The sequence below is a fragment of the Planotetraspora phitsanulokensis genome, assembly GCF_016863295.1.
Classification (GTDB): Bacteria; Actinomycetota; Actinomycetes; order Streptosporangiales; family Streptosporangiaceae; genus Planotetraspora; species Planotetraspora phitsanulokensis.
Map to the genome: position 1 here is coordinate 1 of NZ_BOOP01000003.1, position 113,994 is coordinate 113,994.

The following is a 113,994-nucleotide window of genomic DNA, read 5'->3' on the forward strand; positions in this document are numbered from 1 at the left end:
CTGCTGGTCCTGGTCAACGCCGAATCCCTCCCCAAGGACCACCCCGACCCCGACCCCGAGTCCGAGTCCGACCCTTACTCTGACGGTGCCGAACCGCGCGCAGGCGGTCAGTCCGATGCGCAGAGCAAAACGGACGCGTGCAGCAACGATCCGACCGGCGACCAGTCCGCACCCACCCGCATGGGCGGCATCAGCGGGCCAGACGCGAGCGGGCCAGGCGCGAGACCAGAAGAGCCGGATGGACAGGAAGAGCCGGAAGGGCTACAGAGGAGCGGGCTGGAACAGTTGGAAGGGCTGGTCCAGCGTGGGGTCGTGCCGGGATTGTTGCTGGCCACCGGCCAGTTCCTGTCCCCAGATGACCTGCACCGGCTCGCCCGCACCTCGACCCTGGTACGGCTGGTCATGGACGCCGACGGCCAGGTCCTGGACATGGGACGCAAAGTCCGCCTGGGCAACGCCGCCCAGCGGCGCGCCGTGTTCGCCCGCTACGCCACCTGCTGGATAGACGGCTGCCCGCTGCCGGCCACGATGTGCCAGATCGACCACGCCGACAACTGGTCCGACGGCGGCCACACCGACCTGCGTCTGCTCGGGCCCGCTTGCCAGTTCCACAACCGCGACCGCTACCGCCGCCCCCACCACTACCAACGCCGGCAAACCGGCAAAGACCGCTGGGCCTTCACCTACACCGGCCGACCCCAGTACGCCGGCCGAAGGACACCCTCCACCCCGGACGCCACCACAGGCGACGCCCAGACCACCGCATCAACCAGCGGAAAGAAACCGAACGCGCCATGAAAGGACCATCGAGAAAGGACCATCGAGCAAACGATCATCGCGGCGGCCGCCGCCGAAACGTCCTTCGTGGATGGCCGCCCCTCGCCCACCGGCCGACGGCCGCTGATCAACCATGCCCTCAGGGCGGGAACGACTGCTGGATTTCTACGAGGCATGCTTCGACACGCCCGCGACCGAGGTCATCGCCACGAGGACGGCGGCCCGGATGACCTTGACTCCCAGGACGAGGGCCGCCTTGCAGATGACACCGCGGACAAGTCCCCCACACAGGATCCGACCAGCAAAAATGAGATCATTGACCGATACTTGACCAACAGTTACATTACGTCGGCAGATCGGGGGTCCCGGATGCTCGAAGGGAGAACCGTTCTATGGTCCGACGAGTTCTGATCGGCGCAGCAGCTGTACTTCTCCTCGTCTGGGGTGTTCCATCGGCCGTATTCGCGGCGGACGGCACCCGGACTCCCTCCGCACCGTCCTACACGGTCACCCTGACCAGCAACGCGTCGGGAAGCACCTGGACCGGCCACGAGAGCATCACCTTCACCAACCCGTCCGCGGATCCGCTGACGGAGGTCTACCTCCGGCTGTGGGACAACTACCACGGCTCGTGCCCGTCGACGCCGATCACCGTGACCAACGTGACCGGCGGCACGCCGTCGCCGTTGTCCGTCTCCTGCACCGCGCTGAAGATCACGCTGCCTGCTCCGCTCAACCAGAACCAGAGCGCCTCGGTCGGGTTCGACCTGAGCATCGTGGTGCCCGCCGGCGCCGACCGGTTCGGCCGCGACGGGTCCTACAACTTCATCGGCAACGCGCTTCCCGTGCTGGCGGTCCGCGACGCGAGTGGCTGGCACCTCGACCCGTACAGCAACAACGGCGAGTCCTTCTACTCGCTCATCAGCAACTACTCGGTCACGCTCGACCATCCGACCTCGCTGCTCGTGCCCGCCACCGGCACCTCCGTCGACACGCCGGGGACGTCCGGCCGCACGATCACCAAGGCCACCGCGAACAACGTCCGCGAGTTCGCGTGGGGGGCCGGGCCGTTCGTCAAGACGACCAGCACCACCACCACGGGCGTGGTGGTGAATGTCTACCGGGTGAGCTCGATCAGTTCGAGCAGCGCCGCCTCGATGATGACCACCGCGAAGAACGCGCTCGTCGCCCACGCCGGGCGCTTCGGCGCCTACCCGTACGGCGAGGCGGACGTGGTGCTGGACAACAACTTCTGGTTCGGCGGCATGGAGTATCCCGGGTTCGTGCTCGACGTGATCAGCTCCACGGCCCTGGCCCACGAACTGGCCCACCAGTGGTGGTACGGGATCGTCGGCGACGACGAGTACACCAGCCCGTGGCTGGACGAGTCGTTCACCGACTACGCGACCGACCTGTACAACGGCGTCTCGGGCACCAACTGCTGGAACAACGTCTCCTGGCAGTCGTCGGCCGAGAAGATCAGCAACTCGATGGCCTACTGGGACGCCCATCCGAACCGGTACGGAACCGTCGTCTACACCTACGGCAAATGCGCGCTGCACGACCTGCGACGCACGATCGGCACGACGGCGATGACGAACCTGCTCCGGAACTACGCCGCCGGCCACTGGTACGGGGTCTCGACCACCGCGGACTTCAAGGCCGCCGCCCAGGCTGCGACCTCGGTCAACCTGTCGTCGTTCTGGACCACCCACCGCATCGACGGCTGACCAGCTCGAGACGCCGAGAAGCCGGCGCGTGCCTGACGTACGATGCAGGCCCTCACCGGGCTCGGCGCGAGGAACGGGACGACCGGCGGCGGGAGGCGAGGACGTGATCTCGTCTACGCCTCCCCCGCCGGCGCACATGTCCCGGATTCCGGGTCGGCCGCCGCACTCATCACACTCCACGCAGCGGAGCCGACCGGGCCGACGAACCCGGACATCAATAAGTCACCGAGTGAACCTGGTCGCCGGCCGACAATTCGGACGCTCGATCACGCGTAGGCGACGCGAAGCGGAAGCGTGCGCGGCCCCCGGACCTGACCCGCCGCCCAGGTCACCGCCGCCGGGTCCTGGAGGGTGAATTCCGGGATCCGCTCGAGCCAGACCTCGAGGGCGACCCGGAGCTCCATCCGCGCCAGGTGCGAGCCCACGCAACGGTGGATGCCGAGTCCGAACGCGACGTGCCGGTTGACCTCACGGTCGATGACGACCTCGTCCGCCTGCTCGAACTGCGCCGGGTCACGGTTGGCGGCCGGGAACGACAACAGCACCCAGTCCTCGGACTTCATGTCGACGCCGTTCCAGTGCATGTCCTCCTTCACCAGCCGCGCCATCGTCACCGGGGCGTAGGCCCGCAGGAACTCCTCCATCGCGGTCGGCAGCAACTCCGGCTCGGCGACCAGGCGCCTTCGATCCGCCGGGGTCTTCGCCAGATGCCACAACGACGCGCCGATCGCGCTCCACGTCGTGTCGATCCCGGCGATGAGCAGCAGGGCCATCGTCCCGGCCACATGCGACGGTTCGAGCTTGCGGCCGTAGAGCTCGGCGTTGATGAGATAGGTCGTCAGGTCGTCGCGCGGGTTGTCGACGTGGTCGCGGATCTGCGCGAGCAGGTAGTCGAACAGCAGCGCCATCCGCTCCATGCGCTCCTCCGGCGGACGGTTGACGCCTTCGAGCGCGTTCTCGATGAACTCACGGAATCGCGGGCCGTCCTCCTGCGGGAAGCCGAGCATGTCGGCGATGACCCGCATGGGAATGTGCTGCGCGTATTCGTGGGCCGCGTCGACGTCCTGCCGGCCCTCGAACGCGTCGATGAGCGAGTGGCACAACGCTCTCGTCGCCTCCTCCCGCCTGGCGACCTCCTTCTTGGTGAACACCGGAAGTAACAGCTTGCGGGCGTCGTGGTGGAACGGCGGGTCGGAGGAGATCGGCGGCGTGCCGCCCACCGGCGCCAGCTCGCGGGGCGGCCGGAAGTTGCTCATGATGATCGACCGCGAGGAGAAACGCTCGGTGTCGTAGGCGATGGCCGCGACGTCCTCGTAGCTCGTCGGCAACCACCCGCCGCCGAACCGGTCGGTGTGCGCGATGGGGCACCGCTGACGCAGGTCGTCCTGGATGGGGTACGGGTCGGCGGCCCATTCGGGTTCGAGGTGGGAGAAGTCGGTCGCCCAGTCCGAGACCGGGCCGGTGACGATCTCGTTTCGCGTGCCGAGGGGCTGGTCTCCTCGCGTCTCCCGGAAGTCGCGGGTGAAGCGTTCGTCGAGCGTCATGTCAGGCCTCCTCGACCAGGTCGATCGCTCTTTCCGGACAGTTGGACACCGCCAGGCGCGCCGCGTGCTCCTGGTCCGGCGAGACGGCGCTGTCGCCGATCACCTGTCCATAGCCCTCGTCGTCCTCGCCGAAGAGGGCGGGGGCCAGGGTGTAACAGCGGCCATGTCCATGGCACCGCTGGGGATCGATCTGCACTTTCACTGAGTGGCTCCCCTCTGTGCAGTGATGTCGGTGGGGGCGAGGGCGGTCACGACACGGGTGAGTAACGCGGTCCACTCCTCGTCACCGACGGAATGCAGGTCCGGCGGGATGAGCGCGCTGCCCATCGCGAGAAGGAGGCAGAAGTGGGCGAGCGCGTTCGGCGACAGCGCCGAGTCGAGTTCGCCGCCCGTCTGTCCGGCGCGGACCAGGTCCGCGACCCAGTCGGCGCGTTCGCCGACGTAGTCCCGCATCGGCCGGGCGACGTCCTCGTCGCGACGCGCCGCGACCAGGGCCTCCACGATGAGGTAGCCCCGGGCGTCACGGCGGCGGGGAAGCCACCGGCCGATGGCGAGGAGCAACTCCGTGATGGACCGATCGGGATCGGCGGCCAGCACCGCGGCGAGCAACTGCCGTCCATGAGTGCGCAATGCCGCCACGAGCAGTTCTGCCTTCGAACCGAAGTGCGCGTACAGCGCGCCGTTGCTCACGCCGGCCGTCGCGGCGATGTCCGCCACGCGCGTGCCGTCGTACCCGCGCTCGGCGAAGACGTCGGCCGCCGCGCGCAACAACCGTTCACGCGTTTCCGCCGCGGTGACACCCGCGATCCGCCCCATGGTGGAATTAAAAGACCGTTCATTTCATTGGTCAAGGCATCTGCTCGTCCGATGGGCCGTGTCTGGCATCGCTCAACCTGACAGCTGCACCGCCCGTCGTAGAGGTGCTCTAGTCGCTGCAGGGTCCCCCATGGGTCGCGCTTACCGCAGGACGCGGGATGTGCAGGGATCCGCCGTCAGCGGGCGGTCATTCCGCCGTCGATCGCGAGCGCGGCTCCGGTGATGAACCGGGCTTCATCGCTCAGCAGGACACGACCACTCCCGTGATCAGTCAGGCCAGTACGGGCCAATGTCTCGCAAATCGGTATGATGGTACCGTATTCCCATACCGATCACGTAATAGATCGGCTCGACCAGAACGTAGGGCGACAAGGCGGCATACAGTGTGTCTATACATGCTGTATGGTGGCCCTGGAGGGTGCGCCCGATTTCCACACAGCCGTTCAAATCCGCGAGGAGACCCGCGCCCCCGAATGCATTTCCGTGCATTCGGGGTGGTCTCCCCATGCCCTTTCTCACCGGTCGTGCGCAGCGAGTCGCACGCTTCTTTCGCCATCCCCATCACCAAGGAGGTGCCCGATGCAGGAACCCGCAGACCGTCCCACATTCCTCCTGGTACACGGAGGCCATCACGGCCCCTGGTACTGGGAGAGGTTGCAGGGCGTACTGGAGAAAAAAGGCTGGACGAGCGACACGGTCACGTTGCCCAGCGCCGTCCATGAGGCCACCGCCGAACCGCTTCCCGGCATGTACGACGACGCGGCGGTGATCCGGAAAACCCTTGACGACATCTCCGGACCGGTGATCGTCGTCGCGCATTCGTACGGCGGCGTGCCCGCCACGGAGGCCGTCGCCACGGCGACCAACGTCGCGCACATCGTGTATGTCGCCGCGTACATGCTGGACGTCGGGGAAGGCATGTTCCAGACACACGGCGTTCCCGTTCCGGAATCCCTGGCCGGACTACGGGCGCCGGAGAATCCCGATCTCAACCTGCCCGCCGCCTTCTACGACGGCGACGCGACCAACTCGGAAACCGCCGAGGCGACAGCCCGCCTGGTCCCGCAGACGGTGCGGGCCGACTACGAGACGGTGACACAAGCCGGCTGGCGGACCGTGCCGAACAGCTATGTCATCCCCGACAACGATGTCTCCATCACCGGAACCATCGCGGAGAGCATGGCCGCGCGCGCCGACGCCGTATACCGGTGCCCCGGGCACCATGCGCCTTTCTATTCACATCCCGCGGAATTCGCGGACATTCTTCTGGATATCGCCTCGCGCGCTTCCCTGCCCGGTTAGACGAGGGCTCTCCGACGGACGGCACCGCGATCCGCGCACGCCGATCCTAGGTCGCCGAGGCGCACCCGTGGACCACCTCTAGTATGTGGGACATGGCTTCCGTGACCCGTAAACGTAAAGACAATGACGAGCGGCCGACCGCCGCCGAGAAGCAACTGCTGGCCGCACTGGAACGACTCCTCAAAAGAGGGGAGTCTTTCACGGAAATCAGCGTGCAACAGATCATTGAAGAGGCGGGGGTGTCGCGCGCCACCTTCTACGCCTACTTCCGGGACAAGAGTCACCTGCTGATCCAGCTCACGGACGCTTTGAGAAGCACTCTGCTGGAAAAGGCCAGGAAGTGGGATCCGAGTGCGGGCGAGGACGGCGCGGCGAGGTATGCCCGCTTCTTCATCGAAGTGATCACCATACATCGCGACAATCATGCGGTACTTTCCGCCCTGCGAGAACTGTCGTCCTATGACGCGTCCGTCCGCGATTTCTACACGGCGGATCTGGAGAAATTCGACGAGGCCGTTCTCAAGACGATCGTCGACGAACAGGCGTCGGGATCGACGCCTTCCGACCTAGACGCCGCGGCGGCGAGCCGGGTGATCGTCTGGGGCGGGGAACAGGCGATCGCCCGCCATATCAGCGTGGACGACGGAAGCGGCGACGAGGCATTCGCCCGAGAGCTTGGGAAAATCTGGTGGTACGGCGCCTACCGCCGTCCCGCCGAACAGCCGGTAAACGAATCTGAGAATCATCGGAATGCCGAGAAAGAAAACAGAAATGAACGAAGAGAGTGAAGGGCTTCCTGCACGGCCGCTCATCGGCAGAACTGCGGTCGTCACGGGCGGTGGGCGCTGTGTCGGAGCCGGCGTGGCGGGTCTCCTGGCCCGCGCCGGGGCCCGGGTGGCGCTGGTCGGCCGGTCGGAGGACTCGCTGCGGGCGGTAGCGCGCGAACTGCCGAGGGACACTGAGGTGATTCCGGCCGACCTGTCACAACCCGATGCCCCCGCCGCCGTCATCGACGCCGCGATCCGGCGACTCGGCAAGGTGAACATCCTCGTGAACAACGCGGGAGCGGAGAACTTCACCCCCAGCGACCAGCTGACCGCGCAGGAGGCGGACGAGCTGTGGGCCCTCAACGGACGTGCTCCGTTGCTTCTGGGCGGAAAGGCCGCCGCGCACATGGCGTCAATCGGCGGTGGCAGCATCGTCAACATCTCGTCGGTGGTCGGCAGCGAGCGGAGCATCCGCGGTCAGAGCCTGTACGCGGCGACGAAGGGCGCGGTCGACGCCATCACCCGTTCGCTGGCCGCAGACTGGGGAGGCAAGGGCGTGCGGGTGAACGCCGTCCGCCCGGCTGTGACGCGTTCGGACATGTCCGCCGCGATCTTCACCAACCCTGACCTCAAGAATGCCCTGACCGCCCAGTACGCGCTGGGACGTCTGGGCGAGCCCGAGGACATCGCTCAGGCGGTGCTCTTCTTCGCGTCCGACGCGAGCTCCTACGTCACCGGCCAGACTCTGAGCGTCGACGGAGGCTGGATCTCCGCCCTCGTCCACTGAGCAGGCCAGACTGCGGGTGCGACATGGCACGGCCTGGTCAGGGGCCAGGCATTGAGGTGATTCCATGACGCCCCCCATGACAACGAATTGAGCGAGCATGATCTGGACAGCCGGCTTCCGTACCGCAGTGATCAGTCCCTACGAGCAGATCCAGTTCACCGCACCGCGCGGCTTCGCCGACCAGACGGTGCGTCAGGTGCTTCACATGGCCGGCGGAGGAGAACTTCTCCGCGTACGCCTGACGAACCGCTACGGTCGCGCCCCCTTGACCATCGCCGCCGCGACAGCCGCCACCGAGCACGGGCAGTCCGCCCTCACCTTCGACGGCGCGGAGAAACTCACCATCCCGCCGGGAGAAGAGGCCGTCAGTGATCCGGTGGATCTGTCCATCGCCGCCGGCGCCGACTTGGTGCTCAGCCTCTATCTCCCCGAGGAGACAGGTCTGGCCACCTATTCCCACATGCCCATGGAGACCGCTCACATAGTCGGCGGCAACCACGTCACGTCTCCCGCTCTGCCGAAGGCTGAGCAGGTAGAAGCCAGGTTCTACGTCTCAGGCGTCGACGTGCTCACCCCGGACGACACCGCGATCGCCGTGGCGTTCGGCGACTCCTGGTTCGAAGGGGTCGGCACCACGACCGGCGCGAACAACCGCTCCGTCGACTTCCTCAACCGGCGCCTGAAGCCGGGATGGGTCGTCAACCAGGGCATCGCCGGAAACCGCCTGCTGAGAGACAACGTCGGCGAGCACGCGCTGGCGCGCTTCGACCGCGACGTCCTCTCGGTTCCCGGCCTGACCCACGTCCTGGTGCACTTCGGCATCAACGACCTCGTCCTCCCCAGCATGACCGGCGAGCCTCCCGCCACCTCCGACGCCCTCATCGAGGGCTTCAAGGCCCTGGCCTACCGTGCTCACCAGGCCGACCTGAAGATCCTCGCCGCCACCATCGGCCCCTTCGGGGGCGCCGTCCTCCGCGGGATCGGCACCTCTGAGGGCCTCGCCGTTCGACGCGAGGTGAACGACTGGATCCGCACCACCGGCACCTTCGACGCCGTCTTCGATGTGGCCCGAGCCGTCGAGAACCCCGAAGTTCCCGACTGCATCCACCCCGGCCTGGACAGCGGCGACGGCATGCACCTCAACGACAGAGGCGCCCACGCCATGGCCGACGCCGTGGACCTGGAAACCCTCGCCCTCTAGAAACCGGCTATGTCCTGTCGCTGGGCCACTGGCTCGTCACGCGATACTCGGACATCGCGACGATGGGACCCCGCGCATTCCAGGGTCCCCATCGCTGTTTCGCTTCGGCCGGCGTACGGAAATCCCGGGCGAGGAAGAGGGTCAACCTCGGGGACGGGACGCGGTGACCAGCCAGTGGCTGCCGTCCAGCCGGACGCCACCGGGCCCCTCGTACGGCTCGAGGTTCACGGTGACCTCCTCACGCGCCTGGTCGACGGCTCGAGGATCGGCATGGCGGAGGTTGTAGCGCATCGGTCCCATGGCGAAGATGAACCGGGCCGCGTCGGCCGCGTCCCGGCCGAAGACCATCGGCGCCGTGACGGCTTCATGCGTCACATCGGTGAATCCGGCGCCGCTCAGCACCTCGTGGATCCGGTCAGGGTCGGCGAATGAGCCCGGCCCCTGCTGCCGGTCGCCCGAGTCGTCCTCGGGAGCGTGCTCGCCCAGCAACGCGTAGAGCGGGCGGAGCACACGGGCGAAGTCCTCTCCGGCGTCGGCGCCCCGCAGGCATATGAAGGCCAGGCGCCCACCTGGACGCAGCGCGCTCCCGATGTTGGTGAAAGCGGCGACCGGGTCGGCGAAGAACATGATCCCGAACCGGCTGACCGCGACGTCGAACGTGTTGCGCGGAAACGGATGAACCTGGGCGTCGCCCTGTTCGAAGGTCACGTTGGCGATCGCATCCGAGGCCGCGGCGGCACGCGCCTGCGCCAGCATCGGAGCCGACAGGTCGACGCCGACGGCCCGCCCCCGGGGCGCCCGGCGAGCGGCCAGCCGGGTGATCTGCCCGTTGCCGCATCCGAGGTCGAGCACGTGGTCACCTTCGCCGATCGCGGCCGCGGTGAGGAGCGGTTCGTTGAAGCCGCTGTTCATGGCGTCGTAGCGGTCCCGGTTCTCGGCCCAATGCACACCTTCGTAGCCGTTCCACGCCTCGGCCTGCTCGGTGTTGACGATGTCCGTGCCGCTCATCGGGACATCGCCTCCTGCCGCTTGCCGGCTCGGACATGCCTGCCAGGCGTTCCTTGCTGCGCGAATTCCTCGTTGAACTTCATGAGGGTCTGGACCTTTCTCAGAGGTTTCCGTGAGCGCCGCCGGTCTCGGTTCGTTCCGGTGAGCGTCGTCGGCCCTGATGCTCAATCGCGAGCGGCGGCCTGCGCCGCCCCGCGTGCGGACGGTTCCACGGGGTCAATGCTGGCTGCTCCGCCGGCCGCCGTCGTCGCACGTGGGGAGGCGGTTGCGCCTACTTCTCCGACCGCCGTCCGCGGCGTGAGTACGTCGTCGGGAGTAGGGCGGATCTCATCCCTCAGAGGTCCGGCAGCCGATCGGCGACCGATACCGTTCGCGGGCGAGACCGTCGCACCCGGGAGCCGCCACGCCACGGGCTCGGCGCGTGCTGCCGGCCTGATGCGTCGCCGCCGGATCGCGCCGTCACACGCTCGTGGCCGTAGCGGCCGACCCCCGCACGATCAGTTCGGTGGCCAGTTCGACGTGATGGGAGTCGATCTTCTCGCCCGCCGCCAGGCGCAGTGCCGTACGTATGGCGACGCCGCCCATCTCCCGCAGGGGCTGGCGGACGGTGGTCAGCGGCGGCGAGCCCATCCGGGCGACCTGGGTGTCGTCGAAACCCACGATGCTGAGGTCTTCGGGGATGCGCAGACCCCGCGCCCGGGCGGCCTCGATGATTCCGAGGGCGGTCTCGTCGCTGCCCGCGAATATCGCCGTCGGGGCCTCCGGCAGGTCGAGCAGCTCCGCGCCCAACTCCACGCCGTCGTTGTAGAGGAAGTGCCCCTCCCGCACGTAGCCGGGGCCCACGGGCGCCCCCGCGGCCTCCATGGCGGCCCGGTAGCCGTGCATGCGCGCCTGGTTGCAGGCTGCCGTCGCCGGGCCGCCCAGGTAGGCGATGCGACGGTGGCCGAGGGAGAGCAGGTGCTGGGTCGCCGCGAGGCCGCCGGCGAAGTTGGTCGACCCGACGCTGGTCACGTCGGTGCGCGGCAGGTTGAGCGGGTCGATCACCACCAGCGGCAGGTTGGCCCGCGACAGCGCGGTCAGCTGCCTGGCGGTCATCTCCGCTGTGACGGCGATCACCGCCCTCCGCCCGGCGGAGACCAGGTCGCGGGCCCATCCGGTGGTGCGCTCCGCGCCCCTCCGGATGCTCACGACGACCCCGACACCGACCTCGGCCCCGGCGTCGACGGCGCCCTGGATGATCTCGGTGGAGTACGCGTTGATGTCCGTGTCGAACTCCACCTCGATGGTGCCGGCCGCGGCCGCGTCGCCCCGCCGCGGCGACGGGGCGACGTAGTCGTGCTGCAGCAGCAGCGACTGCACCAGCGAGCGCGTCGTCGGCGCGACGTCGCTGCGGCCGTTGAGCACCTTGGAGACCGTCGCGATCGACACTCCGGCCGAGGCCGCGACGGTGGCCAGAGTGGCGCGCCTAGGATTGACCGGCATCTCTTCCCTCCTGCTGCCCGGCGGCGGTGCCGGACGCCGGCACCACCTCCACCGGTGTGACGAGTCGCCTGTCGTGGCCGACGACGCGCAACGGCCCGGTCAGCCGTACGGTGCCGCGGCACGGAAGGTCGGCCGCCGAGGTGCCGACGAGCACCTGGATGTCTCCCGGCTCGACGATCCGCCGCAGGTCACGGCCGGTGAACGCGGTCCGGTCGGCGTGCACGTGGAACCGCACCTCCGCGCTCGCGCCGGGCTCCAGGTGAACTCGCGCGAACCCCGTCAGCTGCTTCACCGGCCGGGTGACCTGGGCGACGACGTCGCGCAGGTACAGCTGGACGACCTCGTCACCCGCCCTGGCGCCCGTGTTGCGGACGCGGACCGACACGCTGAACTCGCCGTCGGTGGGAACCTCCGTGCCGTCGACGCGCAGGCCGTCGACCTCGAAGGTGGTGTACGAGGTGCCGTACCCGAACGGGAACAGCGGGGTCGGGTCGACGTTGCTGATGCCGTGGCTGTCGTCCCCCAGCGGCGGCTGCAGGTAGGTGCCCGGCTGCCCGCCGGGCCTGCGGGGGATCCGCACCGGCAGCTTGCCTCCCGGCTGGACACGTCCGGAAAGGACGCCGGCGATCGCCGCCGCACCCTCCTCACCGGGCATGAACGCCTGAACGAGCGCGGCGGCCCCGGCGTGCACGTCGCCCAGGGCGTACGGGCGGCCTGAGACGACGACCACGACGACCGGGGTCCCCGTCGCGGCGAGATCGGCCAGCAGGTCCGCCTGCACGCCGGGCAGCCGGAGGTCCTCGGCGTCGCAGCCCTCGCCCGAGGTGCCGTGCCCGAACAGGCCCGCGAGGTCGCCCACGACGGCGACGCACAGGTCCGCGTCGCGGGCCGCGGCCGTCGCCGCGGCGAAGCCCGAACGGTCCGCACTCTGAACGTCGCAGCCACGCTCATGGACGATCTCGGCGTCCGGCAGTTCCGCCCGGAGCGCGTCGAGCACGGTGGGAGCGGCGATGCCGAGCCCGAGGCCGGGGTGGCGGGGCAGGACGTGGTTGGGGAAGGCGTAGCACCCCATGAACGTGCGCGGGTCGGCCGCGGCCGGTCCGACCACGGCCACGCGGCGAAGCTCCGGACGTCCCTGTCCGAGCAGGGGCAGCGCGGTTCCGGCGTCGAGCAGGACGATGGAGCGCTCGGCCATCTCGAGGGCCAGGGCGCGGTTGGACGGCGAGTCCAGATCCGTCGCGTCGGCCGCGGCCACCGACCCCTCGGGCGTCCAGTCCTCGTCGAGCAGCCCGAGCTGCACCTTCTGAGTGAGCAGGCGGCGCGCCGCGCGGTCCACCAGGGACTCCGGCACCTCTCCCCGGCGCACCCGCTCGACCAGGTGCTGGCCGAAGCCGAGGGTGTCGGGGAGCTCGACGTCGACGCCCGCGGTGAGCGCCTGGACGCCGGCGTCGTCGGTGTCGGCTGCGATCCCGTGCATCGTCGCGAGGAACGGCACGGCCCAGTAGTCCGACACGACGGTCCCGGTGAATCCCCACTCGTCGCGCAGCACCTCGGTCAGCAGCCACGGGTCGGCCCCGGCCGGGACGCCGTCCACGTCGGAGTAGGAGCACATCACCGAGCGGGCGCCGCCGAGGGCGACGGCGGCCTCGAACGGGGGCAGGATCATGTCCATGAGCTCGCGGCGTCCCATCGGGACGGGACCGTGGTTGCGGGCCGCCCGCGACGCGGAGTATCCGGCGAAGTGCTTGAGGGTGGCGATGATCCCCGCGCTCTCCAGGCCGCGGACATACGCGGCGCCGAGCATCGCGACGAGATGGGGGTCCTCGCCGATCGTCTCCTCGACCCTCCCCCAGCGATAGTCGCGGACGACGTCGAGCAGCGGTGACAACCCCTGGTGCACTCCCACCGCGCGCATGTCCCGCCCGATGGCCGCGGCCATCCGTTCCACGAGGCCGGCGTCGAACGTCGCGCCCCATGCGATGGCGGCCGGGTAGACGGTCGCGCCGTAGGTCGTGAATCCGGTGAGGCACTCCTCGTGGACGAGGGCGGGGATGCCGAGCCGGGACCGCTCGATGACCGCGCGCTGCAGCCGGACGACCTCCGCCGCGCCCTCCGCCGGGGTCACCGGGCCGCTTCCGAACACGCGGGTCAGGTGACCGAGCCCGAACCGGGCCGCCTCCTCGATCGGGATCGTCCCGGACGCGGCGAAAACGTCCTGCATCGGCGCGACGTTCAGCGTCGCCGCGTCGGTGGCATCCGCCGCATCAGCTCCGTCGGCTGCAGCGGCTGCGTGGCCTGCGTCGACTGTGCCGGCGGTCGCAACGGCCTCGCCGGAATCCGCGGCCGGGCCGCCGTCCGCATGGGGATCCGCACCGGAACCGCCATCGCCATCGTCGACCTGCATGTCGTTGCCGATCCACCGGCTGCCCAGCTGCGCGACCTTCTCCTCCAGAGTCATCTCCGCAAGGAGGGCATCGACCCGGTCGGACACGGGAAGCGTCGGGTCCTGCCACGCACGCTGGACCTGCTCCGACGTGGGGGTCCGGTCTAGAGCCGTCATGTGCCGCTCTCCTTCAAAGGGGGGTTAGTGTCGCAAATTCTCGCAACATTTCGGCGCCGTGAAGCGTCCCTGGGGGCGGACCTCCTTGACACCGATTGACCAGCGCGACGCCCCGGCGAGCGTACCCCACACGTGCCTCACCGAACCCAGTTCGAGTCGGTGAGTCAGAGGTATTGACACACCATCTACCGAAATCTAAATTGACGTGCCGCGCGGTCATGTCGCAAATGTTTCGAGAACGTTGCTCAAGGAGGAATTGAAGAGCGGCATCGGGGGGTGCTGATCCATGACCGCCGGCCGACGCATTCGATGATCAACGAGCCGCGGCCAGCCCCCGGCATTCGAGTACGGAGATCAGCGTGGATTCCAGGAACACATCTCGCCGCACCTTCCTCGGCCTCTCCATGGGCCTGCCCCTCGGGGCGGCGCTCGCCGCCTGCGGCACCTCGGGCCCGTCCCAGCCCGGCGGAGGCTCCAGTGGGGGTGGCGCCAAGGCCACCTACTGGTACCTGTCGGTCCAGCCACAGGAAGGCGTGCGCACCAGGGCCGTCGAGCGCTTCAACAAGGCCAACCCCAACGGCCAGATCACAGGAACCCCCTTCCAGAACGACGCGTACAAGACGAAGATCAAGACGGCTATCGGAGCCGGCCAGGCACCCACGATCATCTGGGGCTGGGGCGGCGGCACGCTGCGCTCGTACGTGAAGGCGGGCCAGGTCGAGGACCTCACCTCGTTCTTCGACCAGAACGCGGCGGTGAAGGACCGGCTGTTCCCCTCCTCGTTCGGCGCCGCGACGATCGACGGCAAGATCTACGCGATGCCGTGTGAGACGGTGCAGCCCATCGTCCTGTTCCACAACAAGACGGCGTTCGAGAAGATCGGCGCCGAGCCGCCCCAGTCGTGGGGCGACATCATGGACCTGGTCCCCAAGTTCAACAAGGCCGGCATCGCGCCGTTCTCCCTCGGCGGCCAGTCCCGTTGGACGAACATGATGTGGCTGGAGTTCCTCCTCGACCGCATCGGCGGCACCGAGGTGTTCCAGGCCGTGTTCGACGGCGAGAAGGGCGCCTGGTCCAACCCCGCCGTCCTCGACATGCTCACCAAGGTGCAGGAGCTCGTCAAGGCGAACGGGTTCATCAAGGGCTTCTCCTCGATCACCGCCGACTCCAACGCCGACCAGGCCCTGCTGTACACCGGTAAGGCCGCGATGATGCTGCACGGCACCTGGACGTACGGCGGCATGTCCCAGGACGGCGGCGACTTCGTGCCCGGCGGCCACCTCGGCTACACGAACTTCCCGCCGGTCGACGGTGGTAAGGGCGACCCCAGCAACACCGTCGGCAACCCCGGCCAGTACCTGTCGATCTCCTCCAAGGCGACCCCCGAGCAGAAGGAGATCGCCAAGAAGTTCTTCGCCGAAGGCGTGCTCACCGACCAGGAAGGAAAGGAGTGGGTCGAGACGGGCGGCGTGCCGATCGTCAAGGGCGCCGACGCGGCGTGGGCCGGCTCCAAGGACGCCGACTTCCTGAACTTCGTCTACGGCATCGCGAGCAACGCCAAGGTGTTCGCCCAGTCCTGGGACCAGGCGCTCAGCCCGGCGGCCGCCGAGGTGCTGCTGGACAACATCGCCAAGCTGTTCCAGCTGTCGATCTCGCCCCAGCAGTGGGTGGACAACATGAACGCGGTCATCGGCCAGTGAGCGCATTCGCGCCAACTGCCCGGAGAGGGACGCCGCCCGCCGCCACGCGTGAGGGGCGTGGCGGCGTCCTGCCGTGGCTGGCCGTGCCGGCCCTGGTGGTCTTCGTGGGCTTCGGAGTGATCCCGCTCATCGGCGTCCTTTTCCTCAGCTTCACGTCCTGGGACGGGCTCGGCGAGATCAACCTGTCCGGGCTCACGAGCTGGCAGACCGTGCTCGCCGATCCCGGGCTGCCGCACGCGCTGTGGATCACCTTCCTGGTGATCGCCGCGTCCTGGGCGTTCCAGACGCCGCTCAGCCTCCTGATCGGCGTGTTCCTGGCCGGGCGCCAGCGTTACCGTGCGGTGCTCGCGGTGGTGTTCTTCATCCCCCTGCTGCTCAGCCAGGCGGCCATCGCGATCGCGTACAAGGCGCTGCTCGATCCGAACTTCGGTCTCGGCGCCGGCCTGCACATCGACCTGCTCGTGCAGGACTGGCTCGGCAGGCCCGTCCTCGCCTTCAGCGTCGTGATCTTCGTGGTGTCGTGGCAGTTCATCCCGTTCCACTCGCTGATCTACCAGGGCGGCGTGCGGCAGATTCCGCGCTCCATGTACGAGGCCGCGGAGCTGGACGGCGCCGGCCGGATGCGCAAGTTCTTCAGCATCACGCTGCCGCAGCTCAAGTACACGATCATCACCTCCTCCACGCTCATGGTCGTCGGATCGCTCACCTTCTTCGATCTGATCTTCGTGCTGACCGCGGGCGGTCCCGCCGACGCCACCCGGGTTCTCGCCCTGGACATGTACAAGCGCGGGTTCCAGGCCTCTCTCATGGGTCCGGCCAGCGCGATCGCCGTCATCCTCGTCCTCGTGGGCCTCGCCCTGGCGCTGCTGCTGCGCCGGCTCGGCGGCCGTGACCCTCAGGCCAGCCAGCTGGAAGGGGCGTGACCATGGACGTGACCCAGACCAAGGAACGCGAGCGAACCGCCGCGTCCGGAACGCACCGGCGCCTGAACGGCGCGCGGGGGGAGCGGCCCAACTGGCTGGGCGGTCTCGTGAGCCTGCTGTGGCTGGCAGTAGTGATCATCCCGATCTACTGGATCGTGATCACCAGCTTCAAGGCGCAGAGCAGCTACTACGCGACCAACCCGCTGGCTCCGCCCACCGAGCCGACCCTGGCCAACTACCGGATGGTCATCGAGTCGGACTTCCCGCTGTACTTCGTGAACAGCCTCATCGTCACCATCGGCGCGGTCGTCCCGGCGGTCGCGTTCTCGTTCATGGCGGCATACGCCATCGTCCGGGGCAACGCGGGCCGCTTCCTGCGTGGGGTGAACTCGCTCTTCCTCATGGGACTGGCCATTCCGCTGCAGGCGACCATCATCCCGGTCTACCTGATCATCATCAGGCTGCACCTGTACGACTCGCTGCTGGGACTGATCCTGCCGTCGATCGCGTTCGCGATCCCGCTGTCGGTGCTGGTCCTGTCCAACTTCATCCGCGACGTCCCCAAGGAGCTGTTCGAGTCGATGCGGCTGGACGGCGCGAACGAGTGGATGACGCTCTGGCGCCTGGCGTTCCCGCTGACCCGGCCGGCCGTCGTGACCGTGACGATCTACAACGCGCTCCAGATCTGGAACGGGTTCCTGCTGCCGCTGATCCTCACCCAGAGCCCGGACAAGCGCACGCTGCCTTTGGCGCTGTGGACCTTCCAGGGGCAGTACAGCGTGAACGTGCCGGCGGTGCTGGCCTCGGTCGTCCTCACCACGCTGCCCATCCTGATCCTCTACGTGGTGGGCCGGCGTCAGCTCCTCAGCGGCCTGACCGCGGGGTTCAGCAAGTGACCGCTGTACGGCCTGCCGTACGGCTCGGCGGCTGCGGGACGTCGGTCGCGAGGGCGCGACGGAGACGACGGCCCGGCGTCGTGTGACGGCGATGAATTTCAGGGGGTGGATCCCAGGCGGCGACGGCCGCCGGTCCACCCCCTGACCCGTGTCACGCGGGCCGGGCACGCAGGTGGGCGCGTTCACCCTGCGGGCCGAAGAGCACGAGCAGTTCGACGGGGCGGGCGTCGGCGGATCCCAGCCAGTGAGGGACGTGGGTGTCGAACTCGGCCACCTCGCCCGGTTTCAGCACGAGGTCCCGCTCTCCCAGGAGCAGGCGCAGCCGTCCTTCCAGGACGTAGAGCCACTCGTAGCCCTCATGCGACTTCAGGTCGGGTTCGCCCCCGTCACTCCGCGGCGGGATGACCAGTTTGAGAGCCTGCATGCCGCCGGCCCTGCGGGACAGCGGCACGAAGGTCATGCCGAGTCGATGCACCGGGCGCAGGTGCACCCGCGGGGCGCCGGTGTGCGGCGCGCCGACCAACTCGTCGAGCGGGACGCCGTAGGCGTGGGCCAGGGGAAGAAGCAGTTCCAGGTTGGGCCGCCTACTGCCGCCTTCCAGCCGCGACAGCGTGCTCTCCGAGATCCCGGTGCTCCGTGACAGCTCCGCCAGCGTGATGCCTCGTTGTCTTCTCAGGTCACGCAGCTTCGGTCCGACGGCCGCCAGCACGTCCTTCAGCTCGTCCATGTCCCACCGCCGAACTCACCCCTGTTAATCCACCGTGCCGGACCACCTTGCCGGACCACCTTGCCGAAACAGCACGGAGAATTGCAAACGGGTGGAGAGACGACCGTGGCCGGTCAGTGCAGCGCCGGCGGGGCCGCGGAGTCTCTGATGACCAGACGGCACGGCATGCGGTGGATCCCGCTGGTGGCCCGTCCTTCGATGGCGGCGAACAGGTGCTGCGCCGCCGTACGGCCCAGCAGTTCGAGGTTCATGTCCATGGTCGTCAGCGGTGGCCGCGTCTCCTCCGACAACACCTCCCAGTTGTCGTAGCCGACCACCGCGATGTCGTCGGGCACCCGCCGCCCCCGCTCCCGCGCCGCCTCGATCAGCCCCGCCGCGATCTGGTCGCTGCCGCAGAAGACGGCGTCCACCTCGGGATCGGCGTTGAGCACGATCTCGGCCGCGTGCCGTCCCCACCGCTGCGACCAGGCCCCGTAGACCACGCGGCCTCCGGACAGGGGGAGCCCCGCCGTCTGGAGCGCGGCCAGCGCCCCCTCCGCGCGCTCTCGCGCGGCCGTGTAGTGCGTCGGGCCCGTGACATGGGCGATCCTCCGGCGTCCGAGCGCGATCAGATGGCGTACGGCGTCGCCGGAGCCGGCCACGTCGTCGGGGACGAACGACACGTCCGCCGGATCGTCGGACGGCGCATAGGCGTAGACGACGGGGATGGGCAGGTCGCGGCTGATTGAGGGCCGCGGGTCGGTGCTCTCCCCCACGACGATCAGGCCGTCCACGCGCCGGGCGAGCAGCGTGCGCAGGTAGTGCTGCTCGCGGAAGGCATCACCCCGGGCGTCGCACAGCAGCACCGCGGTCTCGCCCGAGCCGAACGCGTCCTCGGCGCCGAGCATGACGGGGATGCCGAAGCGGCCCACGCTGTCGCTCGTCAGCAACCCCACCGTGCGGGTCTGACCGGTCACCAGGCTGCGGGCCAGCGGGTTGGGCTGGAAGGACAGCTCACGTGCGGCGGCGAACACCCGGTCCCGGGTTTCCGCGCGCACCTGGCCCCGCCCGTTGAGCGCCTTGGACGCGGTCGCGATCGACACCCCGGCCAGGGCCGCCACGTCGTTGATCGTGACCGCGCGTGGTCGCTCAGGAGGCATTGTGAAAACCTTTTCCTCAGGAACATCACTGTCGCCAGAGAGCTCGATCTACCGTTCACGCAGACCATAACGGTCGTTCCGACATCACGGCAACCAGCGGCGCCGCCGCGCCCATTGACAGCGCATCAGATGACGTTTACGTTTCCGAAAACCTTTTATTTTGCTTCACACCGGTGAGATCGCAAGCAGTTGCTTGGTTGGGGCGCGAACACCGGGCATCGGCCGCCGTGACGGACGGCAACCCCCCAGAAGTGCAAGGAGCAGGACATGGCAAAAAGGTTTTCGGCGGCGATAGCCGCTGGGCTCTTGGTGACAGCGCTGGCCGCCTGTGGCGGCGACAAGACGGAGGGCGGTGCGTCCGGCGCCCCCGACAGCGGGACGACGATCACGATGTGGACCCGCGCGGCCACACAGGCCCAGAGCCAGCGGCTCGTGGACGCCTACAACAAGACCCACAAGAACCAGGTCAAGCTGACCGTGATCCCGATCGACAACTACCAGCCGCGCATCGCCGCCGCGGCCGGCGCCGGGCAGCTCCCCGACATCTTCGCCGCCGACGTGATCTTCGTGCCGAACTACACGTCGCAGGGGCTGTACCTGGACATCACCGACCGGATCGCGAAGCTGCCCTTCAAGGACTCGCTCGCCGCCTCGCACATGAAGCTCGGGACGTACGAGAACCGGATGTACACCCTTCCGCACACCCTCGACCTGTCGGTGTGGTTCTGGAACAAGGATCTCTACGAGAAGGCCGGGCTCGACCCGGAGAAGGGCCCGACGACCCTCAAGGAGTTCGCCGCCCAGGCGACCACGGTCCAGGAGAAGCTCGGCAAGGACGGCAAGGTCCACGGCACCTTCTTCGGCGGCAACTGCGGCGGCTGCTACGTCTTCACCTTCTGGCCTTCGGTCTGGGCGGCCGGCGGCCAGGTCATGAACGAGCAGGGCACCAAGTCGCTGGTGAACCAGCCGCCGATGACCGACGTCTTCAAGATCTACAAGGACCTGTACGACAAGGGCATCAGCGGGCCGACCACGAAGGAGGAGCAGGGGGCGACCTGGACGGGCTTCTTCCCCAAGGGGGAGATCGGCGTGATGCCCATGCCGTCCACGACGCTCGGCTCCATGCCGGCTGACATGAAGATCGGCGTCGCCCCGATCGCCGGGCCCGACGGCGGCCAGTCCACGTTCGTCGGCGGCGACTCGATCGGCATCTCCGCCACCACCAAGAACGCGGACGCGGCCTGGGACTTCCTGTCCTGGACGGTCGGCGACGAGGCCCAGGTCGAGGTCCTCGCCAAGAACAAGGACGTGCTGGCCAGGACCGACCTCGCCAGCAACAAGTACTCCGCGGCCGACCCCAGGGTGGTCCTGATCAACTCCCTGGTCGCCAAGGGGCAGACGCCGTACGCCCTGCGCTTCGGCCAGACCTTCAACGACCCCCAGGGTCCGTGGCTGCGCTTCGCGCGGGAGGCCGTCTTCGGTGACCCCGCCAAGCTGGCCGAGCTCAACGTCGCCGTCGACAAGTCGCTCGCCCAGTCATGACGCGACTCGCCTCGCCCCGCGCGGGCCGTGACCTCGACGAGGTCGCGGCCCGCGCGGCCCACGCCCGTGGCCGTCCCCGCTCCCGCAAGTACATCGGGCTGCTCTACGCGGCTCCGACCGCCCTCATCGTCGGAGTGCTGTTCCTCGCCCCGCTCGCGCTCGTCGTCTGGATGTCGCTGAACAAGTGGCCGCTGCTGGGCCAGGCGAGGTTCAACGCCCCGGACAACTACACCAAGATCTCCGACGACCCGTTGTTCGTGGACTCGGTGTGGTTCACGCTGAAGTACACCGTGATCATCACGGTCCTGCTGTCGGCGGTCGCGCTCGGCCTGGCCCTGCTCGTGCAGAACCGCCGGCCGGGGGTCGCCTTCTTCCGCACGGCCTTCTTCCTCCCGGGCGCGGTCGGATTCGCGGCGGCCTCCCTGCTGTTCTACGGCATGCTCAATCCGGACTTCGGACCGCTCGGGTTCATGGACGTGAAGTGGATCGGCACGCCGAACATGGCGCTGTTCTCCACCATCGCGCTGGTCCTGTGGCGGTTCGCCGGGTTCAACATGCTGATCCTGCTCACCGGCCTGCAGGCGATCCCGGTCCAGGTCTACGAGGCGGCCAGGACCGACGGCGCCACCAGGTGGCAGACCTTCACCAAGATCACCCTGCCCCTGCTGCGCCCCACGATCGCGCTGATGCTGATCCTGAGCATCACCGGCTCGCTGCTGGCCTTCGACCAGTTCTTCATCTTCACCAACGGCGGCCCCGACAACAGCACGGTGTCGATGGTCATGGTCATCTACCGCAACGCGTTCTTCCGCTTCGACCTCGGCGGAGCCGCGGCGCTGTCCGTCGTGCTGCTGGCGGCACTGGTCGCGCTGAACGCCCTGCAGTTGCGGGTCCTCAGGGGAGGCGACAAATGAGGCGCACCGGCTCGTATTCCGCCACGTCGGCGCTCGCCGTGCTGTTCCTGTTCCCGCTGGTCTGGAGTGGGTGGTCGTCCCTGAAGGGGCAGCCGGGCAGCGGCCAGACCAACGGGTACGGCTTCGGCAACTACTCGAGGATGGCCGGCTTCGGCGAGGGCCTGACCTCCTATCTGACCAACAGCCTGCTGGTGTCCACGATGACGGTCGCGGGGACGCTGGTGGTCTCGGCGCTGGGCGGCTACGCCTTCGCCAGGTTCGCCTTCCCCGGCAAGAACCTGCTGTTCCTGGCGACGCTCGCCATCCTCATGGTTCCGTACGCGACGATCCTCATCCCGCTCTACGTGCTGCTGGGCAAGATCGGCCTGCAGAACTCCCTGGTCGGGCTCAGCCTCGTCTTCGTCATGTTCCAGCTGCCGTTCGCGCTCTACATGATGCGCAACTCGTTCGAGGCGGTGCCGCGGGAGCTGGACGAGTCGGCGCTGGTCGACGGATGCGGCACGTTCCGCGCCTTCACCCTGATCCTTCTCCCTGCGGTCCGGCCTGGTCTGGTCACCGTCGGGCTGTTCGCCTTCCTCGCTTCGTGGAACGACTTCCTCGCCCCGCTGATCCTGCTCAACGACGGGGCCAGCTTCCCGCTCCCGGTCGCCGTCTGGAGCATGACGCAGCGCACGTTCGGGGCGATCGACTACGGGATGCTCGAAGCCGGGGTCATGGTCATGGCCATTCCCTGTCTGCTCCTGTTCATCGTGCTTCAGCGCTACTACGTGCGCGGATTCATGTCAGGCGCGCTGCGCGGCTAGCGGCTTCCCTTCGCATGAGAACTCTGAAAAGGACAAATGTGACTGGCATCGTCGAAAGACACACCTCCCCTGTCGCCCCCGTCGTCCCGCGCGGCGGGGTGTTCACCCCGCTCGGTCTTGATGAATCACGTCTCGCCGGAGGATTCTGGGGGGAGCGCCAGGAACTCAACCACGACGCGATCATCCCGCACGCGCTCCACTGGCTGGAGCGTGCGGGCTGGGCGGGGAACTTCGACGACGCCGCCTCCGGCCGGCCGTACGAGCATCGGGGCATGCAGTTCGCCGACTCCGAGATCTACAAGATCATCGAGGCGATCTCCTGGGATCGGGCGCGTAACGGCCCGTCGGCGGACCTCGACGCCGGCCTCGACACCGCGCTCGACGGGCTCGACGCCGCGCTCGACGGGCTCGTCGACCGGCTGGCGGCGGCGCAGGACGCCGACGGCTACCTGCACACGCAGTTCGGCCGGGCCTGGCAGCGCCCCCGGTACTCGGACCTCTCCTGGGGGCACGAGCTCTACTGTTTCGGCCATCTTCTGCAGTCGGCGGTCGCCAACGCGCGGGCGGGCGCCAACGCCAAATACCTGCAGGTGGCAAGGGCGGTGGCCGACCACGTCTGCGTGATGTTCGGGGAGAACGGGCTGCGCACGGTGTGCGGCCACGCCGAGATCGAGCTCGGCCTGGTCGAGCTCTACCGGCTCACCGGTGAGCGCCGTTACCTGGACCAGGCGGCGCTGTTCATCGAACGGCGCGGCGCTGGAACGCTCCCCCGCATCGAGTACGGCAGCGCCTACGCGCAGGACGACATGCCGGTTCGCGAGGCCACCGTGCTGCGCGGCCACGTCGTGCGGGCCCTCTACCTGGCGGCGGGCGCCACGGACGTCGCCGTGGAGACCGGCGACACCGAGCTGCTGCACGTTCTCGAGACCCAGTGGGCCAACACCGTCGCGACCCGCAGCTACGTCACGGGCGGCATGGGATCCCACCACAACGACGAGGCGTTCGGCCTCGACTACGTCCTGCCTCCCGACCGTTCCTATTGCGAGACGTGCGCGGGCGTCGCCTCCATCATGTTCAGCTGGCGGCTGCTGCTGGCCACCGGGAAGAGCCGGTACGCCGATCTGATCGAGCGCACTTTGTACAACGTCCTCGCGGCGTCGCCCGCACGTGACGGCCGGTCCTTCTTCTACGCCAACACGCTGCACCAGCGCTCGGTGAGCGTTCCGGCGCCGGTCAACGCCGACGGCCTGTGCCTGAGAGGCGCGAGCAGCCGGCGCGAGGCGTGGTTCGAGGCGTCCTGCTGCCCCACCAACCTGGCCAGGACGCTGGCGAGCCTCGGCGCGCTCTGGGCGACCAAGGACGCCGAGGGCGTGCAGGTCCACCAGTACGGCGGCGCGTCGGTCGACACGGTCCTCGCGGACGGCCGGCGGGTCAGCCTCGACGTGGAGACCGAGTACCCCCACGAGGGCACGATCAGGATCACGATCCGGGAGTCCCCGGGCACCCCGTGGACGCTCTCGCTGCGCGTCCCCTCGTGGGCGGACGGCGCGAGCGCGTCGGTGAACGGGTCCGTGGAGGCGGCCGCGCCGGGTGTCTTCTCGGTCACCAGGGTGTTCGTCCCGGGGGACACGATCACGCTGGAGTTGCCGATCGAGGCGCGGTTCGTCTTCCCGCACCCCCGCGTCGACGCGGTCAGGGGCTGCGTCGCGGTTCAGCGCGGCCCCGTCGTCCACGCCCTTGAGTCGGTCGACCTGCCCGGTGGCTGGAGCACGGAGTCGGCGGTCGTCGACGTGTCGAAGCCGCCCCGGTCGGATCAGGACGGCGTGCATGTGCACCTCTCCTCGAGGGATGAGGCCGCGTGGGAGCTTCCGTACACGGCCGATGCCGCGGACGCCGCCCCCCGCCTCGCCGCCTCGGCCGAGGTGCCGCTGACGCCGTACTACGACTGGGCGAACAGGGGCCCCTCGACCATGCGCGTCTGGATCCCCGCGAGCACGGCCGAGTGATCGGTCACACCGGCCGGGGGTCGCGATGGCGTGAGACGTGCGCCATCGCGGATTGAGCGGCCGGTCTCCGTGAGCCGCGGTGACAGGTCACTTGCGCAGCCTGTCGCGCACGGTTCGCGGATCGACCGGCCCGGGGCCCGGGGCCGGGTTCGCCTTTCGAACCCGCCCCGGGCCGCCGTCCGTCCGGGATTCGGACCCTCTGGGAAGGACTTCCGCGTGCGCGCCGGCAGGCGCATCGCGGCGAACCCTGCCTGCTCCGGCGTCCTCGGCTTCCGTTTCACGGCCGACATGCCGGGTCACCACGCCTGACGACACGAAAGTGATCTCGCACGGGCCTGGGCTCGCTACCCATGCTCCAGCGCAGCGCGCTCGACGTCTCGCGCGCCGCCGCTCAGCTCGGCTGGAAGGCGGATAGCGGGGACCGCAATGGCGGAGGAGGGGGACCTCCTCCGCCACGGGGGTCGGACCGCCGTCACCTCAGCGGTCGTAGATCTTGATTTCGGTGAGGCCGGACTTCGCGCCGGACGCGTTGGTCATCAACACCCGCACCCGCTGCGCGCTGACCGGGGTGAACCGGACCACGTTGTAGTTGCCCTGCGGGGTGCTCGGCGTCTTGACCTGGGCCGCGGCGTTGGTCCAGGTGCTGCCGCTGAGGTACTGGATCTGGTAGGCGGACGGCGGCCGGTAGGTGCCGCTGGCCGGACGGCTGTCCTTGAAGTAGAGCCGGACCTCGTCGAGGGTCTTGGCGCTGCCGAGGTTCACCTCGTACCAGTCCTGGGCGTTGGGCGAGCCGCCCGCGCCCCAGTAGGGCTCGTTGACGGGGTAACCGTCCACCGCGCCGCCGGTGCTGGTGCCGCCGGCCGTGTAGGAGGCCGACACGGTGGCGCCCTGGGCGAGGTTGGTCAGGTTGGCGGTGAGGTCGACTCCGGCCTTGGCGAGCTCGTCGACGACGCGAGCGTCGGACTGGACGACCTGCTGCGGCGCCCGGAGCCCGGAGATCGCCGTGCTGAAGGCGACCGTCCCGGTGGTGCCGCTGAAGGTGACCGCGCCGGTGTCGGGGTTCCACACGAACGGCACGAGCTGGTTCACCGTCGCGGCGCGGGTGCCGTTGATGTAGATGGAGTAGCCCTGCGGCACTCCGGGGTACTTGACCACGCCGTCGGCCGGGTCGTCCCAGACGATGGACAGGTCGGCGTTGCGGTACCTGATGTTGTTGACCGCGAAGTTGGACCAGCCGATGTTGATCGGCGACAACTCCACCCTGTTGTCGTTGCGGGGGCGCAGCCCGGCGACGTCCTCGATCAGCGTCCAGTTGCTGCTGCCGAGGATGTTGTGGTGGATCCACGAGCGGTAGGTGATGGACGAGCCGTTCCAGTTGGCCCAGAACTCGTTGGCGTCCGGCCACTGGGTGTTGCCCCCGACGTACTGGGCCCAGGTGTTCCAGTAGAGGAGCTTCTTGTAGTCGGTGGCGGTGATGTAGGAGCTCGGGTAGTTGCGCAGCGCTGAGGAGAACAGCCGGAACTGCACGGTGGAGTTGATCGTGGAGAAGTTGTTGCTGCCCGGGCTGCCCGCGGCCGCGGCGGCCGCCTTGTCCTTCTGGTTGGCCGTGTAGAAGGGGAAGAGCGGGTACTCGGCCGGGTCGGTGAACAGCCGCAGCGCCTCGCGGTAGGTCGCCGTGTTGGGCATGAGCCCCACCGAGTACGGATAGAAGTTGTTGATCTCCTTCCACGGGTCGAGCGCGTTGGTGGCCACGTGGCGGTGCTGCAGCACACGCGCGGTCGGGTTCCACAACACGTTGACCACCGCGTTCTGCACGCGGGTGGCGAGCGTGCGCATCTCGGCCGCCTTGGTGGTGTTGCCGATCGCGTCGTACGCCTGGGCGGCCGCCAACGCCCCGCTGTAGACATACGCCGACTCGGTGCGGTCGAGGTTGCCGCTGCGCCAGTGGAACGAGACGGCGTCGGCGTCGTTGCCGGTCAGCGCGCCCCAGTCGTATTCGATCAGGCCGTTGTTGTCATGGTCGTAGAAGCTGAGCTGGCCCTTCGCGTCGCCTTCGGCGTACTTCGCGAGGTTGGCCGCGATCCCGGGCTGGCCGCCGTGGATCTGGTAGCTGCGCCAGGCCGCCTCCCCGATGTACTGGGTGTAGCTGTTCGACCAGTTGGCCGGGTCGCCGGGGTTGTCCAGGAACCTGCCGCCCTTGGAGATCTGACCGACCGAGAGCCAGTCGCCGTACGCGTAGAGCGGGGTGCGCAGGTACTTCAGATCGTCGATGTGCATCGGCTGGGTGAGCGCGATGGCGTTGTTGTACCCGAGCGCGCCCTCGACCGAGGTGGGGAACTGGTAGGTCTGGCCGGGCAGGTTGGCGTCGAGGTTGTTGAACCTCATCAGCCACCATCGGTAGTAGTAGTTCTTCTTGATGGCGGGCTCGGGCGAGTCGAAGTACGGGATGTTCTGCGCCCACCACAGGTTGTACGCCCGGACGTGCGTGGCGAACGCGGTGGCGTTGGTGTAGCCCTTGTAGGCGTTGTACTCGGTCAGCGACTCGGGGATCTCGTTGGTGGTGAAACCCATCACGATCTTGGCGGTGACGGTGGCGCCCGCGCCGACGGTCACCGAACGGTTGAGCCCGCCGCTGGTGACGGTGAACCCGTCGCCGGACAGGCGCGTCGAGAGGGTCGTCAGGTTGTTGAACGAGTTGCGGCTGCCGGTCAGCTCGTTGCCGCTGCCGGACGTCGCGTACGGCGAGGTGGCCCGCAACTGCAGGGTGGTCGCCGAGCTGCCCGAGTTGGTGATCGAGAAGTTCGCCACGGCGACGTTGTTCTGGGTGATGAACTTGGTCTGCTCGACGCGGACCGAGCCGCTCGTGTGCACGCTCTTGAAGTAGCTGGGCGCCTGCCAGCGCTGGGAGACCTGCTCGGTGAAGGTGCCGGGCGTGATCGCCACAGTGAACGCGCTCTGGTTGCTGATGCTCTCGATGTAGGCCACGTTGCCGGCGAAGCCGAGCGTCCCGGGGTTGTGGGTCTTCATGAACAGCGCCCGGCCGCGGGTCATCAGGATGCCGCCGTCGGCGTCGGACGGATCGCTGCCGGAGCGGCTGAGCAACCGGTCGATCCAGAAGTTCGTGCCCGAGCTCTCGGAGTCGTAGATGGCCTGCATCATGTTGCCGGTGTTGTAGGCGACGGGTGGCGCCGGCACGGCGGGACCGGTGAAGGTCGGGTATCCGATGGTCTGGGCCGCGGACGCTTGCCGTCCTGGGGCCACGATCGCGCCGGCGACGAGGCAGAGCAGGGCCAGGATGACCAATGTTCTCGATCTGGAGCGGGCGTGCACCAGCATTGCGTCACCTCTTTCGGGGGGTGGACTGGCGGGGGGGTGCGGAGGGTCGAGAGGTGCGGTCGGGGGTGGAAAAGCGGGGGTGCGATTCGTGCCGACGCGCCCGGGATGCGTCGCTTCCGTTCACGATCGACTCCGAAAAGGTTTTCGGCAACGTTAAATTTCAATAACCAGGGCCCTGCGGCAAAGTGTTGTGTCAGGGAGATCTTCGACATAAGCTCAGGCAACGCGCCCCTACCGACTCAGTCGGCATCGTGAAACGCTTTCGAAAGGTTTTCGGTGGGCCGACGTCGTTCGGAAACGGTGACCCTCGCTGACGTGGCCAAACTGGCCGGGGTCTCCGTCTCGACGGCCTCCAAGGCGCTCAACGGAAAACCCGAGGTCGCCGACGCGACCCGGTCGCGTGTACGGCACGCCGCCGCGGAGCTCGCCTTCCACCCCAACCCGCTCGCCCGCGGGCTGATCTCCGGCCGCACCCGCACCATCGGGCTGCTCACCGACGAGCTCGGCGGCCGCTTCTCCATGCCGGTGCTGCTGGGCGTGGAGAACGCCCTGGGCAACGAGGAGATGTCGGTGGTGCTCTGCGACGCCCGCGGCGACTCCATCCGCCGGCAGCACTACATCCGCACCCTGGTGGCCCGGCAGGTCGACGGGTTCATCATCCTCGGCGAGAGCAACGACCTGCGCCCGTCTCTGACCCGCGACATCCCGGTGCCCGTGGTCTACGTGTACGGGGAATCCGGCGACCCCGGGGACCTGTCGATCCTCGCCGACGACGAGGGCGGCGCGCGCCTCGCCGCCGAACACCTCATCTCTCTGCAGAGGCGGCATGTCGGGCACATCACGGGCCCGGTGCTGTACCGCGCCGCGCGTGACCGGGCGGCCGCTCTGCGCCGGGTGCTGCACGACTCCGGGCTGGACCTGGCCGGCGGCGAGCCCTTGCACGGCGAGTGGTCGCGCCGCTGGGGACGGCACGCGGCGCACATGCTGGTCACCGCCGACCCCGACGTGGACGCGATCTTCTGTGGCAACGACCAGATCGCCGACGGCGTCTGCGAGGCGCTGACGAACCTCGGGCGGCGCATCCCCGACGACGTCGCGGTGGTGGGTTACGACAACTGGGAGACTCTGGCGGCCGACTGCCGGCCACCGCTGACCACCATCGACCTGAACCTGGAGCAACTGGGCGCCGTCGCGGTGGAACACCTGTCCGCCGCCCTCGACGGGCACCGCACGACCGGTGTCATCCGCCATCCGGGACGGCTGGTCGTCCGCGAGTCGACCGGCCCGTCACCCCACCGCTCAGGGCGTGGGCTCGGGGGACGCCTCGGCCCGGACCACGCCGGCGGCCCGCCGATCACCCGTGCGCAGGACGCCCGCGAACACGGCGAGCCCGAACGCGAGCGCCGTCACCACACCGAACGACACCACGAGGCTGGTCGCGTCGGCGATCGTCCCGATGACGAACGGGGCGATGAGGCCTGAGGTGTAGGTGACGGTGGCGACGCCCGCGATGGCCTGGCTCGGATTCGGTCCCTTGCGTCCCGCGGCGGCGAACGCCAGCGGCACGACGACCGCGATGCCCACGCCCAGCAGCGCGAAGCCGGCCATCGCCACCAGCGGATGCGGGGCGGCCATCACCAGCAGGCCGCCGACCGCGGCGATCACACCGCTGGCCCGCACCGTGCGTACCGACCCGAACCGGTCGACCAGGGCGTCGCCGGCGATCCTGGCCACGGCCATGGTGAGCGTGAATCCCGTGGTCGTGGCGGCCGCCACTCCGGCCGAGGCCGTCAGGACGTCACGCAGATACACCGCCGACCAGTCCAGGCTCGCGCCCTCGCCGAACGTGGCGCAGAACGCGACCGCCCCGATGAGCAGCGCCGACCTGGGCGGAAGCGTGAACCGCGGAGGCGGTTCCTCGTCCTGGTCAGGACGCAGGTCGAGCACGTATCGGCAGGCGGCGAGGCCGATCGCCATGAGGGTTACGGCCGCCACGGCGTGGTGGATCTGGGCGCTCACCTCGAGGTGCGCGGCGAGTGTGCCCACCGCGGAACCGATCAACGCGCCGACGCTCCACATGCCGTGCAGCCCGGACATGATCGACTTGTCGAGCCGTCTTTCGACGTCGACGCCCAGCGCGTTCATCACCACATCGCACATCCCCGCCGACGCGCCGAAGACGAACAACGCCAGGCACAACGTCAGCAGGCCCGGCGCCAGCGACGGCGGGATCAGGGCCAGCGTCCACATGATGAGCAGGCCGCGCTGTGCCGCACGGGTGCCGAAGCGGTGACTCACCCGGGCCGCGAGGGGCATCGACAGGGCGGCGCCGATCGCCGGGAAGGCCAGCGCGATCCCCAGTTGGCCCGCGCTGAGCCCGGCGTGTTCCTGGATCCACGGGACCCGGGTCGCGAAGGACCCGGTCACCGCGCCGTGGACGCAGAACACGACGGCCACCGCGTAACGGGCGCGCCTGACGGTGCGCTGGTCATAGCGTGCCAACGGGAGACCCCCGGGTGTCCGATCGGCCCACATCGGCCGCCCCACAGAACACTATGCTCAATACCGACCAAGTGGTAGGTATCTGACTTGGATATCTAGCGTGGAAAGAGACGGAGACCGTGACCGGCGGAACTCAGCACGGCTACGAGAAGGGCCGTGCGAAGCGACGCGAGATCATCGACCGCGCCATGGCGTCGTTCGGCGAGGTGGGTTACCGGGGCGCCTCCCTGCGCGACATCGCGGCCCGCTGCGGCATCTCCCATCCCGGCCTGCTGCATCACTTCCCCACCAAGGAGTCGCTGCTCCTCGCCGTGCTCAAGCACCGCGACGAGGTGGACGGGCGGTGGCTGGCGGCCGACGGAGCCACCGGCCTGGAGGCGCTTCGCCGCCTGGTCGACCTCGTCGCGCTGAACGCCACACGCCGGGGCATCGTGGAGCTGTTCTCCGTGTTGTCCGCCGAGGCGACGTCGGCCGCGCATCCGGCCCACGACTACTTCGTCGAGCGCTACCGCATGTCCGTGGCGTCCTTCGAGCTGGCCTACACGCGGGCTCGCGACGAGGGGATCCTGCGGCCCGGCATCGACCCTCCTACGGCGGGGCGCCAGCTCGTCGCCCTCATGGACGGCCTGCAGGTTCAGTGGCTGCTCGACGACTCGGCGACGGACATGGCGGGGGTCGTCCGGGCACACGTCCAGGCTCAGCTGACCGTGGATCTGTGAGCGGCCCCGGCCCGAGGACTCAGGTGCGGACGGCGCTCACCAGCCAGACGGCGCCGGGGATGCGGACGCCCTCTGAGGCCTCGTAAGCCCCGAGCCCGGCTCGCAGTTCCTCCCGCGTCCGTTCGACGACGGCCTGGTCGACCCCTTCCAGATTGAAGCGGACCGGTCCCTGACTGAGGATGAACTCCGCCGCGTCGGCGGCGTCGCTGCCGTAGTCCATCAGCGCCTCGACTGGAGTGACACTCACATCGGCGAACCCGGCCTCACCGAGCACCTCGTGGATGCGGGCCGGCTCGACCAGGGATCCCATCCCCCGCGCGGCGGGCGACGGCCCGCGCATCAGCGGCTTCAGTGCCGCGGTGGCACGGGCGTAGTCACTGTCGGGGGTACCGCCCTGCGGGCCCATGAACGCGAGCCGCCCACCTGGTCGCAGCCCTCGACGGATGTTGACGAAGGCGGCCACCAGATCTCCGAAGAACATGACGCCGCCACGGCTGATCGCGACGTCGAAGCCACCGTCGGGAAGGTGGTGAACCTGGGCGTCCCCCTGCTCGAACCTGACGTTGGCGACGCCCTGCTCCGCCGCGTCGGCGCGGGCGCGCTCCAGCATCGGCGCCGAGATGTCGAGGCCGACGACGTTCCCTCGGGACGCCTGGCGTGCCGCCAGCAGCGTGATCTGGCCCGTCCCGCAGCCGACGTCGAGGACGCGGTCGTTCTCGTCGATCGCGGCGACTCGGAAGAAGTCCTCGTTGAAGGCGGCGACTATCGCGTTGTAACGGGCGGGATTCTGCGCCCAGTGGACGCCTTCCCAGCCGTTCCACGCTTCCGCGTGCCGGATGTTGGCGATGGCCTGCATGAGCTCTCCTCCTGTGTTTCGCATGCACGTCACTAGAGTTGAACTCTAGTGTTGATATCTAGAGTTAAGCTACAGCCATGGGTCAGGTCAAGGGCGAGGACAAGCGGGCTCGGAAAGCGCAGGAGACGCGCAGGCGCATGCTGGAGGCCGCGAGCGAGCTGTTCGTCCAGCATGGATACGGCGCGACGACGCTTCAGGAGATCGCCGACCAGGCAGGCGTCGCCGTGCAGACGATCTACTTCACGTTCGGCAACAAGCGCGCGCTGCTCAAAAAGCTGATCGACGTGTCGATCGCGGGAGACCACGAGCCGATCGCGACGATGGATCGGCCGTGGTTCCACGAGGCCCTCACCGCGGAGACCGCCGACGCCCAGTTGCGGCTCCATGTCCGGGGCACTCGGGGGATCCTGGAGCGAGTAGCGCCGATCATCGAGATGCTGCGCGCCGCCGCCTCGGCCGACCCCGGGATCGCCGAACTGTGGGACCAGGACGCCGACCCGAGGTTCACCGTCCACGCGGCGGCCGCTCGGTCGCTGGTGACCAAACCGGGAATCCGCCCTGGCGTGACGGCCGAGCACGCCGCCGACCTGCTGTTCGGCCTGCTCAGCCCGGAACTCTATCTGCTGTTCGTCCGCGACCGCGGCTGGTCGCCCGACCAGTGGGAGCGCTGGTCATACGAGACTCTGACCCCCCAGCTCTGCGTGGGGTGAGACGGCCCTCGGCTCGTCGTTCCCGGTGCCCTTCCTCCACCCGCCGCGCCCACAGGAATACCCTAGGGGGGTAAGGTGTTGCCCAAGGAACGAACCGATTCCCAGGTGGAGCGATGGCCGGATACACACACAGCAAGGACGATCACCTCAAGCGGCTGCGCCGCATCGAGGGCCAGGTCCGCGGCCTGGAGCGGATGGTCGACGAGGACAAGTACTGCATCGACGTCCTCACCCAGGTGTCGGCCGCCAACAGAGCGCTTCAGGCCTTCGCGCTGGAGTTGCTCGAGGAGCATCTGGCGCACTGCGTCGCCGACGCCGTCGCCAAGGGAGGCGCGGAGGCCGAGGCCAAGGTCAAGGAGGCCTCTGACGCCATCGCCCGCCTCGTCCGTTCCTGATCGATACAGCGCAGATACGCAGACACATAGAGCTAGGAGATTTCCGATATGACCACCGCGACCTACACCGTCAAAGGCATGACCTGCGGTCACTGTGTCAGTTCGGTCAAGGAGGAGGTCGGGGGCATTCCCGGCGTCTCCGGTGTCCAGGTCGATCTCGGCACGGGCCTGGTGACGGTGGAGAGCGAGACCCCCGTCGACGCGGCGCTGATCAGGAGCGCCGTCGCCGAGGCCGGATACGAAGTGGCGGATCCGTCGTGAACGCCCCGGCCAAGCTGGGCGCGTACGGTCTCGGCCTCGTGGTGATCTTCAGCGCCGCCCTCGGGATCGGCAACACGGTGGGCGCGGTCGGCGCAGTCGGCCCGTCGCCGGCCGGGGACGGTCACGGTGCTCACGCACCCTCCTTACCGGCCCGCCCGGCCGCGGAATCCGTTCCGGCAGGCCTGCAGGTGTCCCAGGACGGCTACACCCTCACCCCGGAGACGACGACGCTCGCCCCCGGCGAGCGCACCGCGTTCCGGTTCACCGTGACCGGACCCGACGGCCGGCCGGTGACCAGCTATCAGGTCGCGCACGAAAAGAAGCTGCACTTCATCGTGGTGAACCGCGACCTGGGCTGGTTCCAGCACCTCCATCCCACGGAGGTCGGCGGCGGAGTCTGGTCGGTCCCCCTGTCGCTCCCCCAGGCCGGGGCCTATCGCGCCTTCGCCGACTTCGTCCCTGAAGGCCATGAAGGGCTCACCCTCGGCACCGACCTGTTCGCCCCTGGCGACCACACCCCGCAGCCGCTGCCCCCCGCCACCCGTACGGCCGAGGCCGACGGCTACACCGTCGAACTCGACGGCGACCTGACGCCGGGCACGTCCAGCAGGCTCACGCTCACGGTCAGCAAGGACGGTGCGCCCGTCACCGACCTGGAGCCCTACCTGGGCGCCTATGGCCACCTGGTCGCGTTGCGCGCGGGCGACCTGGCGTACCTGCACGTGCACCCGGACGGCGAACCGGGTGACGGCGTGACCCGTCCCGGGCCGGCGATCACCTTCAACGCCGAGGTGCCGAGCCGCGGCGACTACCGGCTCTTCCTCGACTTCCAGCACGGGGGAACCGTCCACACCGCCGCCTTCACCCTCCGAGCCGTCCCGTCGCCGGCAGGCGCGACACCGGCCGGGGCCGATCACGAGCACTCCGGCCACTGACGCCCGGGACGCGGAAAGGGGTGGTGATGACCTCCACCACGCATGACAGACCGCCGGCCGCCGGTGGTGCCGTCGAACTCTCGATCGGCGGAATGACCTGCGCGTCCTGCGCCGCCAGAATCGAGCGCAAGCTCAACAAGCTGGAGGGCGTGACCGCGTCGGTCAACTACGCCACGGAGAAGGCCAAGGTGACCTTCCCCGGGGATCTCGATCCGCAGCGCCTCGTCGCCGAAGTCGAAAAGGCCGGGTACACCGCCAGGCTGCCCGACCCGACCAAGGCGGGACCCGACGCCACGGAGCGGGAGCCCGACGAGCTCCGGCAACTGCGGACACGGCTGATCACCTCGGTGGTCCTGGCCGTCCCCGTGATCGCGATGTCGATGGTGCCGGCGCTGCAGTTCACGTACTGGCAGTGGCTCTCGCTGACGCTCGCGGCGCCGATCGTGGTCTACGCGGGCCTGCCCTTCCACAAGGCCGCGTGGACCAACCTGCGACACGGCACCGCCACCATGGACACGCTGGTGTCACTGGGCACGATCGCCGCGTTCGGCTGGTCGCTGTGGGCGTTGTTCCTCGGTACGGCCGGCACTCCCGGCATGACCCATGGGTTCGAGTTCACCATCGCGCGCGGCGACGGGACGGGCGACATCTACCTGGAGGCCGCCGCGGGCGTGACGGCCTTCCTCCTGGCGGGCCGCTACTTCGAGACGCGGTCCAAGCGCCGCGCGGGCGCCGCGTTACGGGCGCTGCTGGAGATGGGGGCCAAGGACGTCACCGTGCTCCGCGACGGTGCCGAGACGCGTATCCCCGTCGACCGGCTGGCCGTGGCCGACCTCTTCGTCGTACGGCCGGGCGAGAAGATCGCCACCGACGGCGTGATCGAAGAGGGCGCCTCGGCCGTCGACGCGAGCATGCTGACCGGCGAGTCCGTACCCGTCGAGGTCAGACCGGGCGACGCCGTCACCGGCGCGACCGTCAACGCGGGCGGCCGGCTGGTGGTCCGCGCCACGAGGGTGGGCGCCGACACCCGGCTCGCCCAGATGGCCAGGCTCGTGGAGGAGGCCCAGACCGGCAAGGCCCGGGTGCAGCGGCTCGCGGACCGGATCTCGGCGGTCTTCGTGCCTGCCGTGATCGCGCTGGCGGTCGGCACCCTGGGCTTCTGGCTCGGCACCGGCGCGGGCGCCGGGGCGGCCTTCAGCGCCGCGGTCGCCGTGCTCATCATCGCCTGCCCGTGCGCGCTCGGGCTGGCCACCCCGACCGCCCTGCTGGTCGGCACCGGCAGAGGAGCTCAGCTCGGCATCCTCATCAAGGGGCCCGAGGTGCTGGAGTCCACGCGCAGGATCGACACCGTCGTCCTGGACAAGACGGGCACCGTCACCGAGGGCAGGATGACCCTGGTCGACGTCGTCACCGCCGACGGCGAGGACGCCGATGAGGTGCTGCGCCTGGCAGGGGCGCTGGAGAACGCCTCCGAGCACCCGATCGCCCAGGCGATCGCCCGTGGCGCAGTCGAGCGGGTCGGCGACCTGCCTGCTCCCGAGGAGTTCGCCAACGTCGAGGGCCTGGGCGTGCAGGGCGTGGTGGACGGCCACGCCGTACTCGTCGGGCGGCCGCGGCTGCTCGCCGAGTGGTCCCAGCATCTCCCCGGCGACCTGGAACGGGCACTGCACGCCGCGCAGGACGCCGGCCGTACGGCAGTCGCCGTCGGCTGGGACGGCCAGGCGCGTGCCGTGCTCACGGTCGCCGACGTCGTCAAGCCCACCTCGGCCGAAGCCGTCTCCCGGTTGCGCGCACTGGGGCTGACTCCGGTGTTGCTGACCGGCGACAACGAGACCGTCGCGCGGTCCGTCGCCGCCGAGGTCGGCATCACCGAGGTCACCGCGGAGGTGCTGCCCGCCGGCAAGGCCGACGTCGTCAGGGCGCTACAGGCCGAGGGCAAGGTGGTAGCCATGGTCGGCGACGGCGTCAACGACGCGGCCGCGCTCGCCCAGGCCGACCTCGGCCTGGCCATGGGCACGGGCACCGACGTGGCCATCGAGGCCGCGGACCTGACGCTGGTACGCGGCGACCTTCGAGTGGCGGCCGACGCGATCCGGCTGTCGCGCCGGACGCTGCGCACGATCAGGAGCAACCTGTTCTGGGCCTTCGCCTACAACGTGGCGGCCCTGCCGCTCGCCGCGCTCGGGCTGCTCAATCCCATGATCGCCGGTGCGGCCATGGCGTTGTCCAGCGTCTTCGTGGTGAGCAACAGCCTCCGCCTGCGCCGGTTCCGATGATCTGATCCGCGGGGCCTCCGGGTGACTCCGGAGGCCTGTCGGCGTCGAGGAACCGACCCGCCCTTCGTCGAGAACTTTCCGCCCCTGGCCAGGGCATATGTGATTCCTGATCGGGGAGACGCGATAATCGTCGGGGCGTCGGGAAAGCGATGACAGCCCGGAACTCATCCCCGGCACGGACATCCGTGCCGCCGGAGGCGGTTTCTGACGACAGGAAGGCCGGACCCATGCGCACGTACACGGCGCGGATCGTCGAGTCACCAGGTGAAGGGATACGTCTCGAGCCCACGGAAGACTCCGGCGTCCCCGAGCACCCGAGCGAGATCAACCTGCTCGGCCTGGCCGTGGCGCTGGCGCTGGGCAGCGCGGGATACGAACATCACCCGGAGCCCAGGAACACGGAGATCCAGACGATCGAGGCGTTGCTGGAAGGCACGGCCACCATGCCATGGCGGTCCCGACCGGCCGGTGCCGCGGCCGGCGATGCATCTGGCGAAGCGGGCGGCGAGGCCGAGGGCGCGCCGGAAACGGCGGCCTTCGTCGTGTGCGAGCGTTCGGAGTCGGGTGTGTCGAAATGCCGGGTGGAACACCGGCCCGTGGAGCCGCAGTAGACGCTCGAGATTTTCCACATTCGCTCGCGACAGAACTGTCCGGAACCGGCCGCCCCGTTCGTCACCATGGTGCGATCACGTCAATCCAAGGAGCGCAGCGTTGAAGTACATGATGTTCGTCTGCACCGATTCCGAGCCCGAAATGGTCGCGGAGGACCACATCGACCAGTGGGTGGCTGAGAACGACGCCCTCGGCCGGCGTCTGCAGGGCAGTGAGCTGGCCCCGACGACCGCGGCCACCACCGTCCGCGTCCGCGACGGGCGACTGCTGGTGTCCGACGGCCCGTTCGCCGAGACCAAGGAGGTGATCGTGGGCTTCGACCTGCTCGAGTGCGCCGACCTGGACGAGGCGATCGAGGTCGCGCGGGCGCATCCCATGGCACGGAGAGGACGGCTGGAGCTTCGTCCGCTCGTCGGATCCGAACAGTGAGCGCGTGACCGACATGCGGTCCGCCGCGGCGGAATCGGACGTCACAGCGGAGCCGGCGGGCGCGGCGGGCTTGGCGGGCTCGACGGGCTCGACGGGCTCGACGGGCTCGACGGGCTCGACGGGTTCGGACATCACGGCGGACGCGGCCGTCGCGGAGGCGGGCGTCGGCGCCTACCCCCGCATCGTGGCCGCGCTGATCCGCGTCACCAGCGACTGGACGCTGGCCGAGGACTGCGCGCAGGAGGCCCTGGCGCTCGCCGTGCAGCGGTGGCCCGAGGAGGGGTTGCCCGCCAATCCGGGCGGCTGGCTCATGACGGTGGCCCGCAACCGGGCGATCGACACGATGCGGCGCGCGTCGGTGGAGCGCCGCAAACTGCGGGACCTGGCGGTGCTCGCATCCGTGGCCGCGGATGCGAGCACCGCTGCGGACGCCTTCGCGCTCGCGGAAGCGGGCGACGAGGTCGTGGACGACCGTCTGCGGCTCATCTTCACGTGCTGCCACCCCGCGCTCGCGCTCGAGGCACGTGTCGCGCTGACCCTGCGGACGATCTGCGCGGTGCCGACCGGCGACATCGCCCGCGCGTTCCTCGTGAGCGAGTCGACCATGACCCGCCGCCTCACCCGGGCCAAAACGAGGATCGCCGACGCCGGCATCCCCTACCGGGTGCCCAGCGGCCCGGCGCTCGCCGAGCGGCTGCCGGGCGTCCTCTCCGTGCTGTACCTGCTGTTCACCCACGGCTACAACGCCGACGGAGAGCCGGCGTTCGCCGAGGAGGCGATACGCCTGGCCCGGCTGCTCGGGCACCTCATGCCCGAGCAGTCCGAGGTGTCCGCGTTGCTGGCCCTGTTCCTCTTCCAGCACTCGCGTCGTGACGCCCGCCGCGATCCCGACGGCAATCTGCTCACGCTCGGCGAGCAGGACCGGTCCCGCTGGGACCACGCGGCGATCGCCGAGGGCCTCCGCGTCCTGGCCGGAACGGAGCCGGACGGTCCCTACGCACTGCAGGCGCGCATCGCCGCCTGCCACGCCACCGCGGCAACCGCCGACGCCGTCGACTGGCCGACGATCGCGCGATGCTACGACGAGCTCGCCCGGACCCAGCCCACGCCCGTGGTCGAGCTGAACCGTGCCGTGGCGCACGGGTACGCGCACGGACCCGCCGCCGGACTAGCGCTGCTGGCCCGGGCGCGCGCCAGTGGCGCTCTGGACGGCTACCCCCTCGCGATCGCCGCGGAGGCGGACCTCACCGCCCGGCACGGCGACCACGCCCGGGCCGCCGGCCTGTTCCGGCAGGCGGCGGCCGCCGTCCGCAGCAAAGCGGAGCGCCGCGCGCTGCTCGTCCGCGCCGAGGAGTGCTCAGGCGGACGATGAAAACCGCCCTCGCGGAAGGAGCCCGGAACCCGATCGCGGCGCCGTCCGTTGTCCGCGGCGACAAGCCGAGTGAGGGGTGAATGGTGTTCCGGAAGTTGATGGCCGCATTCGGGGCCGGCGTCGAGGTGGACACGGTATTGAGCACGCCGCGGGTACGCCCGGGCGGGCTCCTCCAGGGCGAGGTGCGTTTCCAGGGAGGTTCCAACGACCACAAGGTCGACGAGATCACCGTCGACTTCACCGCCGTCGTGGAGGTCGAGCACGGTGACAGCGAGCACCACGCCACCTACACCTTCCTGAGATCCCGCGTCAGCGGGCCGTTCGAGCTCAAGGCGGGCGAGGCCCGGTCCCTGCCGTTCTCGATCCCGGTGCCGTGGGAGACGCCCGTCAGCGCGATCGGGGGGCACCCACTCCGCGGAATGCGCCTCGGGGTCGCTACCGAGCTCGCACTCGCGGGGGCCCTCGACAAGGGCGACCTCGACCCGCTGTACGTCGAGCCGCTGCCCGAGCAGGGACACCTGCTCGCCGCCCTCGACCGGATGGGCTTCCACTTCAGCCGCGCCGACCTGGAGAACGGCACGCTGCGCGGCTCGTCGATGCCCTTCTACCAGGAGATCGAGTACCACGCCGGCCCGGAATGGCGCCGCCACTTCAACCAGCTCGAGCTGACGTTCATCGCCGGGCCGCACTCGATGGACGTGATCCTGGAGGCCGATACGCGGGCCGGCTTCCTCACCTCCAGCCACGACGTCTACAACCGATTCCCGGTCCGCTACGGCGACCATCCCGGAGCGGTGGAACAGTCGTTGCGCGACGGTCTGGCCGCCATGGCCCGCCGCCGCGGCTGGTTCTAACAGAGCCAGCTGGTTCTAACAGAGCCGGCTGGTTCTAGCGAAGCCGGGCGGGTTTCCGGCGGATCCGTCGGTCTTCCCTGGCTCCCCGGCTCCCCCCTGGGACGGCGTTGAAGACGGCGTTGGGACGCGGGGGACGACGCGGCGTCGCACCGCGCCGTCCCCCGCGGCTTTGCGGACCTCTATCCGTACGTGGGCCGCTGGGGCCAGCCGGGCGGGGAGTCCTCCCAGTCCTCCTGCCTGCCGTAGGGGGTCAGATCCAAGATGCTGTGCTCGAAGACGAGCCGGTCCACGCCGCGCGAGGTGGTGCCGTACGTCCGGTAGACGTCCTCGCCGTCGCGGAGGAACACGCTGAACATGAACCCGGGGCCGGCGCCGCAGTCGTCCGCGAACGACGTCCCGTGCGACGACACGAACGGGACCGTCCAGCCTCTCAGCGCCTTGTACGCCTCGATCTGGGCGAGCGGCATGTTCGACACGTTCACCCACGTGATTCCGCGCTCGGCCAGGCTGGCCGGCGCGGTCGCGGGGATGTTGTCCGTGAACTTGGTGCAGCCCGGGCAGTAGTGGTCGGGCCCGTTGTCCATGAACTGGTAGACGACCAGCTGTCCCCGGCCCTCGAACAGGTCCAGCAGCGTCTTGGGGCCGGCGGGTGTGTCGAAGACGTACCCATCGGCGAACTTGACCATCGGGAGGCGGCGACGCCGCGCCGCGAGCGCGTCCTGCGCGCGCGTGAGCTCCTTCTCGGCCTTGAGCAGCTCATCGCGGGCCGACTGCCACTCTTCGGCCGATACGATCGTTGGCTTCTCCATGCGGCGATTGTCTCCGCGGGGACCGACAAAATCCCGTCGTCCGCTTCGAGGGCCTCACGCCGCACGAGGCCTCCCCTGGGTCTTCCGGGCCGGTGTGCCGGTGCGACGGGAGGTCAGAGGCCCGCGAGCAGGTTCCGCGTCAGTTCGGCGAGGCGCCGGCGGTAGTCCGGATCGTAGGCCTCCTCGGAGGCGCGGGCGTCCTTGTCGCCGTCGAAGTAGCGGCCGGTGACCTCGGCCAGTTCGGGGTCGTCCACCAGGCGCCGGGTGGCCGCCACCCCCTGCTCCAGCGTGTCCACGACGTCCATGCCCGATCTTCTCGACATCGCGGTCGGCATGTACGTCGCGGGGTGGACGCTGTTGACCGTGACTCCGCTTCCGGCGAGTTCCCCGGCGAGGTCGAAGGTGTGGGCGATGAGGGCGAGCTTGGACCTGCAGTACGCGGCGACGTCGGTGTATCCGCGCTCCAGTTGCGGGTCGTCGAAGTCGATCGGCGCCTGGCCGATCGAGGCGACGTTGACGATCCGGGAGGGGGCGGACCGGCGCAGCAGTGGGAGCAGTTCGCGGGTCAGCAGCACCGGCGCGAGGTAGTTGACCGCGAAGCGCAGTTCGTGCCCGTCGGCCGACGTCTCCCGTGTGGCTCCTTCCACGTGGAACCCGATCCCGGCGTTGTTGACGAGGACGTCCAGCCGCTCGTGCGATTCGGCGATCTCCGCGGCGAGACGCCGGGCATCGGCGAGGGACGAGAAGTCGGCCGTGAAGGTCTCGCCGCCGGTCGCTTCGGCGACCTCAGCGAGTCGCCGGGCGTCGCGTCCATGGAGCAGCAGCCGGTGCGTGCCGCTGGCGGCGAGGTCCTCCGCCAGCGCCCGGCCCAGCCCGTCCGACGCGCCCGTGATGAGAATGGTTGCCATGTCTTCGACCTTTCGATGAGGTTTCGTTCCGCCACTCAGGCGTGGGTTCGGGCCGTCGGCTCAGCTCAGCGCCTTGAGCAGTTCAGCGGCCAGTGGGGCGGAGGAGGCGGGGTTCTGCCCGGTGTGGACGTTGCGGTCGACGACCACGTGCGGCGCCCACGGCTCGCCCGCGGAGAACCGCGTGCCCAGGGCGACCAGCCGGTCCTCCAAGATCCACTTAGCCCGCTCGGCGAGTCCGGCCTGGATCTCCTCCGCCTTGGTGAAGCCGGTGACCCGGTAGCCGGTGAAGGGCGAGGTCCCGTCCGGACGCTCGGTGGCGAGGAGGGCCGCCAGGCCGTGACACATCACGCCCACCGGCTTGCCCGCGTCCACAGCGCCGGCGAGGAGCCGAGCCGACTCGGCGTCGACCGCCAGATCCTCCATCGGGCCGTGACCGCCGGGGTAGAAGACCGCGGCGTATTCCGCCAGGTCGGCGCTCTCCAGCGTGATCGGACGCCGGAGCTCGGCGGCGGCGTGGAGCGCAGTGGTCAACGCGGCGACGACGTCCGGGCCGCCGACGATCTCGGGGGTGAGGCTCGCCCGGTCGACCGTGGGCACGACACCGCCGGGGGGTGGCGACGACCACCTCGTGCCCGGCCGCGGTGAACGCCTGATAGGGAGCCACGAACTCTTCGGCCCAGTAGCCGGTCGGGTGCTCGGTTCCGTCGGCCAGCGTCCAGTGGCGGGCGCCGGTCATCACAAAAAGAATCTTCGCCATTTACTCGTGCTCATCTCCGCGGCCCCTCGCATAGAGGCGAGAGGGGACGAACCGACGAGGCTCTGCTGCTCGCCAGCGGGAACGACGCCGATCGTAGGTCGCCCAACCATAGGTAAACCAATAGCATCGACACTATGAGCCATAGGGAATCTGATACCTCAGATCCTCTCGCAGCGGGACGGGCGGACGACGGGCCGCTGGATCTGATGCTGCTGCGGACGTTCCTGGCCGTGTACCGCGCCGGCTCCTTCACCGCGGCGGGCGCGATGCTGGGGCTGTCCCAGCCGACGGTGACGAGTCAGATACGCGCCTTGGAGGCGCAGCTCGATCGCCAGTTATTCGAGCGGCTGCCCCGGGGCGTGGTCGCCACGTCGGTGGCCGACGAACTGTCCGCGCAGGTCGCCGGCCCCCTGGACGAACTTGCGGCGGTGGCCGGACGAGGACGACCAGGCGGTGCGACCTCCGAGCCGGTGCACCTCGGGGGCCCTGCCGAGGTGCTGAGCACGCGGATCCTGCCCGCCCTGGCGCCACTGGTCGAGCAGGGCGTGCGGCTGCGGGTCACCACGGGCCTGGCCGACGATCTGCTCGACGGCCTGCGCGCGGGGCGTTTCGACCTGGTTCTCTCGGCGATCCGCCCACGCGGGCGCTCCGTGATCGCCGTGCCGCTCATGGACGAGGAATTCGTACTGGTGGCCGCACCCGTGTGGGCCGACCGGATCGGACCCGTCGACTCCGGCGACACCGGCCCTCTGGACGACGCCCCGCTGGTCGCCTACGCCGAGGACCTGCCCATCCTCCGCAGGTACTGGCGCCACGTCTTCCGTACGCGTCTGACCAGGTCACCCGCGGTGGTCGTCCCCGATCTGCGCGGAGTCCTGGCGGCCGTCGTCGCCGGAGCCGGCGTCACCGTGCTCCCCCGCTACCTCTGTGACCGCGAGCTCGGCACCGGCGAACTCGTGACGCTCCTCGACCGCGAGGACCCGCCCATCAACACCGGCTTCCTCGCGCAACGTCCGGGCGCGCCCGAACGCCACCACGTCGCACTCGTCCGCGACCGACTGCTGCGTGCGGCCCGGTCCTGGTGAGAGCGGCTGTACGGCGAGAACAGAGCCAAAGAGCCACTCGAGCCGACCGGCTGCGTCACTCGGGTCTCGAGAGTCGATCTGGCACGGTGTGCGGCTGGCCAAATTGCGCCGTGATGAATGATGAGGGCATGGTCACCAAGGACCGCGCCGTCGAACTGGTTGAATCCCTGCTGTCGCGTACGCGGCAAGAGTCGCCATGGATGGCAGGACTACCCGAACTCGCTGTCCTTGACGTGGAAGAACGTGCCCTCGGATGGCTGGTCTTCTGGCAGTCGGTGGAGTACGTCCACAGCCGCTGACGGGACATGCGGGTTCGAGCCCTGCGAGTCCCTGCCGACCGACCGCTTTCATGACCCGCATGCCGATCCTGCGTCAGGCCCGGATCAACGCAGGAACACGTTCACGAGCCCGGTCAGCACCAGCGAAAGGACGATCGACAACACGATCATGGTGAGGCAGCCTGCCGCGCCGCCGAGAGGCCGGATCTTGAAGTTGCGCGTCATAGAGGTGTCGCCCCCTCACTCCGCGTACGCCTCCCGGCCGGTTGTCCTCACCGGGCCCATCGCCTTCCAGAAATCGCGGTCCAGAACAGGCGGGTTGCGTCAGCTCAGCCGCCGGCGGTCCGCCTGGATCGGGTCGAGCCGGTGATCGAGGGAAAGAATCGACAGCAGCCGGTCGACCCTGGGCGTGACGTGCATCAGGATCAGCGTGCCGCCTTCCTTGCTGAGCCGCACCTTCGCATGGATCAGGGCGCGGAGCCCCGAGCAGTCCATGAAGGGCACGCCGCTCATGTCCACCTCGAGGTACGAGACCTCCGGCCGCAGCAGTGCCTCATCGAGCGCGCGTTCCAGGAGGTACGCGGTGGCCAGGTCGAGATCGCCCCGCGGACGGACCACGGCGGGTTGGTGTTCTATGGTGACGTTCAGCCCCTCCATCGCCGCCTCCAGAGGTCAGCCGGGCGAGCCACGACGAGCCCCCCTAGCTCTTGCTAACAGATCGGCCGCCCTCCGTGAGCGATGACCAGGTCAAACCAGCGCAATATGTCAGATACCCGGTAAATGGCGATATCGCAGGGTCTATGAGCACCTCCAAGCGATCCGGCATCTGTCGCCCCCATGGGCGCGTCATCCCTTGAGGGGACGTCACCCTCCGTGACGCGTGATGCGCCGAGTCCGTGCGTCAGCTGAGCTTGCTCGGGTGGATGAGGACCTTGGTCCAACCATGGTCCCGGCGGTCGAAGTGCTCGTACCCGTCAGGCGCGTCGTCCAGGTCCAGCTCGTGCGAAACGACCCAGGACGGCCGGCCCCTGCCCGCGTGGATGAGCGTGCAGAGCTGCCGGTTGTAGCTCTTCACGTTGCACTGGCCGTTGCCCATCGTCTGGCCCTTGAACCAGAACATCCCGTAGTCGAAGGCGATCTCGCCCAGCTTGTAGAGATCGTCCGGGCTGCCGGGGTCGGACGGGATGAAGACGCCGACGACGCCGATGGTCCCGGTGAACTTGACCGATCGGACGAGGTCGTTGAGCGTCATGTTGGGATGCTCGTGCCCCTGTGGATCGTGCGCCTGGTAGCCCACGCACTCGCAGCCGCAGTCGGCGCCGAGGCCCCCGGTGAGCTCCATGACCTGGTCGACCGGCGAGACCTGGGAGTCGTCGATCGGGATCGCGCCGATCTCCTCGGCCTTGGCGAGACGATCGGGGTGACGGTCGACGATCATCACCTTGCTCGCGCTCCTGAGCATGGCGGAGTAGGCGGTCATCAGCCCGACGGGCCCCGCTCCGTAGATCACGACCGAGTCGCCCGCCTCCATACGGGCGAGCCGGGTGGCGTGCCAGCCGGTGGGCCAGATGTCGGAGAGCATCACGTAGTCGTTCTCCTTCTCCTTCGCGTCCTCCGGAAGGATCAGGCAGTTGAAGTCCCCGTACGGCACGCGCAGGAGTTCGGCCTGACCCCCGCTGTAGGGCCCCATGTCCGCGAAACCGTAGGCCGCCCCGGCCATGCCCGGCTCGGGGTTGGTCGTGAGGCAGTAGGCCGTCAGGCCCTTCTCGCAGTTCGCGCAGAACCCGCATGCGATGTTGAACGGGATGCAGACCACGTCGCCGACGCGGACGTGGTCGACGGCCGATCCGATCTCGATCACCTCGCCGAGGTTCTCGTGCCCGAGGACCCGGCCCGTCTCGATATCGGTACGGCCTTCGTACATGTGCAGGTCCGACCCGCAGATGTTGCTCGTTGTGACGCGGACCAGGACGTCGGTGGGCCGTTCGATGTGCGCGTCCGGGACTCTCTCGACGTTGACCTGCCGAGGCCCCTCGTAAACGACGGCTCTCATGATTCCCCCCGGTGATTGCGAAGAATCGGAGCGGCGGCGCCACGGCGCCTCGCCGTTCGCGAAGGCCGTCCGCCGAGATCGACGGGCCCGGTCTCGGGCCGGATCCCGCATCGGCGGCGTCTGAATGCACCCGTCGCGCGGAGCCGGCCCCCGGGGCCGCGCCGCCTGGTCTTCGGTGCGCCGCTGTGACCCTACCCGTCTCGGGAGGTCGAAACCCGCGGGCGGCGGATCGTCGGTCAACTATCCCTTGACCCCTGTTTTCCTTCCCGCTGCCTGGAGATGTCCGGCCCGGCACCGGCGAGGACGCGGGGCCGGTGCGGCGACCGCCCCGGCGTCCTCGGCCGACGATCGCGTGGTCAGCGCTCCGGGTTCTCGTACGCGACCGTGAGCGTCCCGTCCGACAGGCCGACGCGGATGACTGCGCCGTCGAGGACGTCGCCTGCGACCAGGGCGCGGGCGATGCGGGTCTCGACCTCCCGGGCGATGAAGCGGCGCAGGGGCCGGGCGCCGTAAACCGGATCGAAGCCCTGCTCGGCGATGTGCCGGACGGCCTCGGGAGTGACCTCCAACGTCATCCGGCGGTCGGCAAGACGTGCCTTCACGTCGCTGAACATCAGCCAGACGATCTGCTCGACCTCCGCCTCGGTCAGCGGCTTGAACAGGACGATCTCGTCGATCCGGTTGAGGAACTCGGGACGGAACCGGGCACGCAGCTCGGCCATGACCATCTCGCGCACCTCGGGGTCGATCTCGCCCGCCGGAGCGGCCTTCTCGCTCAGGTAGTGCGAGCCGATGTTGGACGTCATGATGATCACGGTGTTGCGGAAGTCGACCGTCCGGCCCTGGGCGTCGGTGAGCCGTCCGTCGTCGAGCACCTGCAGCAGGATGTTGAAGACGTCCGTGTGCGCCTTCTCGATCTCGTCGAACAGCACCACGGAGTACGGCTTGCGCCGCACGGCCTCGGTGAGCTGGCCGCCCTCCTCGTATCCGACATATCCGGGTGGCGCGCCGACCAGCCGGCTGACCGTGTGCCGTTCCTGGTACTCGCTCATGTCGACGCGGACCATGTTGTCCTCCGTGTCGAACAGCGCCTGCGCGAGCGTCCTGGCCAGCTCGGTCTTCCCGACGCCCGTCGGGCCGAGGAAGATGAACGAGCCGATGGGTCGGCGCGGGTCCTTGATCCCGGAACGCGCCCGGATGACGGCGTCCGCGACGGCCTGCACGGCCTCGTCCTGGCCGATCACGCGCTCGTGCAGGATCTGGTCGAGCCGCAGCAGTTTGTCCCGCTCGCCCTCCTGGAGCCGTTGAACCGGGATGCCGGTCCAACGGGACACGATGCCCGCGATCTCCTCCTCGGTCACCACCTCGCGCAGCAGCCGGCGCCCGCCCTGCTTGGACTCGAGCTGCTCCTCGCCCGCGGCGAGCTTGCGCTCCAGCTCGGGAAGCCTCCCGTGCGTCAGTTCGGCGGCGCGGTTCAGGTCGTACGTCCGCTCGGCCTGGTCCGCCTCGCGCCGCACGTTCTCGATCTCCTGGCGCAGTTGCTGCACTTTGTGCAGGGCGTGCCGTTCGGCCTCCCACTGCGCGCGCATGGCGTCGGCCCGCGCCCGCATGTCGCTCAGTTCGCCGCGCAGGGCCTCCAGGCGGTCCCGGCTCGCCGGGTCGTCCTCCTTGGCCAGGGCCGCCTCCTCGATCTCCAGGCGCATCACCACGCGGGTGAGCTCGTCCAGCTCGGCGGGCATGGAGTCGATCTCCGTACGGAGCATCGCGCAGGCCTCGTCGACCAGGTCGATCGCCTTGTCCGGGAGGAAGCGGTCGGAGATGTAGCGGTGGCTCAGCACGACCGCCGCGACGACGGCGCTGTCGGTGATCTTCACGCCGTGGAACACCTCGAGGCGCTCACGCAGGCCGCGCAGGATGGAGATGGAGTCCTCCACGGACGGCTCGTCCACGAAGACCGGCTGGAGGCGGCGCTCCAGCGCGGCGTCCTTCTCGATGTGCTTGCGGTACTCGGTGATCGTCGTCGCCCCGATCATGTGGAGTTCGCCGCGGGCCAGCATCGGCTTCAGCATGTTCCCCGCGTCCATGGCGCCCTCGGCCGCGCCCGCGCCCACGACGGTGTGGACCTCGTCGACGAACAGCAGGATCCGGCCCTGCGACGCCGTCACCTCCGTGAGCACGGCCTTGAGCCGCTCCTCGAACTCGCCCCGGTACTTCGCCCCCGCGACAAGGGCCCCCATGTCGAGGCTGAAGATCGTCTTGTCCTTCAGGCCCTCGGGCACGTCGCCGCGGGCGATGCGCTGGGCGAGCCCCTCCACGATCGCGGTCTTGCCGACCCCCGGGTCGCCGATGAGCACCGGGTTGTTCTTGGTCTTGCGGGACAGGATCTGCACGACCCTGCGGATCTCGCCGTCCCTGCCGATGACCGGGTCCAGCTTGTCGGCCCTCGCCGCGGCCACCAGGTCGCGGCCGTACTTCTCCAGGGCCTCATAGGCGACCTCCGGCATGGCGGAGGTCACCCGCTGGTTGCCGCGCACCTGGGTGAGGATCTCCAGGAAACGCTCACGGTTCAGCCCGTGACCCCGCAGCAGCCGCCCGGCGGCGCTGTCGGTCCCCTCATCGAGCAACGCCAGCAACAGGTGCTCGACGGAGACGTACTCGTCCTTCAGCCGCCGCGCCTCCCGGTCGGCCGCGTCCAGCAGCCGGGACACGCGCTGGGTGAGGTAGACCTGGCCGGGGGCCGCGCCGGGGCCGGTGACCCGGGGCCGCCGCTCCAGTTCCGCCTCCAGCTCCAGCCGCAGCTTGTCGGCGTCCGCGCCCGCAGCCGACAGCAGCCGGGGCACGAGTCCCTCGGGCTGCTCGAGCAGCGCCGACAGGAGGTGCTCGCCGTCGACCTCCGTGTGCCCGTGGCGGATCGCCTTGGTCTGGGCGTCGTGGAGGGCCTCCTGCGACTTCTGGGTCAGACGGTTGATGTCCACGATCAGCCTCCCGTCGTACCGGATCGGACGCGCAACTCCGTCTCGAGCTCCGCGATGCGATCGAGCAGGTCCGTCACCAGGCCCAGCGAGGCGTAGTTGACGGCCAGCCCCGCGTGCAGGCGTTGCAACCGGCCCGCCGCCGCGAGCTGGGAGATCGGGAAGCACAGGTCGCCGCCCGGGTCCGGAACGGCGTCGATCAGGCCCAGGACCACCAGGCGGCGCACCAGATCGGGGTGCAGGCCCGTGGCCCGGGCGAAGGACTCCAGGTGCAGATGCGGCGACCGTGCGAGGGGCCGGCTCATGATCGCGTCCTCCCTCCGGATCGCGGGGTGAAGCTCGAGACGCCCGCCAGCTGTTCGTAGAGGCGGCGCTCCTCGTCGGTCAGCGTCGGGGGGACCATGATCCGGGCCTCGGCGAGCAGGTCTCCCGGCTTGCCGCGCGGATTGGGCATGCCCTGGCCGCGCAGCCGCAGGCGCCGTCCGGAGGAGGTGCCGGCGGGAACCTTCACCTTCGCCTCTCCCCCGGGGGTCTCGACCGCGACGGTCGCCCCGAGCGCGGCCTCCGAAGGGGTGAGCGGCAGCCGGACGTGGATGTCGCGGCCCTCCAGGCGGTAACGGGGGTGGCCGGTGATCCGCGTGATCAGGTAGAGGTCGCCCGCCTGCGCGCCGTCGCCGCCCTCGCCCCCCTGACCGGCGAGCCTGATCCGCTGCCCGTCGGTGACGCCCGCGGGGATGTCGACCTTCAGCGTGCGCGTTCCCCCGCGGCCCGGGAGGGTGATGGCGCGGCGTCCGCCGCGGTAGGCCTCCTCGACCGTGAGCGGCAGTTCGGCCTCCTGGTCGGCGCCCGGGACCGGCCCCCAGCCCCGTCCGGCGGCCCTCCCGTGACGTCCGCGGCCCCCGAACATCTCCCCCAGCAGGTCGTCGAGGTCGATGCCCTCTCCGGTGGCGAACCGGATCTCCTCTCCCGCGGGGCCGCGCGCCCATCCGGCCCCCGGTCCCGCTCCGGCACCCGCGCGGGCCCGCGCGTACGCCGCGGGATCCACGCCCTCGGGCACCTGCCGGAAGTCCCGGCCGAAGGCGTCGTAGCGACGGCGCGTGTCGGGGTCGGACAGCACCTCGTAGGCCTCCGACACCTCCTTGAAGCGGTCTTCCGCCCCGGGGTCCTTGTTGACGTCGGGATGGTAGGAACGCGCGAGCTTGCGGTAGGCCCGCTGGATCTCCTCCTGGCCCGCGGTTCTCGGCACCCCGAGGATCTCGTAGAAGTCCCGCTCGGCCATCAGTCCTCCGCCTTGGTGGACACGACGACCGATGCGGGCCGGAGCTGGTCCGGGCCGTCGCCGTAGCCGGGCCGTACGACGGCGACGACGGTGCCGGGCTCGGCCTCGGGGTCCTCCACCGTGCTCACGGCCTCGTGCCTGGCGGGATCGAAGCGGGCGCCGAGATCTTCGTTGCGCGGGAAGCCCAGCCGGGTGAGCAGGGCCACCGCCTGGTCCCGGACGGCGCGGACCCCCTCGATGACCGCCTCGGCGCCGGCGTCCGCGTGCTTGAGGGCCAGCTCCAGGTTGTCGACGATCGGCAGCCACTCCGCGGCGACCCTGGCCCGCTCGTCGAGCCGTTGCCTGGCGACGTCCCGGGCCGTCCGTTTCCGGAGGTTGTCGAGCTCCGCGACCGCCCGGAGCCAGCGGTCGTGCAACTCCGCCGCCTGCTCCGCGGTCCCGGCCCCCTCGGGCTCCTGGGTTTCTGGCTCTGTGATCTCGGGCTCCGATTCGGCGACGAGCTCGGAAGGCGCGGCCTCCGTGACGCGGTCGCGGTCCTCGACCGCGGCCTCCGTGACGCGGTCGCGCTCTTCGGCCTCGGCCTCCGCCGAGTGCCTGCGCTCCGGGAACTCGTTCTCGACCATGTCAGGCGCCCGTCACTCGGAGCTGGTGAACTCGGCGTCGATGACCTCGTCGTCCCCCGGCCCGCCGGGTTGCTCGGGTCGTCCGGGCGGCCGGCCCTGCTGTCCGGCGGCGGTGGCGCCGAGCGCGTGGTAGATCTGCTGCAGCTCGGCGGTGAGCCCGCGCAGACGGTCGACCGGCGCCTCCTCCTTCACGGCCTGGCGAGCGTCGTCGACGAGTTGCTCTGCCCTGGCCTTCTCATGCACCGGTACGGCCTCGCCGAGCTCGGACAGGCGCCGGTCCACCTGGTAGGCGACCGAGTCGAGCTCGTTGCGGGCGTCGACCGCCTCCCGCAGCCGCGCGTCGTCGGCGCGGTGCCGCTCGGCGTCGGCGATCATCCGGTCGATCTCGCTCGTGTCCAGGTTGGAGCTCTCGCTGATCGTGATCCGCTGCTCCGCCCCGGTGTCCCTGTCCCGGGCCGACACGTTCAGAATGCCGTTCGCGTCGATGTCGGTGGTCACCTCGATCTGCGGCACGCCCCGCGGCGCCGGCCGGATGTTCTCCAGCCGGAACCGGCCGAGCACCCGGTTGTCGGCCGCCCGCTCCCGCTCGCCCTGCAGGATGACCACGTCGACGGCCGACTGATCGTCCTCCGCCGTGCTGAAGGTCTCCGTACGCCGGGCCGGGATCGTGGTGTTCCGATCGATGATCTTCGTCATGACGCCGCCGAGCGTCTCGACCCCCAGCGACAGCGGGGTGACGTCGAGCAGGACGACGTCCTTGACCTCGCCCTTGATGATGGCGGCCTGGACAGCCGCTCCCAGCCCGACGACCTCGTCCGGGTTGACCGTCATGTTGGGGTCCTTGCCGGTCATCCGGCGGACGATCTGCTGCACGGCGGGCATGCGGGTCGCGCCGCCGACGAGGATCACCTCGTCGAGATCCGCCGAGGTCAGCTTGGCGTCCGACATCGCCTGCTCCACCGGCCCCTTGACCCGCTCGAGCAGATCGGCGGTGATCTGCTCGAACGTCGAGCGCATCAGCGCGGTGTTCAGATGCTTGGGCCCGTTCGCGTCCGCCGTGATGAACGGCAGGCTGACCTGCGTCTGGGTGACCGCGGACAGCTCCACCTTCGCCTTCTCCGCCGCCTCGAACAACCGCTGCAGCGCCTGCGGGTCCCGCCGCAGGTCGATGCCCTCCTGCCGCTGGAACTCGTCGGCCAGATGGTCGACGATCCGCCGGTCGAAGTCGTCGCCGCCCAGGTGGGTGTCCCCCGCGGTGGACCGCACCTCGACCACGCCCTCGCCGATGTCCAGGATGCTCACGTCGAAGGTCCCGCCTCCCAGGTCGAAGACGAGCACCGTCTCGCTGCCCTTCTTGTCCAGGCCGTACGCCAGGGAGGCCGCCGTCGGCTCGTTGATGATGCGCATGACCTCCAGGCCGGCGATCTTCCCGGCGTCCTTGGTGGCCTGGCGCTGGGCGTCGTTGAAGTAGGCCGGCACGGTGATGACGGCCTCGGTGACCTTCTCCCCCAGGAACTTCGCCGCGTCGGCCACGAGCTTCCTCAGCACGAACGCCGAGATCTCCTCCGGCGCGTACATCCGGTCCCGCACCTGGAACCGCACCGCGCCGTCCGGGCCCGCCACGACGTCGAACGAGACCGCCTTGATCTCGTCCTGGACCTCGTCGAACCGGCGGCCGATGAACCGCTTGGCCGAATAGATCGTCCCCTTCGGGTTCAAGATCGCCTGACGGCGGGCCATCTGACCGACCAGAACCTCGCCCTGGTCGGTGAACGCCACCACCGACGGCGTGGTCCGCGACCCCTCGGCGTTCGGGATGACCGTCGGATGACCGTCCTCGGTCGTCGCGATCACGGAGTTCGTCGTGCCCAGGTCGATGCCCACTGCCTTCGCCATCACTCCACCCCCTGAGGATCCGGCACGCCATCCGGTCCCCGTCCGGCGATCTCCGGTCGCACCGCTGATCTCCGCCTTCGCCGTCTACGTGGAGGTCTCCCTACGTGACCGCGTCCACCGGCGCGCAGCCGCCGGGCCTCATCGTCGGACTCCGGAGCCCCCACGCGGCGGCGTGTCCGACGGGGAGGTCGGGCCGGCAGATCTGCGCGCTGGGTCGCCTCGTCGGTGTTGTGGCCGACCGCCACAGTCTGGGCGGACCCGCGTCCCGGGTGCCCACGGGGATCAACCCCCACCGGGGGTCGTTCCTCCTGCCGAGAAGCGTGGTCCCCGCTCCTGGTCTCCGGGCTGTCTCACCGCGCTCATCGGCCACGGCTCGAACGGCGACGAACGGACCTCGAACCCTTCAACAACCAGCCAAACCGCGTGCACGTATCCCCGAAACCCTCAAACAACCATGTTTGGATCAAACTCCGACGACCCCCCGCCCGGGAGGGAAGCGCCGCGACCCGCTGTCAGCCGGCCTGGCGGCCGGGTGGAACCTCCCGGACCACGTCGGCCGGCGCCTTGTCCGGCCGCAGGCCACGCCACGACGGGTGCCGCAGGTAGCCGTCGCCGGTCCACTCGGCGTACTGGACCTCCCCCACGAGGCGCGGCTCCACCCAGTGCGCGTCCCGGGCGTGCTCACGCGGCACCGGCCCGTCGAACGGAGGTGCCGGCCGTTCCAGCGGCGCCAGCATCTCCCGCAGCTCGCGCAGCGCCGCCTCGGTGAACCCGGTGCCGACGTGCCCGGTGAACACCAGCCGCCCGTCGTGGTCGTGGATGCCCAGCAGCAGCGATCCGATCATCCCGGCGCGCCGGCCGCCGCCCGGCTTCCACCCGCCGATGACGACCTCCTGCGTCGCGAAGTTCTTCACCTTCGTCCAGTCGGCCGACCGCCTCCCCGGCCGGTACGGCGAGTCGAGCCGCTTTGCGACGACGCCCTCCAGGCCCATCTGCAGTGACAAGGCGAGCGCGACCTCTCCGGCGCCGGGGAACCACGCCGGCACCTGCCAGCGGGGGCCGGCGGTGACCACGCTCTCGAGCAGGCCCCGGCGCTCCGTGTACGGCATCGCGACCGAGGTGGCCGCGTTGACGTGCAGGATGTCGAACACCAGATACGTGACCGGCACCAGCCTCACCAACTGGGCGATCCTGTCGCGGTTGCGCTGGTGCATGCGGGGTTGCAGCGCCCCGAACGAGGGCCGTCCCGCCTCGTCGAACGCGACGATCTCCCCGTCGAGGACGCAGTCGTGGCCGCCGGTGGCCCCGGCGAGGGCGAACAGCTCGGGATAGGCGACGGTGACGTCGTTCCCGTTCCGGGAGACCAGCCGTAGGGCGCGGGCCTCCACGTAGGCCAGCGCCCGGACGCCGTCCCACTTCATCTCGTGCCCGTAGTCCGCTCCGCGCTCCGGAAGGGGGCCGAGCTGGGCCATCATCGGCGCGTACGGAGGGAGAGACCCCACATCGAGCCTGGTACCCCAGCTGGAGATCGGTACCGGACGCGACGCCGCGACGCCTCCGGCGTCAGCCCGAGGCCGCGAACCACGCTCCCGAGGCCGCGCACACCACGGCCGCGAGCAGGAACGCGTACGTTGATCCGGCCCCGGCACCGGCACCGGCACCGGCCCCGAGACCGACGCTCGCGCCCATCGCGGCGACGCCGAGAGTGGCGCCGCTCTGGCGGGTGGCGTTGAGAAGACCGCTGACGGCTCCGGCCGTGCCGTCCGGGGCGGCGCCCATGATCGCGGTGACCAGAGCGGGCAACGCGAACGACACCCCGAGCCCGGTGAGCAGCAGACCGAGCGCCGACAGGCCGTATCCGGCGTCGGACCGGACCGCGCCACCGAGCACCAGGCAGCCCGCGGTCATCAGCGCCATCCCGGCCAGGATGGGCGGGCGCGCGCCGAGCCGTACCACGATCCTTCCGGTGATCGGCGGGTTGAGGACGAACGGCAGCGTGAGCGGGAGAAACGCCAGCCCGGTGGCGATCGGGCTGAGCCGGTGCTCCTGCTGGAGCAGCAGCGGCAGCACGAACAGTCCTCCGGAAAGCGTGAAGTTCACGGCGGCCCCGACGGCGAGCCCGGCCCCCACTCCTCCGGCCCGGAGCAGCACCCGGTTGACGACCGGGGCCGGGCTGCGCCGTTCCGCCCGCAGGAACACGGCCCCGGCGAGCACCGTCGCGGCCCCTGATCCGGCGGCGTGCGCCCACGACCGCGCGCCCGCGGCGATGAGCGTGTCGGTCGCCAGCGCCAGCACCACGCAGCCGGCCGCCTGCGCGGCCCAGTCGATCCGCCGGTCGCCGCGCGGACAGCGGACCGCCCTCCCGGCGGTGAGCGAAAGCACCAGGACCGCGATCGGCACGTTGACCAGGAAGACCGCCCGCCAGCCCGCCAGTCCGACCAGGGCTCCGCCGACGATCGGGCCCGCCGCCATCGCGGCTCCGCTCGTGGCCGCCCACGTCGCCACCGCACGGGTGCGTTCGGCCGCGTCCGGATAGAGCCGCGTGATCATCGCCATCGAAGCGGGGACGCAGGCCGCCGCGGCCACACCGAGGACCGCCCGCAACGCGACCAGGATTCCCAGTGCCGGCGCGAGGGCGCACAGAAGCGAGCCGACTCCGAACACGATGACGCCGGCGCGGAAGACCCGATGCGCACCATGGCGGTCGGAGACCGCGCCGGACGACAGCAGGAGCGCGGCGAACACCACCGTGTAGCCGGTGGTGGCCCACTGCAGACCGGAGGTCGAGGTGTGCAGGGAGGCGGCCAGATCCGGCTCGGCGACCGAGAGCACGGTCATGTCCAGCAACACCATGAAATATGCCAGCGAGATGCCGAACAGCGTGGCCGTCCGGCGACGTGTCCGCGGGGCGACCTGCGCCCGCTCGCCGAACGGAGAGGGTTCAAGGGTGGTCATGCGCCTCACTGTTCTGCTCCGGCGCCGGAGCCTCCACCGGAGCACCCGTACACTCCGTTCGGAAAATCCGAACACTCCTGGCGGGGCTGGTGAGCGGCGTGGAACTGCGTCAGTTGAGGACCTTCGAGGCAGTGGTCCGGCACGGTACGGTGACCGGCGCCGCCAACGTTCTCGACCAGGCCCCCTCCAGCGTGTCCGAGCAGATCCGGGCCCTGGAGCGGTCGCTTGGCGTGGCGCTGTTCGCCCGTACGGCCAGGGGGATGCGCCTGACCGAACAGGGCGAGGTGTTGGCGCGCTGGGCCCGCGGCATCCTCGACCAGGTCGAGCAGGCGCGCCGCGAGGTGACCGGGCGGCCTCAGGCGGTGCGGCTCGGCGCGCTGGAGACCATCGTCGCCACGTACGTGCCGAAGGTGCTGGCCAGACTCGCCGAGCGCCGCCCGGGCGTCATCGTGGAGGTCCGGGCCGAGACGAGCCGGGACACGTTGCTCGCCGACGTGACCGCCGGGCGGCTGGACGCGGCGCTGCTCCTGGACACCGGGGACGCCCTCGGCGATCTCGGCTTCCCGCTGCCCGCCGCACCGCTGACCTTCGTCGACCTCGACCCGGTGCCGCTCCTCCTGGTGGCCGCACCCGATCACCGGCTCCGCGGCCTCCGCCAACCGGAGCCCGGCGATCTGGCCGGCGAGCAGTTGCTGGTCAACGTGCCGAACTGCTCCTTCCGGATGGCGGCCGACAAGCTCCTCGGCCCCGGCCCTCGGCGGGTCCAGGTAGGCGGTGTCGCGGTGATGCGCGCCTGGGCGGAGCAGGGCCTCGGCGTGGCGCTGCTCCCCGAATTCGCCGTGGACGCCGCCCTGCGGTCCGGCACGCTCATCGACCTCGGTCTTGTCGCGCCGGACCTCCACCTGCGGTTGATCTGGCGGGCCGACAGGGAGGACCTCCCCGGGCTGCGTGACGTCCTCTACGCCGCCAGCGCCTGACGGCCCGGCGGGTCTGGTCTCGTCAGGAGGTCAGCGCCGTCCACTCACCGTGGCCGGCGACGCGCAGGCGGGACGCGAGCCCGGCGTCGTCGAAGGCCTGCTCGATCTCGGCACGTCCTTCGCTGAAATGAGCCCATCCGTCGTAATGCGCGGGGATGACGACGGGCGCCCCCAGGACCTCCGCGGCCGCGGAGGCGCGCTCGGCGGTGAGCGTGAGAGGCCGGCCGCGCTCCTTCACGGGGACCCGCGCCCCACCGATGAACAGGACGGCCACGTCGACGGGGCCCACCCTCCGGGCGATCTCGGCGACCGCCTCGACCGACGCGCTGTCACCGCTGACGTACACCGTGGGCAGGTCCGTGCCCGACAGCAGGAACCCGGTGACCTCGCAGTTCACATGACCGTCGTCGTCCCGGGCGCCGTCCTGCGGGCCGTGTACGGCCGGCAGCGCCTGGACCTCCAGGAGTCCGCCGCCGTCGGCGCGCGGGAGCTCGTACGTGGTCCAGTAAGGGAGACCGACGGCGGGCGGGCCCAGCCTCCTGGCGCTCACCGGCCCGGTCAGCAGCACCGGCGCGCCCAGGGCGAACGCGCGGCCACGCTCGTCGAGGTTGTCGGGATGGAGGTCGTGGCTGACCAGCGCCGCGTCAACGGCTCCGACCTCCGGCTCGGCGGCGGCGGGACCCTCGAGCTTGGTCAGATACGCCTTCGGTCCCGGGTCGTCGAACGTGGGGTCCGCGATGATCCGCAGGCCACCCATGTCGATCACCGTCGTGGGCCCCCCGAGCACAGTGATCGCGCACTTCTGCCGTTCGGGCCCGATCCGATGTGCCATGCCCGCCGCCTCCCCGCCGACTCGCCTGCTTTCCCGTTCCCCCGTCCGCCGCGAAGCGGCTTCCACATGCATCTGGCACGGACGATGACCGCTCACCACGGCGGACGAATGGTGGCGCCTACTTTAGAGGGACACCAGTCGCCCGCTGCGACCCCGTAGGCGGACCGAGGTCAGGATGTCGCAGACCAGCGCCACGCACAGGAGCACCCCGCAGGCTCCGGCCAGGGTCCGGGTGTCGCCCGCGAGAGCGGCGTGCAGACCACGGACGGCCCAGTAGCCGGGTGAGATCGGGGCCGCGTCCGCGACCCAGGGCGGCAGGACGGCGAGCGGGACCAGGGCCCCGCCGAGACTGCTGAGCAGCATGCCGCCGATGTCGTAAGCGGCCGAGAGCTCACCCATGCTGCGGGCCAGGACACCGAGAAGCGCGCCGAGGCCGAGCAGCGCGCAGCTCCAGCTGAGCAGGACGGCCAGCAGCAGGAGGGGGTGCGGAACGTTCAGGCCGAGGACGCACACGGCGAAGCCGACGATGAGCAGCTGCTGGGCGAGCATGGCCGCGAAGACGGGGACGGCCTTGCCGATCAGCATCTCCGCGGGGTGGAGGGGCGCGCCGCGCAGGCGGTCCCAGGTGCGCCCGAGCCGTTCGGTGAGGATCGCGCTGCCCGAGATGCTGAGTGCGAGCAGCGAGAAGGTGACCACTGTGCCGACGACCGCCTGTTCGGTGCCCGCCGTGCGGCCCTGCGCGGCCACGTACAGCGGGCGCAGCAAGACGATGAAGACGAGCGGCAGGATCATCCGGCTCAGCAGCGGACCCGGTTCGCGCAGCATCAGCAGCAGGTTGTGCCGCACCAGGGCGCCCGTGCGGGCGGCGGATTCACGCGGCGACATCACGGGTCTCCTGCTCGCCGTCACCGGCTGCGGCTTCCAGCGAACGGTAGAGGTCGTCCAGGCTGGGGCGGCGTACGTCCACGGAGACGGGGGTGCGGCCGGAGGCGAGTAACGCGGCGAGGTCGGCACCGGGATCCGTCGTCGGCAGACGCAGATCGGGTTCGCCCGGGTCGGCGAAGGTGACCAGAAGCTCACCGGGCAGGTGGCGGGTGAGCTCCTGCTGGGTGCCGCGCGCGATGACGCGCCCGGCGCGGGCGAGCGCCAGAGTCGCGTCGAGATCGACGAGTTCCGGCAGGTAGTGGGTGGTGTAGAGAACGGCGGTGCCGGCTTCGGCACGGGCCTTGACGGCGGCCAGCAGGGCCGAGCGGGTCTCCGGGTCGGCGCCGGCGGTCGGCTCGTCCAGCAGCAGCAACGGCGGCGAGGCGACCATCGCCGTGGCCGCCTGGACACGGCGGCGCTGGCCACCGGACAGGACGCCCACGAGCCGGTTCGCGAGCGCGGCCAGGTGGAGCTCGTCCAGGACGCGGGCGATCTGTCGGTCACGGTGCCGCCCGCGAAGCCCGGAGATCGCGGCGAACAGGCGCAGGTTCTCCCGCACGGTCGCGCGGTTGTACAGGGCGAGCTCCTGCGGAGCCACGCCGAGCAGCTGCCGTGCGGCACGACCGGCACGCAACGCGTCGATCCCGCCGATGCGCACCTGCCCCGTGTCGGGGCGCACGAGGCCGGTGACGACCTCGACGAACGTGGTCTTGCCCGCGCCGTTGTGACCGATCAGTCCGACGATCTCGCCGGACGCGACCTCGAGGTCGAAGCCGTCGAGCGCCGGGCGGCGGCCGTAGCGCTTCACCAGTCCCTCTGCGATGAGCATCCCGCCTCCGATGTCTACGGTGTATACGTCTACACTGTAGACCTATGGGAGGCAGGCGGGAAGAGATTCTGGACGCGGCACTGGCCATCGCCGACGAGCACGGCCTCGACGCGGTCTCGATGCGAGCGGTGGCCGACCGCGTCGGAGTCACACCCATGGCGCTGTACCGGCACGTCAGCGACAAGGCCGCACTGTTGGACGGAGTCGTCGGGCGGCTGCTGGCCACACTCCTGCCGTCGGACGCCGAAGCCGGCCACGCCTGGAACGAACGCCTCAGCGCCCTCGCCCACGCCTGCAGGGCGATCACCCAGCTTCACCCCTGGGCGGCGCACCTGCTCTTCTCGCGGCCCGCGGTCACACCGGACGCCGTACGCGCGGTGGACGTCATCTACACAGCGCTCATCGAAGCCGGAGTGCCCGAGCGTGAAGTGCCCCGGCTGGAACGCCTGATCAGCACCTTCGTTCTCGGGTTCGCCGCCTCCGAGGCCTCTGGGCGTTTCGCCCCCGGCCCCCTCGACCCGCGCAGCCACCGCGGCAGGCTCCCCGACGGTGAACTTCCCGGCCACAGCAGAATCGCGCCGTGGCTGGACCTGCCCGTCGACCTCGGCGCCGAGTTCGAGGCCGATCTGGACGACATCCGGCGGCTGATCGAGACGGTCGCACGCGAGCAGGGATGAGCTCAGAGATGGTCACCGGCGCGAAATCGTGAGCCCCGCCGTTCTCGTGCGGATGAGGTCCCGCGCCCTCATGAGGCGCGGTCGGCGGGCAGGACGTCGAAGCGGATGTCGGCGAGCCGGTCGGCGGCGCTCCGGTCCAGCACGGTGACGCTCGCCGCCGGGGGCAGCCCTCCGGCGCGAGCCCGCCGTACGAGCAGCCGCCAGCGCCGGCAGTGGCGGGCGAAGGTGGCCGTGGTGACGACCCGCCCACGCGAGTACTGCCCGGCGCGTGCCGTCTGCGGCGGGGTGTCCAGAAGGATCAGGTGAAGATCGCGTCCGCGGCGCCTGGCGAGCCAGGCGAAACCGTGCAGGATGTGCGGCCAGGTGCCCCGGGTGTGCGCGACGACGGCGTGCCCGCGCAGCACCGCCCGGGTGATCCGCAGAACGTGCGTGGTGTGCACGAGCGGGGTGCGTGCCCGGGAGGGCACCGGCCCGAGGAAGCGCGCCCACCAGTTGCGCGCCTGGCGGGAGTCGACCACGCGCACGTCACCGGCCACCACCGGCTCCGTCTCGTCGCCGTTCAGCCCGTACAGGCGGGCGAGGAGCGTGCTCTTGCCCGCGCCGGGCAATCCCGCGAGCAGCACCACCGATCCGACCGGGAAACGCAACTGCTCGGTGTGCGCACGGCGTGGCTCTCGTCTCGGCGGGGGCATGGTCGGCTCAGGCGTCATCGACCTCACGTCATCCACTTGGGAGCCCGGCGAACCCCCGATGGGGGTCACCGGTCCTGTCGGCCCGTCGGCAGGAACAACGTGCGGGAGGCGCCGGGAGTTTCAGACCCCCGTACGGCCAGGCCCCCGGTGCGGCTGTCTCCGGTCCCGGAGCGGTGCCGTTTTACGAGGTCCTACAGGCTCGGCTGGGCGGCGACGTGGCGGAGCAGGGTCAGGCCCGGCACGGGCACGCGGGCGAGTTCACGCCCGTCCCGGGGGTCCAGTCGCACGGCTCCCCCGTCGACGCCCGCGTACAGGCTCCCGTCCGTGCCCACCGCCAGCCCGCGTGGGCGTCCCGGCGTCCTGGCGGTGTGCAGCACGTCCAGGGAATCGAGGTCGACGGTGAACAGCGACCCGCCGGCAGCCACGTGAAGGGCGTCTGACGACACCGCGGCGAAGGCCGGGCCAGGCGACGCGGGGAGCGCGCCCACCTTCCCGATCGCCAGTTCCCGCACGTCTGCTCGCACAAGCCGTCCGCTGGCGCCGTCGAACACGTAGAGGCTGTCGGGCGAGACGGCGATCGCGTGTCCCTCCGCCGGCCCGTGCCCGAACGGCTCGGGCAGGTCGAGGCAGTACGCCCAGCGCTCGGTCAGGCTCAGCACGTGCACGAACGCGTGGACGCCGGTCGACCGCCCGGCGACCAGATCCCGGGTGTGCAGGTGGTTGGCCTGATGGGTGTAGAGCGTGTAGAGCCTGTCCCGGTAGGGAGAGAGCACGGCGAGCCGGCTCTCCCCGCGCATGGTCTCCTCCTCGGCCACCGGAGTCTTCTCCCTGCTGAGAACCGGGCCCACCTCGCGGGACGCCAGGTCGAGCATCCGGACGCGGTACGCCTCGGGAGCCGTCGACGGGAGGTACTGCAGCACGAACAGCGCCCCGCCCTCCGCCGAGAAGGCGTCGGGCTCGTAGTTCCCGTCCAGTTCGATGGTCATGGCCTCCCGGCGGCCGGAGGGATCGGCGATCACCAGGCGGGTCGTGCGACGGCCGGGCGAGCCGTACGGCGTGGCGGGGGCGGGGTCCCCGAGAGCCGCCAGGACACCGTTCGGCGAGACCACGCGGACGGCCTTCGAGGAGGGCACACCGGTGCTGGAGATCCTCCGCCCGGTGACGGCGTCCACGGTCATCAGGGAGTTCCCGGAGAGGGTGAACAGGCGGGTCCAGTCGGCCGCGGGGACCGTGGACGGGGAATTCGCGAGGCTGCGCCCGCTCCGCGTCTCCACGGCGGCCAGACCGGACGTCGTGTCGGCGTAGAGGAGGTGGGCCGGACCTCTCGGCGGCACCGGACCGGCACACGCGCCGACCAGAGCCGTTCCGCCGCAGATCTTGAGGAAGTCGCGTCGCTCCATGTGATGTCTACACCGGGCGGGGCCGAATGGTTCGCGCCCCTTCCCGGCCCGTTCGCCGGCTCGGTGTCGTGCCGTCGACGGTGTGCGGCCGCCGAGTCCGCCCTGAGTCCCGCGGCTCAGTGGAACAGCGCGAGCGCCTGATCCGACGTCAGGCAGCCGGCCGTCGCCAGATCCAGGTTGGCCAGCGACATGGTGTGGGCCTCGTCGGTCGCGGCCGTGACGCAGTCGCTGACCGTGTGGACGGTGAGGCCGAGGTCGGTGCCGTGCCTCGCGGTCTGCTCGACGGTGAGGTTGGTGGCGACTCCGGTCACCAGCAGCGTGCCGATCCCGCGCTCGGCCAGCCACGCGGGGAGGTCGTTGCCGGCCAGGCCGGACAGCTTCTGGTTGTCGACGACCCGGTCGCCCTCGGCCGGCGTCCGCATCTCCGGGATCAGTTGGGCGCCCGGAGCGTCCGGGCGGAACGCCTCCTGCGCGTCGCCGACCGCGTTCATGAAGCCGGTGTTGCGGACCAGGCCGCCCTCACCCACGGGCACCGTGAACCGGGTGAAGACCACCGGCACTCCCGCCGCGCGCATGGATCGGTGGAACCGCACGGCACGCCCCACGACGCCGCTGCGCGCGACCGGCTCGCCGAGCATCGCGCCGAAGAATCCCTCGGGCTTGATGACGTTCACCTGCCAGTGCAGGGCGAGAACGGCGGCGGTCCGCGGATCGTAGGTCATGTCGTGATCCTGCCGCACCCCGCCCCAGGCCGGAAGAGCCACGCGACCGCGGCGCCCCAGGCGGCACGCGATCTTGGATCGGACATAAGCACCATACCCGCCGAAAAACGCCCATAGGGCATCACATATAGTTGCCCTCGGCAACCAGATGAAGGTGGTCAGGGCATCGAGGCATGAGCCGTACGCATCCGTGTCCTCGCACCGCCCCCGCGAGACCCTCGGCGCCCCCGCCGAGGTGATCGCCGAACTCCCCCACACAAGCAGGCCCCCGTACTCCCGCCGTGCACGCCTCCCGCACCCCCGCCCCGCACGGCTCCCCGCGAAAGGACCCAGATGACAACCGCAGTACCGGCCGATGCGCGGGATGTGGCCCGTGATCCAGCCGGGTCGATGTCGCACCGGCAGATCCTGGAGGCGCTGTCGGGGCTGCTGATCGGCCTGTTCGTGGCGATCCTGGCGGCGACCGTCGTGTCGAACGCACTGCCCACGATCATCGCCGACCTGCACGCGAGCGAGACCACCTACACCTGGGTGATCACCACCGACCTGCTCGCGACCACGATCTCCACGCCTCTGTGGGGCAAGCTCGCCGACCTGGTGAGCAAGAAGGTGCTCGTCCAGCTGAGTCTGATCATCTTCGTGGCCGGCTCGGCGGTCGCCGGGCTCGCGCAGAACCCCGGGATGCTCCTGGGCGCCCGGGTCGTCCAGGGCATCGGCGCCGGCGGCCTCACCGCCCTCACCCAGGTGATCATGGCGGTGATGATCTCGCCGCGCGAGCGCGGCCGCTACTCGGGCTATCTCGGCGCGGTCTTCGCCCTCGCCACCATCGGCGGCCCGCTCATCGGCGGTGTGATCGTGGACACCTCCTGGCTGGGCTGGCGGTGGTGCTTCTACGTGGGCGTGCCGTTCGCCGTCCTCGCGCTGATCGTCCTGCAGAGGACGCTCCGTCTTCCCGTGCTCAAGCGCGAGGTGAAGATCGACTGGGCCGGCGCGACGCTGATCGTGGCCTCGGTGTCGCTGCTCCTCATCTGGATCTCGTTCGCCGGCAACAAGTACGACTGGCTGTCCTGGCAGACCTATGCGATGGTCGGCGGCGCTCTGGTGCTGGCGCTGCTCTTCCTCCTCGTGGAGCAGAGGGCCAGCGAGCCGGTCGTGCCGCTGCGCCTGTTCCGCAACAGCACGATCAGCCTGGCCGTGGTGTCCAGTCTGCTGGTCGGTGTCGCCATGTTCGGCGCGACCACCTTCCTCTCCCAGTACTTCCAGCTCGCGCGTGGTGACACGCCGACGAAGGCCGGGATCATGACCCTGCCGCTGATCCTCGGTCTGGCCGTGTCGTCGACCGCGGCCGGGCAGATCATCACCCGCACGGGCCGCTGGAAGATCTTCCTGGTCGCGGGCGGCCTGTTCCTGACCGCCGGGTTCGGGCTCATGGGAACGCTGCGGTACGACACGAACTACTGGCTGCTGGCCGTCTACATGGTCGCCATCGGCATGGGCGTCGGCCTGACCATGCAGAACCTCGTCCTGGCCGTACAGAACCAGGTGAGACAGCAGGACCTCGGCGCGGCCAGTTCGGTCGTCGCGTTCTTCCGGACGCTCGGCGGCGCGATCGGCGTCTCCGCTCTCGGCGCCGTGCTTGGCCACCGGATCACGGACTATCTGGACGAGGGCCTGGCCAAGCTGGGCGTGCACAGCGAGCTGAGCGACGGTTCGGTTCCCCGGCTGTCCGCTCTGCCGGAGCCCATCCGGGCGGTGGTGCAGAGCGCGTACGGCCACGGCGTCGGGGACGTGTTCCTCTACGCGGCGCCGAGCGCGCTGCTGGCACTGGTCGCCATCCTCTTCATCAAGGAGATCCCGCTCCGCAGCGCCGGTTCCGAGCAGCCTCTGGACGCGGACGCACCGCCGGCCGACGTCCCGGCGCCCGGCCGCCACGCGCACCGCGACGTGCCGGTGCCTGTGCCGGTGGCCGCCGGCGCCCACGGCGGGCGCGACGACCTGGCCAGGACGACGGCGGCACAACATGTGGTGTCCGCTTCGGCGGACACCGTCGAGACCAGCGTCGGCAGCGGGATCCGCGGCTTCGTCCGCGGCGCGGACGGTACGCCGGTGGCCGGCGCCACCCTCACCCTGATCGACGTGCGGGGGCACCAGCTCGGCCGCGCGGTCACGACGGCCGACGGCGGGTACGGCCTGTGGGCCCCCGGCGGCGGCACATACGTCCTGATCGCCTCAGCCGGTGAGCACGACCCTCAGGTCGCGACGCTCGTGGTGGGTGACCGGCCGCTGGACTTCGACCTGGTGCTGGCGGGCTCGGGCAAGTTGTCCGGCACCGTGCGCGACGCGAACGGCATGCCGGTGGCGGAGGCGATGGTCATCCTGACGGACGTGCGCGGCGAGGTGGTCACCACGGCGACGACCGGCGACGACGGCGCGTTCGCCTTCACGGGGGTCGTCGCCGGCGCCTACACCCTCGCGGTCAGCGCCCCAGGGCTGCGTCCGGCCGCGGTTCCGGTCGAGGTCGGGACCACCCTGACCAGCCAGGACATCGAACTGCTGCCCGGCGCCCACGTGCGCGGCACGGTCCGGGCCAAGGGGGCCGGCCGGCCGCTCGCCGACGCCCGGGTCACGCTGCTCGACGCCGCGGGCGACGTCGTCGGCACGGCGACGACCGGCGAGGACGGGCAGTACGCGTTCGCCGACCTCGCGGACGGCCGGTACACCCTGATCGCCACCGGGTACCCGCCCATGGCCAGCCCTCTCGACCTGACCGGGCAGGGCGACGACGAGCACGACCTGTGGCTCGGGCACGCGGAATGACGCCGGACTCCGCAGCCCGATGAGCGGCGAAAGCAGGGACAGCATGTACAGCGGCCCTCCGGCCTCCGCGTCCATGCCCGGGGAGCGGCACGGCCTTCGCGCACGGGTGCGGACGAAGGACGGCTGGGCGATACAGCACGCGATCGTCACCGTGACCGACCCGTCCGGCCACCAGGTCGTGCGGGCCGAGGCGGACGACGACGGGGCGGTGCTGACCGGCCCTCTCGCACCCGGCGTCTACACCGTCGTCGTCACCGCGGTCGGGTACGCCCCGACCGCGTCGACGGCGATCGCGACCGCTGCCGGCACCGCCGAGCTGGGCACTGTCGTACTCACACGGCAGGGCGGCGCGGAGCTCCCGCCGCCCGGCGTGTGGACCATCGATCCTGCCCACTCCAGGGTGGCCGCGACGGCGCAGCACCTCGGCCTGTCCAGCGTGCAGGGACGGTTCGGCCGGTTCTCCGGCCGGATCGACATCGGCGCGACCCCCGAGGCGTCCGGCGTCGTGGCCGAGATCGACGCCGCGTCGATGGACACGGGCAACGGCACGCGCGACGACCACCTGCGCTCGGCGGACTTCCTCGACGCTGAACGGCATCCGACGATCACCTACTCGAGCACCGGGCTGTCCCCCACGGGTCCGAACCGGTGGACGCTGCGCGGTGTACTGGAGATGAGCGGCGTCACCCGTCCGGTCGACCTCGATCTGACCTATCTCGGCACGAGCCCAGACCCGTGGGGCGGACTGCGGGTCGCGTTCCGCGCCTTCACCGAGTTGCGCCGTGAGGACTTCGCGATGAACTACAACCAGGTGGTGCAGGCGGGCATCTCTCTGATCGGGGCCACAGTGAGGGTGGAGCTGGACATCCAGGCGGTCCAGGGCGAACCGCCCGCCCTGTCATGATCGTCATGGCCGGCCCGGGACACGACCGGCACCCGGAGTGCCGATCCTCACCGGGGTTTCGGAAGCAGGAGGTGACAGCGCGATGACCGGGACGCATGCGGCGACCCCCGTCGAGGGGCGTGAGGCGTACTGCGAGCTCGAGCACCAGCTCGGCGTCCTGTTCCGCCGATCTCGCGCGCTGTCCGCCGAGATGAGGCGCGACGTGCATCCCGAGCTGGACCCCGGCGCGTACGGCCTGCTGGTCCGCATCGACGAGGCCGCTCCGGCGCGTCCCAGCGACCTGGCGGCCTACTACGGCATCGGCAAGGCCACCATCAGCCGCCAGCTGAAGGCGCTGGAGACCCTCGGGCTGATCGGGCGCGCCCCCGACCCCGTGGACGGCCGCGCCCACCTCCTCGAGCTGACCCGCGAGGGGCGGCAGAGGCTCGACCGCGCGCGAAGGGCACGCCAGGAGCGTTTCCGCGCGCTGCTCGACACCTGGCCGGAGGACGAGGTCCGGCTGCTGGGAGAGATGTTGTCCCGTTTCAACACCCTCACCGAGACCTTCTGAGGTCCCACCCGCCCAGGAGCGCGTCCTGGGCGGGTGACCGTCGGCGTCCGGCCGGGAGCCGTCAGCCGAGCTCGGCGAAGACGCGGTCGAGGGTCTCCGCGGTGAACTGGAGCTGGTCGGGTCCCGACGACGTCCACGAGCGATACGCCTCGCCGCGAAGCTTCTTGACCGTTTCGGCCGCACTCGATATCTCGATGTCGTAGACCCAGTTGGCCATCATCAGGATCGCGGCCTTGTGCGAGCCGCTGTTCGTGGCGGCGCAGACGTCCTTGACCAGGTTGACCTGATAGTCCCGCGCGTAGGCGTCGAAGACCGTCGTCAGCAGGCAGCCGTCGGTGACGAAGCCGCCGACGATCAGGTGCTTGACCCCGAGGCCGCGGAGCATCAGGTCGAGCGGCGTCTCGTGGAAGCCGCTCCAGCGGTGCTTGTCGACGACGACGTCCTCGGGGCGAGGAGCCAGCTCGTCGATCACCTCCACCGCGTCGGTGCCCGATCGGTAGTAGACGGGCTTGCCCTGCGCGTCCAGCACCTCGTCGTTGGGCAGGCCCACCGCGTCCGCCCGGCTCACGTGACGCGTGTAGACGACGGGGACACCGAGCCGCCGGCACGCATCGACGAGCGGGACCGCCGCGGCGACGGCCTCCTCCACGTTCGCGATGCCGTACTTGCTCTCCTTCTGCATGTCGATGAGCAGGAGGGCTGTTCTCGACAGATCCACGGTCTCTCCCCGGCTGGTACGGCGAATCGCGGCGCGCGGGCCGGCGGCTCACCCCGTCATCACCGGATCATGCTCTCACCGTTGTCATAGGATCATCAGTGGTCGCGCCGGGGCGGTACCCGGTCCATCACCACCTGAGAGACTTAAATGATCTTCATTACTGCGAAGTTCCGCGTGCTGCCCGAATACGCCGACCAGTGGATCGAGATCACGCGCGACTTCACTCAGGCGACCCGCGACGAGCCGGGCTGCATGTGGTTCGACTGGTCGCGCAGCGTCGAGGACCCGGCGGAGTACGTCCTCGTCGAGGCGTTCCGGGACGGCGACGCCGGGGCGGCGCACGTCCAGTCGGAGCACTTCAGGCAGGCGCAGCGCACGCTGCCCGGCCACCTCGCGGAGACTCCCCGGATCGTCAACGTGACGGTCCCGCAGGACGACTGGTCCCTCCTGGGGGAGATGGCCGTGCCCGAGCGGAGCTGAGCAGGCCTCGCAGGCCGGGGTGCGCGGCCCGTCTGCCCGGAGCGCGGACGTAACGTGGGTGATGGTCCCCTTCTCGGTGGACTAGGACCGGCGGGTGCCATCTCGCTCCGGCCACCTCAGCTGGTACCGACCTCGTCCATCCGGCAGGGGCTGGAGGCGGCGATGAGACGGTTGAGCAAAGTGTTCCTCGTGGCGCTCATCGGCTTCGCTGTCATCGTCATGGTCATCTTCGTCCGCAATGTGTACGCGTGGGAAAGCTGTGGGGATGACACCGGATCGGCGGTGGCCGACACGGAGATATATGGAGCCCCCTCCCCCGCTGAGTGCTCCATCGTCAGGAATCAGCCCTCTGGGTTCACGCCCCCGTCGCAACACGGGGCATTGTGGGCCACCGGGGCCCACCCCCCGGCCGCGATCATGCACAGATTCGTCGATCAGTTGAGTGGCCTGGGCTTTTCCACTTCGTGATCATGCACAGGTTCGCAAAGACTCGCAATGAGCCGGCCGTACGCATTCCGTGATCATGCACTTCGCTGCCACATGATCACGAACGGCGAACCCCCGGTTCGGCCCACATGTCCACGAACCAATGCATGATCACCAACATGGTCGGCTCGTCACGCCGGAGACCACTCGTCGTCGTAGCCTTCGCGGTGCCGGTATCCCCGGGCGAGCAGGCGGAGCGTGCGGCAGGGAACCCCGTGCCTGGTGCCACAGGTCTTGCATGCCGGGATCTGCGTGACCCGTGCGTTCTTCCCGATCCCGTCCACCTGGACGATGTCGTGCTCGTCGAGGATGGCCAACGCCGCGTCGCAGCGGGCGATCGTGTCGCGAGGGTCCTGTTCCATCACCAGGGCGACGGCCTTGTCGGCTTCGATGGTGGCGCGCAGCCACGAGCCCAGAACGCTCATCTTCGCTCACCTCCCGCCTGTCCGACGAAGTCCACGATCGGTCAGGGGCCTCCACTCCTCACGGTAGTCCGGGTGGCCGGAGCACGGCAGGGCACGGTGTGCCGGGACCTTCACCGCCCGGCTCATCCCCCGCGACGGCGACGAGCAGCGGCCGGAAGCCGATGCACGGCATGGTGGAGCATGGCTGCCGTTCATCTCTGGGCAAAACGGCAGATTCGATACCAAGCATCATTAAAACCCGCCGTCCTGCCCTGTCCGCCGATCTCCAGTGACCGACGGCCTGAAATGAGAAAGCCTGGTCATCTTGTGGATGACCAGGCTTTCGACCCACCCGGATGGGGAGGGACGCCGCCGGTGGGCGGGGCCGTGGTCACGCGCCCCGCTCACCGGCGGCTTCGGTTGATCAGTTCGAGCCGGTGACCGTGAAGGGCACCTCCACCCGGGCCGCCGAGTCTGCGCCGGCCAGCGTGACACTGGTCGAACCGGGCTTGGCCGTACCGGGAACGCTGACGGTCTGTCCGGTGACGATGCCGTCGCCGTTCGCGTGGACGGTGGTGGCGGACAGGCCGTCACCGAAGGTGATCGTGACCGCCTCGCCCGGGGCGAACCCGTTGGCGTCGATCACGATCGCCGTGCCGCGAGGCCCGGAGGTCGCGGAGGCGAGCGCCTCCGGCCGGTACACCGGCGCCGCGGGCTGCTCGGTCACCTGCACGGTCGCCGTCGCCGGTGTCTGCGAGGACGTGCCGGCGGCGGTGACGGAGTACAGGCCGGGCTCGGCGTCATCGGACGCCTCGACCGACGCGTGCACCGCTCCCGTCGACGATGCCTCGACCGTCAGGCTCCGCACCGGGCTGGTGCCGAGCTTCACGGTCACCTGCTCGCCGGCGGCGAACCCGCTGCCGTTGACGGTGATCGGGGCGCCGGCGAGAGCCGACGGCGTCACCGCGATCGACGGCTGCCGCCCGGACCCCGCCACCGTCACGGTGAAGGACTCGGTGCGGCTCGACCGCGTGTCCCACGAGGTGACGTGCACCGTGTAGGTGCCCTCCTGGGCGTAGGTGTGCCGTCCGCTGATCGCGCCGGACGCGTCCACGACGGCGTCGTCGGGAACCGTGCCGTCGCCCCACTGGACACGTGCGTGGTAGCCCGCCGAGCCGGGGACGCCGCCGGTGACGGAACCGAGGTCCGCCGAGAGGGCCTGCCCCGCGGTGGCCTTCTGGGCCTGCGGTGCGGTGGTCTCCAGCGTGGGGGCCGGCGTACCGTCGTCGGCGACGGCGAACACGTGGATCCTGCCCGCCGAGCCCGGGTCGCCGGTCTGCGCCGGCAGGGTCACCGAGACCAGCTTCTTGCCCGCCGGGATCTGGTACGGCGCGGTGGCGAACAGGAACGGCTGCGCGCTGTCCCTGCTGGTGCCGTACAGCCGGTACGCCGCCTTGGCGACGACGATGTTGCCGTACGACGGAGTGCCGTTGGCGTTGCCGCCCAGCGTCCAGTCGCTCATCTGGATCGGGAGGGTCGCGGCGCTGCCGTCGCTGAACGTCGCGGTGGCGGTGGTGCTCTGGTTGCCCTGAGTACCCGCGCCGATGAACGAGATGCTCTTCGCGTCGTCCGGCAGGTCGAGCACGATCGTCTTGCCGTTGCCGGTCGCGTCGTCCGCCTGCCCCGCCGGGATCTCCGGCAGAGTGAAGTGCAGCGCCGTACCGGGAACGTCGTGACGCTCGCCCTGGGTCACGCCGGCCGCCTCGAGAGCGGCGCGGGAGTACGCCCACGACTTGGCGTCGCAGTTCGCCGCGACGACACCCTGGTCGCCGATGCACACGGTGTCGAAGGCCGCGGTGAGGCCGGAGTCCGGCACGTAGGCCACGTCGACCCCGGCCGTGTCCGAACCCTGCCCGTCGCCGTCGGTGACCGTGACGCCGGCCTGGTGGTAACCCGGCGTGGCGTAGGTGTGCGAGCCGGTGACGTTGTACACGCCGCGCGAGCTCAGGGTCACGGTGCCCGGGGTGGCCGGCGTGCCGTCGCCCCAGTCGATCGTGGCCTGGTAACCGCTCGCGTCGCCACCGGTGACGGTGGCCAGCGGCGCCGACACCGCGGCGCCGGACCTCGCCTGGACGCCGCTGACGGCGGTCACCGCGATGTCGTCACCGGTGAGCTGGACGTCGCCGCCGGAGAGCAACTCGATCTCGGACAGGTTCGTCTGCGTGGCGCCGACGGACTCCGTCACCACCAGGCGGAACTGCGTGAACCGTCCCGGATGGTCGATCTTGAAGGACCGGGTCTGGTTCCGCCACGGGAAGACCTCTCCCTTACGGGAGTCGACAGTGGTCCAGGTGATCCCGTTCTTGGAGCCCTGCAGGCGCCAGTCCGCGGGGTCTCCCGCGCTCGCCCCCGAGGTGAGGGTGTAGTACGTCGGCTTCTGCTTGCCTCCGCGGTAGGTCCAGTTCACCTGCGGCGTGCCGGTGGCGAAGGTCATCTGCGTGGTCGACGTGTCGTCGAACAGCTTCGACGCGTCCTGGCCCCCGGTCGCGGTCGCGGTGCCGAGACCCGGACCCGTGGTGTCCTGGAACGGCTTGGGCGCCTCGTCGCCCTTGGTCAGCGACGGCGGGGCGTCGTGCTTGCCGGTACCCCAGGACGACGGCTCCGAGCCCATCTGGAAGTCGATCCTGCCGCCGCGGGCGAGCTCGGACGAGTCGATGGACACCGAGTGCTGCGTCCTGCCGTTGACCTTCACGCTCTGCACGTAGACGTTCTTCGTGCTGTTGTCCGGCGCGTTGACCACGATGTCGCCGGTCTTGCGGTGGACGGTCATCTGGGTGAACTGCGGCGAGCCGATGGCCCAGTTGGACGAGCCGGCCTGCAGCGGGTAGATGCCGAGCGAGCTGAGGACGTACCACGACGACATCTCGCCGTTGTCCTCGTCGCCCAGGTAGCCCTGGCCGATCTCGCTGCCGACGTAGAGGCGCTGCAGGATCTCCCGCACGATCGCCTGCGTCTTGGAGGGCGCCCCGGCGTAGTCGTACATGTACGGGATGTGGTGCGAGGGCTGGTTGCTCATGCCGAGCTGGCCCAGGCGCACCGCACGCGCTTCGAGCATCTCGTGGATCGTCGTGCCGTACCCACCGACGTGGTCGGCGTTCTCCGGGGTGGCGAAGAACTCGTCGAGCTTGTCCCGCAGAGCCTTCTGCCCGCCGAACAGGTTGGCCAGGCCCTGGCCGTCCTGCTGCGCGGTGAACGCGAAGTTCCACCCGTTGGTCTCGGTGTAGACGCCGCCCCAGTCGAGCGGGTCGCCGGTCAGGAAGTTGCCGGAGGCGTCACGCCCGCGGAAGAACTTCGTCTTGTCGTCGAAGAGGTTGACGTAGTTGCGAGCCCGCTCGAGGAAGTACTCGGACTCCTCCTTGAGCCTGGCGCGCTCCGACTTCGGCGTGGCCGGGTCCTTGGCCAGGGCCGCGCCCATGTTGCCGATGCCGTAGTCGTTGATGAAGCCCTCGAGGGCCCACGACACGGACTCGCCGGTGGAGGTCGGCGTGTAGCCGAGGAACAGCGAGGTCTCGATGCCCTTGCGGCCGACCTCGCTGCGCCCGGAGGCGACGGTCGCGTCCTTCACCGCGGAGTCGTACGCGGCGAGCGGGTCGGGCAGCTTGACGCCGTTGAGGTAGGCCTCGGCCAGTGCGACGTTGGCGCTGGTGCCGGTCATCAGGTCGGCGTAGCCGGGAGACGACCAGCGGGCGACCCAACCGCCGTCACGGTACTGCTGGACGAACCCGTCGGCGATCTTGGCCGCGATGTCCGGGTACAGCAGCGAGTACGCGGGCCACACCGTGCGGTAGGTGTCCCAGAACCCGTTGTTGACGTAGATCTGCCCGTCGACGATCTTCGCGCCGGTCTGCGTGGCGGTCGACGCGCCGGTCGGCGCCGACACCGGGCTGGCGTACTGCCAGTGCGGCTTGTCGGCGGTGCCGGTGTTCTCCGACTGCGAGTTCGGATACAGGTTCAGCCGGTACAGGTTCGAGTACAGCGAAACCCGCTGCGTGTCGCTCGCGCCCCGCACCTCGATCCGGCCGAGGCGGTCCTGCCAGGCCGCGGTGGCGGCGGCGTGGATCTGGTCGAAGCTCTTGCCGGTGACCTCGAAGTCGAGGTTCCTGTGCGCCTGGTCGACCGAGATGAACGACGTCGCGATGCGCAGCGTCACCTGCCGCGTCGCGGACAGGTCGAAGGTGGCCGCCGTGGCGGTGGTCGCCGTCGGCGCCCGGTCGAACGTGCCCGACACGAACATCCGGCTGCGACCGGCCGACAGGCCGCTTCCGTTGTCGACCCAGCCGGTGAACGTGCCGTCGGAGCCGATGGTGAACGTGCCGTTGTAGAAGACGAGGCTTCCGGTGGTCTGCCCGGCCGGGAAGGTGAACTGCATGATGCCGCCGTGGTCGGTGGGCGACATCTGCGCGTTCAGGCCGTTCTGCAGCGTGACTCCGTAGAAGTCCGGCTGTGCGACCTCGTCGTCGTGACTGAAGGCGACGGCGCGGTTGCTCGGCGCTCCGGTGAGCGGTCCGCCCGCGAGCACCGGCATGACCGACATCTGGTTGCGGTCGCCCATCCACGGGCTGGGCTCGTGCGAGATCTCCAGGCCCTGCAGCATGGGCAGGTTAGCCGCGTTGTTGGCCCGCTGGTAGTCGTACTCCCAGTTGTTGGACGCGGCGTTGGTGACCGGCGTGAAGAAGTTGAAGCCGTTGGGCACCGCCGAGAGCGGCAGGTTGTTGCCGCGCGAGAACCCGCCCGTCGCGTTGGTTCCGCGCCGGGTGTCGACGTAGTCGGTCAGGCTGGAGCCGTCGATCGGCGCCGGAACGCCCGTCACGACGATGTCGTCGAGCCAGCCCTGGAACCGGGTCGTGTCCGTCGCCTGGGGGTCGTCGTAGGCGAGCAGGATGCGGTCGATCGTCTTGCCGTCCGCGACGGCTCCGATCTCGGACTGCACCGCGTTCCACTCGTCGGTGTACAGCACCTTCGAGGCACCCTGCCCGGCCGCCGTGAGCGGGTAACCGTGCTGGTCGAGGGGGGAACGGCTGCTCAGGTAGCTGCCGTCGGTGAAGTGCAGGTCGACGGCCACGTAGGTCGACGGGTACCGCGCGTCGTCGGCGGTGAACTCGGGGAAGACCTTGTAGGACAACCGGGTCTTGGGCCCGACCGGGATGTCGACGTCGAACAGCTTGTTGGTGGCGTGCGCGCGGCCGCCGGCCTGGGCGTAGCCCGCGTACCGCACCGCGGTCACTCCGGTGAACCCGGCCCCGGGCTTCATGTTGGCGCCGTCGACCGGACCCGGACCGGCGACGCTGACCATCGGGGTGGCCGGCCGCACGACGTCCGAGCCGTCGCTGATGTTCCAGTCGGCGAGCTGGATGATCGAGTCACCGGAGTTCGCGGTGACGTTCAGCCGGTAGTACGTGTAGGCGGTCGTGTTGGTGAAGCTGTAGGTGTTCGTGGCGAACCGCCCGCTGAAGCTCACCCCCGTCCGCTTGTCCAGGTCGGTCCACTCGTTGCCGTCGTTCGACCCCTGAACCGCGAAGTCCCTGGGGTCGCGGCCCGGCGCGTCGTTCGCGGAGGTCAGGGCGTACTTCTTCACCACCACGGGCTGGGCCATCTGGTAGGTCACCCAGCCGGCACGGCTGAACGCCAGCCACTTGGTCGACGAGTCGTCGTCCTTGAGCTTCGCGGCGACTTCGCCCGGCGGGTTCTCCGCGCTCGCGGTCACCGCGCTGATCTGGCTGAGCACGCTTCCGGGCAGTCCGGGGTTGGATCCGCTCAGGTTCGCCTGGACCGGCTTGCCGTCCGCGGTCTCGACGGTGCTCGCCGCGGCTTGCGGGTCGGCCGTCTCGAACGAGGAGCGGAAGTCGCCGGGCGGCGCCGCGGCGCTCGCGGCGGGTACGCCGACGAGCATCCACACCGGCAGCGACAGCGCGGTGGCCGCGGCTATCCGCCGGAGGGACAGGAGGCGGGCTATGGGGGAATGGGGCATGGACGGGGGCCTTTCGACTCGATGGGGGTCGAGAGCGTCGAATGTCGGGGTGACGACCCTGGGTGCCGCGGTCGATCGACTGCGACGGAGCGCGGACGCGCCTGCCGGGCGCTCGGGCCGGCCGTGCTTCGGGCCGGCCTTCATCGGCCTGGAGCGGTCCGGCTCCGGCGGCCGATCAGCGCGGGCCGGTGCCGGGCGAGGTGCCGTGAGGCGGCGCGAACCGCCACGGCCGCTGCCGTGAGTTCGTATGGAGATGTTGAGCCATGCGAAAGCTCCACGAGGGGTCGTTGGGCTCGCGCAAGCGCACCCGGCTGCAGATCGCGGCTAGCCTGATCCCTCTAAGACAACGTTGTCAAGAGCGATCCCGTAACCTGGCGGAAACAGGCTGTTCGTTTCCCCGGTTCAGCGGGGTCAGGTGAGCGAGGCGACGCCGCGGCCGGCGTAGGCCTCCGGGGCGAGCACCAACGCGGCGGCGCCGACCAGGCCGGCGGCGTTGCCGAGGCTCGCCGTCGTCACCGTCAGCTCCCGCAGGAAGGCCAGCCGGCCGTGTTCGGCGATGGCCTCCCGCAGCGGCGGGAAGAGCAGGTCGTGGGCGGCCGCGACACCGCCGCCGATCACCACCCGGGACAGGTCGCAGATGGCGGCCGTCGAGACGATGCCGGCCGCGAGGGAACGGCCCGAACGCCGGAACGCCTCGTTCGCGTGCGGATCTCCGGTCCGGGCCGCGTCCGCGAGGTCCACCCCGGTCGGCGCGGGCACGGGCGCCTGCCACCCCGCGCTCAGCGCCCACGCGACCATGCTCGGGCCGCTGCTCATCGCCTCGACACAGCCTCGGCCCCCGCACGGGCAGGGAACGCCGTCCAGGTCGACGACCATGTGGCCGATGTGGCCCGCGTTGCCGGTCGGGCCCGCCACCAGGCGACCGGCCTGGATCAGGCCGCCGCCGACCCCGGTGGACACGACGATGGCCAGCAGGTCGTCGACGCCCTGCCCGGCGCCGCGCCAGTGCTCCCCCACCGCGGCGCAACTGCCGTCGCCGGCCAGTCTGACCGGGACGCCGGGGACCAACTCGGCGAGACGGTCGAGGAGCGGGAAACGGCGCCACGCCGGGATGTTGACCGGGCTGATCGAGCCCTCCGGCAGATGGATCGGGCCGGCCGAGCCCACACCGACTCCGACCACCCGCCCGGTGCCGGCCACCGCGCGCAGGTCCGCGACGAGTTCGGCCACCGGCAGCCAGACCTCCTCAGGGTCCGGAGACCCGGCGGTGGGCCGCACCCGGCGTTCCGCGACGGTCCCGTCGGTGGCGACCAGCGCGGCCGCGACCTTGGTTCCGCCGATGTCGACGGCGAGGGCGAAGTCGGACATGCTACTCCTATTGCTCGGACAACGTTGTCACAATAGCGGTCGGTCTGCCGGTATGGTTCGTCGCATGGCTAGCGACGTCGGCCGTACGAAGCGGCCCACCATGGTGGACGTGGCGACCCGTGCCGGCGTGAGCCTGAAGACCGTCTCGCGGGTCGTGAACAACGTGCCGCACGTCCAGCCCGAGCTTGTCGAGCGGGTCCTCGCCGCCGTGGCCGAGCTCGGTTTCCGCCGCAATCCGTCGGCCAGCTCGCTGCGCTCCGGACAGGCGACCGCCACGATCGGGCTGCTGATCGAGGAGATCGCCAACCCCTTCTACGCGACGATCGCGGGAGCCGCGGCCGAGGTCGCCCGACTGCACGACACGATGCTCATCATCGCCAGCTCCGAGGAGGATCCGGCGCGCGAGCGGCAACTGCTGCAGGACATGTGCGCACGCCGCGTCGACGGGCTGATCGTGGTGCCGGCCGGTGACGATCACTCGTTCCTGCGCGCCGAGGTGGAGCTCGGCACCCCCATGGTCTTCCTCGACCGGCCGGCCGGAGGGCTGATCGCCGACACGGTGCTGCTCGACAACCGCGGAGGCGCGCGGGCCGGGGTGCGCCGGCTCGTCGACGACGGCCACCGCAGGATCGGCGTCCTGCTCGACTCGCTCAACGTCTACACGATGCGCGAGCGGCTCGACGGCGCGCAGGACGCGCTGGCCCCGGCCGGCGTGCCGTACGACACCCGACTGGTCCGCGACGGCGTCCGTGATCCGGTGGACGCCGCCAGGGTCGTCTCGGAGATGCTCGACCGGCCCGATCCCCCCACCGCGTTCTTCAGCCTGAACAACCGGATCACCCTCGGGGTGATCGAGGAACTGCACCGGCGCGGCAGCGACGCCGCGCTGCTCGGGTTCGACGACTTCGACGTCGCCCGGCTGGTGCCGTACCCGCTGACGGTGATCGCCTACGACACCCGCGAGCTGGCCCGGGCCGCCACCGAGTTGCTGTTCCGCCGGATCGGAGGGGACCGGTCCTGGCCGCGGACGGTGGTGCTCCCCACCGAACTGGTCGCGCGGGGCGCCTCGGCACGCCGAGCCGGCCACGCGCCCTGACCGTCTCCGCGCGCTCCGATCGGCCCGCCGTACGGCGTGGGCCGCACCGGCCCCGCCCTGCGGCCGGTCGGGGGATCGTACGAGGTGAGACGCCTAGAAAGATGCCCGCGCGTCACGAAATGGCCACATTGGAACGGGCCGAGTTGACACGCCCGTAACGCGGGTGGAGTCTCTACCCGCTGCCTGCCTGACAACGATGTCACGCCCGATAGGAGGGAACCAAGATCGATATGCTTGCCGACCTCTCCTCCCCCGGCGACGTGTCCCGTCAGGAAGTCCCCGCACGCACGGATACGCCTGCCGATCCGCATCGGGGTGAAAACCCCCAGTACGATCGCTTTCGGCGGCCGTCGTCACCCCCCGCCCATGACGAGGCGGCCGTGCATCGCCGGCAGTCCATCGCAGCCCCTGGCCGCGTGCGACTGCGGGGCCGACACGCGTCGATCACCCCCAGATCAGGCGAACTGTCCGAGAAATAAGCGAGTGGGGTTCCAGTGACCCCTTCGTCTTCGAAATCGTTCAGGCAGCGGAAGAAAGTCGCCTGAACAGACGACGACCCCGGAGGCAACAATGTCAGAGGAGACGTGGCGCGGCCCCCTGCAGCCGGACGCGCGCGGATCCCTCCGGCGGCCCAGGGACGGCGATCCCGCCGTCCCTCAGCCGTACCAGGCGCAGGCCCGGAACGGGGTGAGCCGACCATGAGCGACGCACCCGTCCTCCTGGAGATGCGTTCGATCACCAAGGAGTTCCCCGGGGTCAAGGCCCTGTCCGACGTCAACCTGGTGGTGCGGTCCGGCGAGATCCACGCGATCGCCGGGGAGAACGGCGCCGGCAAGTCCACCCTGATGAAGGTCCTCAGCGGGGTCTACCCGTACGGCACCTACTCCGGCGAGATCCTCTACCAGGGCACGGAGAGCCGGTTCTCCGACATCCGGGCCAGCGAGCACGCGGGCATCGTGATCATCCACCAGGAGCTCGCCCTGGTGCCCGGCATGTCCATCACCGAGAACATCTTCCTCGGCAACGAGCCGGGCCGCGGCGGCGTGATCGACTGGAAGGTCGCCAACCGCCGTGCGATCGAGCTGATGGCCCAGGTCGGCCTGGAAGAGGACCCGGACACGCTGATCAAGGACATCGGCGTGGGCAAGCAGCAGCTCGTGGAGATCGCGAAGGCGTTCGCCAAGGACGTGAAGCTGCTCATCCTCGACGAGCCCACCGCCGCCCTGAACGAGGACGACTCCCAGCACCTGCTGGAACTGCTGCGCGGCTTCAAGCGGCAGGGCATCACCTCGATCATCATCTCCCACAAGCTCAACGAGATCGCGCAGGTCGCCGACTCCATCACCATCCTGCGGGACGGCCGGACGATCGAGACCCTCGACATCAAGGCGGACGGCGTCGACGAGGACCGCATCGTGCGGGGCATGGTCGGCCGGGAGCTGCACAGCCGGTTCCCCGACCACACGCCCAACATCGGCGAGGTCTTCTTCGAGGTGCGCGACTGGACGGTCCGTCACCCGATCTCCTCCGAGCGCCTGGTGGCCAAGCACTCCGGCTTCACCGTGCGCCGCGGCGAGATCGTCGGGTTCGCCGGCCTGATGGGCGCCGGGCGGACCGAACTGGCGATGAGCCTGTTCGGTCGCTCGTACGGCAACTACGTCTCCGGGCAGATCTTCAAGGACGGCAAGGAGATCGTGCTGAAGTCCGTGTCGGACGCCATCGACCACGGACTGGCGTACGTCAGCGAGGACCGCAAGGCGATCGGACTGAACCTGCTCGACGACATCAAGACCTCCATGGTGTCGGCCAAGCTGTCCAAGATCTCCAACCACGGCGTGCTCGACCAGGTGCGGGAGTACGAGGCGGCCGAGAGCTACCGGAAGAGCCTGCGCGTCAAGGCCCCCACCGTCGACGAGGGGGTCACCAAGCTCTCCGGCGGCAACCAGCAGAAGGTCGTGCTGGCCAAGTGGATGTTCACCGACCCCGACCTGCTGATCCTCGACGAGCCGACCCGCGGCATCGACGTGGGCGCCAAGTACGAGATCTACGGCATCATCCAGCGGCTGGCCGACCAGGGGAAGGGCGTCATCGTCATCTCCTCGGAGCTGCCCGAGCTGATCGGCCTGTGTGACCGGATCTACACGGTGTTCGAGGGGACCATCACCGGCGAGATCCTCCACAAGGACGCCGACCCCGAACTCCTGATGAAGCAGATGACCTCAGCGAAGAAGGCACAACGAGCATGAGCCGCGCGAAAGAACTCCAGAAGTCCCTGTTCGGAGGGACGACCTCCAACGCCCGGCAGTTCGGGATGATCTTCACGCTGGTCGCGATCGTCCTGCTGTTCCAGATCCTGACCGACGGCCTGACGTTGAGCCCCGTCAACCTCATCTCGCTGGTGAGCCAGTACTCCTACATCCTGATCCTGGCCATCGGAATGCTGATGGTCATCGTCGCCGGCCACATCGACCTGTCCGTCGGCTCGGTCGCCGCGTTCGTCGGCATCGTGGTCGCGAACATCATGCAGGACTACTCCATACCGTGGTTCCTCGCCGTGCTGATCGGCCTCGTGGTCGGCGCCGTCATCGGCGCCTGGCAGGGCTTCTGGGTGGCGTACGTCGGCGTGCCCGCGTTCATCGTCACCCTGGCCGGCATGATGTTGTTCCGCGGCGGCAACCAGTACATCGGCAACGCCGACACCATCCCCGTGCCCGAGGGCTTCCGGACCATCGGCGCCGGCTTCCTGCCGGAGGTCGGTCCGAACACCGGATACAACAACCTCACCCTCGTGCTCGGCCTGGTGATCTGCGTGGCGGTCGTCGTCCGCGAGTGGCGGGGCCGCCGCACCCGGCACCAGATGCAGGCCGAGGTCGCCCCCATGTGGATCTCGGTGATCCGGGTCGCGATCCCGCTCGTCGTCGTGGTGTTCGCGACCCTGCAGTTCGCCGGTGGACGGATCGGGACCAGCTTCCCGGTCTCCGGCATCATCCTCGGCGTCCTGGTCGTGATCTACGGATTCGTCACCCGCAACACGGCGGGCGGCCGGCACATCTACGCGGTCGGCGGCAACGCCCGCGCCGCCGAGCTGTCCGGCGTCAAGCTCAAGCGGGTCAACTTCCTGGTGATGATGAACATGTCGGTCCTGGCGGCTCTGGCCGGCATGATCTTCGTCGCCCGTTCGGCCGCCTCCGGGCCGCAGGACGGCATCGGCTGGGAGCTGGACGCGATCGCGGCCGTCTTCGTCGGCGGCGCGGCCGTCTCCGGCGGCCTCGGCACCATCAGCGGGTCAATCGTCGGCGGCCTCGTCATGGCCGTGCTCAACAACGGCCTGCAGCTGATGGGCGTGGGGTCCGACCGCGTACAGATCATCAAGGGCGTGGTCCTGCTGCTGGCCGTCGCGCTCGACGCCTACAACAAGAAGCAGGGGCGCTTCTCAGTCATCGATTCACTGATGCGCCCGTTCCGCAGGGACGCGGCACCCAGCTCCGCGTCTCCCGTGGAGACGGGCCAGGAACACGGCAAGAGTCCGGTGGCAGGCTGACTCGGCCACCGTTCGGCGGACGGAACGACTCCGTCTCGTCTTATTTCGAAGAAGGGCACCTCAAAATGCGCAATATCCTTGTCCGGGGTGTGGCGGCCGGCGCAATCGCGCTGCTGTCGCTGGCCGCCTGCTCCTCCGAGCGTGAGGGCGGCGACTCCACCGCCACCTCCGGCTCGACCGAGGCCGCCAAGGGCTTCCCGGCCAACTCCCTGATCGGCGTCGCCCTCCCGGCGAAGACCTCGGAGAACTGGGTCCTGGCCGGTGACCTGTTCACCAACGGCCTGAAGGAGGCCGGCTTCCAGGCGGACGTCCAGTACGCGGGCTCCTCCACCACGGTCGCCGACCAGCAGGCGCAGATCTCGGCCATGGTCACCAAGGGCGCCAAGGTCATCGTCATCGGCGCGACCGACGCCGCGCAGCTGAGCACCCAGGTCGAGGCCGCCAAGCAGGCCGGCGCGACGGTCATCGCCTACGACCGTCTCATCAAGAACACCCAGGGCGTCGACTACTACGTCGCGTACGACAACTTCAAGGTCGGCGAGCTCCAGGGTCAGGCCCTGCTCGACGGCATGGCGAAGAAGAAGCCGAGCGGCCCGTACACCGTCGAGCTGTTCTCCGGTTCGTCGGACGACAACAACTCGGCGGTCTTCTTCGACGGCGCGATGAGCGTTCTCAAGCCGAAGATCGACTCTGGCGACGTCGTGGTCGGCTCCGGCCAGACCGACATCAAGCAGACGGCCACCGACGGTTGGAAGGCCGAGAACGCCCAGCGTCGGATGGACTCGCTGCTGACCTCCACCTACAACGGTGACAAGACGCTGGACGGCGTGCTCTCCCCGAACGACACGCTGGCCCGCGCCATCATCACCTCGGTGAAGGGCGCCGGCAAGCCGCTGCCCATCGTCACCGGTCAGGACTCCGAGGTCGAGTCGGTCAAGTCGATCGTGGCCGGCGAGCAGTACTCCACGATCAACAAGGACACCCGCAACCTGGTCAAGCAGACCATCCAGATGGTCAAGGACCTGCAGGCCGGTAAGACCCCCGAGGTCAACGACACCAAGTCGTACAACAACGGCGTGAAGGTCGTCCCGTCCTTCCTGCTGCCCCCGATGATCGTGACCAAGGACAACGTCGTCGAGGCGTACGCCAACGACCCCAACCTGGCCCCGCTCACCAAGTAGCGGCGACGGTAGTCACGTAGGACCGTGGGTCCCCGGAAGACGGGGACCCACGTTCGTTTACCGGGCGAATTCCGCCCACTGGAAAAGGGACCTTCCCGTGGCCGCGATTTCACATCAAGGGCGCCGCAGGCCCGGCGAGAGCTGGGCGCGTCCCGGATGCTGACGATCGCCGCTCCCAGTCAGGAGGAGGTCCGCCGCCGGAACCTGGGCGCGCTGCTCCGGTACGTGCACATCCACGGCGCCACCTCCCGGGCTGAACTGACCGACCGCCTCGGGCTCAATCGCAGCACCATCGGCGCCCTCACCGCCGACCTGGCCGCAGCCGGCCTGATCCGTGAGGAGACCCCTCCGAAGACCGGCCGTGCCGGCCGGCCGTCGCTGGTCGTGCGGCCCCGATCGTCCCGGGTGTACGCGTACGCGCTGAGCATCGAGGTCGACCGCCTGCGGGCCGCGCGGGTGGGCCTCGGCGGGAGGGTCCTGGACAGCCGCACCGCGCACCGCCCGCGCGGCCTGCAGATCCTCGAGACCATCGGCCCGCTGACCGATCTCGTGCGGGACATGCGGCGGGCCGTGCCCGCCGGCTCCTCCTGCGTCGGAGGCGGGGTGGCCGTCACCGGCACCGTGCGCGGCGCGGACGGCACGGTGCGGATCAGCTCGCCCGTCGGCCGGGTGGCCGACCCGGTCGGCGAGGCCCTCGGCTCCGAACTCGGCCACGACCACGCCCTCGTCGTCGCGAACGCGGCCGACGTCGGCGCCCTGGGCGAGCACGTCCGCGGCGCGGCCGCGCCCTTCGACGACGTCATCTACCTCCACGGCGACGTGGGCATCGGCAGCGGCATCATCGCCGGAGGCCGGCCGGTGACCGGACACGGCGGCCACGGCGGAGAGGCCGGGCACATGGTCGTCAACCCGCACGGCCGCGCCTGCGGCTGCGGTTCCCGGGGGTGCTGGGAGACGGAGATCGGGGAGCAGGCCCTGCTCCAGCGCGCCGGGCAGGCGGGCGCCACCGGCCGCGACGCCGTACTCGCCGTCATGGACGCGGCGGGACGCGGCGACCAGGCGGCCGGCGCAGCCATCCGGCACGTCGCGGACTGGCTCGGGTTCGGCGTGGTCAACCTGGTGAACATCTTCAATCCGAACGCGGTGGTGTTCGGCGGCACGCTGAGCGAGCTGTATCTCGCGGGCTCCGCCCAGGTCCACAGCCGGCTGAGCACCATGGCGCTGCCCGGCCGGGAACACGTCCGGTTGCGCACCCCGCTGCTCGGCGACGACGCCTCCCTGATGGGCGCCGCCGAGCTCGCCTTCGAACGGCTTCTGGAAGACCCGCTCGTCGCCGCCGGCGGCTGAGACCGCGTGTGCGCCGCTGACCGCCCGCTGGTGCGGCGCGGACAGGGCGGCCGGATCACGGTCGCGTGCCGGCTCGGCTACCTGGTCTGGTCCATCGAGCCCGCTTCATGGGCGGGCTCGTGGTACCGAGCGACGCTGACGGCCTGCACGGGGACGTGCGACGGAGCCCTCACCATCCCCACCACTACGCGACATGTCCTGCTAGGGTCCTCGGACCCCTCATACCGGTAAGGAAAGGACCCCCCATGCAGCAAATCCCAGGCGCCGGACAACAGGTTGGCCCCAGGGACCGTTGGGCCAAGTTCCGTGGGCTCAGTTGGTGGCAGTTGGTGCTGTCGCTTCTCCCGCTCGTGTTGGCAGGGCTCGGTGGCGCGCTCGGCGGAGTCATCGGAGCGGCGGCTCTCTTCGCCAACCTAGCCATAGCGCGGAAGCAGTTCGCGACGCCGCTGAAGGTCCTCGCGATGGTCGGCGTGGTCGTCGCCTCTTACTTTGTGTTCCTCGTCATCCTCGTCCTGCTGACGAGCTGACGCCTCATGCCCAGGGGCGCGCCGGGCGCGCCCCTGGCCGCATTACACCTCCTGCCGGGATGCGTCCGTCCCTTTCTGCGATCTGCTGACCGAGGATCAAATGGCGGCGATCCCCGCGCCCTCGCGGTGCGTGATGCTCGCTGGCCTCAGCGAATGAGGGGTGAACCACGCTCGAATTGGGCGGATGGTTTGGCACCGTCGTGTGCCTGAGGAGGACCGAGAGCACCGTTAGTCGTTCGTCTCAATCGACGCCTGCACCGGCGAGGAGGCGAAGCTGCGGGTGCTCGTCTGAATCGAGTGGTGGTTCGACAACGACCTGCGGGACGTGGTCGCCGCTAAAGCTGGAGCCGGCGCCCGCTGCAATCACGGCCGACCTCGATCGTCCCGCAGCCTTCACGCCGTCCGACCAGGAAGAACTGGAGTGATGCGCCACAGCCCGTTCGAGACGTGGCCCCAGATCCAAGGCGCACACGACTTCGAGGTGACGGCGGCGCACTCGGTCGCGTGGTGGGGATCTTGCGGCCAGGGGCGCCCCGTTGATCACGCTCGTTGAGCTGGTGGTGCTCGCCGGAAATAGTCATGGTCGACCGGTAACGTGACCTTGTGACCAGAGACTTCACCGTGTACCCCGCTCATGCCGGCGACGGAGACGTGGTGGGCGAGATCCACGCGGAGTCGTGGAAGGCCGCCTATATGGGCTTCTTCTCCCCGGAGTTCTTCGCGGAGGCGGTGAGGCGGCGCCGCGGCAAGTGGCATGACGTCCTCGCCCGGGGCGAGGCCACCGCCATGCTGGCCGCGCAGGACGACCGGCCGCTCGCCTTCTCCTACTTCGGCTCCTCCCCCACCAGGCCGGAGTCAGCGGAGATCTTCGGCTTCTACGGGCACCCGGACGGCTGGGGCAGCGGGATCGCGGGCATCCTGATGGCCGCGTCCCTGGAGACGATGCGCGAGAACGGCTTCAGGCAGGTCCATCTGTGGACGCTCCGCGACACGCCTCAGTCACGCCGCTTCTACGCCAAGAGCGGCTTCACCGAGTCAGGCGCGGTCCGCGGCCATGACTTCGGCGACGGCAACCCGATCGACCAGGTGGAGTACGCGCTGGTCCTCGGCTGACGGCGCCCGGTCCGCGGCGGGCGGCGCCGAGGCATCGTCACGGCGTCGCCAGCGCTTCGGTCGGAGACAGCCGGGCCGCCCGGATCGCCGGATAGAGTCCGGCGAGTCCGCCGATGAGCAGGGTGGCACCGAGGGCACCTGCCGTCGCCCACACCGGCACGACCGCCGGCCAGCTCTGGTGGGAGGCGTATCCGGTGGTGACGGCGATGCCCAGCAGTACCCCGCCCACCCCACCGAGCATCGACAGCAGCAGCGACTCCGCGAGGAACTGCACCCGGATCTGCCCCCGGGTGGCGCCGAGCGAACGGCGTAGCCCGATCTCGGCCCGGCGCTCCAAGACCGAGATCACCATCGTGTTGGCCACTCCGATGCCGCCCACCAGCAGCGCTACCGCGCCCAGTCCGAGCAGCAAGCCGTTCAGGGTGGCATCGGCCGCTCGGCGCGCGGCCAGGACGTCCGAGGGACGGGACACCTGGACATCACCAGGTGACTCCGGGTTGGCGGTGGCGGCCAAGACTGCGCGTACGGCCTCGACCTGACTGTCCCGCGACCGGGTGTAGACGGTCGTCGCCCGCCCGTCGAAGCGGAACGCGTCGGCGGCGATCTCCCAGCCGATCAGGACGGCCGAGTCCAACTCGGGCGCGAGTGCGACCTCGTCGAGCACGCCGATCACGGTGAACCGTTCGCCGCCGACCAGGATCTCCGCTTGCGGGCTGGGCCGGCCGATGCCGAGCCTCTCCGCCGCCGACGCGCCTAGCACCGCAGCCGGGTACCGGCCGGTGACACCGTTCAACCAGGCGCCGCTGCGCAGGGTCGCGCCGACGGTCTGCGGCAGGCTCACCCGGGCCGCCAGCACGGACAGCCCGTTGGTCTCCACCTTGGGGATCCTGTCCGAGCGATACACCTTGGCGTTGTGGATCGCCCCGGTCGCCGAGACGGCGGTGACCGGGCCGATCCGCGCGATCATCGCCTCGGCCTCGGCGGGCAGCTGCGCGTCCTGGCCCCCGATGGTCTGTCCGGGGGAGACGGTGAGCAGGTTCGTGCCGAACGCGGCGAGCTGACGGTCCAGCTCCGCGCGAGAGGAGGACGAGATGCCGACGACCGCGACCATCGCGGCGATGCCGATCGCGATGCCAAGCGCGGAGAGCAGCGCCCGGGTCGGCCGGGTGCGCAGGCCCGCCGCGCCGACCCGGACCACGTCACGCGGGGCCATGCGGGCGGGCGAGAGCCGGGGTCGGCCCTGGTGCGCGGTCATCATTGGGTCACCCCGGCCACCTGCGGCGTGATCGCGCTGTCGCCGACCACCCGGCCGTCACGCATGAGCACCTGCCGGTCGAGCCCCGCTGCGACCTCCCGGTCATGGGTGATGACCACCACCGTGGTACCGGCGGCGTTGAGCTCCCGCAGCACGGAGATGACGCCGTCGCCCGAGGTGGAGTCGAGGTTGCCGGTCGGCTCGTCGGCGAGCAGCAGCGCGGGATCGCCGATCACCGCCCGGGCGATCGCGACCCGCTGCTTCTCGCCGCCGGACAGCTCGTGCGGCTCGTGGTCGAGCCGGTGCCCGAGTCCGACCCGCTCCAGTGTCGCCTCGGCCCGCCGCCGCCGCTCGCTCAGTCCGACCCCGGCGTAGAGCAGGCCGTCGGCCACGTTGTCCAGCGCCGGTAGGCCGGTGGCCAGGTGGAACTGCTGGAACACGAAGCCGATCCGGCTCGCGCGCAGTGCCGACAACTGCCGGTCGGACAACCGCGACACGTCGTGGCCGTCGACCATCACCCGGCCGGAGGTGGGCCGGTCGAGCGTCCCCAGCATGTGCAGCATGGTGGATTTGCCCGAGCCGGACGGGCCGGCCACCGCGACCAGTTCGCCGGCGCCGATGGTCAGGGTGACGCCGGCGAGCGCGTGCACGTCACCGGGATACACCTTCGTCACGTCGGTCAGTTCGATCATTGCGGCGTCCCCACGGTCATGCCCTCGTTCAGCCCGTCGCCGGTGATCTCGACCCGGCCGTTCGCGAACAGGCCGGTCTCCACTTTGATGTAGCGCGTGGTGGATCCCTCGACGACCTCGACGCCGTAGCCGCCCTCGGCCAGCGCCACCAGCGCCGCGACGGGCACGGTGAGCACGTCCTTGCGCTCGGCCGCGGTGAAGACCACGTTGACCACGGCCGCCTCGATCCCCGTGGCCGCGGCGGGGTCGTCCAGGGAGACGATGGCCTCGATTCTGGTCTCGGCCTGGCTGCCCGGGTCGGTCGGCTGCTCGACCACCGTGTAGACCCGTTTCACCCGGCCGGCCACCTTCTTACCGTCGGGCATCTGGACCTGCACCTTCACGCCTTTGCGGGCCAGCCGTTGCTTGGCCACCTCCAGTTGGACCGTGATCTGGCGGCCGGTCCCGGTGTACCGCAACACCTCCTGCCCGCCGCCGGTGGACTGGTTCACCCCGGTCGTGACACTGTCGACCCGGATCTTGCCCGGCGCGAACAGCACTCGTCCCTGCTCGACCTGGCCGGTCTGCGACAGGCGCAGATCCTTCTGCCAGCGCCTCACCGCGGTCGCGGTGAGTGCCGTGTACGTGTTGTCCACCGTGAACCCGCCGTAGCCGAGGGCCTTCAGGTTCTCTTCAAGCTGCCGTACGTCCGCGCCGGTGACCCCCGGGGCGAGCGTCCGGTACGCGGCCACGGCGCCGTACATAAGCACCACCGGCCGGTTGTCCACCCGGTAGATCGGCCGGCCCCGGCGGACGACGTCACCCGCCAGCGGCACCTTGGTGACGACACCCGCGATCCGACCGGCCAGCGTGGCCTCGGCGCTGTAGCCGAGATCCCCTGGCACCTCGTCGGTGTCCGACATCGTCTGCCGAGTGACCTGCGCGGTGTCCGGTGGCAGGTCCGCCGCGGTCGGCGTATCCATGCCGCCCCCGCCGAACCCGACCGCTGCGGCGGTCGCCGCCCCCGCAGCGAGCACGACCGTACCGGCCACCGCGCCGGCGCGGCCACGCCGGCGCGCTCCAGATCGGCTGGTCATCTCGGCGTCGCTTCCGCGCTCGGGCGGTACGACCGGATGTACTCCCTGCAGAAGGCTTTCGCCTGGTCGTACTGCGGATCCTTGCGGACCTGCTCGGAGACGTCGACATGGGCTTCGGCGTCAGGGTCGGGGAAGTCCTCCACCCCGTGCTCCCGCATGCACCGCGACTCCTCGCGGGCCAACTCCGCCTTCACCGCGGCCAGGCCGGCGGATACGACCGGCTCGTACTGCTTGCACGCCTCTTGTGCCCTGGCCCCCACGTCCGGGTCCAGCGTGTCCTTGTTGAACCCGCCCCCCATCCGGACGTCGCCGTTGACGACCTGCGGGTCGGGCATCGGTACGCCGTGCTCCCGCATGCACCGCGCGTACCTGATTCCTTGCTCCAGCTCGCTGAGGCTCGGCGTCGCGCTCGGTGCGGCGGAGCCGTCCATCGAGGCGACGCCCCTGCCGTCGTCCGATTTCGAGCAGGCGGCCGCCATGACCAGCAATAGTGGTAACAGGCAGACGACCAGGAATCTCTTTCTCATCGGCGATTTGCCGACGACGTGGTCGTGCTCGACCGAGATCTGCCGCTCTTCCACTGCGACCATGTGTGCACCGCGTTGGCCTCGGGCGTCGGTGTCCAGCATCGTCTGCCGGGTCGTCATCACCGTGTGGCTCCAGGGCTCGGCGCGCGCGACGCGAACTCCGCAACCGTCTGCGCGCGGCACGTCTCCCTCGCGTCCATGAAGTCCGGGTCGGCCCCGACCTCCGAGGGGACTCGGGTGCCGTCGGGCCCCGGGTCGGGGAAGTTCTCCACCCCGTGCTCCCGCATGCACCGCGACTCCTTGAGCGCCAGCTCTTTCTTCAGATCCATCACGGGGCCGACCTCCTGGGGAGGGCGGTACTGCTTGCACGCGTCCTCCGCCGGGAACAGTTTGTCTCCGGCGGCCCCCTTGTCGGCGCGCCCTTGTCTGACGGTGTCGCCGTCGACCTCCGGGTCCGTCATCGGCACGCCGTGCTCCCGCATGCAGTGCGTGTACCTGATCAATTGATCCAGTCGGCTGACACTCTGCGTCACGCTGGGGGTGGCGGTGCCGCCCACCGAGGCCACGCCCTTGCCGTCGTTCGATTTCGAGCAGGCGGCCGCCGTGACCAGCACGAGTGGTAACAGGCAGCCGGCCAGGAATCTCTTTCTCATCAGCGGTCTCCTCCGGTCCGATGGGTCCAGTGGAGCAGCGGGCCCGCAACGGCTCCGTCACAGCGCCTGTAACGCCGGTGTAATGCATGGCCGCCGAAACTGCTGAAGCAGGGAGGATGTCAGGGTGCGAGTGCTACTGATCGAGGACGAGGTCCTGCTGGCCGAGCAGGTCGCCGACGGGCTGCGGGACCACGGCATCGCCGTGGACCTCGCGGCCGACGGGGTCGACGGCCTGCACAAGGCGGGCGCGAACCGGTATGACGTGGTCGTGCTCGACCGCGACCTGCCGCTCCTGCACGGCGACCACGTGTGCTCCGCGCTGGCCGCGAACGGTGGCGGCGCGCGGATCCTCATGCTCACCGCGGCAGGGGAGGCGGCGGACCGGGTCGCCGGCCTGGTTCTCGGCGCCGACGACTACCTGCCCAAGCCGTTCGTCTTCGAGGAGCTGGTGTTGCGGATCCGCGCGCTGGCCCGCCGGGTCGACAACGCTCCGCGGGTCCTGCGGCGCGCCGGTCTGACCTTCGACACCGCGCGACGCGTCGTGACCCGCGACGGCCGCGTCATCCCGCTGACCACGAAGGAGCTGGCCGTGCTGGAGATCCTGATGGGCGCCGACGGCGCCGTGGTCAGCGCCGAGGATCTGCTGGAACGGGCATGGGACGAGCACGCGGATCCGTTCACCGCCACCGTCCGGGTCACCCTCGCCCGGATGCGCCGCAAGCTCGGCGACCCGCCGCTGATCGAGACCGTCATCGGCGCGGGGTACCGGCTGTGAGGCCGCGGTGGAAGCACCCGTCGATCCGGCTGCGGCTGACCCTCGTGTATTCGGTCGTGCTCGTGGCGACCTGCGCGGCGCTCCTCGGGCTCAACTACGCGCTGCTGTACCAGAGCCTCTACAGGAACATCCATGGCCCGACCCCGGATGAGGTGAAGTCGGCTTTCATCGATCAGCCCGCAGGCGACCCGAAGGTCATGGCAATGCACCGCGATGATGCCGAGATCGCCCGGTTGCGTGCCGAGACGCTGCTCAACACCGCCGGAACCTCGGCGATCGCGCTGGGGATCACAGCGATGGTGGGGCTTGGTGTCTCCTGGGTCGTCACCGGCCGTATGCTCCGGCCGCTGCGAACGCTCACCGCCGCCACCCGGCGGATCTCCCAGGACCGGTTGGACGAGCGCGTCGCGCTCACCGGGCCGCGCGACGAGCTCAAGGAACTGGCCGACACCTTCGACGAGATGGTGGCCAGGCTGGAGGCCTCCTTCAACAGCCAGCGAAGGTTCGTCGCCGACGCCTCGCACGAGCTGCGCACCCCGCTCGCGATCGTCCGTACCGGCGCCGAGGTGCTGCTGGCCAAGCGGGAGAGCACGCACGAACAGTGGGAGGCCATGGCACACCGCATGCTGACCGCCACTGGCCGGGCCGAACGCCTGCTGGACGGCCTGCTGGCACTGGCCCGCAGCGACAGCGGCGTCATCGCTGACAAGCCGCACGACTTGGCGATCGCGGCGGCCACGGCGCTGAGCGAGGCGGACGAGGAAGCCGAGAGCGCCGGCCTGTCGATGACCAGCGACCTGCGCTCCGCCCCGGTCGTCGGCGATCCGGTGCTGCTCGATCGCCTGGTACGCAACCTGGTGGACAACGCGATCCGGCACAACCATCCGGGCGGCTGGATCCACGTGGGCACCGGTCGCCGCGACGGGAAGGCTGTCGTCACGGTACGCAACAGCGGCGACGCCGTCCCCCCGGCCGAGGTCGACCGGCTGTTCGAGCCGTTCCAGCGGCTGACGTCCGACCGCACCGCGAGCTCCAGATCGACCGGTCTGGGCCTCGCCATCGTCAGGTCCATCGTGCACGCGCACGACGGCACGGTGACGGCGGCGCCGAACGCCGAGGGCGGACTCGCGGTCACCGTCACCCTGCGTGCGCGAGACGGTCTCTCCGTGCCCGCCGAGGCGAGCGATCAGGAACCGGCACCCGCGGACGGATCACCGCGGTGAACCGTCGGGCCGGCCGTACGCCTCGAGGAGGCGCAGCCAGATCTCAGTGACCGTGGGATACGAGGGAACGGCGTGCCACAGCCGGTCGAGCGGAACCTCCGCGACGACGGCGACGGTGGCGGCGTGGAGCAGATCGCCCACATCCGGCCCGACGAAGGTCACGCCCAGGACGACCTTGCGCCGCTCGTCGACCACCATCCGGGCGCTACCGCGGTAGTCGTCGGCGCGCAGGCCCGCGCCCGACACGTTGCCTATCTCGTAGTCGACTACGCGGATCTCGTAACCGGCCTCGCGCGCGGCCGCCGCGGTCAGGCCGACGGAGGCGACCTCGGGTTCGGTGAACGTCACCTGCGGCACGGCCTGATGATCCGCGGTCGCCGCATGGACGCCCCAGGGGGCGTCCGAGACCGGAGCCCCCTTCACCCGGGCGGCGATGACGTCGCCCGCGGCGCGCGCCTGGTACTTGCCCTGGTGGGTGAGCAGCGCGCGGCCGTTGACGTCACCGACCGCGTACAGCCAGTCCAGCCCCGGCACGCGGAGCGTGTCGTCGGCCTCCAGCCACGCGCCGGGCGTGAGCCCGATCGTCTCCAGGCCCAGGTCCCGGGTCCGCGGGCTGCGGCCCGTCGCGACGAGCACCTCTTCGGCCTCGATCGTCGAACCGTCCGCGATCGTGATGACGACCCCGTTCCCGGTGCGGCTCACCCGTGCCGTCTCGGTGTTGAGCAGCACCGTGGCGCCCTGCTCGCGCAGCGCCTGCGCGACGAGTTCACCGGCGAACGGCTCCATGCTCGTCAGGAGCCCGCCGCGGGCGATCAGGGTGACCGCGGCGCCGAAGGCGGCGTACGCGGTCGCCATCTCCGTGGCGACGACCCCGCCGCCGATGATCGCGAGGCTCTCGGGCACGGTCTTGGAGCTCGTCGCCTCCCGGCTGGTCCACGGCCTCGCCTCGCGCAGCCCCTCGATGCCGGGGATCATCGCGTCGGAGCCTGTGGCCACGGCGACGGCGTGCCTGGCCGTCAGAACCGTGACCGTGCCGTCGGCGGCTGTGACGGTGACCTCCTTCGGCCCGGAGATGCGGCCGTGCCCCCGGACCAGCGAGATGCCGGCACTGTCGAGCCAGCCCACCTGGCCGGCGTCGGACCAGTCGTTCGCGAAGTAGTCCCGCCGGGCGAGAACGGCCGGGACGTCGAGTTCGCCGGTGACGGCTTCCGCGGCGCCCCGCACCTGCCGGGCGGCGCGGAGCGCCTGAACGGGGCGGAGCAGGGCCTTCGAGGGCATGCACGCCCAGTAGGAGCACTCACCCCCGACGAGCTCGCTTTCGACGATCACCGCCGTCAGCCCGCCCTGTACCGCTCGATCGGCCACGTTCTCGCCGACAGGCCCCGCGCCCAGCACGATGAGGTCGAAGTCGGTCGTATCCATCGCAGGCATATCCCTTTGTTGTGAGTGCTCACCGCCGGAAGCGGTGCGGCCGCGCCCTGAGCCGGGGCGAGATCGTCAGAAGACGCCGCGCCACGGCGTCGGGTCGTCCGCCACACGGGTGCGGCGGACGATCAACCCGAGAGCCCGACGATACGGTAGCCGCCCTCGGCGAGCGTGCGAGCCATGTGGTCGGCGTACCACTGCGGCCAGTCCTCGTCGTACCGTCCGCCGAGGGCTTCCGCCTCGTAGACGCCGTGCGCGGCCGCGGCCCGTTTGAGGAGATCAAGGATGATCTGCTTCGTCGCGGGGTCCGCCGGTTCCGCGCCCGAGTGGGAGCTCGTGGAATCCATGTCGCGATACTCCTGACCGAAGAACGAGTGATTATGCAATGAAACCAATCTAGAAGGGTGGTTTCCTGCGGACCCTCTCCCCCCATCTGTCGAGGCGCCGCTCTCTTGCACAGCCGTGCGGCCAGAGCCACGATCTTGGGCGGCGCGGCCGACGGCGGCGTCAGCACAGCACAGCGCGCAGCCATGCCGCCGTCATCGCGAGCGAGTCGGGGCGATCGAACTCCGCTCCCTCGTGGCCGGCGCCGCCCAGCAGGTCGAAGCGGGTGTTCGCCCCGGCTCGGCTCAGTGCGCGATGCAGGGCCTCGCCTTCCGAGGGCGGGATCACCCGGTCCCGATCGCCGTGTGCGATCAGGAAGGGCGGCGCCTGCGGACGGACGCGTGACGGCAGGCTCAGCTCCCGGGCGCGATCGGCGACGTCGGCGACATCGGGCACGCCGAGCAGATCCGCCTCGAACGCGAACGGCAGGATGCGGGCTTCGAGTTCGCTGCGGGAGCCGGACACCAGCAGATCGGACTGACCGAACCAATGGACGGCGGCCTGCACCGCGCTGGACTGATCCAGGTTGCCGCCGACCGTGCCCTCGAAGTCCGCGTCTCCCGGGGTCAGGGCCAGCAGGGAGCCGAGATAGGCCCCTGCCGACGCACCCCAGACGCCGATCCGCGCGGTGGCCAGGCCCAGGTCCGCACCGTGGGCCCGCAGCCAGCGGACCGCCCCCTTGAGGTCGTGCAACTGGTCGGGAAAGACCGCGCCTGGCACCAGCCGGTAGTTCACCGACGCCACCGTCACGCCGTACGCGGCCATCGGCGCCAGCCGCTCGGCGCTCCCGTCCGCCTTGTCGCCATGCCGCCAGCCGCCGCCGTGGACGTACATGACCACAGGCGCGCCGGGCTGCGGCGCGCGGTACAGGTCCAGCCCGAGTTCGGTCCCGCCGGCGGTGGCGAAGACGAGATCGTTCTCGACCGTCACAGACGTCATCGATCTCAGCCGGACCGTCCAGGGGAGGCGACGGCGGGCCACAGCACCGCCACGACGCGTTCGGGGATCTCCGCCCTCGGCTCTCCGGCGTAGAACGAGGCGAAGTAGCTGCCGAAGCACATCATCGCGATGATGCGGGTGTCGATGCCGGCGTCGACCGCGCGGCGTTCCTGCAACTGCCTCAGCACCTCCTCCACCATGGCGACGCGGGGCTCGACGGCGTGCTTGCGCAGGATCTCCAGCAGTTCCGGGGTGCGGTTCGCCTCGCCGGCGAAGTTGCCCATCAGCACCATGGCGTCGGGGTTGAAGTAGGCGGGGTCGAGTCGGCGGACGGCCTCCACGAGCGCGTCGCGAGGCGCCAGCTCCGACAGGTCGACGGTGTACATGTCGCGCTGCTTGCGGAAGCCGTAGTCGAGCGCGTCGACCACCAGGTCGAACTTGTTGCTCCAGCGTCGATAGAGCGTCGGCCTGGTCACCTTGGCGTCGGCGACGATGTCACCGATCGTCATCCTCGAGTAGCCGTCGCTTACCAGCCGCTCGCGCGTGGCCAGGATGATGGCCTCGTCGATGGCCGCGTCCCGAGGGCGGCCTCCGAGCTGCGCCCGGTCGGTCTCGGCCGTCCCGTCGCCGGCTCGTTCGCCCTGCGGCCGTCGTGCTCGAACCATGGATCACCTCGCAGATGACGACTCGTCACCTCAGCCTACCGGACGGTTACAGCCAGTGATCGTAATGGTGAGGGGTGAGTTGGGGCATGCCCGACCTTACGTTACATTTCTATATTGTAACGAAACATTCATGTTCGGGGGGATCAACAAATGGACACCGAGGCCGGCAGGCGGGGGCGCGGGGCCGACATGCTGGCACCTACGACCGTCCTGCACTGGTTCGACTTCATCTGCCCGTTCTGTTACGTGGCCCAGTAGCGGAACGACATCCTCGAAGGACGCGGGCTGGACGTCGTCCACCTGCCCTTCCAGATCCATCCCGAAATCCCGTCCGGGGGAATCGAGGCGGGGCCGCGTGTCGGGCCGATGTACAGGGGACTCGAACGTGAGGCGGCCGATGTCGGCCTGCCGTTGATCTGGCCGGCCCGGCTGCCCGACACCCGGACGGCGCTGGCCGCGGCGGAGTGGGTTCGCCTGCGCCGTCCCGACGCGTCACCCGACTTCAACAGAGGGCTGTTCACCGCGCGTTTCGTGCTCGGCGAGGACCTCGGCGACATCGCGGTGATCGAGTGGCACGCGAACGAGGTCGGCATCGATCACGACGCCCTCCGCGCCGCGCTGGCCGACGGCACCGCATCGGCGTCCCTTGCCGAGGCCGAGTCGCTGGGCGCTCAGTTCGGCGTGCGGGCGACGCCCAGTTGGCTCATCGCGGGCGAGTTGATCTCGGGGCTGCTCCCGCAGTCGGAGTTCGAACGCCGCGCGGACGAGGCGATGTCACGCGGGTAGGTACCCCGGGCGCACCCGGGCGCCGAGCGATGCTCGGGGCGGAATCAGCACGAAGGAGGAAAGACCGATGGACGTCCCCTACGCACCGGCCGTGAAGGTGGTGCAGCCCGGCGGCGGGGAGACGGCCGCCATCCCGGGATTCGGTGTGGTCTTCAAGCTCTACAGCCCCGGCAACGGCGCCGAAGTGGCCATCGTGGAGCATCCGTTCGCCGTGGGCACGATCACCCCGCCGCACCTCCACACGCGTGAGGACGAGCACTCCATCGTGCTCGAAGGCCAGATCGGCTTCCGGTCCGAGGCCGACGAGGTCGTCCTGGGGCCCGGCGGCTACATCACCAAGCCCCGCGGTCAGATGCACGCCATGTGGAACGCGGGGACGACGCCCGGCCGCATCATCGAGGTCATCACGCCGGGCGGCTTCGAGAACTACTTCCGCGAACTCAGCGAACTGCTCAACTCTGTCGAGGCCACGCCCGGAGTCAACGTCCGCGAGACGCCGGAATTCGCCGAACTCGCCAGGCGATACGGCCTGACGCATGGCAGGCCGGACTGGTACGACGACGTCGTGGTCCGTTACGGACTGACATCGCCGACTGGCGGTTCACGGCAGGCGGACTGAACGGCGCCGGGATTGATGCAGACGGCGACGTGCCCCAAGCGCCATGAGTCCCAGATGGCAAGATTCCGGACATGACTGAAGTAGAAATTCGGCGGCTCGTGCCCGGTGAAGGTCCGCGTTACCGCGAGATCCGGCTCAAGGCACTGGCCGAGTCACCCCGGGCGTTCGCCTCCTCCTACGACAAGGAGGCGGCCTTCCCCGCCGAGCAGTGGGAGGAACGGCTGGAGGGTGTGGTCGTCACGCTGGTCGCGGTGGTGGACGGGTCGGATGCCGGGATCGTCGGGGTGATTCCCGGCAGTGAAGAACATCCCAGGCGTGCCCACCTGGTCGGGATGTGGATTGATCCGGCGGCCCGCGGCCGTGGAGCCGGCGGGCGGCTCGTCGACGAGGCGCTGGCCCTGGCCTGGGGACTGGACGCCGAGGAGGTCGAGTTGTGGGTCGTGGATGACAACGAACCGGCGATCGCCCTCTACGAGAGCAGAGGCTTCACGCCGAGCGGCGTGCGCGGCATGCTGCCCTCCGATCCCACCGCCGCCGAATCCCACTACCTGCTCAAGAGCCTTCCGCCCGTTCCCGCCGGCTGAGAATCCCCCGGTGCCGCATCACCGGCGTTCGACGCCGGCTCCCTGCGCTTGACGGCTGGTTCAGACGCGCGCGAGTGCTCGGGTGGAGGCTTCGAGGATGTCGCCCAGTGCCGTACGAGCCCGGGTGAGGTCGGTGATGCGGGAATCCAGCTCGGCCATCTGGGTCCTGAGGTGGGCGACAGTGGTCGGCTCGTACCGCCGACCACCGCCGCCGTGAAACGCTCGGCCACGGTACCCAGGTCCAGGGCGGTGACCACACCGCCCACGGACCCAGCTTGCGGCAGCCCCTCAGCGCACGAGCCGTGCTGCGGGAATCCCTCCCTGGGGGACGTCCCGGAGCAGCCAGACCGGGTTGGAAAGAGCGAGTACGGCCCCCGTACGATCCCGCACCTCAACCCGCACGAACCGGGGCGCGGTGGTGTTGACGGGCACGTCGACGAATCCCTGAGCGGCCCACGCGGCCGACGGCATCTCGGTGAACGTGGTGCCGGGTTCGGGCTTCGACGGCCCGGCGAGGTCGACCGTTCCCTGCACGATGCGCACCACGCTGTCGGCCGGAAGGCCGGTGAGGATGGCGCGGACGGTGCGGGTCGCGGCGGTGGAGACGGTGACGGACCCCATGGGGGCGGCCCCGTCGACCTGCAGGTCGATGACGCCGGAGAAACGCGCGGGGTCGCCGAAGTAGACCCGGCCCGCCGAGAGGCTGGTGAGCAGGTCGGCCAGCTCACGGCTGGGCGCGTGCGCCCAGGTGACGAAGTTGGACTTCTGGCCGAGCCAGTCCTGGCCGGAGTGGTCGTCGCTGACGCCGGTGCCGGTGAGGAAGATCGCGTTGCGGGAGCAGACGTCCCACAGCTGCGAGTGCCGGTCGAGGTCGACCCCGCCGCGGCTGGGGTAGCCGACCTCGAGGATGTCGCAGCCCATGGCCCGGTCGGCGAGAACGGTCTTGGCGACCGAGGCGCGCATCGCGTCCTGCTGGGCGGGCGGGAGGTTGGCCGGGGTGGAGGTGCCGAAGGGGTGGTTGTAGGAGGCGAGGCCGCCCATCGACTGGATCATCGAGACGACGGCGAGCCCGGCGGCGGGGTCGGGGTCGGCGGTCGGCGTAGGCTTGGCGAAGGTCGGCATCGTGATCTTGGGGCCGAACCAGTTGACGTGCGTGGGCTTGACGAGGGAGACCTCAAGGCCCTGGTACTGGCGCACCGCGGGGAACTTCGCGGAGTAGCCGGCCATGAGAGCCGCCTGTACCTGCAGGACGGCGTCGTCCGAACGTGCCGGGCGGGAGATGCGCAGCAGGTCGAACCATCCGTCGGCGAGCCGTTCCTTCTCGCTGACCGCGCCCAGGGTCAGGTCCAGCATCGCGGCGTCGCGGCTTTCCAGGTCCGGCCAGAACCGCGCGATGTCCTCGGCCGGAGACATCCGCAGTGTGGTCCACTCCCCCTGCCTGGCCGGCAGGTGCACCACGGCGTTCAACCCCGTGCACGCGCGGGACTTGCCCTGGGTGCCGTTCACGATGTAGGTCAGCGTGTACTGGCCCGCGGGCCGGCCCGCCGTCGCCGGCCTCCAGCTGGTGGTGACCTCCACGGCGAGGTAGGCGTGGGGCGACACCTCGGCGGGGAAGACGTCGACCTCGATGGTCTGGTCGTACAGCGACCGCTGCAGCACCGTGTTGGTGGCGTCCCCCGAGATGCGCACGGCTGCCGCGTCACGACCGGCGGAGGTGGCAGTGAGCCGGACCGAACCGGGCGTGGACGCATCGGCAGGAGAGGCCATCGTCTTGTCCCAGAGGACCTGCGACGACGCGAGGGTTCCTTCGCGCTTCTCGGCCCACGAGCACGCCACACCGTTCACCTGCTCCGATGGGCCGTTCATGTGGAGAACGCCGGGGTAGCCGTGCTCGGCCATCCGGAAGTCGTGCTCGGTCCACCACATCACGTCGATGCCGGTGCGAGTCGCCTGCTCGAGGTGGCCCTGCATGGTGCCGGCGCCCTCGCTCCAGGAGGCGTGAATGTGCATCGCCATCGAGATCGGACGAGCGAGTGGTGCGCCCGTGGTGTCGGCGGCGAGCGCGGGCTGCGGCCCCAGGGCGAGACGCCCGGCTCCAAGGGCGGTGACCGCCGCAGTCGCCTTCAACAGATCGCGTCGTGATACCGGGCTCATCGTGCTCCATCCTCGTGATGCGAATACCGACAAAAATGTCGTAAATGAATGAAGCGGACACGACGATAGAGAGAAGGACGTCGCACATGAAGGGGAACACGCGCGAGGTCCGCTCGAGGGCCGACGCGCGCATGTCGGCGGCCACCGCAGGCCGTACGCTCGGCGTCAACGGCCCACGACCTTGAAAGGCGAGTACGTGTCCACCCACATCGCGGTCTTCTCACTGGGCGGCACCATCGCCATGACCCCCGGCGCGGAAGGCGGAGGCGCCGTACCCACGCTGAGCGGAGACCAACTCCTGGCGACGGTGCCCGGGCTCGCCGAACTCGACGTCAAGATCGAGGCGATCGACTTCCGCCGACTGCCAGGAGCGTCACTCAGCTTCGACGACCTCCGCGACCTGGCCGCCGCGATCCATGACAGTGACGCGGACGGCGTCGTCGTCACGCAGGGAACCGACAGCATCGAGGAGACCGCCTACCTCCTCGACCTGCTCCACACCGGGCAGGTTCCGGTCGTCGTGACCGGTGCGATGCGCAACGCCGCCCTGGCCGGGCCCGACGGGCCGGCCAACGTTCTCGCCGCGATCCAGGTAGCAGCCGACCCCGCGGCTCGCGAACTCGGTTGCCTGGTCGTGTTCGCCGACGAGATCCACGCCGCGTCCCGTGTGCGTAAGACGCACAGCACCAGCGTGACCACATTCGCTTCGCCCAACGGCGGAGCCGTCGGCCATGTGGTGGAGGGCAGGCCGCGGTTCCTGTCCGGTCCGCGTGAACGAGTCACCGTGCGCCTGCCCGCGCAGGTGCGTTTCGCCAGGGTCGCCCTGGTCACCGCCACTCTCGGCGACGACGGCGAGATCCTGCGTCCGCTCGTGAACGGATGCGAAGGCCTGGTGGTCGCCGCGATGGGAGTCGGCCACGTCCCCGCCGCCTACCTGGACGCACTGACCTTCCTCGCCGAACGCATGCCCGTCGTCCTGACCTCCCGCACCAGGGCTGGATCGGTGCTCACCCACACCTACGGCTACTCCGGCTCCGAAAGCGACCTGCTCGACCGCGGACTGATCAACGCGGGCTTCCTCCACCCCTACAAGGCCCGCATCCTCCTCACCGCTCTGCTGACGGCCGGTGCCTCCAGGTCTGAAATCGAGGAGGCCTTCACCAGAGCGGGAGACGCCCGCGCGTAGCCATTCACCTGACCGTCGGCCGAGATCAGGGTGCTGGAGATCGCGCCGTCAGGCGAGCCGATCGAGGCGGATGAGATCGGCGTAGACGCCCGCCGCGGTCCGCCTGTCCGGGGAGGGGCTGTCGTAGACCACGATCAGCCGGCCGTCGTCCAGTACGGCCAGGCCCTCCGGATGGTCCTCGCCCCGGCCGCAAGGAAGCTCGGCCACGGTTTCCAGGTCCAAGGCGGTGACCACGCCGCCCGCGGAACCGTTCCGCCAGCGCACGACCCGTACCGGGCCGTCGAGGTCCATGCTCGGGCCGGTGAGGATCAGCAGGTCGTCGCCGTACGGGCACAGATCGCGGATGCCCAGGCCGTCCAGGTCCAGGAAATGAGTCCGGTATGGCTCGGCCAGCCGGAGCCGGGACGGGTCACGCGGATGGGTCACGGGCCGGATCTCCAGCAGCACGGCCCAGCCGCGCAGGACCGGTCCCCTGAGCCCCACGTAGAGCCTGTCGCCGTGCTCGTCAGGTTGGGCGGCGATGCCCTCGATGTCCAGGCCGTTGTCCTTACCCGGCAGTTTCAGGAACGGCGCCAGATGGGGATCGCCGGAGAGCATGTCGGCGAGGTTGTCCTGGCCGGAGAGGATGGCGGCCCGGCGCCGGCCGTCCTCACGCACCGGTTCGCCGTCCCGGAGCGGAAGCCGTAAGAGCACGAACCGGTTCTCCTCACGGACCACCGTGGCCAGTCTCCTGCGAGCCTTGTCGGCGGAGTGGCCGGGCTTCAGCCGCTTGCGCTTGAGGCTGTGTGAGCCGACCGCCCACAACCAGCCGTCGGTCCTGGCCAACCCCTCGATGTCGGCCTCCGCCTCGCGTCCGGCCGGGAGGTCGACGAAGTCGGCCAGATCGAAGGTGCGCTGATCGTCGTAGACGCCGTCACGCGACGTCAGCCGCTCGATCGTCGCCGTCTCGTCGCCCGCGATCCACAGGTACGGCCCGTCCTGGCGGATCGCGGAGAGGTTCTCATGAGTGCCGGCGCTCTGGGCGCCTTCGTGGAAGCGGAGCTCCACCCGGTCTTCAACATGCACCCCTCCCATCATGACCTCCGCTCCCCGGAAGTGAACGGCTCGGCGAAGGCGCATCTCCCGTCCTCGTGGGAATCCGACCTTGCCCGAATGATGTTCGGTCGACGAAGCTGCCCTCATGAGGGCCATCGTGTGCACCGAGTACGGCAAGCCGGTCGAGCTGGTCGAACTGCCCGATCCGGTCCCTGGACCCGGCCAGGTGGTGGTCGAGGTCGAGGCGGCCGGCGTCAACTACGTCGACGGTCTGATGGCTCGCGGCGGCTACCAGATCAGGCCGCCCCTGCCGTTCACCCCCGGCTTCGAGGTGGCGGGACGGCTTCCCGACGGCACGAGGGTTTTGGCGATCACCGGGCTCGGCGGCTTCGCCACCCACGTACTCGTGCCCGCGGCGCAGGCCGTACCCCTGCCCGACGGGCTCGACCCGGTGCGGGCGGCCGCGTTCGCCCAGAGCTACTGCACGGCCATGTACGCGCTGGAGCGGCGCGCCGGGCTGCGGCGCGGCGAGCGGGTGCTGGTGCTGGGCGCCGGAGGCGGCGTGGGGCTGGCCGCGATCCAGGTGGCACGAGCACTGGGCGCCGAAGTCCTGGCGGCCGCCTCGACGGCGGACAAGCGGGAACGCGCCGCGCAGGCGGGGGCGGACGAGGTGATCGGCTACGAGGGGCTGAAGGACGCGGCCAGGCGCTGGGGAGTGGACGTGGCGGTCGACCCGGTGGGCGGGTCGCTGTCGGAGCAGGCGCTGCGCGGCCTCCGCGAAGGCGGGCGCCTCATGGTCATCGGCTTCGCCGCCGGCGACATCCCGAGACTGCCCGCCAATCATGTGCTGCTGCGCAACCGCGCGGTGGTCGGCGTCGACTGGGGCGCATGGTCGATGAGCAACGCCGCCGAGAACCGGGCGATGCTGGAAGAGCTGTTCTCCATGCCCGGGATCGACCCGATCCCACCGCGGACCAGGCCGTTGGCGGAGGCGGGACAGGCCATGGACGACCTGCTCAACCGCCGTGTCACCGGAAAGATCGTGCTCATCCCCGGGAAGTGAGGTACATCGCCCGGCGACCCGGTCCCCCGGCCGCTCCGCTCACCGGCTACACCCGACAACCGCCCAGGTGAGAGGCATCCGCGCCTGGCTACCCTGGAGCGGTGTACGTCCACACTCTGCGGTCCGCGGAGGAGTTGCAACAGGCGGCCGGCCAGAGCTACCTGCCGGTGATCGCCGAGCCGAGGCCCGGCTTCCGGGGCCGGCTGGCCTTGCAGACTCTGAGTGACGCGGTCTCGCTCTCGGAGGCTCGGACGACGGCTGTCCGGACGTTCCAGACCGTGCGCATGGCCGCGACCTCGGGACGGGACGATCTGCTGCTCTTCTGCGTCCACCTCGCCGGCTCGGGCCGGTTGCACCAGCACGAGCGGGTCGCCGAGCTCGGCCCTGGAGTCGGCGTCCTGTACGAGGGACGCAGCGCGTGGGACCTGGACGTCGCGTCGGACCTCCACAGCCTGCTTCTGCAGTTCCCCCGTCACCTGCTGCCGATGCGCCCGGCCGAGATCACCGAAGGGTGCGCTCGGCGCGTGGATCCGCGCTCGCCGGGCATGCGCCTGCTCACCGGGTACATCCGCCAGCTCGCCGGCGACCTCGACGGCGAGCAGCGCAACGACGCCGGCCTCGCGGCGATCGAACTGCTCGTGATGGCCCTGCGCGGCGCGATCCCCGCGGTCCCCGGCGAGCAGAGCGCGGGTGAGGTGCTGCTCGGGCTGATGCGCAGCCATGTCCGCGACCACCTCGCCGACCCCCGTCTCACCGTGGCGGAACTGGCACGTCGCCATCACGTCTCGGTCCGGCACGCTCACGCGCTGTTCGGCCGGATCGGGGTCACGCCGGGCGCCTACATCCGGGAGCAGCGGCTGCTGAGAGCACGGACGATGTTGTCGGATCCGAAGCACGACCTGCGCCCGGTGTCGGACATCGGCGCCGCCGTGGGACTGGGCGAGTTGAGGACGTTCGAGCGGGCGTTCCAGCGGCAGTTCGGGATGACGCCCGCGCGGTGGCGACAGGAGCACCGGACCCTCGACACTCCATAAGGCCTCGATACAGGAGCTCCTCGTGCTTATCCGTGCAGAAATGGACGCCTGGAGAGCACGAATCGTCGTACCGCGACCGGGTGCCTCGCTGGTCGGATGGTCGGCGTCCCCGGCGCACGCCGGACGCTGCCGGTCACGGCGCCGGCGGCACTCCTCGGTCGCCATCGCGACGGGGCGGGCGTGACGGCGGAGCTCATCAGGCGCCGGGGATGACGATCATCACCTGCGTAATGCTGGAGACTCCGATGACAGACATGCTCGACCCCGAACTCGCGGCCGTCGCGGCCGGCTTTCCCCGCCTGGATCTGGCCGATCTGGCGGCCGCCCGCGAGATGGAACGGCGGTTCGCCGCACACGTACCGGTGTACGACTCCTCGACCCCGTTGACCGTGCAGAATTTGCTGGTCCCCGGTCCGGAGCAGGCCCCGGACGTCGCCGTGCGGATGTACGCGCCCGCCGACTGCGTCGAGCCGCTCCCCGCCCTCCTGTACCTGCACGGCGGGGCCTACGTCACGGGCGGCCTGGACCTGACCGACCCCGCTGCGCGGCTGGTCGCCGACCGAGCGGGCGTCGTCGTGGTGACCGTGAACTACCGGCTGGCTCCCGAACACCCCTACCCCGCCGGCCTGGAGGACTGCTACGCGGTGCTGAAGTGGCTGAGCACCGAAGGCCCGGACCTCGGCGTGGACCCCGGCAGGATCGGCGTACTCGGGGAGAGCTCGGGGGGCGGCCTGGCCGCCGCGCTGGCCCTGCTCGCTCGTGACCGCGGCGGACCGCGCCTGATCGCCCAGTTCCTCGACGCCCCCACGATCGACGACCGCATGGACACTCCGTCGATGCATGACCTTCCCGACACGCCCACCTGGCAGGCGGCGAACACCGCGCACAGCTGGCGCCACTACCTCCGCGGAACCGCCGAGCCGGGGAGCCCGGACGTGCCCGTCCACGCTGCCCCGGCCCGAGCCCGGGTGCAGGACCTCGTCGGCCTCCCCCCGGCGTGGGCCGCCGCCTACCAGATCGACCCCACCCGGGACGAGGGCATCGATTACGCCCGTCTCCTCATGCAGGCCGGCGTCCCCACGGAACTGCACCACTACAGCCAGGCGTTCCACGTCGCGCACATCGTCCCCGGCACGGCCATCGGAACCCGGATGATCGCCGACAAAATAGAGGCTCTCCGCCGCCTGCTCCGTACGACGCCGTAGTCGTTCCCGCACGCGAGACGACGGCCCTGCGACGTCCGCCCCAGGCCGTCGTCGCAGGGGCGGTCCTGAGCGTTCACCTGCCCCAGGTCACGCAGAACAGAATCCGCCGTCAGGCGACTCCCTCCGGATCACGGTGAGGTCGCCTCTGCGCCTCGCGTTCGACGTGAACCATCAGGATCGATCAAGAACACGACCGAAGGCGCTGACGTCGGCGCACACCAGTGAATATCCGTAGGGAATCTCCCTGTTCCCCTCATGCATGCGTCTGGGGAACGCGCGCAGATTGGAACTGTGGAAGAAGTCACCGCGGACGTTCACCCCGGAAATGGTTCGAAGTTCATCCACCTCCGACCACGGCGGAACAATCACCGCGATGGTCTGGACCCGCAGTCTCTTGCGGTTGAGGTAGACGATCCGGCGCCGACCAGGATGAACCAGCTCAAGCTCGCTCCTGGTGGCATGAGACGGCAGGAAGCCACGCTCACTCGCCAGTGCCACCAAGCGTTCTTCCAGGTCATTCGCCCACCCGCCGGCACCAGAATCAGCACGGGGTTCGGGGAAGAAACGAAAGGACCCGGAGGACGGGCTCGCCACGGTCACGATCAGCAGCCTATGCCGCGATCTTCATCCAAGCGTGCCGAACGGCTTCGGCACCCTCAGAGGTGCTCATATCGCGAAAAACAGGTGTCGGGCGTCTTCCCACGCGGACCATCCTTGGGGCAGGGATTCAGAAGAATCGGCTGGCTTCGTCGGCCATTTCAGGTGCCTCTCGATCGCCGGTTCTCACTTCAGGGTCGTCGCTTTCCGCCGTGCGGGCCGGTCGGCTCTGTCGGGCCGCGTTCAGGCGGTGGTGGCGACCAGGCTGCCCAGGAGCGCCAGCGCGTTCTCGGAAGGGCTGCCGGGCTCGGGCTGCAGGATGAGGAGCTGATGCCCGGGGAGGCGCGCGACGTCGAGCACCTCGCAGAAGAGGGTGAGCTTTCCCACCTCGGGGTGACGCAGTCGCTTGACCCGGCGAGCGTCGGAGGACAGGTCGTGCCCCGCCCACATGCGCCGGAAGTCCCGGCTCTGCTCGGAGAGTTCGCCGATCAACGTTGTCAGGCCGGTGTGGTCGGTCTGGGCCTCGATGGCGTGCAGGAGGTCCGCCGCGGCACCGGCGATCTGGGGCCACTCGGTGAAGAAGTCCGTTGCCGCCGGATCCAGGAACGCCAGCTTGAACAGGTTGTCCGCGTGTTGCAACCCGTCCATGAGCGCTTCGCCGAGATCGTTGGCGGCCCGTACGTTCATCAACTCGTCGCAGCACAGGACGGGCACGTCGTACCAGGTGTCGATCAGACGTTGCAGGCGCGCGTCGGGCCGCTCGCGCCTGTCCGGCTCCGGCGGGGCGGGCAGCAGCGGACGGGCGACCTCCCACAGGCGCTTCGTCGCGCCGGGGTTCAGGTCCAGGACGCGCACCAGGGAGTCCAGCACCCGCTCCGACGGGCGCTGGGTCCCCTCCTCCAGCCGTACGTAGAACTCGATGCTGACTCCGGCCAGCATGGCGACCTCCTCCCTGCCCCGGCGCGTCATCGCGTCGGCGCCGCCGGCGTGGAAGGGGTCGAGGGCCTCGCGCCGGGTCCGGAGGAAATCGCCGAGCAGATTGCCGCTGTCCATGTCGTCACGATAAGTCTGTGCAGCTCCCGTAGGGTGACCGTGGAACACCCCCCCTCGCCCGCCCCGGGGTCATCGGCCATCGGTGGAGCGTCCTCGCCGCCGTTCGCCCCTGCGACTGGTAATGACACACCCAGCCAAAGCGGACCGTATCGACATACGGTTCAGGCATGGCCAGGGACAGACTGCTCGGCGAGTTCCTTCGCGCCCGGCGCGAGGTCACCACCCCCGCCCAGGTCCGGCTGCTGGACACCGGACCACGCCGCATGCCGGGGCTGCGGCGCGACGAGGTCGCGATGCTGGCCGGAGTCAGCACCGACTACTACATCCGGCTCGAGCAGGGACGCGAACGTCACCCGTCCGACCAGGTGATCGACGCTCTGGCGGAGGTGTTCGGCCTCGGGGCGGACGCCCGGGCCCACCTGTACGCCCTGGCGCACGAGGACGTGCCCGCCTGCGACATGCTCTCCGTCGCCGGCGCACCCGGCCAGCAACTGGTCACCGTCCAGGCCACCACCGGCAGCCCTTCCGCCTACGCGCTCGCCGCGCTCTGCGAGAACGTCACACGAGACCCCGGCGGACGGCCTGGGCCCCCGCCTCAAAGCGGGTCTCGGCGTTCAGCTCGTCCAGAAGATGACGCAGGCGGCGGCGGAGGCTCCGCGGGCTGACGCCGAGCTGGCGGGCGATGGCGTCGTCCTTGAGCCCGGCCGAGAGCAGGGCCAGGAGCCGGCGATCCTCCGGGCCGAGCTCCGCCCCCTCCTGCGCCTCGCCCGGGCCGGCTTCGTCGGCAGGCTCCGGCGCGCCGTCGCGGGGCGCGGGCTGCGGACGCATCGGGACCGCTTCCTGCCAGAGGCGTTCGAACAGCTCGGCCAGGGCCACCACCATGGTGGATCCGCTGATCAGCACGCTGCGGGTCAGCGGCGGGTCCAGGTGCAGCGGCATGATCGCCCGACGCCGGTCGGCGAGCACCATCTTGAACGGCAGCCCGGGCAGGACCCGGGCTTCCTCACCTGCCTTGAGCACGTTGTCCAGCTCGTCGAGCGCTCCCGCGTGCTTGAACGCCTCCGGAGCGTAGATGGTCCGGTAGCGGACGCCGGCACGGAGGCGGTCGCCCTGCAGCGGGTTGCGGTAGTCCAGCACGTACGGCGGCCGGTCGAAGGTCAGCACCTCGTCCTTGGCCTCCAGTTGCAGCCGGACGAACCATCGGGCGAGTTCCTCGGACCCGGCCAGGACCTCGAACTGGCCCGCCTCCTCCGGGTCCTGGCCGAGGCGGCGGTAGACGGCCTCCAGCGTGTCGGCCGTGTCGGTGAGCCGGTCCAGTTCGCTCTGCAGGCCGCGCACCAGCGAGCGGATCGCGGTCCCCGGGTCCGTCGCGGTCCAGCGGGGTGACCGGCCCCACAGCCGGCTGACCATTCCCTTGGCGCGGAGCTTGCTCAGCGCGGACTGGATGCGGCCCGAACTCTCCCCGCTTCTCTTGACCAGTTCCTGCACGGTGATGCCGGGAGAGGCCAGCACCGCGCGGTAGATCCGCTCGTCGAACGCGCTGATGCCCACTACTTCCAGCACCGGACCGTCATCAAGCACGATCACGATCTTGGCCACTTCCGGCGGCTGCCGCAATAGGCCACACCAACAACCTTGTCATCAAAATTCACAGACAGTTAGAAATCGGGTTGTGCTACAGAGAACCCCCCTTATCGGCATCGTGGTAGCGGCCCTGGTGCTGACCGCCACACCAGCCGAGGCGACACCCCGCCCCACAACAGGCCCGCTCCCCACCCCGACGGGGCAGGCCGCCACCAAGGCCGGACCCCCCAAGACGATCACGCTGATCACCGGGGACAAGGTCACCCTCCGGACGCTTCCCGACGAGCAGACCCAGCTCGACATCACGCCGGCCCCGGGCAGAGAGAAGATCAACTTCATCCACCGCCGGAGCAAGGAGGGGCTGAGCGTCGTCCCCGTGGACGCGATGCCCCTTCTGTCCGCGGGCAGGCTGGACCCCCGGCTGTTCAACGTCACCCAGCTCGCCGCCTTCGGCTACGACGACGCCGCCAGCCCGGCGCTCCCGCTGATCCTGACCTATCCCACCGGCACCGCCACACTGCGCGTCGCGGGCGGGCGCCCGCTGCCCGCGATCAACGGGATCGCCCAGAGCGAGCCGCACGCGAGCGCGGGCACGCTCTGGAAGTCGCTGACCGCACAGGCCAGAGCGGCGTCCGCACCCGAGAAGATCTGGCTGGACGGCAAGGCCAAGGTGTCGCTCGACGTCAGCGTCCCGCACATCGGCGCGCCCCAGGCCTGGGCGGCCGGCTACACCGGCAAGGACGTCACGGTCGCGGTGCTCGACACCGGCTACGACCCCGACCACCCGGACCTGCGGGGCCTGGTGGCCGGGTCCGAGAACTTCACCTCCGAGCCCGACGTCCGCGACCTCCACGGCCACGGCACCCATGTCGCCACCACGGTGGCCGGCTCCGGCGAGGCCTCGGGCGGCAGGTACAAGGGCGTCGCTCCCGGCGCGAAGCTCCTGATCGGCAAGATCTGCGACCAGGGCGGAAGCTGCTCGGACTCGGCGATCATCGAGGGCATGACCTGGGCGGCGGAAAACGGTGCCCGTGTCGCCAACCTCAGCCTCGGCGAGCAGGACACTCCCGGCGAAGACCCGACGGAGCAGGCCGTCAACACGCTGTCGGAGAAGTACGGCACGCTGTTCGTCATCGCGGCGGGCAACGACGGTCCCCAGACGCTCGGCTCGCCGGGCAGCGCGGACCGCGCCCTGTCGGTCGGCGCCTCCTACCGCGACGCCGACACCGTCGCCCAGTTCAGCAGCACCGGGCCGCGCCCCGGTGACGGCGCGGTCAAGCCGGACCTGATCGCGCCCGGTGTGGGCATCGTCGCCGGCAGGGCGGCGGGCACCTTCGCCGGCTTCCCGGTGGACGACTCCTACACGGAGATGAGCGGGACGTCCATGGCCACCCCTCACGTGACCGGAGCGGCGGCGATCGTCGCCGGCCGGCACCCCGACTGGAAGGCCGACCAGATCAAGGCGGCGCTGATGGCCTCCACAGCGCCCGGCGACGAACTGGGCGCCTACGTCCAGGGCTCCGGCCGCGTGGACGTCGCCCGCGCCGTCACCCAGCAGGTCACGGCCGAGCCCACCGCGCTGAGCATGGGATACGTCGAGCTTCCCCAGCCCTCCCCCATCACGCGCACGCTCACCTACCGCAACGACGGCGACGCCGCCGTCCACCTGGACCTGAGCGTGACGGCAACGGACGGCCACGGCCAGACCGTGACGCCGTTCACGCTCAGCGCCACCACGGCGCAGGTGCCCGCGCACGGCACGGCGCAGGTCCAGGTGACCGCCGAGCCGGGCGCGACCGGCCTGTTCAGCGGCACGGTGATCGCCACCGGGGCCGACGTCTCCGTGCGCACCGGCATCGGCATGCAGGTCGAGCCGGAGAAGCGCGGTCTCAGGCTCACCTTCACCGGCTCGGACGGCGCTCCCGCTCAGGCCGCCTTCGCCGGGGTGATCGACCTCGACACCGAGGAACAGCGCAACTACGACGTCTCCAGCGGCGCACTGGATCTCAGGCTGGAGAAGAACCACCGCTACACGGTCGTCACCCTCCTGGCCGACGAGGACGGCAGCGTGGTGATGGCCGCGGATCCGGAGTTCACGCTCCAGGCCGACCGCACCTTCGCGTCCGACGCGCGCAAGGCCAAGCCGGTGGACGTGCGCACGGAGGAGCCGACGGCACGGCTCGCGGTCGGCATGCTCGGCATGCTCCAGCTCGTCGACGGCCAGCAGCCCCTCGGGGTGGACGTCGACCTGGCCGGCATGTGGGGCGCGGACCACGTCGAAGGCGTGAAGGCCGTCCCGACGACCCGTACGGCGAGCAAGAAGTTCGCCTTCTACAGATGGACGCAGTGGGCCAAGCCCAAGGGCGACGGGACCTACGACGACAGCCCGTACTTCTACCACCTGATGAAGGCCGAACCGCGAATCCCCGCCGACCCCGGCTATCACCCGCGCCGCCGCGACCTCGCCCAGGTCGACTCCACGTACGCCGCCCAGCACGACGCCAAGTTCGGCGAGCACTTCGCGCTGCCCGTGCTGTACGGGACGGAGCCGGCCTGGATGCCGTACGGCAAGGTGTCGCGGTTCACGCTCCCGTTCCACCGGACCGAGTACTACACGCCCGGCGACACCGGCTGGTACCCGTCCTTCGTCCAGTACAGGTGGCCGCCGGAGGGCTTCAACGACCTGGACCAGTTCTTCTTCGGCCAGACCACCGTCTACCGTCCCGGCCAGAAGACCTCGGACCAGTGGAACGCCGGCGTCTTCGGCGCCGCGCTGGATCCCGACGGCGACTACTCCTGGCGTGAGGAGAACCTGCTGCAGTTCGCCACCGCGCTGTTCGAGGACGGCGTGCCCGGACACTTCTCCGTCGGCGACTATCTCTCCCCGCAGGCCACGCTCTACCGCGACGGCAAGGAGATCTACGCCGCCGACTACTTCACCCCCAACATCGAGGTGCCCGCTGACGGGAAGGAGAGCAGGTACCGCTACACCATGACCGCCGAGCGCGCGCCGACCATGACCGCGTTCTCCACGCGGGTCAGCGCCGAATGGCAGTTCAGGTCGAAGACCCCCAAGCCGGGCACGCGACAGGTGCTGCCGCTCCTGACCGTCGCGATCAAGCCGGAGCTGGACGACCGCAACCGTGCGGCCACGGGCCACACGAGCATCCCGCTCCGGATCCAGCGCCAGGACGGCTCACCTGACCTGGACATGAGCACGCTCACGCTGGAGATCTCCTACGACGACGGTCGCACCTGGCTCCCCACGCTGGTGCACCCGTCGGGCAGGGGCGCCTGGTCCGCCGAGACCTGGCATCCGGTCAGCGCGCGTGGCAAGTTCGCCTCGTTGCGCGTCAAGGCCGCCGACACCGGCGGCAACACCTTCGCCGAGACCGTCACCAGGGCCTACGCGATCAGATGAGTCCCGCGAACCCCGCCGTGCCTTCCCGAGGCGCGGCGGGGTTCCGCCACGTCGAGCGGGCGGGGGTTCAGACCCGCGACGTGGCGGAGTCCGGCACCGCGTCGGAGCGGGCGGAGGACGGCGCCGGCCGCACGTCGATGACGCGCATGCCCGCAGCGCGCGCGGCGGCCATCCCCTCGTCGGTGTCCTCGTAGACGAGGCAATCACCGGGGCAGACGCCGAGCCGCTCGGCGGCCAGGAGATAGATGTCGGGGGCCGGCTTGCCGCGCGACACGTCGTCTCTAGTCACCACGGCGTCGAACAGCGGATACACGCCGATCGCCCGCAGGCTGACCTCGACCGCCCTGCGGCTGCCACCGGACGCGACCGCCAGCGGCACCTGGCCGTGGTTGTCTCTGGCGACCGCGACGACCGGCTCATTCGGCAGGACCAGGTCCAGCATCCGCCCGAAGGCGTCGACCGCCGCCGCCTCGACCACCGCGTGGTCGATCGGCTTGCCGGTCTCCTCTTCCAGCTCGGCGAGCAGGACGTCGGCCGACAGACCGGTCCGTTCGCGGTACCAGTCGAGGTCGAGCTCCACACCCGAGTCGGCCAGCGCCTGCCGCCAGGCCCTCTCATGCGCCGGGCCGCTGTCGACGAGTGTGCCGTCACAGTCGAAGATCAAGGCAGAGTACGGCGGGACGGGCTGAAGTCGTGGATCGTGCATGACCGCTCTCGTCGAAGAGTCCGTTCTGGCCTGCCGTCCACCGCCAGGAAGGGCCACACGAAGCGACGCACCGGGTGCGGGAGACGGGGCGTCGCCGCCCACCTCACCCTATGGGGACCTGAACATGCCCCCGCTCCGGCCGGCTTGTGGACCCGGCCCGCGGAACCCGCCACCGCCCAGAGCGCTCCGCTGCGAATTTCGCGACGGAATCCGTTCGCTTCGCGGTCATGGGACGCGCACACGCGCCATCAGCAGGAGAAGGCATGGCGTCCCGAAAAGCGCGCGATTCGAAGGATCCACGAAAAGACGGACCCCGGAACGCACGGCTGATTCATCGTGCGCAAAACGTCCGATTACGCCATCCAAGCCACGGGGCGAAGCCCCAGCTTAAAGCTATTTTCTGTTTAATTTTCATGATGTATGCGATCTTGTCAAGATTTCTTTTGGGTGTTACCACTATCAAGTTGGACGCTGCCAATGACCGTCACGTCCCATTCAGGAGGCATGTGTGTCGTCGTCTCATCGATTACGCATCGTCATCGCCGCATTAGCCGCAGCCTCACTCGCCATTCCCCTCGCGGGAACCGCCCAGGGCGAATCGAAGCAGGAGCAGCGGAAACTCCCGGCCGTCCATGGAGACGGGCACGGCAAGCCGGACAAGGACAACAGGAGAGGCCGGGTGGCACCCCCGCCCTCGCCGAAGAAGCCCTCCAATGCGACCGTGCGATGGAACAGTCTCGGCACCCCCGCTCTCGTCACCTCGGAAACACCCCTCGCCGAAGGGCTCCCCGCCGACCCCGCGCAGGCCGCACGCGACTACCTGAAGGGCAACACCAGCCTCTTCGGCCTGCAGGCCGAAGCCGTCGACGCCCTGGAGACGGTCGCGGTCAACCCGATCGGCGAGGGACATGTCGTGCTCCTGCGGCAGAGGTTCGGCGATCTGCCCGCCGGCTACGACGGTTTGGCGTCTGTCGGCGTGAACGACGGCAAGGTCGTGTACGTCTCCTCGACTCTGTCGCGAGCCACGCAGACGCCTCCCGCGGCGGCCATCACCGAGCAGCAGGCGCTGGAGGCCGCGGCGGCGGACGGCGAGATCGACCTGGGCGCAGTCTCGACCAAGCAGGTCGAGCAGGTGGCCGTCCCCGCGGCCGACGGCGTGCACCGCGCCTACCAGGTCACGCTGATCGACGAGGGGCACGACGCCGACGACGAGCCCACCGCGTACACCACCTACGTCGACGCCGTCACCGGCGGGATCCTGCTCAGGGAGAACCTGGTCGACCACTTCGATCCCGACGGCCCGTCGTGGTCGGTGTTCCCGGCCAACCCGCCGGCGGACTACTCCTCCAGGGACACGCGCGAGACCTGGTGTGCCGCCCCCGGACGAGGGTGCGACTACGTCGTCGGCGGGGATCCGGCCACCGGCAAGGCGTGGGACGTCGACCACGCCACGGACACGGCGACGAACACCAGCCTCGGCAACGCGGCACGCACCTTCGAGAACCGCGCGAACGGCTCCTCCTCCTCGGTCGGCACGCGCACCAACGTCCTCACCCCGAGCCGGAACTACGCCTTCCCCTGGCGGAACCAGTGGTTCAAGGCGAAGTGCGACCCGGCCGCGTTCGACCAGCCCGGCGAGGCGGACCTCGAGGCCGCGATCAGCAACCTGAACGCGATGCACAACCGCATGCACGACTGGTCGTACCGTCTGGGCTTCACCGAGTCCGCCTGGAACATGCAGGTGAGCAATGGTGAGCGCGGCGGTCTCGGCAACGACCCGGAGCGCGGGAACGCCCAGGCGGGCGCCAGGGTCCTGTCGGTCAGGAACAACGCCAACCAGATCACCCCGGTCGACGGCGTCGCCCCGATCACCAACATGTACCTGTGGCAGCCGCAGGCCGGTGCGTTCTACGCGCCGTGCGTCGACGGCGACTACGACATGTCCGTCATCGGGCACGAGTTCACCCACGCCATCTCCAACCGCATGGTGGCCGGGCCGAACGCGGGGCTCAGCGGAGCCCAGGCCGGAGCGATGGGCGAGAGCATCTCCGACCTGTTCGCCATGGAGTACCTTTTCGAGAACGGCTTCCGGCCGCGCGGTGACACGCCGTACGTGACGGGCGGCTACGTCACCGGCGACCCGGAGCGGGGCATCCGCAACTACGACATGTCGAAGTCGCCGCTGAACTACAGCGACATCGCCTACGATCTGGTCGGCCAGCAGGTGCACGCGGACGGTGAGAT

Annotated in this window: 99 protein-coding genes and 1 pseudogene (1 of these 100 only partly in view); 52 read left to right on the forward strand and 48 right to left on the reverse strand. The window is 69.9% G+C overall.

The window, feature by feature from the left end; translation table 11 throughout:
* Both Pph01_RS02880 and Pph01_RS02885 read left to right on the forward strand, forming a co-directional pair.
* The coding region (locus tag Pph01_RS02880) for an HNH endonuclease signature motif containing protein (RefSeq protein WP_239116390.1) at positions 1 to 798 on the forward strand (798 nt) is incomplete at its 5' end.
* Positions 799 to 1,169: 371 nt separating this feature from the next.
* Positions 1,170 to 2,507: a M1 family metallopeptidase gene (locus Pph01_RS02885; RefSeq protein WP_204071343.1), complete on the forward strand. Its 1,338-nt coding sequence runs from the start codon at positions 1,170 to 1,172 to the stop codon at positions 2,505 to 2,507.
* A gap of 266 nt (positions 2,508 to 2,773) precedes the next feature.
* Here Pph01_RS02885 and Pph01_RS02890 read toward each other — a convergent pair whose 3' ends face one another.
* Genes Pph01_RS02890 through Pph01_RS02900 form a run of 3 tightly spaced genes read right to left on the reverse strand, consistent with a single transcriptional unit; the run spans position 2,774 to position 4,867 of the window.
* The gene (locus Pph01_RS02890; protein WP_204071344.1) at positions 2,774 to 4,051 is read right to left on the reverse strand and encodes a cytochrome P450; all 1,278 of its coding nucleotides are present in this window, start codon (positions 4,049 to 4,051) and stop codon (positions 2,774 to 2,776) included.
* A 1-nt stretch (position 4,052) separates the two neighbouring features.
* On the reverse strand, positions 4,053 to 4,253 hold the full coding sequence (locus tag Pph01_RS02895) for a ferredoxin (protein ID WP_204071345.1): 201 nt from the start codon (positions 4,251 to 4,253) through the stop codon (positions 4,053 to 4,055).
* On the reverse strand, positions 4,250 to 4,867 hold the full coding sequence (locus Pph01_RS02900; RefSeq protein ID WP_204071346.1) for a TetR/AcrR family transcriptional regulator: 618 nt from the start codon (positions 4,865 to 4,867) through the stop codon (positions 4,250 to 4,252). The genes Pph01_RS02895 and Pph01_RS02900 overlap by 4 nt, the downstream gene beginning before the upstream one ends.
* A gap of 579 nt (positions 4,868 to 5,446) precedes the next feature.
* Here Pph01_RS02900 and Pph01_RS02905 point away from each other — a divergent pair.
* From Pph01_RS02905 to Pph01_RS02920, 4 genes are all read left to right on the forward strand, one after another.
* The gene (locus Pph01_RS02905; RefSeq protein ID WP_204071347.1) at positions 5,447 to 6,169 is read left to right on the forward strand and encodes an alpha/beta hydrolase; all 723 of its coding nucleotides are present in this window, start codon (positions 5,447 to 5,449) and stop codon (positions 6,167 to 6,169) included.
* Between the two features lie 92 nt (positions 6,170 to 6,261).
* Positions 6,262 to 6,957, forward strand: a complete 696-nt coding sequence (locus Pph01_RS02910) for a TetR/AcrR family transcriptional regulator (protein ID WP_204071348.1) — start codon at positions 6,262 to 6,264, stop codon at positions 6,955 to 6,957.
* Positions 6,941 to 7,723 (forward strand): SDR family NAD(P)-dependent oxidoreductase, encoded by a 783-nt coding sequence (locus tag Pph01_RS02915; RefSeq protein ID WP_204071349.1) that lies wholly within the window; start codon positions 6,941 to 6,943, stop codon positions 7,721 to 7,723. Before Pph01_RS02910 ends, Pph01_RS02915 begins: the two co-directional genes overlap by 17 nt.
* A gap of 97 nt (positions 7,724 to 7,820) precedes the next feature.
* Positions 7,821 to 8,924, forward strand: coding sequence for a GDSL-type esterase/lipase family protein (locus Pph01_RS02920; protein WP_204071350.1), 1,104 nt, complete (start codon positions 7,821 to 7,823; stop codon positions 8,922 to 8,924).
* A gap of 141 nt (positions 8,925 to 9,065) precedes the next feature.
* Here the strand turns inward: Pph01_RS02920 and Pph01_RS02925 are convergent, their stop codons facing one another.
* The 3 genes from Pph01_RS02925 to Pph01_RS02935 form a co-directional block, all read right to left on the reverse strand.
* On the reverse strand, positions 9,066 to 9,932 hold the full coding sequence (locus Pph01_RS02925; protein ID WP_204071351.1) for a class I SAM-dependent methyltransferase: 867 nt from the start codon (positions 9,930 to 9,932) through the stop codon (positions 9,066 to 9,068).
* Positions 9,933 to 10,391: 459 nt separating this feature from the next.
* Positions 10,392 to 11,414, reverse strand: coding sequence for a LacI family DNA-binding transcriptional regulator (locus Pph01_RS02930; protein ID WP_204071352.1), 1,023 nt, complete (start codon positions 11,412 to 11,414; stop codon positions 10,392 to 10,394).
* Positions 11,398 to 13,974, reverse strand: coding sequence for a glycoside hydrolase family 3 N-terminal domain-containing protein (locus Pph01_RS02935; protein WP_239116392.1), 2,577 nt, complete (start codon positions 13,972 to 13,974; stop codon positions 11,398 to 11,400). Before Pph01_RS02935 ends, Pph01_RS02930 begins: the two co-directional genes overlap by 17 nt.
* A 359-nt stretch (positions 13,975 to 14,333) precedes the next feature.
* On the opposite strand from Pph01_RS02935, the gene Pph01_RS02940 reads away from it, so the two are divergent.
* From Pph01_RS02940 to Pph01_RS02950, 3 genes are read left to right on the forward strand one after another with little or no spacing between them, the layout of a single operon-like run.
* Positions 14,334 to 15,674 carry an extracellular solute-binding protein gene (locus Pph01_RS02940; RefSeq protein WP_239116393.1) on the forward strand — a complete coding sequence of 447 codons (1,341 nt, stop codon included), beginning with the start codon at positions 14,334 to 14,336 and terminating at the stop codon, positions 15,672 to 15,674.
* Positions 15,671 to 16,597, forward strand: a complete 927-nt coding sequence (locus Pph01_RS02945; RefSeq protein WP_239116394.1) for a carbohydrate ABC transporter permease — start codon at positions 15,671 to 15,673, stop codon at positions 16,595 to 16,597. Before Pph01_RS02940 ends, Pph01_RS02945 begins: the two co-directional genes overlap by 4 nt.
* Before the next feature lie 2 nt (positions 16,598 to 16,599).
* Positions 16,600 to 17,493, forward strand: a complete 894-nt coding sequence (locus Pph01_RS02950) for a carbohydrate ABC transporter permease (protein WP_204071353.1) — start codon at positions 16,600 to 16,602, stop codon at positions 17,491 to 17,493.
* Positions 17,494 to 17,644: 151 nt separating this feature from the next.
* On the opposite strand, the gene Pph01_RS02955 is transcribed toward Pph01_RS02950, so the two are convergent.
* Both Pph01_RS02955 and Pph01_RS02960 read right to left on the reverse strand, forming a co-directional pair.
* Positions 17,645 to 18,220 carry a helix-turn-helix domain-containing protein gene (locus Pph01_RS02955; RefSeq protein ID WP_204071354.1) on the reverse strand — a complete coding sequence of 192 codons (576 nt, stop codon included), beginning with the start codon at positions 18,218 to 18,220 and terminating at the stop codon, positions 17,645 to 17,647.
* A gap of 113 nt (positions 18,221 to 18,333) precedes the next feature.
* A complete protein-coding gene (locus Pph01_RS02960; protein ID WP_204071355.1) occupies positions 18,334 to 19,359 on the reverse strand; it encodes a LacI family DNA-binding transcriptional regulator in 1,026 nt (341 codons plus the stop codon).
* 267 nt (positions 19,360 to 19,626) lie between these two features.
* On the opposite strand from Pph01_RS02960, the gene Pph01_RS02965 reads away from it, so the two are divergent.
* From Pph01_RS02965 to Pph01_RS02980, 4 genes are read left to right on the forward strand one after another with little or no spacing between them, the layout of a single operon-like run.
* Entirely contained in the window at positions 19,627 to 20,901 is a 1,275-nt protein-coding gene (locus tag Pph01_RS02965; RefSeq protein WP_204071356.1) for an ABC transporter substrate-binding protein, read from the forward strand.
* The gene (locus Pph01_RS02970; protein WP_204071357.1) at positions 20,898 to 21,815 is read left to right on the forward strand and encodes a carbohydrate ABC transporter permease; all 918 of its coding nucleotides are present in this window, start codon (positions 20,898 to 20,900) and stop codon (positions 21,813 to 21,815) included. The genes Pph01_RS02965 and Pph01_RS02970 overlap by 4 nt, the downstream gene beginning before the upstream one ends.
* Positions 21,812 to 22,618, forward strand: a complete 807-nt coding sequence (locus tag Pph01_RS02975; protein WP_204071358.1) for a carbohydrate ABC transporter permease — start codon at positions 21,812 to 21,814, stop codon at positions 22,616 to 22,618. Before Pph01_RS02970 ends, Pph01_RS02975 begins: the two co-directional genes overlap by 4 nt.
* 38 nt (positions 22,619 to 22,656) lie before the next feature.
* Positions 22,657 to 24,624 carry a glycoside hydrolase family 127 protein gene (locus tag Pph01_RS02980; protein ID WP_239116395.1) on the forward strand — a complete coding sequence of 656 codons (1,968 nt, stop codon included), beginning with the start codon at positions 22,657 to 22,659 and terminating at the stop codon, positions 24,622 to 24,624.
* Between the two features lie 477 nt (positions 24,625 to 25,101).
* On the opposite strand, the gene Pph01_RS02985 is transcribed toward Pph01_RS02980, so the two are convergent.
* The gene (locus Pph01_RS02985; RefSeq protein WP_204071360.1) at positions 25,102 to 27,960 is read right to left on the reverse strand and encodes a discoidin domain-containing protein; all 2,859 of its coding nucleotides are present in this window, start codon (positions 27,958 to 27,960) and stop codon (positions 25,102 to 25,104) included.
* Between the two features lie 315 nt (positions 27,961 to 28,275).
* Between Pph01_RS02985 and Pph01_RS02990 the strand changes: the two are divergent.
* Positions 28,276 to 29,229, forward strand: a pseudogene (locus Pph01_RS02990) (LacI family DNA-binding transcriptional regulator); the annotation flags it as partial.
* Between the two features lie 30 nt (positions 29,230 to 29,259).
* Here Pph01_RS02990 and Pph01_RS02995 read toward each other — a convergent pair.
* Positions 29,260 to 30,462 carry an MFS transporter gene (locus Pph01_RS02995; RefSeq protein ID WP_204071361.1) on the reverse strand — a complete coding sequence of 401 codons (1,203 nt, stop codon included), beginning with the start codon at positions 30,460 to 30,462 and terminating at the stop codon, positions 29,260 to 29,262.
* Between the two features lie 119 nt (positions 30,463 to 30,581).
* Between Pph01_RS02995 and Pph01_RS03000 the strand changes: the two genes are divergently transcribed.
* On the forward strand, positions 30,582 to 31,181 hold the full coding sequence (locus Pph01_RS03000; protein ID WP_239116396.1) for a TetR/AcrR family transcriptional regulator: 600 nt from the start codon (positions 30,582 to 30,584) through the stop codon (positions 31,179 to 31,181).
* A 19-nt stretch (positions 31,182 to 31,200) separates the two neighbouring features.
* Here Pph01_RS03000 and Pph01_RS03005 read toward each other — a convergent pair whose 3' ends face one another.
* A complete protein-coding gene (locus Pph01_RS03005) occupies positions 31,201 to 32,061 on the reverse strand; it encodes a class I SAM-dependent methyltransferase (protein ID WP_239116397.1) in 861 nt (286 codons plus the stop codon).
* Between the two features lie 53 nt (positions 32,062 to 32,114).
* Here Pph01_RS03005 and Pph01_RS03010 point away from each other — a divergent pair, with 53 nt between their 5' ends.
* The 9 genes from Pph01_RS03010 to Pph01_RS03050 all read left to right on the forward strand — a co-directional run bounded on the left by Pph01_RS03010 (position 32,115) and on the right by Pph01_RS03050 (position 39,881).
* Complete coding sequence (locus Pph01_RS03010; protein ID WP_204071362.1) at positions 32,115 to 32,747, forward strand: TetR/AcrR family transcriptional regulator; 633 nt, start codon at positions 32,115 to 32,117, stop codon at positions 32,745 to 32,747.
* Between the two features lie 113 nt (positions 32,748 to 32,860).
* A complete protein-coding gene (locus Pph01_RS03015) occupies positions 32,861 to 33,142 on the forward strand; it encodes a metal-sensitive transcriptional regulator (protein ID WP_204071363.1) in 282 nt (93 codons plus the stop codon).
* 48 nt (positions 33,143 to 33,190) lie between these two features.
* Positions 33,191 to 33,403 carry a heavy-metal-associated domain-containing protein gene (locus tag Pph01_RS03020; RefSeq protein WP_204071364.1) on the forward strand — a complete coding sequence of 71 codons (213 nt, stop codon included), beginning with the start codon at positions 33,191 to 33,193 and terminating at the stop codon, positions 33,401 to 33,403.
* The gene (locus Pph01_RS03025; protein ID WP_204071365.1) at positions 33,400 to 34,338 is read left to right on the forward strand and encodes a DUF8832 domain-containing protein; all 939 of its coding nucleotides are present in this window, start codon (positions 33,400 to 33,402) and stop codon (positions 34,336 to 34,338) included. Before Pph01_RS03020 ends, Pph01_RS03025 begins: the two co-directional genes overlap by 4 nt.
* Positions 34,339 to 34,364: 26 nt before the next feature.
* Positions 34,365 to 36,614, forward strand: coding sequence for a heavy metal translocating P-type ATPase (locus tag Pph01_RS03030; protein ID WP_204071366.1), 2,250 nt, complete (start codon positions 34,365 to 34,367; stop codon positions 36,612 to 36,614).
* 227 nt (positions 36,615 to 36,841) lie between these two features.
* Positions 36,842 to 37,225, forward strand: a complete 384-nt coding sequence (locus tag Pph01_RS03035) for a hypothetical protein (RefSeq protein ID WP_204071367.1) — start codon at positions 36,842 to 36,844, stop codon at positions 37,223 to 37,225.
* A gap of 109 nt (positions 37,226 to 37,334) precedes the next feature.
* The gene (locus Pph01_RS03040; protein ID WP_239116446.1) at positions 37,335 to 37,655 is read left to right on the forward strand and encodes a YciI family protein; all 321 of its coding nucleotides are present in this window, start codon (positions 37,335 to 37,337) and stop codon (positions 37,653 to 37,655) included.
* Between the two features lie 13 nt (positions 37,656 to 37,668).
* Positions 37,669 to 39,027, forward strand: coding sequence for an RNA polymerase sigma factor (locus Pph01_RS03045; RefSeq protein WP_239116447.1), 1,359 nt, complete (start codon positions 37,669 to 37,671; stop codon positions 39,025 to 39,027).
* 80 nt (positions 39,028 to 39,107) lie between these two features.
* Positions 39,108 to 39,881: a sporulation protein gene (locus Pph01_RS03050; RefSeq protein WP_204071369.1), complete on the forward strand. Its 774-nt coding sequence runs from the start codon at positions 39,108 to 39,110 to the stop codon at positions 39,879 to 39,881.
* A 179-nt stretch (positions 39,882 to 40,060) separates the two neighbouring features.
* Here Pph01_RS03050 and Pph01_RS03055 read toward each other — a convergent pair whose 3' ends face one another.
* The 3 genes from Pph01_RS03055 to Pph01_RS03065 form a co-directional block, all read right to left on the reverse strand.
* Positions 40,061 to 40,690: a DUF899 domain-containing protein gene (locus Pph01_RS03055; protein ID WP_204071370.1), complete on the reverse strand. Its 630-nt coding sequence runs from the start codon at positions 40,688 to 40,690 to the stop codon at positions 40,061 to 40,063.
* 113 nt (positions 40,691 to 40,803) lie between these two features.
* Positions 40,804 to 41,598 (reverse strand): SDR family NAD(P)-dependent oxidoreductase, encoded by a 795-nt coding sequence (locus tag Pph01_RS03060; protein ID WP_204071371.1) that lies wholly within the window; start codon positions 41,596 to 41,598, stop codon positions 40,804 to 40,806.
* A gap of 60 nt (positions 41,599 to 41,658) precedes the next feature.
* On the reverse strand, positions 41,659 to 42,195 hold the full coding sequence (locus Pph01_RS03065; protein WP_373315619.1) for a type 1 glutamine amidotransferase domain-containing protein: 537 nt from the start codon (positions 42,193 to 42,195) through the stop codon (positions 41,659 to 41,661).
* 294 nt (positions 42,196 to 42,489) lie between these two features.
* Between Pph01_RS03065 and Pph01_RS03070 the strand changes: the two genes are divergently transcribed.
* Both Pph01_RS03070 and Pph01_RS03075 read left to right on the forward strand, forming a co-directional pair.
* Positions 42,490 to 43,440: a LysR family transcriptional regulator gene (locus tag Pph01_RS03070; RefSeq protein WP_204071372.1), complete on the forward strand. Its 951-nt coding sequence runs from the start codon at positions 42,490 to 42,492 to the stop codon at positions 43,438 to 43,440.
* Positions 43,441 to 43,568: 128 nt separating this feature from the next.
* A complete protein-coding gene (locus Pph01_RS03075; protein WP_204071373.1) occupies positions 43,569 to 43,739 on the forward strand; it encodes a hypothetical protein in 171 nt (56 codons plus the stop codon).
* A 303-nt stretch (positions 43,740 to 44,042) separates the two neighbouring features.
* Here the strand turns inward: Pph01_RS03075 and Pph01_RS03080 are convergent, their stop codons facing one another.
* The 9 genes from Pph01_RS03080 to Pph01_RS03120 form a co-directional block, all read right to left on the reverse strand.
* Positions 44,043 to 44,375, reverse strand: coding sequence for an STAS domain-containing protein (locus Pph01_RS03080; RefSeq protein ID WP_204071374.1), 333 nt, complete (start codon positions 44,373 to 44,375; stop codon positions 44,043 to 44,045).
* A 244-nt stretch (positions 44,376 to 44,619) separates the two neighbouring features.
* Entirely contained in the window at positions 44,620 to 45,771 is a 1,152-nt protein-coding gene (locus Pph01_RS03085) for a glutathione-independent formaldehyde dehydrogenase (RefSeq protein WP_204071375.1), read from the reverse strand.
* A 356-nt stretch (positions 45,772 to 46,127) separates the two neighbouring features.
* Positions 46,128 to 48,746 (reverse strand): ATP-dependent chaperone ClpB, encoded by a 2,619-nt coding sequence (gene clpB, locus Pph01_RS03090; RefSeq protein ID WP_204071376.1) that lies wholly within the window; start codon positions 48,744 to 48,746, stop codon positions 46,128 to 46,130.
* A 2-nt stretch (positions 48,747 to 48,748) separates the two neighbouring features.
* Entirely contained in the window at positions 48,749 to 49,048 is a 300-nt protein-coding gene (locus Pph01_RS03095; protein WP_204071377.1) for a chaperone modulator CbpM, read from the reverse strand.
* Positions 49,045 to 50,022 (reverse strand): DnaJ C-terminal domain-containing protein, encoded by a 978-nt coding sequence (locus Pph01_RS03100; protein ID WP_204071378.1) that lies wholly within the window; start codon positions 50,020 to 50,022, stop codon positions 49,045 to 49,047. Before Pph01_RS03100 ends, Pph01_RS03095 begins: the two co-directional genes overlap by 4 nt.
* Positions 50,022 to 50,645: a nucleotide exchange factor GrpE gene (locus tag Pph01_RS03105; RefSeq protein ID WP_204071379.1), complete on the reverse strand. Its 624-nt coding sequence runs from the start codon at positions 50,643 to 50,645 to the stop codon at positions 50,022 to 50,024. The genes Pph01_RS03100 and Pph01_RS03105 overlap by 1 nt, the downstream gene beginning before the upstream one ends.
* Positions 50,646 to 50,657: 12 nt before the next feature.
* Entirely contained in the window at positions 50,658 to 52,541 is a 1,884-nt protein-coding gene (gene dnaK / locus Pph01_RS03110) for a molecular chaperone DnaK (protein ID WP_204071380.1), read from the reverse strand.
* A gap of 512 nt (positions 52,542 to 53,053) precedes the next feature.
* Complete coding sequence (gene ligD / locus Pph01_RS03115) at positions 53,054 to 54,043, reverse strand: non-homologous end-joining DNA ligase (protein WP_239116398.1); 990 nt, start codon at positions 54,041 to 54,043, stop codon at positions 53,054 to 53,056.
* A 61-nt stretch (positions 54,044 to 54,104) separates the two neighbouring features.
* The gene (locus Pph01_RS03120; RefSeq protein ID WP_204071381.1) at positions 54,105 to 55,496 is read right to left on the reverse strand and encodes an MFS transporter; all 1,392 of its coding nucleotides are present in this window, start codon (positions 55,494 to 55,496) and stop codon (positions 54,105 to 54,107) included.
* A gap of 98 nt (positions 55,497 to 55,594) precedes the next feature.
* Here Pph01_RS03120 and Pph01_RS03125 point away from each other — a divergent pair, with 98 nt between their 5' ends.
* Positions 55,595 to 56,473: a LysR family transcriptional regulator gene (locus Pph01_RS03125; RefSeq protein WP_239116399.1), complete on the forward strand. Its 879-nt coding sequence runs from the start codon at positions 55,595 to 55,597 to the stop codon at positions 56,471 to 56,473.
* A 22-nt stretch (positions 56,474 to 56,495) separates the two neighbouring features.
* Here the strand turns inward: Pph01_RS03125 and Pph01_RS03130 are convergent, their stop codons facing one another.
* The 3 genes from Pph01_RS03130 to Pph01_RS03140 form a co-directional block, all read right to left on the reverse strand.
* Positions 56,496 to 57,305 (reverse strand): MBL fold metallo-hydrolase, encoded by an 810-nt coding sequence (locus Pph01_RS03130; RefSeq protein ID WP_204071383.1) that lies wholly within the window; start codon positions 57,303 to 57,305, stop codon positions 56,496 to 56,498.
* A gap of 123 nt (positions 57,306 to 57,428) precedes the next feature.
* Positions 57,429 to 58,190 (reverse strand): ABC transporter permease, encoded by a 762-nt coding sequence (locus Pph01_RS03135; protein ID WP_204071384.1) that lies wholly within the window; start codon positions 58,188 to 58,190, stop codon positions 57,429 to 57,431.
* Entirely contained in the window at positions 58,177 to 59,058 is an 882-nt protein-coding gene (locus Pph01_RS03140; protein WP_204071385.1) for an ABC transporter ATP-binding protein, read from the reverse strand. The genes Pph01_RS03135 and Pph01_RS03140 overlap by 14 nt, the downstream gene beginning before the upstream one ends.
* 44 nt (positions 59,059 to 59,102) lie before the next feature.
* Here Pph01_RS03140 and Pph01_RS03145 point away from each other — a divergent pair, with 44 nt between their 5' ends.
* A complete protein-coding gene (locus tag Pph01_RS03145) occupies positions 59,103 to 59,735 on the forward strand; it encodes a TetR/AcrR family transcriptional regulator (protein WP_204071386.1) in 633 nt (210 codons plus the stop codon).
* Positions 59,736 to 59,803: 68 nt separating this feature from the next.
* Here the strand turns inward: Pph01_RS03145 and Pph01_RS03150 are convergent, their stop codons facing one another.
* The 3 genes from Pph01_RS03150 to Pph01_RS03160 form a co-directional block, all read right to left on the reverse strand.
* Positions 59,804 to 60,445, reverse strand: a complete 642-nt coding sequence (locus tag Pph01_RS03150) for an AAA family ATPase (RefSeq protein ID WP_239116400.1) — start codon at positions 60,443 to 60,445, stop codon at positions 59,804 to 59,806.
* A gap of 173 nt (positions 60,446 to 60,618) precedes the next feature.
* Positions 60,619 to 61,827 (reverse strand): YncE family protein, encoded by a 1,209-nt coding sequence (locus tag Pph01_RS03155; RefSeq protein ID WP_204071387.1) that lies wholly within the window; start codon positions 61,825 to 61,827, stop codon positions 60,619 to 60,621.
* Between the two features lie 116 nt (positions 61,828 to 61,943).
* A complete protein-coding gene (locus Pph01_RS03160) occupies positions 61,944 to 62,549 on the reverse strand; it encodes a cysteine hydrolase family protein (protein ID WP_204071388.1) in 606 nt (201 codons plus the stop codon).
* 333 nt (positions 62,550 to 62,882) lie between these two features.
* Here Pph01_RS03160 and Pph01_RS03165 point away from each other — a divergent pair, with 333 nt between their 5' ends.
* The 3 genes from Pph01_RS03165 (at position 62,883) to Pph01_RS03175 (ending at position 66,820) form a co-directional block, all read left to right on the forward strand.
* Entirely contained in the window at positions 62,883 to 65,366 is a 2,484-nt protein-coding gene (locus Pph01_RS03165; RefSeq protein ID WP_204071389.1) for an MFS transporter, read from the forward strand.
* A 43-nt stretch (positions 65,367 to 65,409) separates the two neighbouring features.
* Positions 65,410 to 66,270: a YceI family protein gene (locus Pph01_RS03170; protein WP_239116401.1), complete on the forward strand. Its 861-nt coding sequence runs from the start codon at positions 65,410 to 65,412 to the stop codon at positions 66,268 to 66,270.
* An 82-nt stretch (positions 66,271 to 66,352) separates the two neighbouring features.
* Positions 66,353 to 66,820 carry a MarR family winged helix-turn-helix transcriptional regulator gene (locus Pph01_RS03175; protein WP_204071390.1) on the forward strand — a complete coding sequence of 156 codons (468 nt, stop codon included), beginning with the start codon at positions 66,353 to 66,355 and terminating at the stop codon, positions 66,818 to 66,820.
* A gap of 61 nt (positions 66,821 to 66,881) precedes the next feature.
* Here Pph01_RS03175 and Pph01_RS03180 read toward each other — a convergent pair whose 3' ends face one another.
* The gene (locus tag Pph01_RS03180) at positions 66,882 to 67,538 is read right to left on the reverse strand and encodes a cysteine hydrolase family protein (protein WP_204071391.1); all 657 of its coding nucleotides are present in this window, start codon (positions 67,536 to 67,538) and stop codon (positions 66,882 to 66,884) included.
* A gap of 147 nt (positions 67,539 to 67,685) precedes the next feature.
* Between Pph01_RS03180 and Pph01_RS03185 the strand changes: the two genes are divergently transcribed.
* Positions 67,686 to 68,018, forward strand: coding sequence for a putative quinol monooxygenase (locus Pph01_RS03185; protein WP_204071392.1), 333 nt, complete (start codon positions 67,686 to 67,688; stop codon positions 68,016 to 68,018).
* Between the two features lie 617 nt (positions 68,019 to 68,635).
* Here the strand turns inward: Pph01_RS03185 and Pph01_RS03190 are convergent.
* From Pph01_RS03190 to Pph01_RS03200, 3 genes are all read right to left on the reverse strand, one after another.
* The gene (locus Pph01_RS03190; protein WP_204071393.1) at positions 68,636 to 68,929 is read right to left on the reverse strand and encodes a DUF6221 family protein; all 294 of its coding nucleotides are present in this window, start codon (positions 68,927 to 68,929) and stop codon (positions 68,636 to 68,638) included.
* 403 nt (positions 68,930 to 69,332) lie between these two features.
* A complete protein-coding gene (locus Pph01_RS03195) occupies positions 69,333 to 74,936 on the reverse strand; it encodes a GH92 family glycosyl hydrolase (RefSeq protein ID WP_204071394.1) in 5,604 nt (1,867 codons plus the stop codon).
* A gap of 411 nt (positions 74,937 to 75,347) precedes the next feature.
* A complete protein-coding gene (locus Pph01_RS03200; RefSeq protein ID WP_204071395.1) occupies positions 75,348 to 76,304 on the reverse strand; it encodes an ROK family protein in 957 nt (318 codons plus the stop codon).
* Positions 76,305 to 76,368: 64 nt separating this feature from the next.
* Here Pph01_RS03200 and Pph01_RS03205 point away from each other — a divergent pair, with 64 nt between their 5' ends.
* From Pph01_RS03205 to Pph01_RS03235, 7 genes are all read left to right on the forward strand, one after another.
* Positions 76,369 to 77,400, forward strand: a complete 1,032-nt coding sequence (locus Pph01_RS03205; RefSeq protein ID WP_239116402.1) for a LacI family DNA-binding transcriptional regulator — start codon at positions 76,369 to 76,371, stop codon at positions 77,398 to 77,400.
* Between the two features lie 698 nt (positions 77,401 to 78,098).
* A complete protein-coding gene (gene mmsA / locus Pph01_RS03210; RefSeq protein ID WP_204071396.1) occupies positions 78,099 to 79,646 on the forward strand; it encodes a multiple monosaccharide ABC transporter ATP-binding protein in 1,548 nt (515 codons plus the stop codon).
* Complete coding sequence (gene mmsB, locus Pph01_RS03215; protein WP_204071397.1) at positions 79,643 to 80,941, forward strand: multiple monosaccharide ABC transporter permease; 1,299 nt, start codon at positions 79,643 to 79,645, stop codon at positions 80,939 to 80,941. The genes mmsA and mmsB overlap by 4 nt, the downstream gene beginning before the upstream one ends.
* 65 nt (positions 80,942 to 81,006) lie before the next feature.
* On the forward strand, positions 81,007 to 82,122 hold the full coding sequence (locus Pph01_RS03220) for a substrate-binding domain-containing protein (protein ID WP_204071398.1): 1,116 nt from the start codon (positions 81,007 to 81,009) through the stop codon (positions 82,120 to 82,122).
* A gap of 156 nt (positions 82,123 to 82,278) precedes the next feature.
* The gene (locus Pph01_RS03225) at positions 82,279 to 83,469 is read left to right on the forward strand and encodes an ROK family transcriptional regulator (protein WP_204071399.1); all 1,191 of its coding nucleotides are present in this window, start codon (positions 82,279 to 82,281) and stop codon (positions 83,467 to 83,469) included.
* 245 nt (positions 83,470 to 83,714) lie between these two features.
* Positions 83,715 to 83,996, forward strand: coding sequence for a hypothetical protein (locus tag Pph01_RS03230; protein WP_204071400.1), 282 nt, complete (start codon positions 83,715 to 83,717; stop codon positions 83,994 to 83,996).
* Between the two features lie 603 nt (positions 83,997 to 84,599).
* Positions 84,600 to 85,109 carry a GNAT family N-acetyltransferase gene (locus Pph01_RS03235; RefSeq protein WP_239116403.1) on the forward strand — a complete coding sequence of 170 codons (510 nt, stop codon included), beginning with the start codon at positions 84,600 to 84,602 and terminating at the stop codon, positions 85,107 to 85,109.
* Between the two features lie 37 nt (positions 85,110 to 85,146).
* Here Pph01_RS03235 and Pph01_RS03240 read toward each other — a convergent pair whose 3' ends face one another.
* The 5 genes from Pph01_RS03240 to Pph01_RS03260 are packed head-to-tail and all read right to left on the reverse strand — an operon-like array spanning position 85,147 to position 89,312.
* Positions 85,147 to 86,367: an ABC transporter permease gene (locus Pph01_RS03240; protein ID WP_308441868.1), complete on the reverse strand. Its 1,221-nt coding sequence runs from the start codon at positions 86,365 to 86,367 to the stop codon at positions 85,147 to 85,149.
* On the reverse strand, positions 86,364 to 87,056 hold the full coding sequence (locus tag Pph01_RS03245) for an ABC transporter ATP-binding protein (RefSeq protein ID WP_204071401.1): 693 nt from the start codon (positions 87,054 to 87,056) through the stop codon (positions 86,364 to 86,366). Before Pph01_RS03245 ends, Pph01_RS03240 begins: the two co-directional genes overlap by 4 nt.
* On the reverse strand, positions 87,053 to 88,132 hold the full coding sequence (locus tag Pph01_RS03250) for an efflux RND transporter periplasmic adaptor subunit (protein WP_204071402.1): 1,080 nt from the start codon (positions 88,130 to 88,132) through the stop codon (positions 87,053 to 87,055). The genes Pph01_RS03245 and Pph01_RS03250 overlap by 4 nt, the downstream gene beginning before the upstream one ends.
* Positions 88,129 to 88,722, reverse strand: a complete 594-nt coding sequence (locus Pph01_RS03255) for a hypothetical protein (protein ID WP_204071403.1) — start codon at positions 88,720 to 88,722, stop codon at positions 88,129 to 88,131. The genes Pph01_RS03250 and Pph01_RS03255 overlap by 4 nt, the downstream gene beginning before the upstream one ends.
* Positions 88,723 to 88,778: 56 nt before the next feature.
* Entirely contained in the window at positions 88,779 to 89,312 is a 534-nt protein-coding gene (locus Pph01_RS03260; RefSeq protein ID WP_204071404.1) for a hypothetical protein, read from the reverse strand.
* Positions 89,313 to 89,436: 124 nt separating this feature from the next.
* Here Pph01_RS03260 and Pph01_RS03265 point away from each other — a divergent pair, with 124 nt between their 5' ends.
* Positions 89,437 to 90,087 (forward strand): response regulator transcription factor, encoded by a 651-nt coding sequence (locus tag Pph01_RS03265; RefSeq protein WP_204071405.1) that lies wholly within the window; start codon positions 89,437 to 89,439, stop codon positions 90,085 to 90,087.
* On the forward strand, positions 90,084 to 91,310 hold the full coding sequence (locus tag Pph01_RS03270) for a sensor histidine kinase (RefSeq protein WP_204071406.1): 1,227 nt from the start codon (positions 90,084 to 90,086) through the stop codon (positions 91,308 to 91,310). Before Pph01_RS03265 ends, Pph01_RS03270 begins: the two co-directional genes overlap by 4 nt.
* Here the strand turns inward: Pph01_RS03270 and Pph01_RS03275 are convergent.
* From Pph01_RS03275 to Pph01_RS03290, 4 genes are all read right to left on the reverse strand, one after another.
* Entirely contained in the window at positions 91,299 to 92,732 is a 1,434-nt protein-coding gene (locus Pph01_RS03275; protein WP_204071407.1) for a dihydrolipoyl dehydrogenase family protein, read from the reverse strand. The two genes, Pph01_RS03270 and Pph01_RS03275, sit on opposite strands and share 12 nt — an antisense overlap.
* A gap of 131 nt (positions 92,733 to 92,863) precedes the next feature.
* Positions 92,864 to 93,082 carry a hypothetical protein gene (locus Pph01_RS03280; protein WP_204071408.1) on the reverse strand — a complete coding sequence of 73 codons (219 nt, stop codon included), beginning with the start codon at positions 93,080 to 93,082 and terminating at the stop codon, positions 92,864 to 92,866.
* 160 nt (positions 93,083 to 93,242) lie between these two features.
* On the reverse strand, positions 93,243 to 94,058 hold the full coding sequence (locus Pph01_RS03285; protein WP_204071409.1) for an alpha/beta hydrolase: 816 nt from the start codon (positions 94,056 to 94,058) through the stop codon (positions 93,243 to 93,245).
* 5 nt (positions 94,059 to 94,063) lie between these two features.
* Positions 94,064 to 94,723 carry a TetR/AcrR family transcriptional regulator gene (locus Pph01_RS03290; protein WP_204071410.1) on the reverse strand — a complete coding sequence of 220 codons (660 nt, stop codon included), beginning with the start codon at positions 94,721 to 94,723 and terminating at the stop codon, positions 94,064 to 94,066.
* Between the two features lie 150 nt (positions 94,724 to 94,873).
* On the opposite strand from Pph01_RS03290, the gene Pph01_RS42610 reads away from it, so the two are divergent.
* From Pph01_RS42610 to Pph01_RS03305, 4 genes are all read left to right on the forward strand, one after another.
* A complete protein-coding gene (locus Pph01_RS42610) occupies positions 94,874 to 94,981 on the forward strand; it encodes a DsbA family protein (protein ID WP_239116404.1) in 108 nt (35 codons plus the stop codon).
* A gap of 27 nt (positions 94,982 to 95,008) precedes the next feature.
* Complete coding sequence (locus tag Pph01_RS03295) at positions 95,009 to 95,509, forward strand: DsbA family oxidoreductase (protein WP_275412797.1); 501 nt, start codon at positions 95,009 to 95,011, stop codon at positions 95,507 to 95,509.
* A gap of 67 nt (positions 95,510 to 95,576) precedes the next feature.
* Positions 95,577 to 96,128, forward strand: coding sequence for a cupin domain-containing protein (locus Pph01_RS03300; protein WP_204071411.1), 552 nt, complete (start codon positions 95,577 to 95,579; stop codon positions 96,126 to 96,128).
* A gap of 71 nt (positions 96,129 to 96,199) precedes the next feature.
* Positions 96,200 to 96,712, forward strand: coding sequence for a GNAT family N-acetyltransferase (locus Pph01_RS03305; protein ID WP_204071412.1), 513 nt, complete (start codon positions 96,200 to 96,202; stop codon positions 96,710 to 96,712).
* A 288-nt stretch (positions 96,713 to 97,000) separates the two neighbouring features.
* Here the strand turns inward: Pph01_RS03305 and Pph01_RS03310 are convergent, their stop codons facing one another.
* A complete protein-coding gene (locus Pph01_RS03310; RefSeq protein WP_204071413.1) occupies positions 97,001 to 98,866 on the reverse strand; it encodes a twin-arginine translocation signal domain-containing protein in 1,866 nt (621 codons plus the stop codon).
* A 196-nt stretch (positions 98,867 to 99,062) separates the two neighbouring features.
* Here Pph01_RS03310 and Pph01_RS03315 point away from each other — a divergent pair, with 196 nt between their 5' ends.
* Complete coding sequence (locus tag Pph01_RS03315; protein WP_239116405.1) at positions 99,063 to 100,052, forward strand: asparaginase; 990 nt, start codon at positions 99,063 to 99,065, stop codon at positions 100,050 to 100,052.
* A gap of 48 nt (positions 100,053 to 100,100) precedes the next feature.
* Here the strand turns inward: Pph01_RS03315 and Pph01_RS03320 are convergent, their stop codons facing one another.
* Positions 100,101 to 101,117: a DUF3616 domain-containing protein gene (locus tag Pph01_RS03320; RefSeq protein WP_204071414.1), complete on the reverse strand. Its 1,017-nt coding sequence runs from the start codon at positions 101,115 to 101,117 to the stop codon at positions 100,101 to 100,103.
* A 115-nt stretch (positions 101,118 to 101,232) separates the two neighbouring features.
* Between Pph01_RS03320 and Pph01_RS03325 the strand changes: the two genes are divergently transcribed.
* The 3 genes from Pph01_RS03325 to Pph01_RS03335 all read left to right on the forward strand — a co-directional run bounded on the left by Pph01_RS03325 (position 101,233) and on the right by Pph01_RS03335 (position 104,389).
* A complete protein-coding gene (locus Pph01_RS03325) occupies positions 101,233 to 102,150 on the forward strand; it encodes an NADPH:quinone oxidoreductase family protein (protein ID WP_204071415.1) in 918 nt (305 codons plus the stop codon).
* 101 nt (positions 102,151 to 102,251) lie between these two features.
* Positions 102,252 to 103,184 (forward strand): helix-turn-helix domain-containing protein, encoded by a 933-nt coding sequence (locus Pph01_RS03330; protein ID WP_204071416.1) that lies wholly within the window; start codon positions 102,252 to 102,254, stop codon positions 103,182 to 103,184.
* A gap of 245 nt (positions 103,185 to 103,429) precedes the next feature.
* Positions 103,430 to 104,389: an alpha/beta hydrolase gene (locus tag Pph01_RS03335; RefSeq protein WP_204071417.1), complete on the forward strand. Its 960-nt coding sequence runs from the start codon at positions 103,430 to 103,432 to the stop codon at positions 104,387 to 104,389.
* Between the two features lie 171 nt (positions 104,390 to 104,560).
* On the opposite strand, the gene Pph01_RS03340 is transcribed toward Pph01_RS03335, so the two are convergent.
* The gene (locus Pph01_RS03340) at positions 104,561 to 104,989 is read right to left on the reverse strand and encodes a hypothetical protein (RefSeq protein WP_204071418.1); all 429 of its coding nucleotides are present in this window, start codon (positions 104,987 to 104,989) and stop codon (positions 104,561 to 104,563) included.
* A gap of 240 nt (positions 104,990 to 105,229) precedes the next feature.
* The gene (locus Pph01_RS03345) at positions 105,230 to 106,039 is read right to left on the reverse strand and encodes a helix-turn-helix domain-containing protein (RefSeq protein WP_204071419.1); all 810 of its coding nucleotides are present in this window, start codon (positions 106,037 to 106,039) and stop codon (positions 105,230 to 105,232) included.
* A gap of 167 nt (positions 106,040 to 106,206) precedes the next feature.
* Between Pph01_RS03345 and Pph01_RS43550 the strand changes: the two genes are divergently transcribed.
* Entirely contained in the window at positions 106,207 to 106,704 is a 498-nt protein-coding gene (locus tag Pph01_RS43550; protein WP_204071420.1) for a helix-turn-helix domain-containing protein, read from the forward strand.
* On the opposite strand, the gene Pph01_RS03355 is transcribed toward Pph01_RS43550, so the two are convergent.
* Positions 106,598 to 107,620, reverse strand: coding sequence for a TrmB family transcriptional regulator (locus Pph01_RS03355; RefSeq protein WP_204071421.1), 1,023 nt, complete (start codon positions 107,618 to 107,620; stop codon positions 106,598 to 106,600). The two genes, Pph01_RS43550 and Pph01_RS03355, sit on opposite strands and share 107 nt — an antisense overlap.
* Before the next feature lie 91 nt (positions 107,621 to 107,711).
* Here Pph01_RS03355 and Pph01_RS03360 point away from each other — a divergent pair, with 91 nt between their 5' ends.
* On the forward strand, positions 107,712 to 111,044 hold the full coding sequence (locus Pph01_RS03360) for a S8 family serine peptidase (RefSeq protein ID WP_204071422.1): 3,333 nt from the start codon (positions 107,712 to 107,714) through the stop codon (positions 111,042 to 111,044).
* A 67-nt stretch (positions 111,045 to 111,111) separates the two neighbouring features.
* Here Pph01_RS03360 and Pph01_RS03365 read toward each other — a convergent pair whose 3' ends face one another.
* Complete coding sequence (locus Pph01_RS03365) at positions 111,112 to 111,750, reverse strand: HAD family hydrolase (RefSeq protein WP_204071423.1); 639 nt, start codon at positions 111,748 to 111,750, stop codon at positions 111,112 to 111,114.
* Positions 111,751 to 112,258: 508 nt separating this feature from the next.
* Between Pph01_RS03365 and Pph01_RS03370 the strand changes: the two genes are divergently transcribed.
* Positions 112,259 to 113,994, forward strand: partial view of a M36 family metallopeptidase gene (locus tag Pph01_RS03370; RefSeq protein WP_239116406.1) — the 5' portion only. Its footprint extends 1,177 nt past the window's final position; only the first 1,736 of its 2,913 coding nucleotides appear in the window; it begins with the start codon at positions 112,259 to 112,261; the stop codon falls past the right edge of the window.

Bases quoted from the DNA above. Each gene is read 5' to 3' on its own strand.
- Pph01_RS02885 (WP_204071343.1), top strand. From the start codon at position 1,170: ATGGTCCGACGAGTTCTGATCGGCGCAGCAGCTGTACTTCTCCTCGTC.
- Pph01_RS02890 (WP_204071344.1), bottom strand. From the start codon at position 4,051: ATGACGCTCGACGAACGCTTCACCCGCGACTTCCGGGAGACGCGAGGA.
- Pph01_RS02900 (WP_204071346.1), bottom strand. From the start codon at position 4,867: ATGGGGCGGATCGCGGGTGTCACCGCGGCGGAAACGCGTGAACGGTTG.
- Pph01_RS02905 (WP_204071347.1), top strand. From the start codon at position 5,447: ATGCAGGAACCCGCAGACCGTCCCACATTCCTCCTGGTACACGGAGGC.
- Pph01_RS02910 (WP_204071348.1), top strand. From the start codon at position 6,262: ATGGCTTCCGTGACCCGTAAACGTAAAGACAATGACGAGCGGCCGACC.
- Pph01_RS02915 (WP_204071349.1), top strand. From the start codon at position 6,941: ATGAACGAAGAGAGTGAAGGGCTTCCTGCACGGCCGCTCATCGGCAGA.
- Pph01_RS02920 (WP_204071350.1), top strand. From the start codon at position 7,821: ATGATCTGGACAGCCGGCTTCCGTACCGCAGTGATCAGTCCCTACGAG.
- Pph01_RS02925 (WP_204071351.1), bottom strand. From the start codon at position 9,932: ATGAGCGGCACGGACATCGTCAACACCGAGCAGGCCGAGGCGTGGAAC.
- Pph01_RS02930 (WP_204071352.1), bottom strand. From the start codon at position 11,414: ATGCCGGTCAATCCTAGGCGCGCCACTCTGGCCACCGTCGCGGCCTCG.
- Pph01_RS02935 (WP_239116392.1), bottom strand. From the start codon at position 13,974: ATGACGGCTCTAGACCGGACCCCCACGTCGGAGCAGGTCCAGCGTGCG.
- Pph01_RS02950 (WP_204071353.1), top strand. From the start codon at position 16,600: ATGGACGTGACCCAGACCAAGGAACGCGAGCGAACCGCCGCGTCCGGA.
- Pph01_RS02955 (WP_204071354.1), bottom strand. From the start codon at position 18,220: ATGGACGAGCTGAAGGACGTGCTGGCGGCCGTCGGACCGAAGCTGCGT.
- Pph01_RS02960 (WP_204071355.1), bottom strand. From the start codon at position 19,359: ATGCCTCCTGAGCGACCACGCGCGGTCACGATCAACGACGTGGCGGCC.
- Pph01_RS02965 (WP_204071356.1), top strand. From the start codon at position 19,627: ATGGCAAAAAGGTTTTCGGCGGCGATAGCCGCTGGGCTCTTGGTGACA.
- Pph01_RS02970 (WP_204071357.1), top strand. From the start codon at position 20,898: ATGACGCGACTCGCCTCGCCCCGCGCGGGCCGTGACCTCGACGAGGTC.
- Pph01_RS02975 (WP_204071358.1), top strand. From the start codon at position 21,812: ATGAGGCGCACCGGCTCGTATTCCGCCACGTCGGCGCTCGCCGTGCTG.
- Pph01_RS02985 (WP_204071360.1), bottom strand. From the start codon at position 27,960: ATGCTGGTGCACGCCCGCTCCAGATCGAGAACATTGGTCATCCTGGCC.
- Pph01_RS03005 (WP_239116397.1), bottom strand. From the start codon at position 32,061: ATGCGAAACACAGGAGGAGAGCTCATGCAGGCCATCGCCAACATCCGG.
- Pph01_RS03010 (WP_204071362.1), top strand. From the start codon at position 32,115: ATGGGTCAGGTCAAGGGCGAGGACAAGCGGGCTCGGAAAGCGCAGGAG.
- Pph01_RS03015 (WP_204071363.1), top strand. From the start codon at position 32,861: ATGGCCGGATACACACACAGCAAGGACGATCACCTCAAGCGGCTGCGC.
- Pph01_RS03020 (WP_204071364.1), top strand. From the start codon at position 33,191: ATGACCACCGCGACCTACACCGTCAAAGGCATGACCTGCGGTCACTGT.
- Pph01_RS03030 (WP_204071366.1), top strand. From the start codon at position 34,365: ATGACCTCCACCACGCATGACAGACCGCCGGCCGCCGGTGGTGCCGTC.
- Pph01_RS03035 (WP_204071367.1), top strand. From the start codon at position 36,842: ATGCGCACGTACACGGCGCGGATCGTCGAGTCACCAGGTGAAGGGATA.
- Pph01_RS03040 (WP_239116446.1), top strand. From the start codon at position 37,335: ATGATGTTCGTCTGCACCGATTCCGAGCCCGAAATGGTCGCGGAGGAC.
- Pph01_RS03045 (WP_239116447.1), top strand. From the start codon at position 37,669: ATGCGGTCCGCCGCGGCGGAATCGGACGTCACAGCGGAGCCGGCGGGC.
- Pph01_RS03050 (WP_204071369.1), top strand. From the start codon at position 39,108: ATGGTGTTCCGGAAGTTGATGGCCGCATTCGGGGCCGGCGTCGAGGTG.
- Pph01_RS03055 (WP_204071370.1), bottom strand. From the start codon at position 40,690: ATGGAGAAGCCAACGATCGTATCGGCCGAAGAGTGGCAGTCGGCCCGC.
- Pph01_RS03060 (WP_204071371.1), bottom strand. From the start codon at position 41,598: ATGGCAACCATTCTCATCACGGGCGCGTCGGACGGGCTGGGCCGGGCG.
- Pph01_RS03070 (WP_204071372.1), top strand. From the start codon at position 42,490: ATGAGCCATAGGGAATCTGATACCTCAGATCCTCTCGCAGCGGGACGG.
- Pph01_RS03075 (WP_204071373.1), top strand. From the start codon at position 43,569: ATGGTCACCAAGGACCGCGCCGTCGAACTGGTTGAATCCCTGCTGTCG.
- Pph01_RS03080 (WP_204071374.1), bottom strand. From the start codon at position 44,375: ATGGAGGGGCTGAACGTCACCATAGAACACCAACCCGCCGTGGTCCGT.
- Pph01_RS03085 (WP_204071375.1), bottom strand. From the start codon at position 45,771: ATGAGAGCCGTCGTTTACGAGGGGCCTCGGCAGGTCAACGTCGAGAGA.
- Pph01_RS03095 (WP_204071377.1), bottom strand. From the start codon at position 49,048: ATGAGCCGGCCCCTCGCACGGTCGCCGCATCTGCACCTGGAGTCCTTC.
- Pph01_RS03100 (WP_204071378.1), bottom strand. From the start codon at position 50,022: ATGGCCGAGCGGGACTTCTACGAGATCCTCGGGGTGCCGAGAACCGCG.
- Pph01_RS03105 (WP_204071379.1), bottom strand. From the start codon at position 50,645: ATGGTCGAGAACGAGTTCCCGGAGCGCAGGCACTCGGCGGAGGCCGAG.
- dnaK (WP_204071380.1), bottom strand. From the start codon at position 52,541: ATGGCGAAGGCAGTGGGCATCGACCTGGGCACGACGAACTCCGTGATC.
- Pph01_RS03120 (WP_204071381.1), bottom strand. From the start codon at position 55,496: ATGACCACCCTTGAACCCTCTCCGTTCGGCGAGCGGGCGCAGGTCGCC.
- Pph01_RS03130 (WP_204071383.1), bottom strand. From the start codon at position 57,305: ATGGCACATCGGATCGGGCCCGAACGGCAGAAGTGCGCGATCACTGTG.
- Pph01_RS03135 (WP_204071384.1), bottom strand. From the start codon at position 58,190: ATGTCGCCGCGTGAATCCGCCGCCCGCACGGGCGCCCTGGTGCGGCAC.
- Pph01_RS03140 (WP_204071385.1), bottom strand. From the start codon at position 59,058: ATGCTCATCGCAGAGGGACTGGTGAAGCGCTACGGCCGCCGCCCGGCG.
- Pph01_RS03145 (WP_204071386.1), top strand. From the start codon at position 59,103: ATGGGAGGCAGGCGGGAAGAGATTCTGGACGCGGCACTGGCCATCGCC.
- Pph01_RS03150 (WP_239116400.1), bottom strand. From the start codon at position 60,445: ATGACGCCTGAGCCGACCATGCCCCCGCCGAGACGAGAGCCACGCCGT.
- Pph01_RS03155 (WP_204071387.1), bottom strand. From the start codon at position 61,827: ATGGAGCGACGCGACTTCCTCAAGATCTGCGGCGGAACGGCTCTGGTC.
- Pph01_RS03160 (WP_204071388.1), bottom strand. From the start codon at position 62,549: ATGACCTACGATCCGCGGACCGCCGCCGTTCTCGCCCTGCACTGGCAG.
- Pph01_RS03165 (WP_204071389.1), top strand. From the start codon at position 62,883: ATGACAACCGCAGTACCGGCCGATGCGCGGGATGTGGCCCGTGATCCA.
- Pph01_RS03170 (WP_239116401.1), top strand. From the start codon at position 65,410: ATGTACAGCGGCCCTCCGGCCTCCGCGTCCATGCCCGGGGAGCGGCAC.
- Pph01_RS03175 (WP_204071390.1), top strand. From the start codon at position 66,353: ATGACCGGGACGCATGCGGCGACCCCCGTCGAGGGGCGTGAGGCGTAC.
- Pph01_RS03185 (WP_204071392.1), top strand. From the start codon at position 67,686: ATGATCTTCATTACTGCGAAGTTCCGCGTGCTGCCCGAATACGCCGAC.
- Pph01_RS03190 (WP_204071393.1), bottom strand. From the start codon at position 68,929: ATGAGCGTTCTGGGCTCGTGGCTGCGCGCCACCATCGAAGCCGACAAG.
- Pph01_RS03195 (WP_204071394.1), bottom strand. From the start codon at position 74,936: ATGCCCCATTCCCCCATAGCCCGCCTCCTGTCCCTCCGGCGGATAGCC.
- Pph01_RS03200 (WP_204071395.1), bottom strand. From the start codon at position 76,304: ATGTCCGACTTCGCCCTCGCCGTCGACATCGGCGGAACCAAGGTCGCG.
- Pph01_RS03205 (WP_239116402.1), top strand. From the start codon at position 76,369: ATGGCTAGCGACGTCGGCCGTACGAAGCGGCCCACCATGGTGGACGTG.
- mmsA (WP_204071396.1), top strand. From the start codon at position 78,099: ATGAGCGACGCACCCGTCCTCCTGGAGATGCGTTCGATCACCAAGGAG.
- mmsB (WP_204071397.1), top strand. From the start codon at position 79,643: ATGAGCCGCGCGAAAGAACTCCAGAAGTCCCTGTTCGGAGGGACGACC.
- Pph01_RS03220 (WP_204071398.1), top strand. From the start codon at position 81,007: ATGCGCAATATCCTTGTCCGGGGTGTGGCGGCCGGCGCAATCGCGCTG.
- Pph01_RS03225 (WP_204071399.1), top strand. From the start codon at position 82,279: ATGCTGACGATCGCCGCTCCCAGTCAGGAGGAGGTCCGCCGCCGGAAC.
- Pph01_RS03230 (WP_204071400.1), top strand. From the start codon at position 83,715: ATGCAGCAAATCCCAGGCGCCGGACAACAGGTTGGCCCCAGGGACCGT.
- Pph01_RS03240 (WP_308441868.1), bottom strand. From the start codon at position 86,367: ATGATGACCGCGCACCAGGGCCGACCCCGGCTCTCGCCCGCCCGCATG.
- Pph01_RS03245 (WP_204071401.1), bottom strand. From the start codon at position 87,056: ATGATCGAACTGACCGACGTGACGAAGGTGTATCCCGGTGACGTGCAC.
- Pph01_RS03250 (WP_204071402.1), bottom strand. From the start codon at position 88,132: ATGACCAGCCGATCTGGAGCGCGCCGGCGTGGCCGCGCCGGCGCGGTG.
- Pph01_RS03255 (WP_204071403.1), bottom strand. From the start codon at position 88,722: ATGGTCGCAGTGGAAGAGCGGCAGATCTCGGTCGAGCACGACCACGTC.
- Pph01_RS03260 (WP_204071404.1), bottom strand. From the start codon at position 89,312: ATGAGAAAGAGATTCCTGGCCGGCTGCCTGTTACCACTCGTGCTGGTC.
- Pph01_RS03275 (WP_204071407.1), bottom strand. From the start codon at position 92,732: ATGGATACGACCGACTTCGACCTCATCGTGCTGGGCGCGGGGCCTGTC.
- Pph01_RS03280 (WP_204071408.1), bottom strand. From the start codon at position 93,082: ATGGATTCCACGAGCTCCCACTCGGGCGCGGAACCGGCGGACCCCGCG.
- Pph01_RS03285 (WP_204071409.1), bottom strand. From the start codon at position 94,058: ATGACGTCTGTGACGGTCGAGAACGATCTCGTCTTCGCCACCGCCGGC.
- Pph01_RS03290 (WP_204071410.1), bottom strand. From the start codon at position 94,723: ATGGTTCGAGCACGACGGCCGCAGGGCGAACGAGCCGGCGACGGGACG.
- Pph01_RS42610 (WP_239116404.1), top strand. From the start codon at position 94,874: ATGGACACCGAGGCCGGCAGGCGGGGGCGCGGGGCCGACATGCTGGCA.
- Pph01_RS03300 (WP_204071411.1), top strand. From the start codon at position 95,577: ATGGACGTCCCCTACGCACCGGCCGTGAAGGTGGTGCAGCCCGGCGGC.
- Pph01_RS03305 (WP_204071412.1), top strand. From the start codon at position 96,200: ATGACTGAAGTAGAAATTCGGCGGCTCGTGCCCGGTGAAGGTCCGCGT.
- Pph01_RS03310 (WP_204071413.1), bottom strand. From the start codon at position 98,866: ATGAGCCCGGTATCACGACGCGATCTGTTGAAGGCGACTGCGGCGGTC.
- Pph01_RS03325 (WP_204071415.1), top strand. From the start codon at position 101,233: ATGAGGGCCATCGTGTGCACCGAGTACGGCAAGCCGGTCGAGCTGGTC.
- Pph01_RS03335 (WP_204071417.1), top strand. From the start codon at position 103,430: ATGACAGACATGCTCGACCCCGAACTCGCGGCCGTCGCGGCCGGCTTT.
- Pph01_RS03345 (WP_204071419.1), bottom strand. From the start codon at position 106,039: ATGGACAGCGGCAATCTGCTCGGCGATTTCCTCCGGACCCGGCGCGAG.
- Pph01_RS43550 (WP_204071420.1), top strand. From the start codon at position 106,207: ATGGCCAGGGACAGACTGCTCGGCGAGTTCCTTCGCGCCCGGCGCGAG.
- Pph01_RS03365 (WP_204071423.1), bottom strand. From the start codon at position 111,750: ATGCACGATCCACGACTTCAGCCCGTCCCGCCGTACTCTGCCTTGATC.